The sequence below is a fragment of the Mucilaginibacter sp. P5_A6 genome, assembly GCF_056400585.1.
The window spans coordinates 403,256-485,546 of sequence record NZ_JBFUKZ010000001.1 but is presented as its reverse complement, the minus strand read 5'-3'; the positions used below and the strand labels follow the sequence as shown (position 1 = coordinate 485,546).

63 protein-coding genes, 2 tRNA genes and 1 riboswitch are annotated in these 82,291 nt (G+C 42.9%); of the genes, 35 read left to right on the top strand and 30 right to left on the bottom strand.

Annotation, left to right across the window (positions count from 1 at the left end; genetic code table 11):
* Positions 1-1,000 precede the first annotated feature (1,000 nt).
* Positions 1,001-2,191 carry a winged helix-turn-helix domain-containing protein gene (locus AC1DO4_RS02015; protein WP_477412476.1) on the bottom strand — a complete coding sequence of 397 codons (1,191 nt, stop codon included), beginning with the start codon at positions 2,189-2,191 and terminating at the stop codon, positions 1,001-1,003.
* 322 nt (positions 2,192-2,513) lie between these two features.
* Here AC1DO4_RS02015 and AC1DO4_RS02010 point away from each other — a divergent pair, with 322 nt between their 5' ends.
* From AC1DO4_RS02010 to AC1DO4_RS01990, 5 genes are all read left to right on the top strand, one after another.
* Complete coding sequence (locus AC1DO4_RS02010; protein ID WP_477412474.1) at positions 2,514-3,473, top strand: hypothetical protein; 960 nt, start codon at positions 2,514-2,516, stop codon at positions 3,471-3,473.
* A gap of 756 nt (positions 3,474-4,229) precedes the next feature.
* Positions 4,230-5,102, top strand: a complete 873-nt coding sequence (locus AC1DO4_RS02005) for a hypothetical protein (protein WP_477412472.1) — start codon at positions 4,230-4,232, stop codon at positions 5,100-5,102.
* Between the two features lie 175 nt (positions 5,103-5,277).
* The gene (locus AC1DO4_RS02000; protein WP_477412471.1) at positions 5,278-5,970 is read left to right on the top strand and encodes a hypothetical protein; all 693 of its coding nucleotides are present in this window, start codon (positions 5,278-5,280) and stop codon (positions 5,968-5,970) included.
* Positions 5,971-7,004: 1,034 nt separating this feature from the next.
* Positions 7,005-8,069: an IS110 family RNA-guided transposase gene (locus tag AC1DO4_RS01995; protein WP_477412469.1), complete on the top strand. Its 1,065-nt coding sequence runs from the start codon at positions 7,005-7,007 to the stop codon at positions 8,067-8,069.
* A 3,303-nt stretch (positions 8,070-11,372) separates the two neighbouring features.
* Positions 11,373-12,152: an alpha/beta fold hydrolase gene (locus AC1DO4_RS01990; RefSeq protein WP_477412467.1), complete on the top strand. Its 780-nt coding sequence runs from the start codon at positions 11,373-11,375 to the stop codon at positions 12,150-12,152.
* A gap of 742 nt (positions 12,153-12,894) precedes the next feature.
* On the opposite strand, the gene AC1DO4_RS01985 is transcribed toward AC1DO4_RS01990, so the two are convergent.
* On the bottom strand, positions 12,895-13,950 hold the full coding sequence (locus AC1DO4_RS01985; RefSeq protein WP_477412465.1) for a hypothetical protein: 1,056 nt from the start codon (positions 13,948-13,950) through the stop codon (positions 12,895-12,897).
* Between the two features lie 42 nt (positions 13,951-13,992).
* The gene (locus tag AC1DO4_RS01980; protein ID WP_477412464.1) at positions 13,993-16,113 is read right to left on the bottom strand and encodes a hypothetical protein; all 2,121 of its coding nucleotides are present in this window, start codon (positions 16,111-16,113) and stop codon (positions 13,993-13,995) included.
* Positions 16,114-16,518: 405 nt separating this feature from the next.
* Here AC1DO4_RS01980 and AC1DO4_RS01975 point away from each other — a divergent pair, with 405 nt between their 5' ends.
* The 4 genes from AC1DO4_RS01975 (at position 16,519) to AC1DO4_RS01960 (ending at position 19,613) form a co-directional block, all read left to right on the top strand.
* The gene (locus AC1DO4_RS01975) at positions 16,519-16,962 is read left to right on the top strand and encodes a hypothetical protein (RefSeq protein WP_477412463.1); all 444 of its coding nucleotides are present in this window, start codon (positions 16,519-16,521) and stop codon (positions 16,960-16,962) included.
* A 183-nt stretch (positions 16,963-17,145) separates the two neighbouring features.
* Complete coding sequence (locus AC1DO4_RS01970) at positions 17,146-17,721, top strand: C40 family peptidase (RefSeq protein ID WP_477412462.1); 576 nt, start codon at positions 17,146-17,148, stop codon at positions 17,719-17,721.
* A gap of 291 nt (positions 17,722-18,012) precedes the next feature.
* Positions 18,013-18,798, top strand: coding sequence for a M15 family metallopeptidase (locus tag AC1DO4_RS01965; protein WP_477412461.1), 786 nt, complete (start codon positions 18,013-18,015; stop codon positions 18,796-18,798).
* A 140-nt stretch (positions 18,799-18,938) separates the two neighbouring features.
* Positions 18,939-19,613: a hypothetical protein gene (locus tag AC1DO4_RS01960; RefSeq protein ID WP_477412460.1), complete on the top strand. Its 675-nt coding sequence runs from the start codon at positions 18,939-18,941 to the stop codon at positions 19,611-19,613.
* Positions 19,614-19,769: 156 nt separating this feature from the next.
* Here the strand turns inward: AC1DO4_RS01960 and AC1DO4_RS01955 are convergent, their stop codons facing one another.
* The 4 genes from AC1DO4_RS01955 to AC1DO4_RS01940 all read right to left on the bottom strand — a co-directional run bounded on the left by AC1DO4_RS01955 (position 19,770) and on the right by AC1DO4_RS01940 (position 24,317).
* Positions 19,770-20,414, bottom strand: coding sequence for an START domain-containing protein (locus tag AC1DO4_RS01955; protein ID WP_477412459.1), 645 nt, complete (start codon positions 20,412-20,414; stop codon positions 19,770-19,772).
* Positions 20,415-20,597: 183 nt separating this feature from the next.
* Positions 20,598-23,279: an alpha-L-rhamnosidase gene (locus tag AC1DO4_RS01950; RefSeq protein ID WP_477412458.1), complete on the bottom strand. Its 2,682-nt coding sequence runs from the start codon at positions 23,277-23,279 to the stop codon at positions 20,598-20,600.
* Between the two features lie 171 nt (positions 23,280-23,450).
* Positions 23,451-24,005, bottom strand: a complete 555-nt coding sequence (locus AC1DO4_RS01945) for an arylesterase (RefSeq protein ID WP_477412456.1) — start codon at positions 24,003-24,005, stop codon at positions 23,451-23,453.
* Positions 24,006-24,107: 102 nt separating this feature from the next.
* Positions 24,108-24,317, bottom strand: coding sequence for a YtxH domain-containing protein (locus AC1DO4_RS01940; RefSeq protein ID WP_477412454.1), 210 nt, complete (start codon positions 24,315-24,317; stop codon positions 24,108-24,110).
* Positions 24,318-24,437: 120 nt separating this feature from the next.
* Between AC1DO4_RS01940 and AC1DO4_RS01935 the strand changes: the two genes are divergently transcribed.
* The 10 genes from AC1DO4_RS01935 (at position 24,438) to AC1DO4_RS01890 (ending at position 33,748) form a co-directional block, all read left to right on the top strand.
* On the top strand, positions 24,438-25,193 hold the full coding sequence (locus AC1DO4_RS01935) for a YdcF family protein (protein WP_477412452.1): 756 nt from the start codon (positions 24,438-24,440) through the stop codon (positions 25,191-25,193).
* 176 nt (positions 25,194-25,369) lie between these two features.
* Positions 25,370-26,068, top strand: a complete 699-nt coding sequence (locus AC1DO4_RS01930) for a response regulator transcription factor (RefSeq protein WP_477412450.1) — start codon at positions 25,370-25,372, stop codon at positions 26,066-26,068.
* Positions 26,052-27,407 (top strand): HAMP domain-containing sensor histidine kinase, encoded by a 1,356-nt coding sequence (locus tag AC1DO4_RS01925; RefSeq protein WP_477412448.1) that lies wholly within the window; start codon positions 26,052-26,054, stop codon positions 27,405-27,407. The genes AC1DO4_RS01930 and AC1DO4_RS01925 overlap by 17 nt, the downstream gene beginning before the upstream one ends.
* Before the next feature lie 215 nt (positions 27,408-27,622).
* Positions 27,623-28,102, top strand: coding sequence for a hypothetical protein (locus AC1DO4_RS01920; RefSeq protein ID WP_477401419.1), 480 nt, complete (start codon positions 27,623-27,625; stop codon positions 28,100-28,102).
* A 22-nt stretch (positions 28,103-28,124) separates the two neighbouring features.
* Positions 28,125-29,057, top strand: coding sequence for a bestrophin family protein (locus AC1DO4_RS01915; RefSeq protein ID WP_477401418.1), 933 nt, complete (start codon positions 28,125-28,127; stop codon positions 29,055-29,057).
* Positions 29,058-29,591: 534 nt separating this feature from the next.
* A complete protein-coding gene (locus AC1DO4_RS01910; protein ID WP_477401416.1) occupies positions 29,592-30,329 on the top strand; it encodes a proteasome-type protease in 738 nt (245 codons plus the stop codon).
* A 4-nt stretch (positions 30,330-30,333) separates the two neighbouring features.
* Entirely contained in the window at positions 30,334-31,185 is an 852-nt protein-coding gene (locus tag AC1DO4_RS01905; RefSeq protein ID WP_477412446.1) for a transglutaminase-like domain-containing protein, read from the top strand.
* Positions 31,186-31,255: 70 nt separating this feature from the next.
* Entirely contained in the window at positions 31,256-31,738 is a 483-nt protein-coding gene (parS, locus tag AC1DO4_RS01900) for a type II RES/Xre toxin-antitoxin system antitoxin (RefSeq protein WP_477412444.1), read from the top strand.
* A complete protein-coding gene (locus tag AC1DO4_RS01895) occupies positions 31,735-32,208 on the top strand; it encodes an RES family NAD+ phosphorylase (protein ID WP_477412442.1) in 474 nt (157 codons plus the stop codon). Before parS ends, AC1DO4_RS01895 begins: the two co-directional genes overlap by 4 nt.
* A gap of 97 nt (positions 32,209-32,305) precedes the next feature.
* Positions 32,306-33,748, top strand: coding sequence for a DUF3943 domain-containing protein (locus AC1DO4_RS01890; RefSeq protein WP_477412440.1), 1,443 nt, complete (start codon positions 32,306-32,308; stop codon positions 33,746-33,748).
* 324 nt (positions 33,749-34,072) lie between these two features.
* Here AC1DO4_RS01890 and AC1DO4_RS01885 read toward each other — a convergent pair.
* Positions 34,073-34,143: transfer RNA gene (locus AC1DO4_RS01885), tRNA-Cys, on the bottom strand.
* A gap of 50 nt (positions 34,144-34,193) precedes the next feature.
* Positions 34,194-34,304: riboswitch (SAM riboswitch) on the bottom strand.
* 385 nt (positions 34,305-34,689) lie between these two features.
* Here AC1DO4_RS01885 and AC1DO4_RS01880 point away from each other — a divergent pair.
* From AC1DO4_RS01880 to AC1DO4_RS01820, 13 genes are all read left to right on the top strand, one after another.
* Positions 34,690-35,427, top strand: coding sequence for a (Fe-S)-binding protein (locus AC1DO4_RS01880; protein ID WP_477412438.1), 738 nt, complete (start codon positions 34,690-34,692; stop codon positions 35,425-35,427).
* Positions 35,427-36,812: a lactate utilization protein B gene (locus AC1DO4_RS01875; protein ID WP_477412436.1), complete on the top strand. Its 1,386-nt coding sequence runs from the start codon at positions 35,427-35,429 to the stop codon at positions 36,810-36,812. The genes AC1DO4_RS01880 and AC1DO4_RS01875 overlap by 1 nt, the downstream gene beginning before the upstream one ends.
* A complete protein-coding gene (locus tag AC1DO4_RS01870; protein ID WP_477412434.1) occupies positions 36,809-37,402 on the top strand; it encodes a LutC/YkgG family protein in 594 nt (197 codons plus the stop codon). Before AC1DO4_RS01875 ends, AC1DO4_RS01870 begins: the two co-directional genes overlap by 4 nt.
* Before the next feature lie 242 nt (positions 37,403-37,644).
* The gene (locus tag AC1DO4_RS01865) at positions 37,645-38,385 is read left to right on the top strand and encodes an SDR family oxidoreductase (RefSeq protein WP_477412432.1); all 741 of its coding nucleotides are present in this window, start codon (positions 37,645-37,647) and stop codon (positions 38,383-38,385) included.
* A gap of 68 nt (positions 38,386-38,453) precedes the next feature.
* Positions 38,454-39,995 (top strand): DHA2 family efflux MFS transporter permease subunit, encoded by a 1,542-nt coding sequence (locus AC1DO4_RS01860; RefSeq protein ID WP_477412430.1) that lies wholly within the window; start codon positions 38,454-38,456, stop codon positions 39,993-39,995.
* A 91-nt stretch (positions 39,996-40,086) separates the two neighbouring features.
* Positions 40,087-40,692, top strand: coding sequence for a TetR/AcrR family transcriptional regulator (locus AC1DO4_RS01855; protein ID WP_477412428.1), 606 nt, complete (start codon positions 40,087-40,089; stop codon positions 40,690-40,692).
* A 90-nt stretch (positions 40,693-40,782) separates the two neighbouring features.
* Positions 40,783-41,166 (top strand): response regulator, encoded by a 384-nt coding sequence (locus tag AC1DO4_RS01850; protein ID WP_477401401.1) that lies wholly within the window; start codon positions 40,783-40,785, stop codon positions 41,164-41,166.
* Positions 41,167-41,594: 428 nt separating this feature from the next.
* Positions 41,595-42,254 (top strand): hypothetical protein, encoded by a 660-nt coding sequence (locus AC1DO4_RS01845; RefSeq protein WP_477412426.1) that lies wholly within the window; start codon positions 41,595-41,597, stop codon positions 42,252-42,254.
* Complete coding sequence (locus AC1DO4_RS01840) at positions 42,251-42,571, top strand: hypothetical protein (RefSeq protein WP_477412424.1); 321 nt, start codon at positions 42,251-42,253, stop codon at positions 42,569-42,571. The genes AC1DO4_RS01845 and AC1DO4_RS01840 overlap by 4 nt, the downstream gene beginning before the upstream one ends.
* 9 nt (positions 42,572-42,580) lie before the next feature.
* Entirely contained in the window at positions 42,581-42,937 is a 357-nt protein-coding gene (locus AC1DO4_RS01835; protein ID WP_477412422.1) for a DUF1801 domain-containing protein, read from the top strand.
* A 3-nt stretch (positions 42,938-42,940) separates the two neighbouring features.
* On the top strand, positions 42,941-43,309 hold the full coding sequence (locus tag AC1DO4_RS01830) for a DUF1801 domain-containing protein (RefSeq protein WP_477412420.1): 369 nt from the start codon (positions 42,941-42,943) through the stop codon (positions 43,307-43,309).
* Positions 43,310-43,545: 236 nt separating this feature from the next.
* Entirely contained in the window at positions 43,546-44,136 is a 591-nt protein-coding gene (locus AC1DO4_RS01825) for an SGNH/GDSL hydrolase family protein (protein ID WP_477407779.1), read from the top strand.
* Positions 44,137-44,205: 69 nt separating this feature from the next.
* Positions 44,206-44,934, top strand: a complete 729-nt coding sequence (locus tag AC1DO4_RS01820; RefSeq protein ID WP_477412418.1) for an esterase family protein — start codon at positions 44,206-44,208, stop codon at positions 44,932-44,934.
* 62 nt (positions 44,935-44,996) lie between these two features.
* On the opposite strand, the gene AC1DO4_RS01815 is transcribed toward AC1DO4_RS01820, so the two are convergent.
* From AC1DO4_RS01815 to AC1DO4_RS01725, 19 genes are all read right to left on the bottom strand, one after another.
* The gene (locus AC1DO4_RS01815) at positions 44,997-47,150 is read right to left on the bottom strand and encodes a glycoside hydrolase family 31 protein (RefSeq protein WP_477412416.1); all 2,154 of its coding nucleotides are present in this window, start codon (positions 47,148-47,150) and stop codon (positions 44,997-44,999) included.
* 1 nt (position 47,151) lies between these two features.
* Positions 47,152-49,731 carry a glycoside hydrolase family 95 protein gene (locus tag AC1DO4_RS01810; RefSeq protein ID WP_477412414.1) on the bottom strand — a complete coding sequence of 860 codons (2,580 nt, stop codon included), beginning with the start codon at positions 49,729-49,731 and terminating at the stop codon, positions 47,152-47,154.
* 1 nt (position 49,732) lies between these two features.
* Entirely contained in the window at positions 49,733-50,578 is an 846-nt protein-coding gene (locus AC1DO4_RS01805; RefSeq protein WP_477412412.1) for an SMP-30/gluconolactonase/LRE family protein, read from the bottom strand.
* Positions 50,579-50,606: 28 nt separating this feature from the next.
* Positions 50,607-52,661, bottom strand: coding sequence for a glucosidase family protein (locus tag AC1DO4_RS01800; RefSeq protein WP_477412410.1), 2,055 nt, complete (start codon positions 52,659-52,661; stop codon positions 50,607-50,609).
* Positions 52,662-52,687: 26 nt separating this feature from the next.
* On the bottom strand, positions 52,688-54,289 hold the full coding sequence (locus AC1DO4_RS01795; protein WP_477412407.1) for a glycoside hydrolase family 28 protein: 1,602 nt from the start codon (positions 54,287-54,289) through the stop codon (positions 52,688-52,690).
* Between the two features lie 2 nt (positions 54,290-54,291).
* The gene (locus AC1DO4_RS01790) at positions 54,292-55,509 is read right to left on the bottom strand and encodes a glycoside hydrolase family 88/105 protein (RefSeq protein ID WP_477412405.1); all 1,218 of its coding nucleotides are present in this window, start codon (positions 55,507-55,509) and stop codon (positions 54,292-54,294) included.
* A 29-nt stretch (positions 55,510-55,538) separates the two neighbouring features.
* Positions 55,539-55,982, bottom strand: a complete 444-nt coding sequence (locus tag AC1DO4_RS01785) for a c-type cytochrome (protein ID WP_477412403.1) — start codon at positions 55,980-55,982, stop codon at positions 55,539-55,541.
* 8 nt (positions 55,983-55,990) lie between these two features.
* Positions 55,991-57,274, bottom strand: coding sequence for a PQQ-dependent sugar dehydrogenase (locus AC1DO4_RS01780; RefSeq protein ID WP_477412401.1), 1,284 nt, complete (start codon positions 57,272-57,274; stop codon positions 55,991-55,993).
* 16 nt (positions 57,275-57,290) lie between these two features.
* Positions 57,291-58,847 (bottom strand): rhamnogalacturonidase, encoded by a 1,557-nt coding sequence (locus AC1DO4_RS01775; RefSeq protein ID WP_477412399.1) that lies wholly within the window; start codon positions 58,845-58,847, stop codon positions 57,291-57,293.
* A 62-nt stretch (positions 58,848-58,909) separates the two neighbouring features.
* Positions 58,910-60,619 carry a RagB/SusD family nutrient uptake outer membrane protein gene (locus AC1DO4_RS01770; RefSeq protein WP_477412397.1) on the bottom strand — a complete coding sequence of 570 codons (1,710 nt, stop codon included), beginning with the start codon at positions 60,617-60,619 and terminating at the stop codon, positions 58,910-58,912.
* A gap of 11 nt (positions 60,620-60,630) precedes the next feature.
* Positions 60,631-63,996, bottom strand: coding sequence for a SusC/RagA family TonB-linked outer membrane protein (locus AC1DO4_RS01765; RefSeq protein WP_477412395.1), 3,366 nt, complete (start codon positions 63,994-63,996; stop codon positions 60,631-60,633).
* A gap of 164 nt (positions 63,997-64,160) precedes the next feature.
* Positions 64,161-65,048: a FecR family protein gene (locus tag AC1DO4_RS01760; protein WP_477412392.1), complete on the bottom strand. Its 888-nt coding sequence runs from the start codon at positions 65,046-65,048 to the stop codon at positions 64,161-64,163.
* 97 nt (positions 65,049-65,145) lie between these two features.
* The gene (locus tag AC1DO4_RS01755) at positions 65,146-65,709 is read right to left on the bottom strand and encodes an RNA polymerase sigma factor (protein WP_477412390.1); all 564 of its coding nucleotides are present in this window, start codon (positions 65,707-65,709) and stop codon (positions 65,146-65,148) included.
* A 419-nt stretch (positions 65,710-66,128) separates the two neighbouring features.
* A complete protein-coding gene (locus AC1DO4_RS01750; RefSeq protein WP_477412388.1) occupies positions 66,129-66,929 on the bottom strand; it encodes a DUF4350 domain-containing protein in 801 nt (266 codons plus the stop codon).
* An 18-nt stretch (positions 66,930-66,947) separates the two neighbouring features.
* Positions 66,948-69,119, bottom strand: a complete 2,172-nt coding sequence (locus AC1DO4_RS01745) for an alpha-galactosidase (protein ID WP_477412386.1) — start codon at positions 69,117-69,119, stop codon at positions 66,948-66,950.
* On the bottom strand, positions 69,112-70,002 hold the full coding sequence (locus tag AC1DO4_RS01740; protein WP_477401442.1) for an AraC family transcriptional regulator: 891 nt from the start codon (positions 70,000-70,002) through the stop codon (positions 69,112-69,114). Before AC1DO4_RS01740 ends, AC1DO4_RS01745 begins: the two co-directional genes overlap by 8 nt.
* A gap of 35 nt (positions 70,003-70,037) precedes the next feature.
* Positions 70,038-71,465, bottom strand: a complete 1,428-nt coding sequence (locus AC1DO4_RS01735; RefSeq protein WP_477412384.1) for an alpha-L-fucosidase — start codon at positions 71,463-71,465, stop codon at positions 70,038-70,040.
* A 165-nt stretch (positions 71,466-71,630) separates the two neighbouring features.
* Positions 71,631-73,697, bottom strand: a complete 2,067-nt coding sequence (locus tag AC1DO4_RS01730; RefSeq protein ID WP_477412382.1) for a discoidin domain-containing protein — start codon at positions 73,695-73,697, stop codon at positions 71,631-71,633.
* Positions 73,698-73,720: 23 nt separating this feature from the next.
* Complete coding sequence (locus tag AC1DO4_RS01725) at positions 73,721-75,142, bottom strand: chondroitinase-B domain-containing protein (protein ID WP_477412380.1); 1,422 nt, start codon at positions 75,140-75,142, stop codon at positions 73,721-73,723.
* A 497-nt stretch (positions 75,143-75,639) separates the two neighbouring features.
* On the opposite strand from AC1DO4_RS01725, the gene AC1DO4_RS01720 reads away from it, so the two are divergent.
* A tRNA-Arg gene (locus AC1DO4_RS01720) sits at positions 75,640-75,711 on the top strand.
* Between the two features lie 18 nt (positions 75,712-75,729).
* On the opposite strand, the gene AC1DO4_RS01715 is transcribed toward AC1DO4_RS01720, so the two are convergent.
* Positions 75,730-75,858: a hypothetical protein gene (locus tag AC1DO4_RS01715; protein WP_477412378.1), complete on the bottom strand. Its 129-nt coding sequence runs from the start codon at positions 75,856-75,858 to the stop codon at positions 75,730-75,732.
* 19 nt (positions 75,859-75,877) lie between these two features.
* Entirely contained in the window at positions 75,878-78,370 is a 2,493-nt protein-coding gene (gene ppsA, locus AC1DO4_RS01710) for a phosphoenolpyruvate synthase (RefSeq protein WP_477412376.1), read from the bottom strand.
* 123 nt (positions 78,371-78,493) lie between these two features.
* Between ppsA and AC1DO4_RS01705 the strand changes: the two genes are divergently transcribed.
* A complete protein-coding gene (locus AC1DO4_RS01705) occupies positions 78,494-79,420 on the top strand; it encodes an AraC family transcriptional regulator (protein WP_477412374.1) in 927 nt (308 codons plus the stop codon).
* Positions 79,421-79,588: 168 nt separating this feature from the next.
* On the opposite strand, the gene ychF is transcribed toward AC1DO4_RS01705, so the two are convergent.
* The gene (gene ychF / locus AC1DO4_RS01700) at positions 79,589-80,692 is read right to left on the bottom strand and encodes a redox-regulated ATPase YchF (RefSeq protein WP_477401460.1); all 1,104 of its coding nucleotides are present in this window, start codon (positions 80,690-80,692) and stop codon (positions 79,589-79,591) included.
* Positions 80,693-80,918: 226 nt separating this feature from the next.
* Here ychF and mgtE point away from each other — a divergent pair, with 226 nt between their 5' ends.
* Entirely contained in the window at positions 80,919-82,289 is a 1,371-nt protein-coding gene (gene mgtE, locus AC1DO4_RS01695; protein ID WP_477412371.1) for a magnesium transporter, read from the top strand.
* Positions 82,290-82,291: the final 2 nt, after the last annotated feature.

Below are 82,291 nucleotides of genomic sequence, written 5' to 3'. Positions count from 1 at the left end.
CCCACACATGCAAAAACTTCCTATGCCCTGCAGCCGCACAGCCCCGCATTGTTTTGCCCGTTTTCGCCCGAAGCTGTTCTGCTGACACTTTTGGAAAAACGAAAGCTTTTGATTTCTAATCATTGCGAGTGGTAAAATTTCGCGAAACGCTGAAGGGGAAAATGACGTTTTAAAAGGTTTGTCATCCTGAACGCAGTGAAGGATCTATTCGCAGACTGTACAGGGCGAAAAAGCATGGCGAATAATAGATGCTTCACTCCGTTCAGCATGACAAAAGGCCTTTTTTGCAAACACGTCATGGGTAGCGGAGCGCGGCAACCGCGAACTGTACAGAGCCGCTATTTGGGTACTAACTTTACCTTGTACTAACCAATAACATCGTCCCGCTCATGGCCGCGGGAGGGCCTAGTCCTTTTTGTCTTGAAACAAAAAGGACCAAAAGACCGAGCATAGCGAGATAATGAGCACCAATAAAAACAAACAACAGCGAATAATTCAAGTCAGCAGAAATGCTTCTTTGCGCTCGGGGCCTTTACCCTGCAAAACGGGCAAAACCTGGGCTGGAATTATTTTGCCCTTGCCCGCATATCCCCGCACATGCAAAAACTTCCTATGCCCTGCAGCCGCACAGCCCCGCATTGTTTTGCCCGTTTTCGCCCGAAGCTGTTCTGCTGACACCTTGGGGGAAAACGAAAGCTTTTGATACAGGAAAAAACAGTAATGACGCGGTGGCTTTAGGGCTCACAACAACCATGTCATTGCGAGCGCAGCGCGGCAATCGCGAACTATGCAGATCCGCCCTGTAAAGCCTGCGATTGCTTCGTGCCTCGCAATGACATAGATTACATTAAAAAATACCCTGATAGTCAGTTACTTATAACCACATCATTATAAGACACGAAGTAATGAGCCCCACCCAACCCTCTCTGGAAGAGAGGGCTTAAAAAAACCGAAGATCAAAAAGTCTCCCCTACCGGGGGAGATTTAGAGGGGGCACTTTTCAAAACCCCTGGCTAATGGCGTGCAGGTAAGCCTCCCTATTCGACCTTTTAAAAACAATATCCCGGCACTTGTTGAATTGGACAAACGCTTTCAGCGCAGCTGTGATCTTCCCGATCATGGCTTCGTTGAGTTCCACGGCTTCAAAGTGGAGGTTATGCACAATCAGTACCTTTTGTTTCCTGTCGGCCTTGGCATCCATGCGGGCCACAAAAGTATCACCCACCAGTACCGGCAAACAAAAATAACCGTACTTGCGCTTAGCCGCGGGCACAAAACATTCAACCTGGTAATCAAAATCGAAAAAATCCTTTAACCGATGCCTGAATACGTTCAAGATATCGAACGGCGAAAGGATAAAAGCCTCACCCTGCAATTCGATGTCCGTTTTTTGATCACGCAGCATATAAAGCGGTGCGCTTTTCAGCCCTTCAATCAGCACCGTTTGCACTTCGCCGGCAGCTACCATTTTCTCCAGCTCCTTTTTTACTAAATTACCCTTCACGTAACGGGCGCGCCAGGCCATTTCCTTAACATAGACAACACCCAGCGCCCCCAGCGTACGCCTGATCACGTACCGGGCAAATTCTTCTGCTGCCGGCACCGTCACATCCGTATCCTGCGGAATTAAATTCATCGGCACATCATATACTTTATGAAAACTTTTGTTGCGGGTAATCATCAGTTTGCCGTCAAGGTACAGCCGTTCCAGCGCCACTTTAGCCGGGCGCCAGTCCCACCAGCCCGAACTGGCCTCCAGCCGGTCGTTCTCGAAATCCCCCACCATCAGCGGACCTTCGCGTTCCACCCGGTCGAGCACCTGTTTCATGAGCCGGGTTTCGGCCGGCGTTACAGGCTTCCTGTTTACCGCAAAACCTTCCTTAACCGGCAGCGAAAAGCGAAAATCTCCCATCGGGATGTAACCCGCGTCGGAGGTAAAATATTCAAAGATCCGGCCGTCTGCCGTTAGTTCCCCCAGCCATTCCGGCTCATAGTCCGGCACGCGCGCGGCCATCACGTGGTGATGCGCCCGCTCCACTACGTAATTGGTATCCAGCTGCACAAAACCGAGGTGATCAATCAGCCGGTAAACCGCTTCGCGGCCCGTTCCAAACTGCGCCTGGCGGGCCAATCCAGCGGCATGGAGGATGATTTTGCGGGCTTGGGGTTTTGAGAGTAGCGGTGTTTCCATGGTTACAAAATAATGGAATATTTTGGTGTGGGGTTAACTTCTTGATTTTTAATATGGGCGTTTCCCCGTTGGTAGAAACGGGGCCAGGCCTTTCATTCATACTGCACAGGCGTTAGGCACGGCCAGTGCGCAGGCCTTTTGGCCGGTATTCATTGCAGTCCTTAACGCCGGGAGGGGCGGGTAATGACAATAGGAATTTCAATTAATTATTTGACACACGAACAAAAGTTTAAGAATTATGGCGGCTAAATAACCACACTATTTTAATGTAATATTAGTTGCAGAAAAATAATAACTTAGTAAACTAAATTAATCTAAACCGATGGCGCTGAGCAACAAAGAAGAAATAAGTATTAATATTAATTGCTACTTAATCAAATTCCGAAAAAGAAATATTAAGGATTTATATTATAAAGTATCCGAGGTTTTTCTTAATAAAACATTCCCTCAAATACGACAAAATTTAATAACTTTTTTGGAAACTAAAACTTATAAAAATGATCCAGGAGATAGGATTTTATATATAGATCGAATTATTTCAACTAAGGATACTTACTATTCGGGAGTTTTAAAAAAAGGCTATAGTGGCCAAGAATCTTATATCGATGAATTAACGACAAATAAAGCAAATACGGTAACCACTGTATATGCTAATCAATTTAACTCATCTCCTTTTTACTTTCTGCTTGCCCAACCAGAAGTAAACTCGACGTACTTAATTTTCTTATCCCAAAGTTACAAACAGTTCGGTTTTAAAGAGCTATTTGAAGAAGCTTTTAAGAGGTTTTATAAAGATACAATCGGTGACGATTTTATCTGTGAGTTTAGTACGTTATCTATTGCATCCTTATTTGAGAAATATATCAATGATGGAGATATAAGAAAAATAAGATTTAAAAAACATGGGTTAACGCAGAATACTGAAAATTTGTTGTCAGACGAAGAGAGAACTGAATTGGAAAATTATGAAATGGAATTATCTGTGTTAGCCAGAAAAAAAGGATTTCTGGGGATTAAGAAAAAAATAATTACAGAAAACTCTTCATTTATTGAAACTGTTAAAATTCAGGATTTCGATTATGATGAGGTGTTTGCAGATGTTTCTTTCAACGGACGAAAAAGGGTTTTGAATATCACGCGCCCCGAAGATTTCAGCGCATCGTATGACCTAACAGATAAGGCCGAAATTAATCCTAATACTAAACATCCAAATTTCGATACCTTAAACAAAGAAGTTATTTCGTTATTAATGGAAGAGATAATTCCAAATGTCGACAAATGAGGTTGTTTGATAAAATTAACACTCAGCTTATCTTTAAAAAGCATATTCAAACTTTCTATAATTATGGAGAGGCGAATTCAACTGGAGTAAGAAATTCAACCACGAACGACCAAGTCGCTTTTATMTACTTTCCTATAATAGCCTCAATATTGATTTTTACTGCAGGTATTAGGATAAATAACGATTATATAAATATTGCCATCACATCTTTGTCAATTTTTGTCGGGCTATTGTTTAATCTGCTTATCTTGATATTTGATTTGGCAAAAAAACAGAAACAAATCATGAATGATTTGAGATCAAGAGAAGAGATTATCCCTCAAATTGAATCTGCAAAATACTTATTGATTAAGGAAGTCTTTATCAATATTTCATTTTCAATTGCGTTATCTATAATATCAATTATAGCAGTTTTATTACCCTGTATCAAACCAAAATTTCTCATTAATTATCTACAACATTACGAAGGTTATTGGATAATCAAATTAGCTTATCTTGCTATTACTAATTGCTTAGCTTTTTTCTTAATCATCGAATTTCTATTTGTTCTATTAATGATACTAAAAAGATTTTTTTTGATCTTCAACAGTGAAATCAATAACTAATAACTGCGTTATATTTCCCATATTTTTCACGCTCTAGTACTTAAAGATAATCTCGAGTACCGGTACCAAATAGAATAATGCATTAATCATCTATTTTGATTTCTCGAGATCGTAACACGAACAATAACCTTACAATTCAAATAGTTTTTTAATGACAAATTATAATACATTATTAGCAGGAGCAAAAGGACTTTTGGGAGACTGTGTAAAAATTCTTTCAAAGATAGGAGTTGAATATGCTGTAGTTGGAGGTTGGTCTCCATTAATTCTAAATTCAGGAGAAATTAAACATCCCGGCACCCATGATGTCGATTTATTGTTCAGCGATGGCAAGAAAGAGTCTGAACTCAAGGAAATCTTTAATTTGTTTCTATCAAATGGATACAAATCGTCTGCAAAGCACAATTTTCAATTGCTAAAAGTAATTTCAGTAGGAGGAGGTGATTTTGTTTACAACGTTGATTTTTTACATTCATCAGATAACCAAGGTAAGGGGGACATGTTTGTGGATCATTTGAAGCTTCCTGTTCCATTAAACGAATACCTTGACGAAACCTATATGCAGATGTCCATCAAAGCGCCTAATAGTGAGATCCTTTTTAAGGAAAGTTTGTTTGAAATGATTGATGAAGAATTTTTATTGCCGAATGGTAACATCGAGAAAGTTAGGTTCCCTCTCATTAATGAAGCCGGATTAATCATCACCAAAACAGATAGTGTAAAACAAGTCAAGCGTAAAAGAGATTCTTTTGATATTTATTTGGCAATAAAGCAAGCAAGAAACTATTCTCATTTGGTCGATATTTTCAAAAATTTAAAGCAAAAAGACACCGAATTATTTAATTCTCTTTATGGGATTAGGGAAGCTTTGAATCGCCATGGAATGATTTGGAATATATTAGAATATGCTTACCCTACCCATGAAAAAAGATCTATCAATAAGGACAAAGTTGAATGGGAAATAAATAAGTTCTTATCTGATGTCGGGTTAGAACCGCTAGCCAAACACAATTACGATAATTAATCCCCCCTTGGCACAAGTCTTGTGTGATTGCCTTGAGGGCAAGAGGAATTGTGACTTATTGGAAGCACAGGCCATCCATCCCGCGAAACCACAAACACAAGATCCGCGCTAACAAAGAAAAGTAATAAAAAATGTGATTTATTTTTCAAGTTCCTAATTAACAAACCATAATTAAATGGATAATATAAAAATCGAAATTCCAGCACCAGACTTTAGTTTTTCAGATGTTATTAAACTTAAAGCAAGCAATCTTACAAAAGATATAACTAAAGTTCTTATTCGTAATTCCTATCAGTATACTGATAATATCAATAATTTGATGCAGCAAATTGAACTTGAATGTGATAAGTTCAAAAATAAAAATCATCAGGTGATTTATTTAATCGAGTTTTTAAATCATTTGGCAGCACTTAAAGAAGATATGACTAATACTCCGGTTATATTATTGAGTAAAGGCGAGTTCGAAGAAAAGTCAGAAGATGCTAAATTCATTGATATAATAACACAATTTCAATTTTTTATATACAACTTATCTTCTCATTGCGGATACCACTTTGATGTCACTGCTTTTTCCCAAGATGAAGTAAACGATTTGAATACTAAAGTTGATGCTATTTTGAGCAAGCTAAACGAAGTTCAGTTGGGGCAAGAAATTATTTTTGATTCAATTGATGAATTAAAGAGTGATTTTCAATCGTTAAAAACTGATTTTCCATTGGGAAAAAAACGGTGGTATCAAAGAGCCTCAGGAATTGTTGTTTCATATTTAGGCACTAAGGGGGCGGACGAAATCTTCGCACTGTTAAAACCCTTAATAAAAGAATTAATTCATAACGACCCCGGATTAATGAAGTTATTATCAAGTTAGGATTCAAGGTTTTGTGAGATTGCCTACGGGTTGATGACTTGCGACTTATTTACAAAACATGTTGTAGAGCAGGTCATCCCTTTAGATTAAGAAATCGAATACTACCAACTGATTAATAACCAGTTGCTTCGGCTTATAATAATTGGTCTTCAACAACCTTCACGATGACCTTTACTTGTTGGTCTTTTTTATTTCTGTAGCTGGTTTTCTATGCCGGAAAATTTCTTGCTTAATCCTAAAGAAGGCGTAAATCAAGAGGGTTAAACCCAGGATCCAAAACAGGGCATAAAAATTTCTTAGCTTCTCCATTTAAAACAAATATCGGCTAATAATTATAATATGAGTTTAGGTTTTGGCGAAAAAATGTGCAGCAGCTTGTATGTTGCACAAGATCTCTCTTTCGCGCTTTCACACATTCCCTCCCCTGCTCTATCGAGATGACAATTTCTAAAAAACAGGAATATGGTAAATGTAGTGCTCTTGTTTTCCCCAAAGTGTCAGCAGAACAGCTTCGGGCGAAAACGGACAGAACGATGCGGGGCTGTGCGGTTGCAGGGCACCCCCTTGGCGCAAGTCTTGCGTAACGGAAATGAGCGATGGCTGACTTGTGACTCCTTTAGATTAGGTCAAGAATCGAATACTACCAATTGGTTAATAGTCAGTTGCTTCGGCTTATAATAATTTAGCTCCCCAACACCCCTCACCATGACGATCACGGGGTCGTCTTTTTTATTTCAGTAGCTGGTTTTCTATGCCGGAAAATTTCTTGCTTAATCCTAAAGAAAGCGTAAATCAACAGGGTTAAACCCAGGATCCAAAACAGGGCATAAAAATTTCTTAGCTTCTCCATTTAAAACAAATATCGGCTAATAATTATAATAACTGAATTTAGGTTTTGGCTAAAAAATGTACAGCAGCTTGTATGTTGTAGAAGATCGTATGTATGAAATGGTAAAAAGGCAAAAGAGAGTTCTTGAAAAAAAGGTTGTAGATTAAAGTGAAAACATTGAACAAACACTTTAAATCAAGAACTCATGGAACAAGTTACACAATTAGACTTTAGCGGACAAAAGATTTTTGTAGGCATTGATGTTCACAAAAAATCATGGAAAGTTTGTCTTCGCAGCCAACACATGGAACTGAAGGTATTCTCACAAAATCCGTCGGCCCGGGAATTGAGCAATCACCTGAAACACAATTATCCTTCAGCAGATTACCGGGTGGTTTACGAAGCCGGATTTTGCGGGTTTGGTTACCAGCGCGAATTTAGTGAATCGGATATCCACTGTATTGTCGTAAACCCGGCCGATGTCCCTACAACAGACAAGGAAAGGCAGCGTAAATCAGATACTGTTGACTGTCGTAAATTAAGTAAAACGCTAAGTGAAGGCGGGCTTAAAGGTATTTTTGTACCGGATGTTGAGCAGCAGGACGACCGGGGCATCATCCGCGTTTACCAGCAAATGATTAAAGACCAGACACGCTATAAAAACAGGATCAAAGGCTGGCTTAATTTCCAGGGCATAGCCGTAACAGAAGAGGCTGATAAGTATTGGTCAAATAATTATATCCAGTGGCTCAAGGCGCTATCCTTAACCCCGACGGCAAGGATAAACCTGGATATCCTGTTACAGGGATATACACAGGCACGTACTATGGTTTTACAATCTACCAGGCAAGTACGGATATTATCCAGGCAAACCCGTTATGATGATAAAATTGAACTCATCAGGACTATTCCGGGTGTAGGTGAGATTACCGCTTTATTGTTCGTTACAGAAATCGGAGATATTAACAGGTTTAAAACGCTTGATTCCTTGTGTGATTATGTGGGGCTTGTACCCAATACCCATAGTACCGGTGGCAAAGAGATCATACTGGGGCTTACCAACCGCGCCCATCATCAGTTGAGTGAAAAGCTTATCGAAGCAAGCTGGATAGCTATCCGTTTAGATCCGGCCATGACACTGGCTTTTGGTGAACTTTGTAAACGAATGAAAAAGAATAACGCTATTATCAGGATAGCTAAAAAAATGCTTAACAGGATACGCTACGTGATGAAGAATCAAAAGCCCTATGTACCTGCAGTTGTAAAATAAATTAAACAGGATAAGCAATGCTGATAAAACCCATCTGTTTTTTTATCGAATTGGCAAACCGAAGAGAGAAATCCGCAGCCCGAAAGGTGTCTGTTTTTCGAAGGCTACGGTTGCCATTTTTATCAAATAATATGAACGCGATCATGCGGCCTGCATTCACAGTGTCTGCTTATAGGAGATTGATTGGTTAATTTTATCAAAGCATTAAAACATATTATTTAAAGCTATCGAAGGTTTTTTTAGCCATTCATGAAAAGGATAGACCATAAAAAAGCCTCTCTCACGAGAGGCCGATTATCCAATTCAACAGATCCTATTGCTGACAGGTTGCTCCTCAGCAGAGCCTGTTTCCCCTTCTGATCTGCAATGAAAGTTAAAGAAATATGGCCACGCTTTGCATAATCATTTATAAATTATAGCTTTATGTAATCTATTATCATTCTTTCACGAACAATTGGCCTGTTTATCGGCAAATTTCATCATAGGAGATTTCTCTTTCGCGCTTTCGCACATTCCTTCCCCTGCTCTATCGAGATGACAATTTGGTAAAAGACAAAAATATGGTAAACGAAGTGCTCTTTTTTCCCCAATGTGTCAGCAGAACAGCTTCGATTTTTTGTCTGAACCTGAATTTTCCGAATTGGAGAATTGCCGGAATTTTAGCTGCATATGTTAATAAAAAGCCCTCTTCTTCCCCAAAGTGTCAGCAGAACAGCTTCGGGTGAAAACGGCCAAAACGATGGTGGGCTGTGCGGTGGTAGGGCATAGGAAGTTTTTGCATGTGCGTGGGGCTGGGTGCGCCGGGGCAAAATAATTCCAGCCCAGGTTTTGGCCGTTTTGCAGGGCAAAGGCCCCGAGCGCAAAGAAGCATTTCTGCTGACTTGATTTTTGGTTACTTTTCATCAAGGAAAAGTAACTAGGCCCTCCCGCGGCCATGAGCGGGACGGTGTTATCGGTTACTATATAACATTGTTAGCTACGAGATTGCCAGGCCGTTCTTGCACCGATTGAGTGGCACAAAGCAATTCCAACTTTACAGGGCGACTCTGCTAATCGGGGATTGCTTCGTGCCTCGCAATGACGGTGGTAGAGAGCGGCGGATTGCTTTTGAGCCTGGCAATGACGGGTGTAAAAAGGCTCCTATCTTCGGACGAAAATGTGCAGCAGCTTGTATGTTGTGCAAGATCTCTCTTTCGCGCTTTCGCACATTCCCTCCCTGCTCTATCGAGATGACAATTGGTAAAAAACAGGATTATGGTAAACAAAAAGCTCTTGTTTTCCTCAAAGTGTCAGCAGAACAGCTTCGGGTGAAAACGGCCAAAACGATGGTGGGCTGTGCGGTGGCAGGGCATAGGAAGTTTTTGCACGTGCGTGGGGCTGAGTGCGCCGGGGCAAAATAATTCCAGCCCAGGTTTTGGCCGTTTTGCAGGGCAAATGCCCCGAGCGCAAAGAAGCATTTCTGCTGACTTGATTTATTCGCTTGTTATTTGTTTTTTATTGGTGCTCATTATCTCGCTATGCTCGGTCTTGGTTACTTTTCATCAAGGAAAAGTAACTAGGCCCTCCCGCGGCCATGAGCGGGACGGTGTTATTGGTTACTATGTAACATTGTTAGAACCTGTATAACCGAGATTGCCACGTCGTTCCTACACCAATTGAGTGGCACGAAGCAATGCCAAACTTTACAGGGCGACTCTGCTAATCGGGGATTGCTTCGTGCCTACCCATGACAAGTTGTAGAATCCCAGACTTACGAAGTTTTAAAAACTTCGTAAGTCTTTCGCCGATTTGTCATTCCCCCTTCAGTGTTTCGCGAAATTTTACCACTCGCAATGACGGGTGTGTAGAAGGCGGCCCGGCTAATCGGGGATTGCTTCGTACCTCGCAATGACGGGTTTGAAAGGCAGCCCTTGGCGCAAGTCTTGTGTGGCTGCCTTGAGGGTAAGAGGACTTGTGACTTTATGGAAGCACAGGTCACCTATCGCGCAAAACCCCGAACACAAGACCTGCGCTAAAAAAGGGCAAGAGGACTTGTGACTTATTGGAAGCACAGGTCACCCATCGCGCAAAACCCCAAACACAAGACCTGCGCTAAAAAATGGAAACCGGAATTAGTTAATATTTTAATAACTCCCAGGTAATCATATATCTAACAAATGATTATAGGTACGGGTAAACATTTGCCGGATCAGGTGTTTCTGGTTATCAATATTGCCAGCGGCCCTGTTAACCAACAAATATCCGCTAACCGCTTCATAAGTAAAATGTTCAAAAGTCTGATCCCAGCTCTCCTAAATGTTCCGCTGTTCGAATGGTCCGACTTCGAACGACTATGCCTGTAGTTTGCAACTACCTGTATGTATAGCAAAAGTAGCACGCAGCACAAGTAGTCTATAGACTACTTTACATATCGGTTCGAAGTCGGAGACATTCGAACAGCGGGCGTGGTTCATTAGTTTATTAGTGGATGGCGGATAATTGCTTGAGCAGGGAAGCCCAAGTCTGCCATCGCTCAAAACCGCGCCCAAGACCTGCGCTAAGAGCGTTTTCTCCCCCAGCGGGGGAATAGCTTTGTAGCAAAAAAAAACAATGATGGTGCTCCGTGCCAGAGGTACGGAACCTTAGGTAGCGTACCTCTGGCATGCAAAAGATTGTTAATTTATTTGTACTACCAAGCTTTTCTCCCCTGGAGCAGCCCATTAGCGCCGCCGCTACCGCAAGCATTTTTCTGCTGCCACATGAGCGGACGAAATGATACCCAATTCACATTAGCTGTACAAAATTTCCCACCTATGTTACAGTTTCACAATAGTTTATTAATTATTAAATTGTTATCCTGATATTTAGCTAAACGATTAATAGTTAGGGTTGGGGAGGGTTGATTAAAGGCGGCCTTCCCCATTATTTAAAGCCCTTATCTGCCCCCGGGTTTGTGTACCCGCATGCAAATTACAGGTATATCGCAAGCACTTTTTCGTTGCCGCTCCAGGCTTATGCGCCCGCCCGCAAATCACAATGCTTTTATAAACCACTAAGCTTACACCTTACCACCAAACTACGTTAGTGAAGTGGATACCGGCCAATGTGCGCAACGCCCGCGACGGGCATCGGGGCAGGCCTGCAGGCGTATGAACGTACAGCACGGGCCCCAACTTCTACCGGTTGGGGTAACGCCATTATTAAGATTTGCTGGCGCAATTATTGCTCATCTTCGGAGGGTTAACATCTCTGCTGCCGATACTAAGTTTATGCTGAAATTTTCCTGCAAAAATATTTTTAATACCTGTTTATTAAGACACCATTATGAATACTTTTAATCATACTGCCGGAAATGAGCATGTTATTGACGACACGGTTATTTACTACGAAATAACCGGCAATAAGGACGGCCCTGTTATGCTGCTGCTGCATGGCGGCTTTGGGAGTATGGAAGATTTTAATCCAATTTTGCCTTTACTGCTCAGCACTTATTGTGTAATTGGTGTTGACAGCCGGGGGCAGGGTCAATCTACTTTAGGTAGCAAAAAGCTAAGTTACGGGCAGCTGCAAAAGGATATAGAAAGTTTATTGCAGCACCTGGATATAAAACAGCTCAGCATTATTGGTTTTAGCGACGGAGGTATTATAGCCTATCGTTTGGCGGCGTTTAGCACACTAAAAATTGATAAGTTAATTACCATAGGATCAAGGTGGCATATTAATGATGCGCTGCAAACAAAGGATCTTTTTTTAAGAATTACCCCGCAAAGCTGGGAAAATAAATTTCCCGAAACAGTTGCGCTATACAAACGCTTAAATGCTGAAGCTGACTTTAACCGTTTGTTCCCGGCCGTTGTTGCTATGTGGCTTGATGATGATAACACCGGTTACCCCAACGAGCAAATTACCCAGGCCAGTTGTGCTTTATTTATTGTTAGAGGCGATAACGACCATTTAACCACCCGAAAAAGCGTGGCTAAACTTGCCGATTTAGTTAAAGGTGCCGCGCTGCTAAATATTGCCTTCGCCGGGCATGCTGCCTATACCGACCAGTACGAAATATTTAAAATAGCCTTAAAACAGTTTTTAGGTAAAAAAAGCTAAAAGCAGAATGCATAAAGCTAAAAGCAGAATGCATAAAGCTAAAAGCTATGCCACTACCGCCTCGTGATCGTCATTGCGAGAGCTAAAATCCGGGAACTCTGAAGGGGGGAATGACGTTGCTAAAAGGGCTGTCAGTCTGACAGCCCTTTACACCTTGAAAGTCGAATATGTCATGGTAGATACGAAGCAATACTATACAGAGTGGACCGGTCTATTTATTTATTAGGAATCAAAAGCTATCATTTTCCCTAATGTGTCAGCAGAACAGCTTCGGACGAAAACGGGCAAAACAATGCGGGGTTGTGCGGCTGCAGGGCATAGGAAGTTTTTGCATGTGCGGGGGGATGTGCGGGCAAGAGCAAAATAATTCCAGCCCAGGTTTTGACAGTTTTGCAGGGCAGAGGCCCCGAGCGCAAAGTAGCATTTCTGCTGACTTGAATTTTTTGGTCCTTTTTGTTTCAAGACAAAAAGGACTAGGCCCTCCCGCGGCCATGAGCGGGCCGATGTTGCTCCGTTACTACAAAGTAAAGTTAGCACCCAAATAGCAGGCTCTGTACAGTTTGGGATTATCAACGTTGTGTTTTGATTTTTATAGGTATTGATGAGCTCCCTGCGGTCGGTTATCTTCGTGCCTCGCGATGACGGGTTTGTTGTTGGGTTCTAAACCCAAGGTGTCATTTAAAAAGGCACAGGCGCACAACCCCTGTTGCGCGCCTGTGCCTTCAATAATTAATAATGGTTGTTATGCCACCACAACAACATGTACCGTGTAACCGCCGGTTACCATGTTGCCTATGCGTTGCACGGCCCTGAATAAAAAGCTTTGCCCAACTTCGGCATCATGCGGAACGCGCCCGCTGATTTCTAAAGTGCGGCTTTCCCCGGCCTCGAACCTTGCGGTGTGGTTTGCATCCGAATGTTCAATTGCTTCTTCCAGCCATTCCTCAATTTTATGCAAACCGCGTAACAGTAACCTTTCGGCAAATAATATGCCCGGGCTTGTAAATATAGATGGCTCATCTTTAAACCCAAGACTTAAAGGCACAGCTGCATCTGCCGGCGTAATATTACCGGGCAGGCTTGCGGCACGCAGTTTCAGCAAGGGATGAATCTCGGTTGTGCGCAGTTGCTGCACATCAAACCGCAGTTCGCGGGCGGTATTGGTAATGTTGACCGCCTTTACGCGGGTGATAAATGATTCGCCTTTTTTAAGCATAATTAGCTGCTCGTTTTTTTGGCCCACGTGCCTGTCGTCCAATGGGTCCATGGGCGAGGTAAGCGGGTCGAAATTTTGTATAAAGGCTTCGGCAATAAGGCACTCATGGCCGCCGTTTTCTACCACAGGCACCCAGGGAGTCGGGCACTGAACGGTAACCGACCAGCCCGATGGCACATCCGCAAAGCCAATACCAATTAAATGCGCGGTAGCCTCGGTTATTGCCATAGAGGGATTTGCCCACCAAAATTTTACCATAACACCCGATGCATTTTGCTGGCCGTAATTGTTAACCCTGGCAAACAGCGTATTTTGCTCGCCAACCACAGGCTGGTTTATCCCCAGCGAGCTTTTTACCCAAACATCCGGCGATTCCCAGAATACCGTTCCCGGCGCAAGCGGCCTATCGCCAAAGTCGCCAAAGTTGGCTCTTACTGTAAGCCAGGGTGTATAATGCCTGCCTCCTTCGCGGCCAAATTTCAATACCGGGATTTTTGGCGCGAGGATGCGGTTCTCGTTTCCCTTGCCATTGTTGCCAAAAGGGCTTTTCTTTTTATCAGTTATTTCATTTATATTTTCCATGATCCGTTTTTCTTTTTGTTGTTTTTAAATCAGTGATTTACTTTATGCTTCCTGTGTATCCAAAACCGGTGGCATAGCCGGGTTCGACCCCATTTGCGGGTCCCATGCGTTCCAGCCATAACCGCGATCGCCATCCAGGTTGTAATCGGGCAATTTTGCACCGCCCGCAGCAATCACCTGCACGGCATTTGATACGGCATCGCCAAAAAATACTTCGCTGGTTGGATACGGGCCATTTGCCATAATACCGCCATTATGCAGCCCGAAGCCGTTAACCAACTTGTGGGGATATAAGTTGGCGGCAATTAGGTTTGCGGTAGGCGCTGCTTCCACATCAGCAGTAAGCGGATAAACCACAAAATTCAAATCGGCAAATGGGCCTACGGCGCTGCTTTTATCCATCTGGCGTGGATAGCGCGATTGAGCGCCTGTGGCCTTACCATCATCGCTAAGACTGTTTGTTTTGCACAACGGTACGCCGGTTACATTGGGCACAGGTGATATATCGGGGTTAAACGGTGGTGTAAGGTCGGTAGCCGGCAAAGTTTCGTCGATGCCATTTATATTTACCTGCGCGCCAAGCATTACCGGCGGCGGGTAAGCCAAACCGGCCATCACTAGGGCATCCTGTAAGGCGTTTTCGGCATCAATAACAGTTTTCCGGAGCCAGAACAATTCGTTGGCAACTGTATCCCAATCAATTATAGGCTGGTTTAACGCTATACCCAATGCAGCCAGGCCGTCGGGAAGATCGCCGCCCAATATCAAAAGCGCGCCAAAAATTGCCAGCAGGATAGCGCAAATAGCCGCCCCGATATTTACACCCGCCTGAGACGGAGTAGGCGTTGTACCCGACGAGATCCAGGCCGGCTCGGGCATACCTGTACCCGGGCCTACAACGTTGCTGCCCAAAGGCCCCTTGCCCGATGTCATGAACCAATAAACGGCAAAGGCGCCAACATAGGCCTTAGGTAAAGTTTGATCGTCAAAGGCCGGGATACCAAGCCCAACAATTGGTTGCTCGGCAGTGTAGGTATCGTTAAATGCCTGGGTGAACATGTCGTTAATTTCGGTAGGGAACTGGTTGGGAAGGGTTCCCAGGTCGCCGGTTGCTACTGCTTTAAGGGCATCGGGCACATCCTGGGGCGCCGGGCCGCTCAGGTGACCCACATTAAATTCATTTTGCAGGTTTGCGCCATTGCATAACGCCGGCCAGCCGCTGCCCGCTACGGTATCAAAATAAACAGGCGAAGGATTATCACCAGTCATGGTTGGCGCGGTAGCCTGCTCAAAAAAACCGAAGGTCCATGAGTCAACAAAATTGCCAACCAGGCGGTTTCTCCACCAATGGGTACGGTATGGCCCGCCGGTAATGTTGTTAATAAACGGCTCGGCTGTTACCGATGTTGATAAATGGCAAAGCCAGCCAAATGCATACGCTTTTTGATTATCGCTTGAAGCATTTGCCTGTAGTGCCTGTGCAAATTCGCCGGTTTTATGCCAGCGCAGGAACTCGTAGCGCCTGTCGAGCGTAACGTTATCGGGAGCGGGGAAAGCCTGGTTCATTTCCATCCATGGGCCAAGGGTGAGTATGCTGCCAACCACAACCTGCAATAAAGCAATTGATGATGGCAAGCCTTTAAGCCCGTTGGCTAAACCCAGCATACCAGGCATTTGATCTAATATAGTGGGCAGGTTTTCAAGCACCTCTGTATTGCTGTGGTCGGCCACAAGACCTGCCAGCAGGTTAAAAAAATCGGTTACTTTATCTAAAGTGGGCCATACCTGTACTACAAGGCCGCTAAACAGCACCGAGTATATGGCGCCCAGCGGGTTAAAGTAAAGCTCAAACGCCATCACCGGGTTGGTGGTGGTAAGGTTTGACATTGCTGTTTGAATTTGCGTGGTAGCCGTAGCTATTTGCGCCTGCGTTAGCAATGTTCCGGAGGTTGTCGAGGGGATAAAGTTACCAAGGAAGGAAGCAAGTTCCTGGCTTACCGGCATATACCGTAGCATATCGGGGCCCATGGCGCCCAATACGGCAAATTGTTTAAGCTGGCTGTTCGCCGGATTTTGCAGCATTAACGCCATGGCATCGCTTTGGGCCGCGCGTTGTTCTATTACCTGGTTCAGTACTTCTATATGAAATGCGAGATTTGGCATGATGTATTTATTTAATGATTAAAAAATGGTATTATTTAATTCTTCTGATGGATTGTTAAAACGGACTTTGCCTGTCATGGACCAGGGCCTGTGCGTTTCTTAATTGCTTTCATGTTTATAGGTGATTTTGGTGCTTACTCTTTGAGCGGATTTTCTGCTTTCTCCGTATTACTTTTCTGTGGAATAAAAGTAGAGGGCCTGGTATTAATCGGCATCAGTAAAACCCCTTGACTTTATTGCGTATTACTACGGAATTTTAACTAATGGTTATACGCCACTTAGTTGAAGAGGCTAATGGGGTGATTCACAAGCTATATAGGTTTGGCAATTTGCTTTTTATCCTGATTTCTGTTAGCTTTAGCCTAAGCTTAAAACTGCTGCCTGAACTATCATAAAAAAAGTATCATGAAAAAAATTTTAATGAGCGCGGTTGCCTTAACCGTTTTTTCGCTTTCGATTATCCTATTTCAAATAAGTTGTAAAAAAGAAGCCGTTGCCGATGTAACGCCGGGTTCGTCGTCAATCAAGGGATTGTGGATTGGCACCTATACCACTGATACCCATGCCGACTTTGGCGAGCAATATTTTAGCCTGATTATTAAGCCGGACGGCACCATGATTGCCGACACCAAGGGGGCGTCCCAGCAGCACTTAGCGCCTGGTACCTGGGCATTAAAAGGCGATACCCTTAACTGTACTTTCACTTGTGTTTATGGAATTGCATCCAATATCGGGGTAACAGAAACCGCCATTGCTGTTTGGGACAAAGCGGCCAAATTACACGGCATATGGAAAAATTACCCTAACCCTACCGGATCAGGAACTATTACTTTGACGAAAGTCAACTGAGGTTGGATTTGAGATGTGAGATATGAGATTTGAGATTCTATTGTTTAAGCTCTAAAGAAGTTAACCCATAGTCTGAAAGTCTTTTGTCTGATAATCCTTTGTCTGATAGTCCTTCGTCCGAAAATCCTTTATCCAAAAATCCATTATCAAAACATTTAAACCCCTAAGCATGTAGTACCCTGTATGCGGTACCTGGCTTTGTTATTTATTGTCGCAATGGCGCTTAGCAGTTGCCATGGTTGTGGCAAAGAAGCTGTGGTGATGGATTCGGCAACAAGGCCGCGCGCCGATACCCTGCCGCCCCCTCCACCCGATAGCGCCGGTTTTGTAACCAAAATAACTACCGGCAGCACAACGCCTGATAGCCTGGTTGCTTTTGCCAAAAGCCTCGAGGGCATCCCCTACCTATACGCCTCTACCGATCCCGAACGGGGCTTTGATTGTTCGGGCTATATTACCTATGTATTTAATCATTTTAATATTGCTGTGCCCAGGCGGTCGGTTGATTTTAACTACGTAAACCGGCAGATCCCCCTCGCCCGCGCCAAAACCGGCGACCTGGTGCTTTTTACCGGCCTCGACAGCATGGTGAGAGTGCCGGGGCATATGGGTATTTTAATTGTAAGCGCAAAGAAAACACTCACGTTTTTACATTCCACATCGGGCAAAGCCAACGGCGTAACCGAGACTCCTTTTACCCCCTATTACACTTGCAGGTACTTAAAAACCATCCGGGTATTCAGGCGAAATGACGATTAGATCCGGTTTTTTTGGACGAAGGACTTTCAGACGAAGGACAAAAGGGTAGTTTTGGGCTCTATGAGAGTCCAATGGGGATTCTAAGCCGGCATGTTTTTTATCTTTTCATCCTTTTTCTGAAAGTCCTTTGTCTGAAAGCCCTTCGTCCTTCCTCCGGTAGTCCGTCTTAAAATACGTAAAACTACCTGCGTAAATACCGTATTTTAACGGGCATTATAAGCACAAATGTTATCGATATTTATTAAAAAATATATTTAATAAATATCATCATAACCTTAAACCGAATTTGACATGCCCGCATTACCTCTTATCAAACTGAACAGTACAGGCCAGGCTGTAGAAAACTGGCAGGACTTTTTAATTGGACAGGATTTATTAATTGAACCAGCTGATGGAGTTTTCGGCCCTCTAACTTTGGCTGCTACCATCGCGTTTCAAAAAACCGCTGGCTTGCAGCCTGATGGCGTGGTTGGTAATAAAACTTATGGCGCTGCCATGCAAATTGGTTTTAACGGCGTACAGGACGACCGCACAGGCAAGGAAGGCGCCGACTGGCCGCCAAAACCTGATTTTGAACCATTAGTTAGCAATGCCCAGCGCCAGGCTGTTTTTGGGGAATTTAAATTTGTGGCCGATCCGCAACCGGGCGATAAAGAACACATCAGGGTAACCGATAACTGGGCAAAGGATAATATCATTTTGGTTCCGGTACCGCAATTAAAAAACATCGGTGGTAGTACGCATATCGAGTTTCATAAACTGGGGGCCAATCAGCTGATTAAACTCTGGGCGGATTGGGAAGCGGCAGATTTGCTCCACCTGATCCTGGTTTGGGACGGATCATACAACCCAAGGTTTGTGAGGGGCAGTGCCAAGACTTTAAGTAACCATGCGTTTGGGTCGGCATTTGATATCAATGCAAAATGGAATGCCTTCGGTTCCCAACCTGCATTAGTAGGTCAAAAAGGATGTGTGCGGGAGTTGGTAACGATAGCCAATGCTAACGGTTTTTATTGGGGAGGACATTTTACAAAACAGGACGGAATGCATTTTGAAGTGGCCCGGATCCAGCCATAATTGCGCTCGCTTTTCGTCCTTTTAGAACTATTTAACGTAGCTGGAGTTATATATAACTTGAGCAGCAACGAAACAAAGTTGTTGGAACAATTATCAAATCAAAAAATTAAACACTTAATTAAAAAAAGGAGAACACGCATATGGCAGATCAGGTAGCATTTGGGCTGGCAATCAGCAACTCACACCCATCGGGTACAGGAAGTTTTACTTATGAAGGGTCGTTCAAAATAGTAGTTCAAAACCTTGCTTTCGATAAGCAGGTGTCGGCATGGGCGCAAATCGGCGCAGGCTGGACAAACATTTTCGCGAGTTACAGCCATTCGCTGCCCGACAATTGCGAGCTGTGGACTGCACCTGCAAGCAACAGTGAAGGCCAGTTTGTAGCCAAATATACAGTGAATGGCACAACGTACTGGGATAACAACGGCGGGGCGAACTACAAATTTCCACAGGCATTTGATGAATTCGCTGTTCTGGCAGGAAACAGTGACAAGGCAGTTTTGGGGAATGCATCCCTGGCCAGTAGCACACTCAGCGTTAATGTAGGGGTACAAAATCTCGCCTTTACTAAGGTTGTCGGCATTGTGTTTACTACCAACAACTGGGCTACATTTCAAACCGCCTTTGGTCATTACAACTTTACCATGAAAAGCGGGCTTGAAGTGTGGGCTGTAACCGCACCCGTAGGCGCGGCGACCGAGGTACAGTTTGCAATTTTTTACCAGGTGCCAGGAAACGAATATTGGGACAACAATTTCTCGCGCAACTACAAGGTTACTGCCATCAGCTCCCCGGAGTGGGGCGGTGTATCGTAATGTCTCCCACCCAACCTCGCTTTAAAAAACCTAAGTCTCCCTGCCAACCAGCGGGGGAGATTATTCATATATTGTTGCTTCGGATTGAAGGATATATGACAGAAGGATATGATATGGGGAGAACCATCAAAAGCGCTCCCCTCTGGGGGCCTGTAGCTAATCTGCTATATAGGCCAGCTTTACATTTTTATAGGCTGGTTTTTGCAATTGCAGCTTTAGCTTTTTGAAGCTTTCGGCCGGGCCCTGCGTTACAAACATATTGCTTAACCATGCAGGTACGCTACCTCCCGGATCGGCATGCAGGGTGTATACAATTTTTACCTGGTGCTTGTTTACCGGGGTAATTACCCATTTGCCTTTTGAATCGGCAACGCGTACCGTTTTTGGTTTTACGGGCACCATATCGGCTACACAGGGGGCATCAATGGTAATCACCTTGGTTTCGGTATCCTGCGATACTTTAATGTGGGCAATAAAATCGCGGTTTTGTACCGGCCAGGGTACTTCCACAACCGAATAATAATACAGTTCTGAAGGCGATACCTGCTTTACAATATAATTTGATGAGGTGTGGTACAGCCAATCTTCGCTGTTTTTTACATCCATTAATACAGCCACCAGCTGCGAGGGGCTGGCATCAAAATAACACTCTACCTTTATGGCCTTAATATTTGAATTGGCCACTTTGCGTGTAAAGATCTTTATACCATCGTTATTGGTTTTTAATACCCAGCTTTCATCGCCCTGCGCGAACGCTGCATTTACAATCAGTAGAAATAATAAGGTTAATTTTTTTAACATGTTTTTCATTGAGTTTCGATATCAACACAACAAATCTATACACAAAACAGGCTGGTTGTTAATCTGCCCTGTCAACACAAGGTCATTTGCTTATGGGTTAATATAAATGTGAAATTGGCGTGGCAATAGCCCCAACAAAACCCCGAAAGGGAAGGATTTAAAAGTCGCCACTACCGGGCAGATTTAAAGCGGGCTCACCTCAAACACATAACTCCCCGCTTTTACCTGGTAAATGCCGGCAATGGGCTTATTGCCTGCTACAACTTTGCCTGGCGGAAAAGTTATGGTACCAGTTGAGTTGGCCGGAATAGTTACCTTATAGGTTACGCTATTGTCGGTACGCTGCCATGAGGAAACTATCTTACCATACGGACCATCGTGCGTGGCGGTAAATTCATTTAAACCTTCCACAAAATGCGGCGCAAGGATCACGTTTTTAAAGCCCGGATGGTTAATATCCGGGTGAATGCCAGCGATGCCTTTGTACAGCCACGCTCCTATCTCGCCAAACATGATGTGGTTAAGGGAGATATCCGATTTGGCATCAATCTGCCAGTTTTCGTACAGGGTGGTAGCGCCGTTAACCATCCACCAGCCCCATGAAGGGAAGGTTTCCTGCGATGCTATTTTGTAGGCAACATCGGGGTAACCGTTATCGCTCAGCGCACCTAAAATGGCTTTGGCTCCCAGGATGCCTACATCCAAATGAAAATTATCGGTTTCAACGCGCCGGGCCAGGTTGGCGGCTACTTTGCTTTTCAGGTTTGCAGGCACCACATCCCAGAATAAAGGAACGCTGAGTTCTGTTTGTAATCCCTTACCGTACATACCTGTTTGGGTGTTTAAATATTTGGCATTGATGGCATTCTTTATTTTGCCGGCCAGCGCCGAGTATTTTACAAAATCGGCCTGCTTGCCTAATATTTTTGCTGCGCGGGCCAGGATACTGGCATCGGCATAATAATAAACCGATGAGGTAAGCTCTACCGGCGAAACCGATTTTACCGGCACCCAATCTCCCAGGCCCCAGCTGGTGAGGCCGCTTGGGTACAGCTCATCAATATGGTTCACATATTTTTCGATGCTGGAATAGCTATCGGCCAGCAGTTTGCTATCGCCATAAAACATATAAATATTCCATGGAATGATGGCGATGGTGCTTGTCCAGTCGGGACCATTACCCCATTCGTAACCCCAGCCGCCGGTGGGGATGATGGATGGCAGCACACCGTTGGGCTGCTGCTCGTCACGGTGATCGGCCAGCCATTTTTCATAAATGGTGATGGCGTCAAAATTATACAAGCCGGTTTCGCAGGCTATGTGGGCGTCACCGGTCCAGCCGTTCTTTTCGCGCTGGGGGCAGTCGGTTGGGTAACCAAAAAGGTTGCTCAGGTAGCTGTTATTGGTGGCGCTCCAAATCTTGTCAATCGTTGGGTTTGATGATTGCACGCTGCCGGTGGGCTGCACATCGCTGTGCATAAAGTAGCCTTTCAAACTTTCTTTAGTAAGCTGGATAGGCTTGCTGCTGCTCACCTCTACATACTGAAAACCTTTGTAATTAAACTTAGGCATAAAGGTTTCTTCGCCTTTACCGCCAAGGATGAAAACATCTGTCTGGAAAGGGTCTTTATCATCTGTAGGCCTGTAATGGAGGTCGATATTGGATTGATCAACATGGCCGTTTTTATTGAGGCGCTCGGCATGTTTAAGGCGGATGATGGTACCCGAATCACCTTTAACTGTAATCTGGCTCACGCCGGAAATATTGCGGCCGATATCAAAAACCCACAGGTTGTTATCAATTTTAGTAATGGTTTTGGCATGGATCTCCTCTACATTGCGGATAGGCTGCAGGCTTTGTGCCACAATGTTGACAGACGGCGCTGAGCGGTTGATGACCGGTTTCCAGGCGCTATCAATAAAACTGGGGGTATTCCATCCGGGTTGTTCTTTGCGGGCATCGTAATGTTCGGCGGTGTAAATGCTGTTAAACACAACCGGACTCAAGGCCGTTTTCCACTGGGTATTGGATGATACGGTTTCTACCGTGCCATCGGCATAAGTGATGCGCAGGTCCATACAAAAAGTTGGTCTGCCGCGCCAGGGGGCCTGGTGAAAGTACCATACCGCCGTGCTCTGGTGGTTATACCAGCCGTTCCCAAGCAATACGCCAATAGCATTTTTGCCGTTTTGCAGATTGGCGGTAACATCATAAGCTACATAAAGGGTACGCCTGTCAAACCGGGTATACATAGGGTCGAGCCGATGGTTGCCTATTTTTTTCCCGTTGATATACAGCTCATACAAACCTGCCACGGCAATATAAGCCCTTGCCGATTTGATAGTTTTGCTCGTATTAAACGTATGCCTGAAATAAGGTGCAGGGTTTACAGCGATGCCTTTATTATCGCTGATCCAGGAACCTTTCCAGTTACGCATCTCCATCATGCCGGTTTCAAAACTGGCAATAGTGGATGCGCTTAGCTTTTTACCGGCCTGGTCCCATAGTTGCACCCGCCAGTAGTATTTGGTAAACGGCTGTAAAGCCTTCCCATTATAGCTGGTTAAATTTTCCGTGGATGCTACTTTAGTTGTTACCCAGCTATCCCCCTTGCCTGTGCTAACCGCGACAGAATCGGTACCCACAAAAAGCTGGTAAGCAGTTTGCGCTGCACCCTGCTGCGCATCGGCCATGAGCCAGGTTAAACGCGGGTGTTTGGCATCGATCCCAATTGGATTGCTGAGGTATTCGCACCTTAGGCCGGATGCTTTGGCCGGTTCAGCGGCCTTAGCAGTTTGAATTATTAAGAAACCGTTAAATAATAAGGCGATGCAAAGCATGAGCCTACATAAAGGTTGTTTCATATTGGAGCAAGATATATCGGTTTATAAAAGTAGTAAAAGCTTTTAGCAAAATCATGGAAAAACATTATCCTGAAAAGCCTTTAAATACATCTGGGCAATGTAAAATGATATTTTTATTTGGGCATCCTGTACTGTCTTGTGGAGGAAGGCGTGAATTTCATGAATTCAATTCTACAGCAATTCCCTCAATACCGGCCAAATCCTATCTGCCATCACCTTATACCCGGCCGCATTGGGATGCAGCCTATCCGGTAAATTAAGATTCGCTTTCCCGGCTACGCCTTCCAGGTAAAAAGGCACAAATGCCATCCGGTTAACGTCTGCCAGCTTTCTGAAAATTGCTTTAAAATCAACCGCGAATGAGCCGGGAATAAACAATGGGATCTCCATCCCCATTATTACCAGTTTTATACCGGGATATTTGAGTTTTACCTGATCAATAATTATTTGCAGGTTTTTGGCGGTAGTTTGGGGTGGTATCCCCCTGATGACATCATTAATACCCAGCTCCAGCACAAATATGTGCAAAGGGCGGTTTGTCCAATAATCAAGCCGCATAAGACCACCGGCCGAAGTATCGCCGCTGAACCCGCCGTTAATGCAATGGTATGGCAGGCCTTCGGCATCTATTTTTTGTTGTATTAAGGCAGGGAACGATTCGCTTTTAGGATTAGGCAAACCATACCCTGCCGTGAGGCTATCGCCAAAAAAAAGAATATTCTGCATAAAATAATGAGTCCTAAGTCAGAAGCCTATAGTCTTAAGTCAAATCTTTTGTATTCCATTTTCCAACTTAAGACTTTCGACTTAGGGCTTAAGACTTAGCACTTAATACCTGGTATTATCCCTGAAGTTTTGCGCGCGTACAGCTATTTGTTCTAAAGTAAGTTCACCATATTTTTTAGCCCGGTCCATCCATTCAGGAGCTTCGTCGACCAGGTTATCTATGATCGATTTGCCATCTGGTCCTTTTTTGGTAACATAATTTATGCCGTAGGCAACTGCTGCCCCAATGGCAAGTATCTTGATAAAGCCCATATTTTTAATTGTTTAACTATAAGTATATGACAATGATGGTGCCAGTTTGTTACGCCTCACCATGTATAAGATACAAAGCCTTGTAAAAAGTTTAATGTTTTAACTATTTTTACTGCAACTATGTTTTTTATCCTCTCAAAAGCACTGGCATTTTTACTTCTACCCTTGCTGTACATTTTTGTTTTATTGGTTGTAGCCCTGTTTTCAAAAAAGCCCAAAGTTAAGCGTAACTGCCTGTTATGGGGAGTTGTGTTACTTTGGATCTTCTCGGCCCCGTTATTTTTAAACTTACTTGCCAAAGCCTGGGACATAGCTCCCGTAAAGCTGGATGCGGGCAAAACCTATAGTGCTGTTATTATATTGGGCGGCTTTTCTGGCGAAAACAATAAGCATGAAGGTGTATTTAACTGGGCTGCCGACAGGTTTATACAGGGCGTTTTGCTGCAACGAACCGGAAAGGTAAAAAAGATTGTGATATCGGGAGGGAACGGGCACCTTTTTGCCAATGGCTTTAAGGAGGCCGATTGGGTAAAAAAGCGGCTAAGTGATTTACAAATCCCAGATAGTTGTATATTGATAGAGAACCAATCGCGCAACACGCTTGAAAACGCCTCGTTAACAAAAACATTGTTACTTAAAAACAACCAGAAAGGGCCTTATATATTGGTAACATCGGCCTTTCACATGCGCCGGTCGTTGCAAATATTTAAAAGCAAGGGCCTTAACGTAATTGCTTACCCATGTAATTACATCGCCGGAACCGGCACATTATCCTTTTGGGACCTGCTGCCTGATGCAAATACGCTAAACAACTGGAGTTTATATATCAAAGAGGTTATTGGCGTTACTGTTAACTATGTAACCGGGAAAACTTAATACCGGTACATTTTTAATATTAACCCCTATCTGCATAATTACCAGCCGGCGAATTTTAAACCTAAACAGAGAGCCGGATATTAACGGCTTATATTTTAATAAATATCCTGATCAACAGATTATTTTTTACTTTGGCGACCTAAGAATTAAAGAAATATTAATAAAACCGGGTTTTTATGGGTATATTATTAGTTGAGGATGAACCCAATATGGTATCGGTTATTAAACGGGGCCTAACGGAATATGGGTTTGAAGTAAGTGTTGCAGCTAACGGCATCACAGGCTTACAAATGGCGCTCGATAATGATTTCGACCTGGTTATCCTGGATGTTATGCTACCCGCAATGGACGGTATACAAGTATGTAAACGGATAAGGGAGCAAAAGAAATCTGTCCCCATTATTATGCTTACAGCGCTTGATTCAACCGAAAACATTGTAGGCGGCCTTGATAGCGGCGCCGACGATTATATGGTGAAGCCTTTTAAAATTGCCGAGCTTGCCGCACGCCTGCGCACATTACTGCGCCGTAGCGGTGGCGAGATACAAACAGGCAATGTTTTCACTATAAATAACCTGCAGGTTGATACCGAATCAAAAATTGCCCGCCGCGACAAAGAAGTATTAAAACTTACCGCTACAGAATACCGACTGCTGGAGTATTTTATAAAAAATCAAAAAAAGGTATTATCGCGCATCCAGATCCTGGAAAACGTTTGGGATATTGATTTTAATATGGGAACCAACGTGGTTGATGTTTATGTAAACTACCTGCGTAAAAAGTTAGAAAAAAACGGGGAAGCTAAACTAATTCATACCGTTTTTGGTATGGGGTATATCATGAAAGAGGGCGATACCGATGAAAATACAAAGTAAGATCACCCTGCTTTTCCTGCTGTTATCGGGCGGTACATTGATACTGCTCAGTGGTTCCATTTTTTACCTCGTTTACAAATTTAGCTTTGATGATTTTTATAAACGACTGCAAGCCCGCGTAAATATTACTGCCGAAGTAAACCTTTTCCCGGGTGCCCGGAGCAAGGCCTACCAGGAAGTACGCAATAAATACCTTGAAAAGCTGGATTCGGAGAAGGAATACTTTTTAAGTGCCGACAGCAACAAGGTAAGGATACCGGCAGGCAGTAATATCCATAATAAATTTGTTCAAAGCATATTAAGTAGTGGTTCGGCTAAGTTTAGGGATAATAATACTTTTTACGCGGGCTCGGTATTTACAAAAGGCAGCTCAAAATATGTTGTAATTGTTTCGGCATCAAACCCGGCAGGTTTCCAGGAGCTGAAAGACCTGCAGAAGATCCTGATCTATGGCTTCCTGATAGCTATGGTATTGGTTTACTTTACAGGGAAGATCTTTTCTTTTTATACCTTTCAGCCGGTAAGGCGCATCATTAATAACGTAAAAAACATTACTGCAAACAACCTGCATTTCCGGCTGGATGAATTAAACGGCAAAGACGAAATTGCTGAGCTATCCTTCACTTTTAACGATATGCTTAACCGTCTTGAAACCGCCTTTGAAACACAAAATAATTTTGTCAGCAACGCATCGCATGAGTTAAGAACCCCACTCACCATCATCTCATCCGAGGTTGAGCTGGCTTTAAATAAGCAGGACCTAAATCCGCAGCAGCGCGAAATTTTAAACACCGTATACACCGAATCAGAAAAACTTGGCCAGATCCTGAATAGCCTGCTCACCCTGGCACAATCCGGCTTTGATGGTAAACGGCAAAACTGGGAAAGCATAAGGATGGATGAACTTTTGCTCACCGCCTCCGAATCGGCTAAAAGGATCAACCCCGATAGTAATATATTCATCAATCTTGAAAATTTGCCCGATGATGAAAACCTGCTTTATGTTAAAGGCAATAATAACCTGCTTAGGCTGGCTATTAACAATATCATCAGCAATGCCTGTAAATATTCCGATAACCGCATGGTAACGGTTGGCCTGCTTACAGAAAACAATAAGCTTATCGTTTCCATTACCGACCAGGGCATAGGCATTCCAAAAACCGAGCTTCAGCATATTTTTGAGCCCTTCTTCAGGGCATCAAACGCGCATGATTATGAAGGCCATGGCGTTGGTTTACCTTTAACTTTAAACATTATCCGCCTGCATAAAGGCAGCCTGGGCATCAGGTCGGAGGTTGGAGTTGGCACGGAGATTAAGGTATTTCTACCTGTTGGGTGAGGCTCACCCAACCCGCTCCAAGGAGAGAGCTTTTAATTTGCATATTCTTTTTTAGGGGTAAAACAGATAGTTTTTTTATCCCCCCTCCTTTGAAGAGGATTGGGGCAGGCTAATTCTAATCAAATTCTAATAACTTTCTTAAGTCATCCTAATTATTGGCCGCTACTCTTGTATCAAACAAAACAATACAGGTTTCACCAATAATTAACATGACCATGAAAACGTTATTAATCCCTACCGATTTTACGCAACAATCAATTCAAAGTATCCCGGCATTGGTTCATCAATATTATCCTCAAAAGGTAAATATTGTACTGGTGCACATGCTTAAAATTACCGACTCGTTAAGCGAACTGCTTATGCTGTCGCGCCGCAGTGTTGAGTACAGGCATATCCCCGATAATTTTTATAAAAGGTGCACCGAGCTGGAAACCACGCACAGCCACGTCATTAACCATATTGCCATAACTTTTTTTTACGGCAGCACTATAGCCGTATTTAATAATTTTTTAGATGCTAACGAAGTGGATGCAATAGTAAAGCCTCATGATAATTACCAACTGCTTTTTAAAAACAGCATCGCCCCCCAAATATTGATATCAAAATGCGGCATTGAGGTAATTGCGCTGCCAAAGGTTTCCGGCATACCTGCAGACGTTATGATAGAAGAGCCGGAGTTAACAGAACATCAATAATAACATTTTAAAATTTGCACCTATGCTACTAAAAGAAAACATCCCGGTAAGCTATGTATTTGGCAAAATAAAAAAAGAACTGATCCTGGTTGCTGTATACTCGGCGACAATATATTTTATCCATCAGTATTATAATTTCAAAGCGGTTTCCATCCCCTTAACGGTATCAACCATATTGGGTACCATTATCTCGCTGTTGCTTGCCTTCCGCTCAAACCAGGCTTACGACCGCTGGTGGGAGGCCCGTATATTATGGGGCAAAATAGTTAATGATTGCCGCACGTTTACCCGGCAGGTATTAACTTTTGTTGACAGCAGCTACGATGGCGAACAAAAACGTGCTTTAAAGGAACGCATCATCAGGCGGCAAATTGCCTGGTGCTACAGCCTAAGCTGCCATTTGCGCGGGCAAAATGCCAAAGAAAACCTTGAAGGTTATTTAAGTGATGATGATGTAAAAAACATCAAAAAGCTGGACCATATTCCCCTTGCTATAAACGAGCTGCAAGGCCACGACCTGCGCACTTTATACAAGCTTGGCTGGATAAACGAATATCAGCAGGTAGCAATGGATACCTCATTAACCAACTTTATGAACTCGATGGGAGGCTGCGAACGTATCAAGAATACGGTTTTCCCATCTACCTACAGCGTGTATATTCATTGGTTGGTATTGTTTTTTGTACTGCTGTTACCATTTAGCCTCATCGAGTTTTTTGGTATATTCCAGGTGCCATTGGTGATAGCTATTTCATCAGCCTTTTTCCTGATAGAGAAGATGGCTATCCACCTGCAGGACCCGTTTGAGAACATGCCTACCGATACGCCAACAACTGCTATCAGCCGTACTATTGAAAACAATCTTAAACAAATGATGAAGGATGAACTGCCAGAGGATATTAACGCGATGATAAGTAACCAACCCCAAAGGCAGGCGGTGTTTTATATTTTATAAAAGAAAAGCAAGAAGCAGTCCCCCCTATAAACGGCAAAGGTCTCAGGAACAACTAAAATAACAGGGCATACTTTCTGATCTTCAGGTTGTTTTAAAGCCCTCCCTTCCGGGGCTACTGTGTGTACACATCTTTTTAATAAAAGAAAATGTCATTTCGATGGAGCAAGGGGAGGAATGAGCGGCGCGCGAAAGAGAAATCTTGTGCGATATGCTAAGCTGACACGCATAGTTCGCTTGAAAGTCGTACAAGATTTCTCACCCTTGCCCTCCATGGGCCTTCCCTTCAAGGAAATGACAATCTTATTTTAAGAAACCTGAGGGTAAAGATGTGTACACACGGTAGCTTCCGGGGAGGGTTGGGCGGGGCTTATTGCTTCGCGCCGTATAATGGCAATTAGCAGAAAACTCAAGCTTCAATGCCAAAATCCCCTGCTTTAAAAGCATTGCTCCTTACTCCAAAAATCCTTTGCCTTAATAAAATTCTTTTCCCTACTTTGGTAACCGGGAAATTATTACAAATCCTGGTTTATTAAAATGACTTATTGCCTCGGAATTAAGGTTAAAGAAGGTTTACTCGCTATTGCCGATACCCGGATAACTTCGGGAACGGATACTACTGTAAAAAAGAAGATCACTATTGAACAAAAGGATCATTTTTCGCTTTTTATCATGACGAGCGGCCTACGCTCGGCAAGGGATAAAGCCATTGTATATTTTAACGAACTGCTGGAAACCAAAGAGTTTAATAAAATGTACAAAGCTGTAAACGCCTTTGGCGAACAGGTAAAACGTGTGATCTCTGAGGATAAAGCATCATTGGAAGCAGCAGGTTTTAGGTTCGATCTTAATACCATTATAGGCGGCCAGCTAAAGGATGATGACGAGCACAAGCTTTTTTTACTGTACCCCGAAGGCAACTGGGTTGAGTTGGGTCAGGGAGCACCTTATGTGGTAATAGGTAACTCGGGCCATGGCAAAGCGATATTAAACCGCATACTTACCGAAGATAGCAGCCTGAAACTGGCGCTAAAAACAGGTTTTCTTTCGTTCGATTCAACCAGGGTCAGTTCAAATAATGTTGATTTCCCTATTGATGTGGCCCTTTACAAGAAGGATAGCTTTGAGATCATTCAGCAACGTTACGAAAAGAAAGACTTGGAATACATATCTGCCCAATGGGCCGAAGAACTAAAACTGGCCCTGGAGCATATCTCTGAAGACTGGATGGATGCCACATTTAACAAATTAGAGGAAATTAAAACAGGGAGCTGAACAAATGAAATTCGATGTGTTTACCCAAATGGAATATGTAGTACGGTCGCCGGGCACATTGATATTAAACATACACGCTTTACGCACCCTTAATCAAACCGTATTAAACGAAGAGTTTACGATTGAGCCTTATGTTAAGATAGAGGAAATAATATCGGCCCAGGGCGAAAACCGGCTGATGCGTTTTGAGGTTAATGAACCTGGCAACATTAAAGTTACCTACAAAGCTTTGGTTGATAATTGCTATGAGCTAACCGACCACTCGCAGCAACAGGAAACATTTGTAGCACAATTGGATTCATCGGTACTGCCATACCTAAACCCCAGCCGCTATTGCCAGTCGGATAAATTGTACCGCCTATCACACAACCTGTTTGGTCACATCACCAATCCGTTTGAAAAGGTGGTTACCCTTACCGATTGGATCCACAATAATGTGCAGTATTTAAGCGGGTACAGTAACTCGCAAACATCGGCCTTTGATACTGTTACCGAGCAGATTGGCGTTTGCCGCGATTTTGCTCATCTGGGCATTGCCCTTTGCCGTGCTTTAACCATTCCCGCCCGCTATTTTACAGGCTATGCCTATCACTTATATCCTGCCGACTTTCATGCCTGTTTTGAGGCCTACCTGGGCGGAAAATGGATCCTTTTTGATGCCACCAAACTGGTGCCGCTAAACGGGCTCATAAAAATTGCTACCGGCCGCGATGCCGCCGATACCGCGATAGCCAATATTTTTGGCGATGTAACCTTTACAACCATGCAGGTAAGCTGCGAACTGGCCCCGGATGAATATAATTTTGAGCCGGTATATTATATCCATGGCGGTTATAACGGGCTATCGTATTTGTAGTTGGGCCGGTCTCCTAATATTTGTATTTTAGGACATTTGTCTTTATATTTGAAGACAGAAGGCGCTCATCATGCAAAAAGCAAAAACACTGGACTTAAACAAACTGGATTACGGCAGTTCCGAAAGCTGTAAGGCATTCATGTTTTTTATACCTAAAAAGCTATCTGCCGGTTGGGATTGCTCAAATCAATTTGATATTATAAGCGCTATACGTAATGGCTTACCCCGTGAGGCCGTAAATCAGGTACTGGAAAAAACCTGTGTTTCGCGTAATCAGCTTTCCCAAATTCTGCATATCAGTACCAGGCAATTAAATCGTTATGAAAGTAATGAGCGCCTTTCTGCAGAGCAATCCGGTTTCCTGTATGAATTCAGCAGGATCTATGTTCGTGGCCTGGACATTTTTGGCGACCATGATACATTTGAAAGATGGTTGCAGCGCGAACAGATGGCCTTTGGCGGTGCAATCCCGCTTGATCTGCTTGATACTGCCGAAGGATTCCGTATGGTTAATGATGCTCTTTCACAAATTGAGTACGGTTTTTATTCATGATTCTATATCGCATTGCGCGTAAACGCTACGTACATGATTTAACCGGCCAGGGTGGTTTGTTGTCGGCAGCCCGATGGCACGATCATTTACCCGTTATATACGCCTCTGTAAATTCATCAACCTGTATCCTCGAGAAATTGGTTCACATGCATCCGGATGAGATTCACCATGACCTGGAAATAGCTTCTTTATTTATCCCGGATAATTTGGAAAGCGAGTTATTGCTTGCCGAACAATTACCCACAGACTGGAAACGATATCCTGCCCCAGAAGTATTAAAAAGAATAGGGAATGCATGGCTTTTAGCAAAAACTACACCTTTATTATTTATACCAAGCGTTATTGATCCGCTTGCACAAAATGTGCTGATAAACCCTCTCCATCCTGATGCTGTAAATATCAGCATAGAAAAAACCGAACCTTTTACTTTTGACGAACGACTAAGCGGGAAATGGCCCCGCAAAAGTTAGTATATTCAAATATTTATCTTTAAACCTGTATCACCCAAAACAATTTCCCTTCTTCGGTGCTTTTGGATAATAGTTTTTTGCCTCCTATAGCCAGCATATGAGATTAGCTAATCTTTACTTGTTCCAAAATTCTTCATCGGTACTTTATATACTTGTATTTATATTTTCCTGTGCTTCTACCCCGCTGTTTGCCCAAAACAACATTTTTGACCAAAAACCCGAGGTAAAAATTCGCTACAAGAGAGATGCAAGGGATACTACAGTAAAAAGAAGATTTGGCCGTGCCGCGTTTGAATTAGGCATTGCCGAAATTACACCATGGATTTTTGACCGCTATGTTGCCAATAAGGACTATGCCCGCATCAATTGGAAAAGCGTAGGCCACAACCTTAACCCCGGCAGCTGGGAATATGATAACGACCCTTTTCAAACCAACCAGTTTGGCCATCCCTACCATGGCAGCTTGTTTTACAGTGCTTTCCGTAGTAATGGCTTTAGTTTCTGGCAATCTGTACCTGCAACCATGGCGGGTAGTTACCTGTGGGAAACCTTTGCCGAAAACCAGGCACCCGCGCCAAATGATTTTATAAATACCAGTTTTGGTGGTATTGTACTGGGCGAAATGACCTACCGTTTATCCAACCGGATTATCAATAACCGGCAGCGAGGGGTTAAAAGGCAGATAAGTGAAGTAGCAGGTTTAATTGTGAACCCAATGAACGGCCTTAACCGCCTGTTGGATGGCCGGTGGGGCAAGGTTTATGGCAATACTACCGAGCGGGATTCATCCAAAGTAGGTGCTGAGTTTGATTTTGGAGGACGGATATTTAATTCGCAATCGGTAAGCCCCTTTGAGCACGGTCGTTTTGGTTGGTTTGGCAGGGCAGCGTTACTGTATGGCGTGCCCAATGAAGGCTTCAGGAAACCCTTCAGCAACATTTCCATAACTGCCGAATTTGGCAAGGATGATAGCAGCTCGGTTAATGTGATTAGTGTTTATGGCTCACTTACCGGATGGGATATTTCTTTAATTGACCAGGATAAAATGGAAAACCTGGTGATATTATCTGCAAACTATGATTACATCCGCAACCAGGCATTTTTTTACGGGGCGCAAAGTGTAAAATTCAACTTATTCTCCGAACTTAAACTAACACATGGCATAAAGATCAACGGCAGCCTGGGCGCCGGTCCCATCCTTTTAGCCGCCGTACCCGACCCATACATATACAATAGCCGTAACTATGATTACGGACCAGGCTTCTCCATAAACGGGGGCGGAACAATTAAGTTGTTAGATAAATTTTCGTACAGTGCAAATTACCGGGGCGGCTGGATGGTAACCGTAAACGGCAATAAATCACATTATTTTTTGCATACCTTTAGTAACGAGGTAAGCTATATGTTTATTAAAGGCTTATCCATAGCTGCCGAATCCGGTTATTTCAGGTTAGAGGGGAATTATCACGATTATCCTGATGTGAATAAAAAATACCCCTATCTGAGGATTTCTACAAGGTATACAATAGGGAATTTGTAAAAGAGCTGAAAGTGCTCTCTCTGTGCGTCATTGCGAGTGGTCAAATCCGTGGACTCTGAAGGGGGAATGACGTTACTAAAAGGGCTGTCAGTCTGAGCCTGTCGAAGCATAGCGGGCAAAGGCCCTCCGCACGAGTCTTCGACAGGCTCAGACTGACAGGCCTTTACACCTTGAAAGTCTAATACGTCATGGGTAGGGACGAAGCAATCCCTAACGATACAGGGCAGACTTGCAAGTTCGACCTTAAAATTGGGAATTGCTTCGTACCTCGCAATGACGGAGATTAATGAAAGCTTTTTAAGAAAATGTGTAGTGAAAACTTTGATGTCGCGGGCAGATTCGAACTGCCGTTTAGGGTTTTGCAGACCCCCACCTATCCTCTCGGTCACGCGACTTAAAAAAAACTATAAAATCACTTATTAGATTGGCAGGGGGCGAAGATGGTATATTATCTTTCTCCGTTGAATGGAGCAGGAATTAGCACCTTTTACATTATGCGGATGTATAGGTTGCTAAGACGTCTTTGGGCCTTTCCCTCAGTCTTTCTTGATAAGTTAAATAAAGAACGATTGTCTGTGACGACGATACAAACATAAAACATTATTTATATAAATCCTATAGGAATAGTAGAATATTTTATAAATAAATGCCATTCCACTCAAAATCAATACAATAAATTAAAAATAAACAAAATACTCTTGCTAAATTTCAACTCGTGGGGGTATTTTATTTAATTATTCATTTCCCCGCGGCCTGATGGATTATTCCACTATCCAAATACGCCAATCCTCCTCAACCTTTTGCAAAAAAAGCTGAATAACTGTTGCCCGGTATATCTGTATTTTCGATACCTTGATATACAACTATACTTTTGCAGATACATAAGGATAGTTGTATAAACCATAAGCGTTAATATTGCCTTAACCAATTAAGCACACAAAATGAAGGTAGCTTTATTTATACCCTGTTATGTTGATCAGTTTTACCCTAAAGCGGCAATTGCCACTTTGGAGTTGCTGGAGAAACTGGGTTGCGAAGTTCATTATCCAAAAAACCAAACCTGCTGTGGGCAGCCTATGGCCAACTCGGGCTATGAGCACCTTACCGGCGGCTGCAATAATTTGTTCATCGATAATTTTTCGGGATACGATTATATCGTATGCCCATCGGGCAGTTGCACCCTGCATATTAAGGAGCACCTGCACTCCCATGAAAACGAAGATATGGCGGCCGACATCCGTAAACGCGTTTTTGAGCTGACCGAGTTTTTGGTTGATATATTAAGGGTAGAGAGCCTGGAAGCCAGTTTCCCGTATAAAGTGGGTATGCACCAAAGCTGCCACGGCCTGCGCGGTTTGCGCATCTCGCAAATGACCGAGTTGGTTGCCCCCCCCTTTAGTAAACCCGCGCAATTGCTCAACATGGTAAAAGGCCTGGAGCTTGTGCCCCTAAACCGGGCCGACGATTGCTGTGGCTTTGGCGGTACCTTTTGCGTGGTTGAAGAAGCTGTATCATCAAAAATGGGGAAAGATAGGGTTGACGATCATATTGAGCATGGCGCGCAGTACATCACCTCGGCCGATTTAAGCTGTCTGATGCATATGGAAGGCATTTTGCGCCGCCAAAACAGCGATGTTAAAGTAATTCATGTTGCCGAAATTTTAAACCACAGCATCTAATGAGCAGCACCGCAACAAAAGATCATCCTCAATTAGCCGCCATATTTAACCGCGATGAACCCCGTGTTGACTGGCACGACGAAACCCTGTGGTGGGTACGGGCAAAAAGGGACATAGCCGCACATAAATTGCCCGAATGGGAATTGCTGCGCGAAACCGCCTCGCAGATCAAAAACAATGTACTATCAAACTTAAGTACCTACCTGGAGCAGTTTGAAGCTAATGCCATCAAAAACGATGTAGTTGTACACTGGGCGGCTAATGCCGAAGAACACAACCAAATCATTCATAAGTTGCTAAGCGACAGGGGCATCAACCGCATGGTTAAGAGCAAATCCATGCTCACCGAAGAATGCCACCTGAACGAATACCTTTTACAACAGGGCATTGATGTGATAGACTCGGACCTGGGCGAGCGCATTGTTCAGCTGGCTGGTGAACCGCCAAGCCACATTGTACTACCCTGTATCCACAAAAAGAAAGAAGAAATAGGCGATATATTTCACGAACATTTAGGCTCGGCCAAAGGCGAATCGGATCCTAAAATCCTGACCGAAACGGCCCGCCAGCATTTGCGCGAAGTGTTTTTAACCCGCCGTGCAGCCCTTACCGGCGTAAATTTCGCCATTGCCGAAACCGGCGAGATTGTGATTTGCACCAATGAGGGCAATGCCGATATGGGTGCCCACCTCGCCGAAATCCATATCGCTTCTATGGGGATGGAGAAGATCATCCCCGAAAGGAAACATTTGGGTGTGTTTTTACGCCTGCTCACCCGCAGCGCTACCGGGCAGCCTATTACTACCTACTCCAGCCATTTTAGTAAACCGCAGGATGGTAAGGAGATTCATATTGTGATAGTAGATAACGGGCGCAGCATTCAGTTGGGCAGGGAGGATTTTCGTAATTCGTTAAAGTGTATCCGTTGTGGTGCCTGTATGAACACCTGCCCGGTTTATCGCAAAAGCGGCGGCCATAGTTACCATACCGCTGTTGCCGGCCCGATAGGCAGCATCCTGGCCCCCAACCTCGACATGGAAAAATATGCAGACCTGCCCTTTGCCTCCACCCTATGCGGATCGTGCAGTAACGTGTGCCCGGTTAAAATTGATATTCACGACCAGCTGTACAAGTGGCGGCAGGTGATTGTAAAAGCGGGCTACACCCCAAAAGCTAAAACCATAGCTATGAAGGGTATGGCTTTCACGCTGGCCTCCCCTGCCTTATACCGCGCAGCCGGCAAAATGGGCAGGTGGACATTTAAACACGCACCATTCACAGTTAATAACAGTGCAAACCCATGGTATAAACACCGCGAAATGCCCCAAGCGCCCGAGCAATCATTTGGTGAATGGTACGCCAAAAGAAAGGATCAAAAGAAATGAGCAGGGAAAAAATATTAGCGGCCGTAAAAGCCAACCAGTTTACTCATGCCGAACTGCCCGACCTTGAAATACTAAATTCGTTAACAACCACCGATGATGATTTAGTTGAGCGATACACCGCCGTAGGGAGCGCCGGAGGCAGCTTTGTTTATGAAGTAGCCAATTTTGAGGCCATCAAAGCTATTCTGCAAAAAGAGTTCAAACCCGGCGTGAAGATCATATCGGGCATCCGCGAACTGGACAGCTATACTTTTGTGGATGATGTTAAACACGAACTATCCCACAGCTTTGCCGATGTGGAGCTTTGCATCCTGGCATCAAACCTCGGTGTTGCCGAAAATGGCGCACTCTGGTTAACCGAAGCACAAATGACGGTAAGGGTATTACCGTTCATTGCGCAGCACCTGGCCATAGTGATCAGCAAAACCAATCTTGTACCCACTATGGCCCAGGCTTATGCAACAATTGGCAATGCCGGTTACGGTTACGGAGCGTTCATCGCCGGTCCGTCTAAAACTGCCGATATCGAGCAATCCCTGGTCATCGGCGCGCATGGACCACGGAGTTTGTCGGTATTTATACTTCCATAGCCCCTTTATTATCTGGTTATATATTTTTGATTGAGCCTGCCGTTTGATTGACGGCAGGCTTTTTTGTGCCGATTTCCAAAACCGGCACGTCACTACTGTTTTTTTCAGAATTTTCCGATGAATGCATGTAAAAAAGGTTGATATCACAATCATGACACAAAAATGAACATCACCTATTGCAAAAATATACCGATTGGTATATTTTTGTATTGTTGAATTTAACCACTCAACATAAACTAAAAATGAAAACTTCAAAAAACACCGTACTCATTACCGGCGGTAGTGCAGGTATAGGTTTCGAAATAGCCAAACAACTATCAGCCAAAAACAATCATGTAATTATTATAGGTCGCAATGAAGCTCGCCTGCAAAAGGCAGCCAACCAGTTAACAAATGTAACTGCTATTAATGCTGATATCTCTAACGCCGAAGACGTAGAAAAACTGGTTACCAGGCTAACTGCTGAGTTCCCTGAATTGAATATAGTGATTAACAATGCCGGTGCAGCCAACCTGAATAACCTGCTTACCGATACCAATACTTTTGAAAAGGCAGGCGAAGAAATGCTGACCAATTACTTATCTGTCATCCGCCTTAACGAAAAATTATTGCCATCGCTCAAAAAACAAAGCGAAGCCGCCATAGTGAACGTGTCATCGGTGGTTGCCTTTGCGCCAAGTACCAGCCTGGCTACTTACGGCGCTACCAAAGCCGCTTTGCATGCATACACCCGCGCATTACGATTAGTATTGGCCGATACCAGCGTTAAGGTTTTTGAGCTGATGCCACCATTGGTTGATACCGAATTTTCTGCAGAAATAGGAGGAAAAAACGGAATCCCTCCATCACAGGTTGCTGATGAGCTTTTAGCAGGCCTGGAAACTAACACCTACGAAATCAGGGTGGCCAATACCGAGGATTTTTACAGGCTGTACCTGTCAAACCCCGACGAGGCCTTAAGGGTGATCAATCTGCCAAGATAATCCAAATAAAAAATTTGTTATAAAATATACCGTTCGGTATATTTTATAACAATAAACCGTAACCTCCGATGAAAAAAAGCATCCTCATCATAACCGTTATCGCCGCCGCGATTATGGAATTGATTGATACCTCTATAGTAAACGTAGCGCTATCGCACATGAGCGGTAACCTTGGCTCAACCCTGGAAGATACTTCCTGGGTAATTACAGCATACGCTATTGCCAATATTATTGTAATACCTATGACCAGTTTTTTAACCACCAAACTGGGTCGCCGTAACTACTATATAGGCTCCATCATCGCTTTCACCTTTTTTTCGGCCATGTGTGGCCTGGCATCCAACATCTGGACGCTGGTGCTGTTCCGCTTTTTGCAGGGGATCGGCGGCGGGGCCTTGCTGTCGGTATCGCAGGCTATAGTGTTCGAGGTTTATGGCAAAGCCCGTACGGGGGTGGCCAGTGCGCTGTTTGGTGTAGGTGTGTTTTTAGGCCCTACTATTGGGCCAACTCTTGGTGGTTTTATTACAGAAAATTACTCATGGCCATGGATCTTTTACATCAATATCCCTATTGGCATAGCTGTAGCCATATCAAGTATATTGCTTGTTACCGAACCTGAAATAAAGGTTGAACCCAAAGCGGTAGATTGGTGGGGTATCGTGCTGCTGGTTGTTGGCATAGGTTCGCTGCAAACGGTATTGGAGCGCGGCGAAACCGACGATTGGTTTGCGGCCAACTATATTATCGCTTTATCGGTCATCGCCGTATTTAGTATCCTTATATTCATCTGGTGGGAGCTCACGGTACCCAACCCGGTTATCGATTTAAGGGTATTAAAAAGCAAATCGCTGGCAGTTGCAGCTATCCTTACCGCAGTTACCGGGGTAGGTATGTTTACCTCCGTTTTTTTAACACCCGTACTGGCGCAGCGTGTGCTGCTGTTCCCGCCTACTATTACCGGGCTTACTTTATTACCCGGCGCTATACTGGCTATTTTTGGATTATTATTTTCGGCCACACTGCTAAAAAAAGGTGTATCGCCATTAATAATCATTACCACGGGATTTATCATGTTTATGATCTTCAGCTATAAAATGGCCGGGCTCAATCTTGAAGCTACGCCAGGCAATCTTGCCGCAATCCTGATCTTCAGAGCTATGGGGCTTGCATTTTTAACCGTTCCGTTAACGGCGTTAGCGGTTTCGGGGCTCGATGCCAAGGATGTTCCACAGGGATCGGCATTAAATAATATGATGAGGCAATTGGGAGGCTCGTTCGGGATAGCAATGATCAACACCTATGTGGCAAAAAGATTTGGATCGCACAGAAATGATCTTATCTCGGATATCAGCGTTTACAACCCGCAGGCCACCGCCCGTATTCATAACCTAACACAATATTTTTCGGGGAGGGGATCATCCGGTTTTGATGCGCACAATAAGGCCATGACTGTTGTTAACAACGGTATCGACAGGCAATCGTTCCTGTTAAGTTATATGGATGCGTACATATTTGTGGGCTTACTGTTCTTACTAGCTATGCCGCTGCTATTCCTGGTGATTAACCGTAAAAAACAGGTTGGGCCGGTGGTGCTGGTTAGTGATCATTAACGCAAACGCTGTTAAAAACGGAGAGATCGCGTGATTCTCCCATCTATCCCAAAAACTATAACATTCAAATACCAGTTGGTATATTTGCACTATGGAAAAGGAATTATCAAAGGCAGAAAGAACCCGCCAGTTTATTATAGAGACCACTGCCCCTATCTTTAATAAAAAAGGATATGCAGGCACTTCCATGTCTGACCTTACCGGGGCTACCGGCCTTACAAAGGGCAGTATTTATGGTAACTTTACCAATAAAGAGGAAGTTGCAGCAGCAGCTTTTGACTATAATTCGGGCAAAATAAGAAAACAGGTACAGGAGCGGATTCAAAAAGCCGGTACCTACTATGAAAAACTGCTTGTTTATGCGCAGGTTTATCACAGCTTTACCAGGGCAAGCTTCCCTGCCGGCGGCTGCCCCATTTTAAATACCGCTGTTGATGCCGATGATACAAACCCTTTGTTGAAAAACAAAGCCGCCAACGCTGTTCTGCGTTGGAAAAAATCAATTGAAAACCTGGTTCAGGCCGGTATTGAAGCCGGGGAGTTTAAAGGTGATGCAGACGTAAGCGGCACCGCCCTATCCATGATAGCCCTGATTGAGGGCGGGATAATGATAGCCAAGGTAACCAACACCCCCGCCAGCCTTGATGAGGTTTTAAAAACCGTAAATGCAATGGTAACCGGACTTAAACTTCTATAGCTGTAACTCAAAAATTACAAGAAAAATTAAAGGAAAAGAAACAAATGGCACAGGCAAAACGTTATAATGTGTACCAATTATAAAAATGTTATGTCTAAAAAGATCTTGATACTTGATGATAGCGAAGATATCCTTGAGCTGATGAGAGACGTGCTGGAAATGGAAGGCTACGAAGTTGAAACGCTTAACTACACCAACGATATCTGTAAAGCTGCCATGGAGTTTAATGCCGACCTGGTGATACTTGATTATATCCTTTTCGGTATAAATGGAGGCGAACTTTGCCACATGCTTAAAACCAACCCGGTAACAGCCCATATTCCCGTGGTGATGGTTTCGGCTTATCCACGTGTATTGGAGTCGTTGGGAAGCTACGGTTCCGATGCATTTGTTGCCAAACCATTTGACCTTATCGATATTGTAGGTACGGTGCAGGGATGTTTGTTAAAAGCAGGAGATATTGAGCATGTGTAGTTTATAAATCTCTTTTTTACTTTACCTTCCCGGGTAAACTATTTCTGCCTGCAAATAATCGTATTAAAAATTACTTTTTTACTATTGACAATCAGAAAGTTACATACTTGTCAATAATAGCGAAGCGAAGGATCTATTCTCGAACTATGCATAATGGATATGCATGTCGGGTAATAGATGCTTAACTATGCCCGGCATCCTATTTTTATTTTATCAGGAAGCTCACACCAAAGTAAATCCGAGCTTCTTATCAAACCTCCTCTGGTGCTATGCCTGGTTGAATCTGTTCGGAATCGGAATCTCCGATTGGGAGTTACGTTAATTGGTATTTCGCTCCCGGTTTAAAAACTAAAAAAAATGAAATCGCAAATCCGAATTTCGAAATAAAGAATTAGCTTTATCCTATACGCTTATCATAGAGTTAACAGATGAACCTAAACGAATTTAAACTAACTGGTGGAGCAAGGCATGGTATAATGAATGCATCATGGCCTTTTGCTACGTTAAAAGTTACTAAAGACAAACTTGACCTTAATATTTCCTTATTGGGCAACTTACACTTCCGACCGGCAGATGTTATATCAATAGTGCCTTATAGCTACGGCCCCTTTTCTAATGGCATTCGTATCAATCATACGGTCGATGCCTATAAAACAACGGTTGTTTTCAAATCCTTTACAGATACAAACGAGGTGCTAAGGATGATAGCTCAAACCGGTTTTTTGAATAATAAAACCCCTTTAGCACAATATGAGGATATGGAGATTATAGCTTCGCAATCAAAAGGGGGATTCGCCATAAAAACTTCCGCAGCTATTATCATAGTTGCTATCTGGAACGTGTTGCTGTTGCCCGGCTTTTTCGCCATCCTCAAGAATGGAGGGCATGGATTTGGCATTGGCCCGCAATTGGCCTCCGGATTTATGTTATTACTGTGTGTTACCCTTATAGTGTCAGATCCTTTTAGAAACCTGGTATTGAAAGAAGGGCGTACATTTGATGATATAAAATCATTTGCATACTTTATGATATTTATTTCGGGGTTAATGTTGATTTTTTCATCAATAGTTTCAAGAGCCATTTTATGACCGAAGCAGAAAAATACTTTCATGAACTTACCGGTCAAATACCCGATGTGAAACCTGGCAAGATGTTTGGCGCCTTATGTTTTAAAACACCCAATGGAAAAGCGGCAGCCATGTTTTGGCATGATTTCCTGGTTGTAAAACTTAGTGGCGAAGTACGCGATGAAGCCTTACAATTTTTCGACCCGATGGACGGCAGACCAATGAAAGAGTGGATCCAGATCCCCTTTGCTTACAAGGATCGATGGAACGAATTTGCCCTTAGTGCTGCAGCATATGTACGCGAGCTCCCCGTAAAAGCAGCATCAAAAAAGAAATAAGTTATTTTTATGCCAACAGCGCCTGATAATTTTTACCTGCAACAGGATGAACCACTTAAAAGTTGTTTCCTGGCGTTACGTAAGCTTATATTAAAGCACAATGAAAACGTCACCCATGCCTGGAAATACAACATGCCGTTCTTTTTATATAAAGGCAAAATGTTTTGTTATATCTGGACACATAAAAAACTGCAGCAACCATTTATAGGTTTTAATGAAGGTAAAAGATTAAATCACCCCGCCCTTACTTTCGAAAACCGTTCGCGGATAAAGATCATGATATTGGATGCAGGAAAAGAGCTGCCGGTTGAAGCTATTGAAGAAGTTTTGGACATGGCTATTGAGTTGGTAAAACGGGATCTGTAAAACATGACAACACCAATTGATAACTTTTATCTGCAACAACATGAACCCGTAAAAGGCTGCCTGCTGGCTCTACGCGAAATCATCCTTAAACAKGACGCAGATATTACTGCTGCCTGGAAATATGGGATGCCTTTTTTTTGTTATAAGGGTAAAATGTTTTGCTACCTGTGGGTGCATAAAAAGCTTTTACAGCCTTATATTGGTATTGTTGAAGGCCGCCGTTTTGATCATCCAGGCCTCATCGTCGAAAAACGCTCGCGCATGAAGATCATGCTTTTTGACGCAGATCAGGATCTGCCGGTTGAAACCATAGAGGCTATTTTGACGCAGGCAATTGACTTGTATAAAACGGGGGTGATAAAAATAAGCTGATTTAATACGATAGATAAATGATTGTATTATATTGCCGGCGAATAAAATTACTGTCATTGTTACGTGTTTAGTGATTGAATAAAAAGTTAAAAATCATGTCGGCGAGCAAGCGATAAATGCCAACGCCGAGCTCATAAAAATGAAATGGTTTTACTAAAACAGGAGTGATAATTTTTCAATCGCCGACACGTTCATTCATTTACTTTAATTTAATCAATAACCCCTATAATAGTTTCATGTACTGGTACGAGGATGACATCAAACACCTTGAAAAGGATAGTTTGAATTTTATATATGAAGCCGAAACGATTTTTTATGGAAGCTCGTCTGTAAGGTTATGGACAAGCCTTTATGATGATTTTAAATATCTGAAACCCGTTAATCTTGGTTTTGGCGGATCCACATTAGCCGCCTGCGTTTGGTTCTTTGAAAGGGTAATGACAGGTTATAAACCAAAAAGATTGGTTATTTATGCCGGCGACAATGACCTTGGCGATGGCCGCCACCCCGAAGAAGTATTTATATTTTTTCAGCAATTGGTTACCAAAACGCAGCAGCGCTTTGGTGATTTGCCTTGCTATTTTGTTTCTTTAAAACCAAGCATCAGCCGTTGGCACATGATTGATAAGTTTAAATACACTAACAACTTAATAGAAACAGAAATTGTTAAAAAAACTAACAATTGGCAATTTATAAATGTTTATAAAGAAATGATTGATGCCAAAGGTTATCCTAAAAAAGAGTATTTTGTAGGTGATGGTCTGCATTTGAGCCCTGCCGGTTACCAGTTATGGAAACATGTGATTAATGATCATATTAACCGCTAAGCATTACTATTTATTTAATTTGAAGTAATATTTGTTTTGGAAATTTCGCACCAAAAGACCGAACCTAAAATGAAAAGAGCTTACCATAATTGGTTTAGTGCCAGCCTGCATCGTAATATGGAGCTTTTAGTATTTGGACATAGCGGCAAAGCAGTATTATTTTTTCCAACCCGGATGGCCCGGTTTTATGATTACGAAAACTGGGGAATAGTAGAAGCACTCCAGACCCATATAGAAAATGGCGAACTGCAGCTTTTTTGCGTTGATAGTATCGATTCCGAAAGTTTTTATAACCACTGGATACACCCTATTGATCGTATAAACCGCCATTTACAATACGAACAATACATATTGAACGAGGTAATTCCCTTTATGCAAATTGAAAATGGCGAAAACTTTTTTGAAGTAGCCGGTTGCAGCATGGGGGCCTATCATGCAATAAACCTGGCCTTAAAACACCCGGCCATATTTAAAAAAGTAATATGCATGAGTGGCCGGCATGATCTTACACGCCAGATAGATGACTTTAGAGACCTGTTTGATGGCTTCAGAAATGAAGATATATATTTCAATATGCCGCTGCAGTATATGGCCAACCTTGGAGAAGGATATGATTTAGACGCTATACGTAAAATTGAAATTATAATGGCCGTTGGCGAAACCGACCCCTTTGTATCCAGTAACCAGGAATTTAGCGATATACTTTCATCAAAGGGGATTGATCACCGGTTGTACATATGGAGTAAATATGCCCATCGGCCACGATACTGGAAACAAATGGTACAACTATATTTATAGGGGATATATACCTTCCTATAAACGGTTGTGGCACGCAAAAATGTTCCGTTATTACACTAAAGTTAAAAGTCGGTCATTGTTTTGAAAGTCACCCTCCCAACATTATCTGGTTTCCCATTTAATGCGGGTGTAATTGCACCTTTTAATTTCCCGTTTGCTTTACTCACCATTATCTTCCGGAAGGTGTAGTTACCTTTTTCATAATCAAACGTCTCTCCGTCATCATCATATAAAGAATAAGTACCCGGTTTGCTGCCATAATACCTCACCTCCAGGTCAACCTTCTGCCCTGCTTTAGGCGCGTGCAGCATTACCGGCATCATGGGGATAATGCCACCGTCCTTTACATAAACCGGTATTTTGTCCAGGCCCGGTGTAACGTTGATGACTTCTCCATCACCTGCATACTTCCCGGTATAAAAATCGTACCATTTACCTTTAGGCAAGATTACCTTTCTGCTGGTTTGCCCGGCAAATATTGGGGCAACCAGTAAATATTCGCCTGCCATATACTGGTCTTTAACCTCTTTGGTAATGGCCTCTTCATAAGGATTTTCCTCCAGGTTTACTTTTTTGTTCTCATTTTTGACTTCCCCTCCAACAAAGCCATCTTCCAGGTACATAGCCCTGAAAGGCGGGATGCCTTCAAAATGATATTTGGCAAATTCGCTGTACCAGTAAGGCATCATCTGCATGCGCAGGCTGGCCATTGTTTTTACCTGTTCGGCAACCTCCGGGAATGACCACGGTTTGGTGCCGCTGGCCCAGGCATTGATCATAGCCATAGGCGAAAAAACATTCGACTGAAACCGGCGTAACCATTCCTCGCCTGTTTTGGATGAACGTACCTCGGGCGTCCACAACACACCGGCAAAACCACTGTTTACCAATGCGGTTATAAAATCCCGGTGATCGTAATAGTCGTTATAGATCACATAAGGGAAAGAAGAACCACCACCATTTGAAGCACGAACCAGGCCAAATGTACGTTGATTACGTTCATGGTAAATCTCGGCGGTGTAGCGCTGCATCATTAGGCCATAGGTCTGGCGCATTTGCTCGGCATCATGGCCTGATGGGAAATTTGCTACGTCGGGCCATAAATAATTATCCCCGCCATCAACCTCGTCCATTTTATAACCGCTGATGCCAATATCTATTTTGCCTTTTTCCAGTTCGCCAAAAAAGATCTTACGTGCTTCGGGCATACTGATATCGGGTACTATACCGTTCCAAACCGTATGTGAGCCACTATAAGGTAAAATACTTTTATAAACAAGCGCCTCTGGAGATATATAAGGATTAGTCCATAAATTGAGCCTGATATTCTTTTTCAGCATGTCCTGCACAAAACCTTTAGGATCAGGAAACCGGCTGGCATCCCACTCAAAAGTACAGGGGTATGATTTACTTTGCCAGCCTGGCTCAAGCCCGATAAAATCAAGCGGATAACCTTTTTCCTCAAATGCCTTTGCTTCGGCTGCAACACCCTGCGCATCGGTTAAACGCTGCATACGCTGTGTAAAGCCCAGGCCCCAGCGTGGTGGCAAACAGCCTCCGCCGTTTAGCAAATTATAACGCCGTACGGCATCTAAAGTAGTTGGACCGGCAAATACATAGATCTCTACCCCAGACGCGGGCACCAGCATTTCTACACCATCTGAATATGGGTGCGAGTTCCATGTTTTATCAAGATTCCTGTCTTTTACTTCGGGAGCTACTTTACTGTCGCGCCTTACCGCTGTACCTGCGTATACATCGATATACCTGGCCGAGTTGATAAACACACCATAACCATTTGATGATACATAAAAAGGTGTTGGTGCATGGGTGCGCCCGTTATCCTTGCCGGCATAATTGTCAACATGCAGCGTAAGCACTTTACCTCGCTGAAATACAGTTTGGAAATTTAAACCGAAACCAAACAACTGCTCTTTTTTTTCTAACGGAAAGCGCAGGTAAGTTTTGCCCCCCCGTACACTACCTGTGATTTCCTGCTGTGGCAAGGGGAAGGTAGCTTTTGGCATTTGCGCTAAACCAGCATGATAGGGTTGTACTCCCGCTACTTTCAGTAAGTCATATTCTTCGGGCTTTCCTATAATGCCTTTCCATATTCCGGATTCTACTTCCGTCCAGGTGATAGATTGTGCGTGAAGCCCTGCTGTGAAACTCCAAAACAAACAAACCAGCAAAAAGCCTTTTATATTTTTCATCATGTTAGTTAGGTATAATGGTGTAGGTTTTACCTTTTTCTGTAACAAAGTCAATTACATAACCTTTATTAAAAGATACATCCGGCAGTTTGGCATCATCTGCCTTCTGGTAAACCGGTGTTACCGGTGACGTATCTAAAATATTTTTGTTGATACCGGTAGCCGCTTTACTGCTTACCTCAACCACTTTTACAGGTATCGGGGTTCGTAAGCGGCAATTGCCGCCCATCTTCGATTTGATCAGCGCTTTACTCAATTTTCCTTTTTTCCAGTCGATGGCTACTTCAAAGTTTCCGCGGGCTTTGATGCCTTTAATGCTGCCATCGGCCCAGGCATCTGGCAGGGCGGGTAACAATTCAATTTCCCCGTCCTGACTTTGCAACAGCATTTCGGTTATACCAGCCGTTCCTCCAAAATTTCCGTCGATCTGGAAGGGTGGGTGGGCATCAAACAAATTGGGGTACGTACCACCGCCGCTCATCTGTCCCTTTTTTTGTAAGGGATCCATATAGTTAAATGCTGCACCCAATATTTTATAGGCATGGTTACCATCGTGCATCCGCGACCACCAGTTCACTTTCCAGGCCATTGACCAGCCTGTGCTTACATCGCCCCTATAGATCATAGATTGTTTTGCAGCCGCAGCCAACTGGGGCGTATTAAACACGGAGATCTGCCTGCCCGGAAACAAACTAAATAAATGTGATATATGCCGGTGGGTATCTGCGGTATCATCCCAATCCTTGAACCACTCCTGTACCTGGCCGTGTTTACCTATATGAAATGGATAAAGTTTATCATAAGCGGCTTTTACCTGGGCTGCAAACACTTTATCAGTACCCAATATCTCCGCGCTGCTTATACAATCCTGGAATAACTCGCGGATGATAGACATATCCATAGTAGAAGCCATACTTACCTGGTATTCCTTACCACTGATCTTAATAGTATTTTCGGGCGAGGTGGAAGGGTTTGTTACCAGGTACCCTGTTTTAGGATCGCTTACCAGCCAGTGCAGCATAAACTGTGCAGCGCCTTTAATAATAGGGTACGCGGTTTTGCTCAAAAAAAGCTTATTACCTGTAAAAAGGTAATGATCATATAAATGAAGACTCATCCACGCTCCGCCCATTGGCCAGGCCGTCCATCGCACGGCGCTTCTGGGATCATGGTCAAAATTACCAACGGTTGATGTTTTAGCCCAGATATCGCTGTTATGATGCTGTACCCAGCCTTCATTAATGTTATAATTTACTTTGGCTGTAATTGCTCCGTTCACAGTAAGCTGTTTCAGAAAATCAAATAAGGGTTGGTGGCACTCCGAAAGGTTGGTGTTTTCGGCCAGCCAGTAATTCATTTCGGTATTGATGTTGGTGGTATAATTACTGCCCCAGGGCGGTATCACCTGGTCGTTCCAGATGCCCTGCAGGTTGGCAGGCGCGCTGCCCGGCCTTGAGCTTGCAATCAGCAAATACCGGCCAAACTGGTAATACAGGGTTTGTAGTTGCTTATCGGGATTGGCTACACTAAAACTCCGGAGCCGTTCATCAGTAGGTTGTTTTACCATACCGGCATCTGTACCCAAATTAAAATCGACCCGTTTAAACAGGCGCTGATAGTCGGCGATGTGCCTTTGCTTAAGTTGTTCGTATGTTTTTTGCAATGCGGCAAGCAGGCTGACATTGGCCTCAATGGCCGGATCTTTACCCTGCAGCCCCGGCGACTTATCAAATCCGTTAAAACTGGTTGCCTCGGTTAAATAAAGTGTAACCTGGTTAGCGCCCGTAACCTGTAATGCATTGTTATCGGCTATCACCCGCCCGCCATCATTTTTTATTTTAAGGTTAATCTGAAAACCCATACCCTCGCCTTTGGGCTCATCATAAATTACCTGCCGTGGTTCGGATTCCCGGTTGGCCACATAACTTGGGGCTTTACCCTTTAAGATCAGCTTATTGTTGCCATCCTTTTCGATGCTGAAGCGAAGCTTGCTTTGCAAATTAGCGGTGAAATTAATGGCGCCTTTTTTATCCGCGGTAATACGTACCATCATTACTTTATCCGGGTAGCTTATAAAGGTTTCCCGTTGGTAATGCACGCCATCAGCCTCAAATCTCACCGTCGAAACCGCGTTGCTTAAGTTCAGGTCGCGATAGTAATGTGTACTGTCTTTCAGGTTAAAGTTAAGCAGCAGGTCACCTAAGGGCAGATACCTGGCCGTGTATGGCCCTTGCAAATACTTTTTCCATATCTCTGCTGCTTTTTCAAAATCGTTATCAAACACGGCCTTTCGTACTTCAGGCAAATGCGCCGATGCCTGTGGATTATTCCCGGCTTCGGGATAGCCCGACCATAGGTTATGGTCATTAAGCTGGTAATGCTCGTGGTTAATACCGCCAAACACCATAGCGCCGGTGGTAGCATTACCAAGTGGCAACGCCTCTTCCCAGGCAACAGCCGGTTTGGTATACCATAGTTTTAAATATGCATCGGTGTTGTGTGTTTGCGCGCTTGCAAATTCAGTACCTGCCAAACCCGCAACAACCAAATATTTTTTCAGAAAACGTATTTTACAAACCCTCATATTATTTAACTGTTGTTAACTTAAAGGCCATTATCTTTTTAGCCCAAAAGGTAGGCACATACAAAATGTGTTTCACGGTATCATAAGCCAGGTCGGCAGTATTTATCTTTTGCTCCTGTGTATCAAGCAGGGTTTCTATTTTACCATCGGCAGCTACATAAAATATATGTCCCGCCCAACAGGTAATCAGGAAATCGCCGTTACCAACAGGTTCAAGGCCATCGCCTCCGCAGCTTAACATGGTTATTTGTGTTAAATTACCCTGGCTATCTGCTTTCATAAATTTTTGCCCACCCAGTATGTAAAGATCGGTACCGATAGCTTTGAGCCCATTTACACCGCTTACGTTTGTTAAAAACGTGGTTGCGTGGCCATTTTCAATACGGTGTATTTTTTTTGTTTTACTATCTGATACATAAACAACGCCTTTATCATTAACAGTAATGTCATTTAAGGCTTTGGCACTATCAATTGCAATCTTGTTTTTAACCTTACCCGTATTAATATCAATAACTACCACCTCCGACAGATCTGCAACATACAACTCATTACCAAATCGCCCCAATCCTTTAGGTGCATTTAAGCCGGTTGTAAAATCAAGGTTAATGATCTTTCCATCAACAGTAATTTTGGCTACACCTCCTTTACCATCAACAGCGTTAGGGTTTCCATCTATCTCTGATACATATAATATACCTTTTTTAAAATCCGGCAAAACTGATTCGGGAACCCTTATAACCGTATCCGTTTCCCAAAGTTTTTCCAGCTGATGTGTTTGGGCATTACTGTCATAAACAGCAATTATCATTAAAACAGGCAGGATGTATTTAAAAAGTTTGCTCATCATAGTTATATTATTTATTGGTTATTGCTACTTATAAAGTGACCGCTTGTGTACCTCCATCATTTAATTTGTATTGGATGGTTTTGCTACCCTCGGTTACGGTAATATTTAATTTCCCCTTATTCAGCCTCGATATTATAAGGTTGAACACGTGCCCGAATGAATGGATATTATCAAGTGCCATTTCATTCCAGCCATTTGGCAGCCGCGGCGTGCAGTTAAAGCTGTTAAAGCCTGTTGGCCGCATACCGAATAAGCCTTCGGTGAATATTCTGCAGTAAAGTCCGCTCTCGGCAGATAGATGCCTTTGGTTACCCTCGGGATAGGCTTCTACAGGGTAAGGCACGTGCTCTCCTAACAATCTTCTGCGCGAATAATAACGCAGGTAGTCCATTGCCTTTTCTGTTTTACCAGCCTGCAGTACACCACGAAGCGCATACAGGGTTGAGCGATCCCAAAAAGTTTCTTTGCCTGCCTCGGTAGCTAATCCGTCAGCCGTCCATAAGCGGGGCGAAAACAGGGCATTGATGGTTTCTTCGCTCCTATCTAAAATACCCATGGTAAGGGGCAGGCAGATCCAGGCACGCAGTACATCATTGGTTTCGTAGTACTTATAGGTTTCAAAGCCTTCTATGGTTGCTCCGAAATATTTTTCGATATTACTTTTAAGCGTTGCGGCTTGTTTTAAATACTCATCTGTTTGTGCTTTTGGCTGATGCAATTGTTTGCCAAGGTAAGCCGCCGATATCAACGCGTCATAATAAAGGCTGTTGGTTGACAGGTTGGCTTTACCTGATGGAAAGCGACCTTCCAGCTCATCATGATCTGAAGTAACCACGCCCTGGTCGTTTAGCTTCCGGTGACTATATTCCAGGCACCAGGTAATGAGCGGCCACAATACTCTTGCAGAATCGGGGAGGCCATAGGTCAGTGCGTACCGCGAAGCGCCATAGGCTATCATGGCCTGGTCGCCACGGTCACCCGCACCCTTCCATACGGCGTCACCTTCGGCAACTATGGAGCTGGGTATGGGTTTGTACCCCGGGTTCATATACCTGGCAAACAAGCGGTAGCAGGTCATGGCCGACAGGTTACCAATACTATCTCCCGAAAACGCGAAGAAGGGACTAATATACTCGGCCTGGTCATTTGCCCAGATGGCGGCATAGTATGCCAGCCCGCCGGGCCCATGCAGGTAGCCTGCTTTGGTTTTGTAAATACTCTCCGTTCCCCTGATCTTGGCAAAGGAGAACGCAGTATTCAACAAGGTATCGGGTGTTTTTAATTGCAGCGGTGATAAAATTGTATTTACACGGTTTTCACGGGCTTTTTCTTCTGCGTCTGCATTAACCGTAATGGGCCGGGCCGGAAAATCCGTTGCCAAATAATAAACCGCGAAAGTTGTACGCTCACCGGGTTGCACTATACGGCTGCCACTATTGGCAGATCCCATGATGATGGAATGGGGCCTCACTTTACTTTTAAGGCTATCCGTCCTGACCTCATGCCGCAGGTATTCCATGGAAATGGTGACCGGCTTATCGGTAATATTAGTAAACGCAAACTTTTCAATAACCATAGGTTTATCCACCGAGGGAAAAATACATCGTTCAATTTTTACCAGCGCCGGGTTGCCTGTTATCGCCTCAATCCGCATAATGCCTTTGTGGCTGATACTTTTGATGTTATAGGAAAGATCGCCCGACTTTTTCCCGCTGGGCAGGTCAGTTTTTAACTGCCGATTATTAATGTAAAACCGGGGCAGCCCGCTATCCTGAAAAGTATAATCAATATGGGTGCGGGTACCATCGGGCATCATTCTGAATGTTGGGAACACCACCGTTCGCAAAACAGACGATCTGCCAGAGCTATCTAACCCATACTGAACCCAGACTGATACTTTTTCTCCCGACATTTCTATATGATCTGTATGCGGTAATCTGCCATTAATGGTCCATTTGATACTTCCATCTGGTTGTATGGCCCAACGGTCGGTTTGTTTTGGTAAAGCACTCTGCTGGGCATAAAGCCTACAGGGCAGTAGAAAAACTAAGCCTAAAAATACTTTGCAAATATTTGCCTTCATTTTATATTGATCGTCAATTTATTATTCTAATCCAAAACAGCTGTTCCGGCTTTCAAATCAGCAGATAGCTCAACTTTTTTTTGTATGCCGGGGATTTTATTTTCCAGGATATGTACATCACGGCTTGCATTGCCTTCAACACGCACAAATGCATCCGCAGCCCCGGTTACAGTAGTATTATTTATTCGCGCCCCGGTAACATTCTCTAACCTTATTACAGCCTGGGCGCCGGTAGTTTCGGGAATTATGCAGGAATTAAGTTCTATGTTTTTCCCATCCTCACAGATAATGGCTGGCCGAAGATCATTATGGCTTAAGGTAAATTTTACATTGCTGACCTTTAATCCATCCACGTGCCTTGCCCAAACACCGTACGCCGGTACCAGCGGACCAAATGTTTTTACTTCCGGATATTTATCAATGGCTTCGGGCACAACCTGCCTGGCATTTTCATTGCTTCCGCCGCCTGCAAGGTTTATCTCTATGTTTTCTAATGCCAGGTTTTTAATGTAATGCCCGGGAATACCCGTTATCAGGATACCCGATGGCGGCATCAGCTGTGCGTTATCTGCCGCTTTCGCTTTTACATTTTTGATGGTTACGTTTTCAAGCGTCCCTATAAGTTGCTGACTATCCTGATCTTTACGGAATACACTTAACCTGGCACCTAAACGAATGAGTATAGGCGTTTTTACCTCAACCATGGTAATATCACTGATTTGGACGTTCCTGATATTTGCACCATCAACCGAAAGCAGTTTTATACCGCCATTGGCTGTATCATAAATATAACATTGTGATATGCTAATGTTCTCAAATGCCGCCATGGATTCAGTTCCGATCTTGATAGCTCCCTGGCCGCTTTTTAACCGCAATCCAGAAACAACAATGTCTTTACAGGCCATTTTGCTTGATGTTGTTTTAAAACACAAAGCGTCATCGCCGCTTTCCACATCACAATCCTTAATTGTAACACCCTGGCAGCCATCTATATCCATTCCATCATTGTGCGCTACGCCCCTGCTTACAATTTTTACATTTTTAATGCTTACCTGTTTGCATTGAAAGTAATGCGATGTCCAGGCTGCGGCATAATTTAGGGTAACACCATTTAAAGCAACGTTCTGGCAACGTACAATACGCAATAAAAACGGACGCCTGCCCCAGCGCTGCGATTCGGCACGTGTATCGGTTAATATTTGCCGCGCTTTGAGTTTTGATCCCTGGCCATCAATGGTACCCTCGCCCGCAATGCCTATATTTTTTTTATCAACGGCTACAACCAGCGCCCAGCCAACACTTATGCCAAGCCCATCTACAAACGGATCAAGATTTTTATAATCGTTAACATCGGTACTGCCCAATAAAACAGCGCCTTTGTTTAGCTGCAGTGTAATATTATCATTCAGTGCGATTGTGCCTGTTAAAAACACTCCCGAAGGAATAACAACTTTACCACCACCGCTTTTATAACAAGCGTCAATTGCTTTTTGAATAGCCGCGGTATTTAATGTTGTACCATCACCTACAGCACCGTAAGCGGTAATATCCACGTTGGCAGCAAACAAACTTGAATTACATGCTACTGTAAGGATAATACCCAACAATAGCCTGGTTAGCTTGTACATGGTTATTTTTTCCTTTCTGCTTTAAGCATTTCGGTTCCGGCCAATAATAAGGCTCCTAAACCATGTGTATCGTTTAGCTCGGTTGGCCTGGTGTAGTAAAATTTAATGTCGGTATCCATGTTTGTACCAATGCAAACATCCTGCAATTCTCCGCCGGCTGTAATTTTGGTTTTTAAACCATCCCATCCTTCGCGGGCTATAGCTAAGTACTTTTCATTGATCCAGCCCTGGTTTACTGCACGGGCTACGGCATAAGTGTACATAGCTGTAACTGATGTTTCCAGGTATGAATCGGGTTTATCCAATAACTGGTGCCATAAACCGGTTTGATCCTGGTAGCGGGAGTAACCTACAATTTGCCTCAACAGCAATTTTATCAGTTCGGGACGTTTGGGGTGGTTTGCCGGCAAATTGTTTAACAGCTCAACCTGTGCCATGGCTATCCAGCCGTTGCTGCGACCCCAATGGCCTACACCATTGGTTTGATCGTCGGAATAATAATTATGAAAGAAAAGGCCTGTAGCAGGATCGTAAAGATATTTGTTAAAATTCTCTACCTGCTTTATCGCATCATCAAAGTATTTGGTGTTGCCCGTAAGCTTGCCCATACGCGCTAAAAACGGGATGCTCATAAACATATCATCGGCCCAAAGGGTACCAAAACGTGGTTGCGGGCGTGCAAACGTACCATCTGCCAAACGCATCTGTTTGGTTGAAATATAAGCTGCAGATCTTTCTAAATAGGCCTGGTAATCTTTTCTTTGTGCCAGCGAATTTACATCAAACAACCCGGCAGACATTGCCCCGCAAGCATCAAGGTTGGTGATGTTAAATACAGACCCATATTCTACTTTGGGTGTTTTAGCTTTTTGAAGCGTTTCAAAATAATTAAGGTTATCAAAAATGAATGCAAAATTGTGCTGAGAATACTCCGAGTATTTTTTATCCTTAAGCACATCGGCAGTTTGCACCATGCCAATGGCCAAAACACCGTTTACATAGGCCCACTTATTGTATTTGCTATCAGCTTTAATATCGGCCGATGATGCCAATCCTTTTGTAGAATCGTATTTTTCTTTGGTATTGGAATTGATAAATTTAAATGAGGTGTTTTGAACTATATTGTCGGCAACTTTGCGAACAACTGCTTCGGTGTTGGTATCCTGCCCAAATGCTATCGCCGGGCAAACCATTAGTAATAAGTATAAAAATGATTTCATAATATTAAGGTATCTGTTTTAAAAAGGATTTATTTTTTATTAGCGGCTCTTACAGCCTTTACCTGTACTGTACTTATTGCCCCGGCTTTATTGGTAAAGTTTTTCCTGACATAGGTTAACACAGCTGCAATTTCCTGATCTTTCAAAAAATCATGTGCAGGCATCACGTTGGAGTATGATTCACCATCAATATCAACGTTTTCCGAAAACCCGTTAAGCACAACCTTAATCAGGCGGGTTTTATCGCCCAGCACATAAGATGTTTTAGTTAATGGCGGATTCATATTCGGTACCCCGCCTCCATCGGCCTGGTGGCAGGTTAAACAATATTTTACATATACACTTTTGCCGTCAACCACTGGGGCAGCTAAGCTTCGCCGGGGTTTAGTCCGTTTTTTTGTTGAAGCTTTAACCTGGGCCATTAACTGAGAGCAGCTAAAAATGAAGATGATAATCATTAAATATTTTCTCATTGCAGCAATTACTTTTTAGTGTAGATAATGCGGTATATGGTACCTTTTGAATCATCAGTAACATACAAAGAACCATCGGTACCCTGGGCAAGCCCGCAGGGACGATGATCGGCACGACCAGCGGCGGTTTTTTCGGGTGAGCCCGAAAAACCATCTGCAAATACTTCCCAATCGCCGTCGGGCTTTCCATTTTTAAATGGCTGAAAAACCACGAAGTATCCGGCCTGTGGTTCGGGAGCCCTGTTCCATGAACCATGAAATGCTATAAAGGCCCCGTTTTTATACTTCGCCGGATATTGATTGCCGGTATAAAACAGCAAACCGTTGGGCGCCATATGGCCAGGATAGGCGGCAGCCGGATCAAGAAATTTAGCATCGGCTTCTTTTTTTCCATCGCCGCCATACTCAGGGGCTTGTATCTTTTTATGCTGAATCTGGTCGTAATACATGTACGGCCAGCCTGCATTGTCGCCCTTTTTAAGGGCATATAAACATTCGGCTGGTAACTCGGCAGATTGCTTGGTGGTATATAGTTCGGGCCATGCACTGTTGAGGTTATCCCTGCCATGTTGCATTACAAAAAGCTGGTTATCCTGCTGGTTCCAATCCATACCTACCATATTCCTTAGCCCGGTTGCATATCGCACACCATCGCCATAGGTTTGGTTTAATTTGTCGGCTTTAAATTGCCACACCCCTCCCATAGAATCAAGAATAGGGCAGCCCGGTATACCTGGCGAATGCAGCCCGCGGTCTTTTTCCTGGCATGAATTAAACCAGGCACCTATGTTTACATAAATATTGCCATCGTTATCCAATACAAACGATTTGGTTTCATGCTGGCGGCCCGCCTTTAAACCGGTAACTATTTTTTCGGGCTCATCCGGGTTAATAACTTCATTTTTATCATTCACCTTATACCTGAATACCTCGGTATTGGATGAAGCATAGAGGTACCCGTTTTTTAAATAAACTTCGGTACCACCGTAAGTGCCAAAGCCCGATTTGAGTTCGGCCTTGCCATTTGCAGCTTCATGAAATACTAAAATACCTTTACCTTCTTTGTTAAGCTTTGCAAGCTTTACATAAATATCGCCCTGTGGCGTAACCACCAAATGCCTTGCCTTGGCACCTGTTTCGGCAACTTTTAAGGCGCCAAATCCAGCGGGCAATTTTAAACCGGCATTATCGGCATCGGGCACTATATCGGCGGCCGGTTTTAGGGCATAAAGTGTTACGCTTACGGCAAGCGCTGTAAGTATTATTATTGACCTGGATAGTTTACTTTTCATGCAATTATTTATTTTATTAAAGTTCCTTCTTATTCACATCCGCCATCCTGGTGTTTGCTACCGGCAGGCTGTTATATATGTTAAAATCTTTTACTTCATTTAAAACAAATGCCGGCGCATTGGCCGCTTTCTGCGCTTTTATATGCTGAAAATCGGCACCGGTTACATGGTCAAGTATAAATGCCGGGCGAAGATCCTCATCAATATAACTTACCTCCACATCGTTCATTTTAAGATCTTTAACATTGCGGATAAAGAAACCATAGGACGGCATTGTACCAAAACGGTATGGTTCGGGATATTCTTTTTCTAAACCAGGCACCTCACGTGTTGACTGCTCTTTAGTACCGCCACCTTTGTAATAGATCCTGATGTTACTTAACCGCAGGTCTTCAATATCGTGGCCGGGGATTCCGCTTATGATTGCGCCATGCTTATTATCGGCATTATAACATACCACATTGCTGATGATAACTCGTCTGAGCACGCCTACCGGTGTGCCTTCGGGCCCGCGCATGCGTGCCCCTAACCGAACAAAGATTGGTGCGTTTACAATATCGCGCATGGTAATATTGGTAATGGTAACATCTTCTAAAAGCGCGCCATCAACGGTTTCAAGAGCCAAACCACGGCAATAATCAAATACACAATTTGAAATGGTGACATTCTTAAATCCACCATTTGATTCGGTGCCCATTTTTATACGGCCTGTAGGATTGCCGTCGGAGTATTTTTTTTCGTTCCGTTTAAAAGTACCGTCTAAAAACGAACCTTCATCATAACCGCTTACCTGGCAGTTGGTGATGGTAACGTTTTCTGTAGCGCGGGCAAAGCCGAGCCCAAAGGTGCTTTTCAAACATATACCATCATCATAGGGCGAGTTAACACTGCAATTGGAAATACGCACATTACGGCAGCAGTCAATATCCATCCCGTCGCGGTTGGTATCCATTTTCACATTATCAATAGTAAAATTATCTATCCCGGTAGCCAGGATGCCAAACCAGCCGCCATGCAGTATAGATATGTCTTTAATGATCACATTTCGGCATAAATAAAGGCTGATGGTTTTGTTCGGGCGCTTGTCATCCTCTCCTTTGTTACTCCGTACCAGGTCTTTTCCCCAAAGGGTACCCGGACCTAATATGGAAATATCATGCAGGTTTTCGCCCCATATCAAACTGTTATGCCAATGCCTGTGGCCAAAATCCTGGTATTTGTTGTCGATCTTGTCTTCGGGTAAATCATAACCCGAATCATCAGCAATTGGAGCTGCAATTATTGTAGCTCCCTGGTCTATATACAAAGAGATATTACTTTTGAGATGAATGGAACCGCACAAATAATTGCCGGCGGGAAAGTAAACAGTGCCCCCGCCAGCTGTTGCCGCCGCATCTATTGCTTTATTAATCCCTTTGGTATCAATGGCTTTGCCATCTCCTTTTACGCCATAAAGTTTTACGTTATAAGGTGATGTTTCCGGAGATGACTTAACATCAGCCTGGGCCCCAAGGCCATAAAAAAACAAAAGAAAAATAATAAGGATACCCGGTATTGGGTTGTATTTTTTCATAGGGTTTATTGTTACTTAATGTTTTTATAGGTTGACAGTTAAATTATTCTCAAAACCCTGGTTTACCAGCCAGGGTTTTGAGGGTACGGAGTACCGGTAATTGTAGCATCAATCTGTGTTTGCGGAATTGGCCGCAGTACATGAAATGGTTGAATATTATTCTTACCATCAGTGTTATGCAGCTTTACGCGTTCCAATAATTTACCTGTTCTGGCCAGGTCCATCCAGCGTACAAGTTCGCCGCATAATTCTCTTGAACGCTCATCCAAAATAAAATCCAACGTAACTTTATCAGCAGTGATATCCATTGCAGCTGCGTTGCCCGACGGATAAGCAGCCCTTTCGCGCACCGCGTTTACATATGGCACAGCATCGGCTGCACGGCCATCCATCAATAATGCTTCGGCAGCAATTAAATAGGTTTCGGCTAATCTGTATATTATGATTGGCCTGCTGGATGGCGAATTTTGATCTGGTCGTTTGGTATCAAAATACTTGATCATGGCAGGTGACAAAGCAATGCTATATTTATTTGGCGGGATAACCTGGTAACGATATCCGGCAATTTGGCTTGAAGTCATCGCATAACCCGGCATCCATATAGCTGTATCCCCAACAGTAAATTTAGGTGCGCCAGGCTGTGCACTTGCCGGGGCGCCTGCCGGCAAAGGATTAGGCCAGGTAGGTATAGAAGCCGCATTGTTACATAACCACATGGTTTGAAATGTTTTTTTATAACGCTGGTCATTCACCCTTTCTTTAAATACGGTATCTGTAAGCCAATGGGTAGGCACTGCACGAATGTAAGGTCGTCCATAAAGCGTACTGCGCTGCATACCTGGTTGCACCTCATATTTCGGCGCAAATAAATGGCACAAAAGATTATCGGGGCCGCTATTATTTTGAGTAGGCGAACCATTGTAGGCCAGTGTTGTAGTGTGTTGTACTGTCCATAATATTTCGCTGTTACTTTCATTGCCTTCGGCAAATACACTTCCAAAATCCTGCTGCAACCTAAGGCCTGCTGCCGGGGCAACATTAGTGATCAAATCAATTGCATTAGCATACGCATTTTTATAATCATCTGCTTGTTTGGCTGATGAACCGGCTCTTGTTAAATAAACTTTTGCCAGCATGTGCATGGCGGCAGCTTTTGTAGCCTTACCCGGAAGAACGCCACTTGATAAAGGGCCCGCAGGAAGAACGGCGATGGCATCTTTCAGATCCTGAATTATAAAACCATAAGCATCGGCCATTTTGCTGCGTGTTGCAGAGGTTGTAGGGGTCGCCTGAAATGTTTTATTAAGCGTTACATCTCCCCAAAATTGTACTAAGATAAAATAATAGTTTGCACGCAAAAATTTCGCCTCGGCAATACCTCTTGATTTTGTAGCAGTATCAAGTCCCGCCGGTGCATTATTGATTAACCCGTTACAAGTATTGATGTATGTGTAGCAATTTTTCCAGATCCCTGCAACTATACCATCGGCGGTGTTAAAGTTACTGTTATATTTTACCAGTCCATTATTACCATCATTACCGGCAATAAACTCATCGGTACCGGGCACCGTCATTTCAAAATAGGTATCGGGCCCCCATATAGTACGGAACCCGGCATAAGCCGCTGTGAGGCCGGCCTGGAAGCCTTGGTTTGTTGCAAAAAAAGCGGGTGTAAGAGTTGATTTTGGGTCTTCTACCAATGTTTTCTTACATGCTGTAGTTATAAGACCTAAAAATAAACAGGTGTATAAATATATATATATCCTTTTCATCGTATTTTAATTTAAAGTGTCATGTTAATACCGAATGTAAACGACTTGGTAGGAGGAGTATCAATGGCTAAACTTCCTGCTGTTTCGGGGTCAAGACCATGATAAGTATTGCGGTACGGAGAAAAAAGTATAAATGGGTTTTGCGCCGTGGCGTATATCCTTAATGACTTTGCTTTAATACGTTTTGTTATTGATTCGGGCATATAATAACCCAGGGTAGCGCTCCTTATTTTAAGAAAAGTACCATCAAAATAGCTTAGCAACGACGAGTAAGGCGTATTGGTTGCTGCGGAATTTGGCTTAGGATAATAATTTTGATGATTGGTTGGTGTCCAGTAATCCTCATTTATATTATTGTAATTACCCTGGAAGGTGTTGACAAAACCACCGCTCTGAAATAACCTTGACGTTATTGTGCCGCCAACCCTATAAACTCCTACAACGGTAAAATCAAATCCTTTAAAGCCTATCCGGTTGGTAAATCCACCTGTATATTTTGGCTGATCGGATCCGAGTATTATCCTGTCGCTGGCATTAATCTTTCCATCTTTATTTACATCTTCTACTTTTATGGTACCTATAACAGAACCGGTTCCGGTAATGGTAAGTCCCAGGCTTTTAGCCTGAGCAGTATCGGCAGCCGTATTTTGCCAGATGCCGGTTTTTTTATAATCAAATATAGCGCCGAGGGGTTGCCCAACGAACAGGTTGTTAGTGATATCCTGGCTAACACCGTTTGATAATTTGGTTACCTTGCCCCTGTTAAAGGTGATATTAAAACCGGTAGACCAGCTAAAGCTATTTCTTCCATTACCAGGTATATTAATAGTATTTAAGCTTATTTCGATACCTTTATTTTGTGTTTGGCCCACATTGGTTAAAATACTGTTGGGGATACCCGATGTTGGCGGTAAGGACAACGGTAACAACAATGACCGTGTACGCTGCTGATAGGCATCAACCGCACCGGTGATGCGCCCCTGGAAAAAGCCGAAATCAACCCCTGCATTTAATGTAGATGTATATTCCCATGTAAGGTTAGGATTAGGGACGCTTGTTGGATAAGCGCCGGTTAGGTTTGTAGAGCCAAAATTGTAAGTAACTGATGATAAAGCACCCAGCGTTTGGTAAGGATCAATTGCTGTATTACCAACCGTGCCGTAGCTTACACGTAATTTAAGGTTTGATAATACGCGCGAATCACTTAAAAAGCTTTCCTGGGTAACATTCCAGGCAGCGGCCGCTGAAGGGAACACATGATATTTGTTACCCGGAGCCAAACGGGATGACCCATCTGAACGCATGGTTAATGTAAGCAGGTATTTATTGGCATAACCATAGTTTACCCTTGCCATATAGGAGATAATATCCCATTTAGAATATGTTCCTGTGCCGCTTAAATTGGATCCGTATTGCGGATTAAAATACTGAATACCATCTGATAAAATATTATTGTAACTAAACGAGTTATATTGCGACTGGCTTTCCTGCAAACTGTATAAACCGGTAAAATTTATATGATGCTTTTGTGCAATTACTTTATCGTAAGTTAATATATTTTCAAGCGTGTAATTATAGCTGTAAGTACTTTGGTTAGTTGCGGTTGATGCTCCGCCAAGGTTGTTGGTTGTGGCGCCGGCATAAAAGTTTCCGTATACATCGGGCCGTATTTCGGCACCACCATTAAACCTGTATTTTAAGCCCGGTGCAAGATTGGCTTCTGCATATAGTGTAGTAAAAGTTCCAAATCTTTTCCGGGTTTCAACAACCGCATTCGGAACAAAATTAGCAAGGGGATTCCATACCTGGTTAGCGCTTCCGGCTGTAAAACCTACCAGTTTCCCGGTAGCATCATCATATGGAGTTGAAAGCGGGCTTGCCCTTAAGGCCTGGCCAAGCGGGTTGGCATTTTCGCCATTGGTATAACTCAATGTGTTCAGGCTGCTTAAACCAACTTTAACATATTTACCCAATTGCTGATCGATACTAAGCTTAATGGAGTAACGTGCAAAAGACTGGCCGAAATAAATACCTGTTTCATTATAATACCCGCCAGATATGGCATATTGAGTTAGTTCGCTCCCACCTGTAACACCTAACTGATGATCGGTTACAAAACCGTTTCTATAGATAAGATTCTGCCAGTCGGTACTGCGCCCGGTATTAATGGATGTTACCTCCTGGGGAGCAAATGAGCCATCTGTTAAAAACTTTGGATCATCGAGCCCCGTATATTTACCAGGGTTTCCATTGATAAGGCCCCATTTTTTCAGATCTGTAAATTGCGGGCCATTCATAATATTATAATGCCCTAATGGTTGGTTATAACCGGCATAACCACTGTAGGATATAACCGGGCCGCCTTTTTTCCCCCGGCGGGTAGAAACCAACAAAACACCGTTAGCACCCCTCGAACCATAAATAGCGGTTGAAGACGCATCCTTTAATACTTCTAAGGAGGTGATATCATCCGGGTTTATATCATTAAGGCTCCCATTAAAAGGAAGTCCATCAACTACAATCAAAGGAGCATTTGAAGCATTTTTTGACCGGGTTCCCCTGATTAAAATAGAGGGTGATGCACCGGGATGATTATTACCTCCACTTTTTTGAATATCAACGCCGGCGGCCTGTCCCTGTAACGCCTGACCTATATTTGCGGCCGGAATGTCGCGAAGCGCCTGCTCATTAACAGAAACTATTGAACCTGTTATATCTGATTTTTTCTGAACGCCATAACCAACCACAATAACATCACTCAGTGATTTCAGGTCGCTTGTCATGGTTACATTAATAACCGTTTGATTGTTTACGGCTACCTTTTGTGTTTTATACCCGATAGAAGAAAATACAAGTGTGGCATCCGGGGCCGCTTTAAGCGTATAATCGCCATTTGTGTTAGTAATAACGCCCTTAGTGCTACCTTCAATCACTACAGAAACACCAGGTAACGACCCATTTGCATCCGACACCTTACCTGTAATTGTAATATCTGCAGATACATTATTTATATTCGGCCCATCGGTTTCATTGGTTGTTAAACTGGTTTTTAATGATGCTGTTTTCTCATAAATTACAATACCATCGTTAATTTCTTTAAAAGTGAGTTGGGTTTTAGAAAATAAATAATTAAGTACACTACTCAACCTTTCCTCTTTAAATTTATTGGGTTTAATGGAATAACCCTTTAAATCTTCGGGGTTATATGAAAATTTAATGCCCGTTTGCTTTTCGAGCTTACTGATAGAGCTTTGCAGGCTTTCTTTGCCAAATGAAATTTTGACAAGGGTGGCTGAAATTTGGCTCTCTGCTGTTTTAGCCAGCAATAACTGGCAAAACACCAGCGAACAAACTATTACAGTTATTGATACTTTCATGAAAAAAGTAAAAGATTTAGTCAATTTTTTTATCATCTTTACAGAGTTTTTGTTTAAAAACTGTGTAAATCATTGGTTTAGCTTCGAACCTGCCAATAACTTACATTAACTACAGTGTCAGTGTCCGTTAAGCTTTGCTCATGGACATTGACATTTTTTGTTTATTATCTGTTAACTTTTTTTTCCAATAAAACCTCCTTCCCGCTTATTGTATAGTTAACATGGTGTATCGTCTTAATAATTTCAAGCACCTGCTGTAAATTATCCTTATCTGAAAAATGAATAGTTGTTGGTAATGCATTCATTTTATTATGATCATAGTTAACATGAATGTTATAGATGTTTTCCAGCCTGAGCGTTAATTCGGCAAAAGAAACATTGTATAAATTAACCTCATTGGTTCGCCAGGCAGCTATCTTTCGCGAATCAACTTTGCGGATAATATGCTGATTATTTAGCTGATCGTAAGTAACTTCATTATCACGTGCAAGTACACCAAAGCTGTTAATACCTTTTCCAACCTCAACAAGCCCCCTTGTTACAGTTACCCTTACATCGCTAACCTTTTTGAAGTACTTTATATTGAAGGCCGTTCCTAAAACACGTGCGTGTAAACCGCCATAGTGAACTATAAAAGGAGAATGTTCATTATGCTTTATATCAAAATAAGCTTCGCCGTTAATCAGCTGTATCTCGCGGGTTTCGCCAAACCTATCGGGATATTTTATAGATGAACCTGAATTTAACCATACCGTTGATCCATCGGGCAGAGAAATAATATTTATATGTCCCTTTGCGGCGGCTACCGTAACAAAATTGATTCTATTTTTAAAAGAAAGTTTAAGACCCAATGCTATAGAGCAACACAGCAGCACAAATGAGGCTGCAACAGCATATTTGCCAGGTGTTGTTTTTATAAAATACCATTTGCCATAAATCTCTTTATGGATGTTGGTTAACATCTGCTTCTCTACCGCCTTCATTGCCTCCTCATCTTGCAGATGTGCTTCACCAGCTACAGGCTTATGACCAGGCTTCAGCCATTTTATCATTATTATAAAAGTGTATTTGGTTTTAAAATATCCTGCTTACAAGGCAGTTCATGCATTGGTACGTATAATACAAGCCCAACTGGTTTTGGTACCAGATTTATTTTAAAAAAAGGAAAATTATTACCAGGAATACGTCCAATCCGGTACGTAATATTTTGAGGGCATTGGAGATCTGATTTTTTACTGTTCGGGGGGCTATGTTGAGCATCTCGGATATTTCGCTGATGGATAAGTTTTGTTGACGGGATAATACAAATACCTGCTGCATTTTACCGGGAAGTTCTTTAATACGGCCTTCAATTGTAAGTGCGAGCTCTTTGGCAATTAAATCGTCTTCATTAGTAAATTCGTTACCGCCGCTTAACTGCAAAAGTTCATCCACACCTTTTTTCCTGACTGCATCCTTTTTATAAAAGTTAATAATATTATTCTTCAGCGCTCTTAACAGGTAAGATGAATTATATTGATCGGGGCAAAGATTAAACCGGCATTTCCATAAACTGATAAAAACCGTTTGAACAAGATCCTTCGCATCGTCGGGAGAACCTGTTGAACGATATGCCACCTGATATAAGACCCTCCAGTTTCTTTTATAAAACTCATCAAAGGCCCGGATATCTCCTTGCTTAATTAACGTTATTAACTCTACTTCAGACAGCATTTTTCATCTAATAAATAATACAGTCTCCCTTTAAGTAAGCCTATATTACTAATAATTGGTTTTTTGATAATTGGTATCGCAATTAAATTATAATTACGGCTTGTTTATGCAATTAATTTAGCAATTTATTCATCTATATTGCTATCTGGTTAATTACACTAAAGTTAATTTATCAGCTATTAAACAGCCCCATTTTATTTATAAGTATAAATTATTTATACGATGTTAACTGGCTTATAATTTTTGACAGAATTCATTCTGCCACCATTTAAAAGTATATTAAAAATTGGATAAGTACAAAATAGCAACATAAATGTTACTTAAAAACCTGCACCTATATTTTAACGCAAGACACTTATTCACTGCATTTTATATTTCCCAATAATCAAAACCAGCTTTTTTATCCTTTGTTAATTAAACTATTTCCTTTTGGGTATCTGCGCCAGGAGCCATTTAGTTATATCTATTGCCACTTTATCGTTTTCGAAACCAAATGTTGCCGGAAGCCGCCCGTTGGTGTATTCATTATATATCCACGGGTCGCCAACTGCAAACACTATCCCCCTTCCATAACGGGCAATGGCTACAATCACTTTATTACTATCTGTAAGTACCGGTTTTGCATTTAGCGATAATTTAAGCGTTGCTATGTCCTTCAAATAAATCTTCCTGGCCGTTTTAATTACAGGATTATCCGGGGGCACATTTATCGCTCCCATTTCAAATTGCTTGTCAATAACATGCTTATACAAATCATCATTAAAATGGATCCCAAATTTTTCAGCAAGGTTATTTAAATGAGGTAGTTCGGCATTAGCGCTGTCATTTGCAAGCATTACCAACACGCCACCATTTTTAACCCAATCGGTTATGGCTTCAACATGTCGGGGCTCAATATAATTAGGATTGGCCGTTTCTTTCCTCGTATCAGGGTCAACAATAATATAAATATCAGTACCTTTTAAACTTTCTGCGCTGGGTTCGGCTGTAAGGCTTTTCAGGCTTGCGCCATTCTGTTTAAAAATATCCCCCCATATTGAATATCCGGAACTTTTGGTATCCTCCCAGGTATAATGAAAACGCTCCATTGTACCCGATGCATTTTTACGATATTCATTATTAAAGAAATAATCCAAAGTAACGGTTTTAGTTTGAGCCCTTGCTGCAGGTATAATTATTCCGGCAAGCAATGCTATTATAGTGTATTGTTTAAATTGCATCAGTAGCTTATTTAAATTTTAATTCTCTGCATTTATCTCTATTACCATGCTGGTTAACGGGATTAACTTTCCCGGGGTTAAATTAAGCCCCATGGTCATCAAATAATCACCACTAAAAACATGACCATTTTCTGCAAGGTTTGACCTGGCGCCCGGCATAAGGTTTGTTTCTTCCACTTTATATAATTTTTGATTGTCCAATCYCTGTAGCCGCACCCTGTTAAATACTTCTTTATACCTTGTGTTAAGGTTGTAATTAAACAAAACAGCCTTTGACTTTTCGGCATTTACATACATAGCCACCATGCGGTTTTCATCATAGGGAGAAATAATACGGTACAGATCGCCAAACCAGATTGTATTGTTTAGCCGGCTATAGTTTTTAACAGCCTGCTTGCTAAACTGCAATTCCTCATCGGTCATTTTGCTTACTTTAATATCATACCCCAGCTTACCCATCATGGCAACATCTGTACGGAATTTGATAGATTGTTTTCCCCAGGATGTAACGTGGCTTGAGATAGTTGAGGCCGGGAAAAAATTACTATACCCCCATTGTATATACACGCGCTCCAGGGGATCGGTATCATCACTGGGCCAAAACTCGGTGAAGTATTTTAAAGCCCCATAGTCGGTACGGCCCCCGCCTCCCGAACACAGCATAATAGGTAAATGCGGATATTTTTGTCTTATACGATCCAAGATTTTATAAAGGCTTAAAGTATAATCAACAAACAAAGCCGACTGCCTATCCTTTAAATATGGCGACCAGGTATTACTCATACTCCGGTTACAATCCCATTTAATATATGCCAAGCCAGGATTCTTAGTTAGCATATCAACCACCGTATGGTATACATAGTCGGCTACTTTAGGATTTGTAAGGTCTAACACTAACTGGTTGCGCTGATAATTTTCATCCCGGTTAGGTAATTTTAAAATCCAATCCGGATGCTGCTCATATAGTTCACTTTTAGGATTTACCATTTCCGGCTCAAGCCAAATACCGAATTTTAATCCTTTAGCTTCAGCTTGTTTAACCAAATAGCCTATCCCGTTTGGTAGTTTTGCCTTGTTCTCCTGCCAATCTCCTAATCCCGCTTTGTCGTTATCACGGGGGTATTTGTTTCCGAACCATCCGTCATCAAGTAAAAACAGATCGACACCCAGTTTTGTAGCATCATCAAATAAGCCTACCAGTTCTTTTTCATCAAAATTAACATGTGTAGCCTCCCAGTTATTTAATAAGGTGAGGCGCGGTTTATTGCCATCCAGTACACCATAATTGCGTGCCCATTGATGCAAATTCCGGCTCGCCTGTCCCTTTCCTGTAGTTGAGTAAGTAAAAATAAATGCCGGGGTTACAAAGGTTTCGCCTTTTTTTAATTTATAGGTTGATGCATAGGGGTTAATGCCCGATATTACTCTTAACGCGTTGCGTTCATCTATTTCAAAATGGAATTGAAAATTGCCTGTCCAGGCTAATGTACCTGCAATTAGCTCTCCGGTTGTTTCATCTGCCGGTTTATTTAGTGCGAGGAAAAATACCGGGGTTTGGTACATATCTGCACGGGTGCCTAATTTACTGTCTATCTCTTTTACACCGCTTGTAAGCTTGCTTTCCTGCATTTTCATTTCAGAGGCCCAATCGCCGTGAAACTGCGTAAGCCAATAATCTTTAGCCTCAAAATGCAACATAGATGAAGCGTAATTTTCCAAGGTTATTTCACCTTTTTCATCATTTTTTATTTCGGCCCACGATTTTATGATATCCTCCTTATTAAAAGCCTGGTAATGCAATATTACCTGCACCGGATATTTGGGATCCTGCAACAATATGTTGGTTTCTGAAATATTTTCGTCTAAATTTTTTGTTGTGTGATTTACATACCTTAGCTCGAGCGATGGGTTACCGTCGCTATGAATTAAGCGGATGGCGGGTTGTAACAGGTCTTCCATCCCCCCGGTAATATAGGCTTCATGTTTATTATTGGGGATTAAGCTATTATCTGTTTGATTTAAAAACCGTTTCCCCAGGTATGCCTGGTATACCCTGTTATTGGCACCTACTTTAAGTACTACACTTGTGTTTTTTGTTGTTATAGTTATTATTTCTTTACCGGTTTGCGCGCTTGCAGCAGCACCGACAAAAAAAAGTACCAGGTAAATATATAGTACTAATTTATTCATATAAAGAGGTTGATTTTACCTGGATAAACTCTCTTTGATAATTTAAAGGGCTTTTGCCGGTAATCCGTTTAAAATATTTATGAAAATTTGCAAAATTGTTGAAGCCGCTTTCATAACATAATTGCTTTAAGGGCAGCCTGTTTTCTATAAGTAATTTACAGGCATGCCCAACTTTAATCTCCAGCAAAAATTTAGAATAGGTTTTGTGCGTGCGCGATTTAAAATACCGGCAAAATGAGTTTGGACTAACCCCAGCCAATTCGGCAAGTTCATCCATATGTATTTTATTTTTAAAGTTGGCCAGTGAATACTCATAAATAACATTGATGCTGTCATTTCGCGACTCCTCAACATTCGGGCTAAATCCTATTGATGATAAACTATCGGCCTGGTCACATTCGGCAATGGCATTTAATACCTCCATCAATAATAATATTCTTTTTGCCCCTTCGGCTACAAGCAGCCTTCCCATAATTTCGGCAATAGCTTTTTTTGCTTTTCCGGTAATTTGTATCCCACGCCTGGCTTTTTCCAGAACAGTTTTTATCATTTTGTTCTCTGGGAGTTGCAAAAAATCATTTCCCCAAAAATTTTCGCAAAAATGAGCAACCCTGATATCAACTTCGGCACTATTTTCCCTGGAAAAATAGATATCATCAAACCGCCAGTAATGCGGCAGATATGATCCTACCATTACAATATCGCCGGTGTTAAACTGCCGTATATTATCACCTATAAATTGGGTTCCGCTACCTTTTTCAAAGTGGATCAACTCAACTTCCGGGTGATAATGCCATTTGTTATTAATAGAAGGAACCAGGTCGCGCCGTACGCTAAAGGACTGAGCCGGACCAGAAGATACTTTTAACAATTGTGGTTTCATTTAACTTAATTTACCATTAACAATAGTTCAAATTATTAATCAAGCGCCCCGGTTTTTATTTCACCAGCAAGTTTGCCTGTTTGGGTATTCACATCTCCCTTAACCACAAGCTTAATTACTGTGGCAATACCATCAACAGCCTTATCGGTTACATTTATAGTTACGCCATCATTATTAGCCCCGGTTTTTAAACTGCCGCCCCCGTCAAGCATTTTAGCACTAACAACTTCATTTTTTAACCCTGGAATTACCAGTTTACCATCGGCGGGCCAGTTAAATACGGAAAAATACAGGATTGTATTTTTACCATAGGGCTTAAGGGTGCAACGCCCCCAGCTTAGCGGTTGTAACGGGCTTGCCTTGGTAGCGTATATTGCTTCGCTGTTTACCTTCATCCATTCGCCCATCTTTTTTAAAGTAGTTATGCTTTCCTGCGGGAACTCGCCCTCGGCAGTGGGACCAACATTTAACAGGTAATTTCCACCTTTTGAAGCTATATCAACTAAGTTGTGGATCAACGTTTCGGCGGTTTTCCACTTATGGTCGTAACTTTTATAACCCCAGGTTCCATTCATGGTCATGCAGGTTTCCCAGTCTTTTCCGTCAAGCTCACTAAGGTTAGGGATCTTTTGTTCGGGTGTTTTATAATCGCCGGCAAAATTGGGGCGTTTAAGCCGGTCGTTGGTGATGATATTGGGCTGTAGTTTTAACACGTCCTGAAGTTTTTGCGCAAACTCGTCCGTCATTGCTGTTGGCGTATCCCACCAAATTACAGCAACATCGCCATAATTAGTAAGCAGCTCTTTTACCTGCGGTACGGCTACTTTATCAATATATTGAGCCATAGTGTTTGAGGTTTGTGCAGGGTCCCAATGGCCGCTGTTCTCTTTGGTATAGGCATCAATCTTTGCCGAATCGGGGTTTGCCCAGCCTTCGCTGCTTATTTTACGTGCCGCTGCACCACCGGGGTTATTCCAGTCCTGGGCCTGTGAATAATAAAAGCCCAGTTTAATACCATATTTGCGGCAAGCTGCAGCTAATGGTTTTAAAACATCTTTACCATAAGGTGTAGCGTCGGCAATATTCCATTTACTGGCGTTTGATTTAAACATGGCAAAACCATCATGATGCTTTGCAGTTATCACAATGTATTTCATGCCTGCCTCTTTAGCCAGTTTTACCCAGGCGTCCGGATTGTATTTTACAGGATTAAACTTTTTAGCGTACTGTTGGTATTCGGCTACCGGGATTTTACCCCTGTTCATGATCCACTCTCCTCCACGTCCTACCTCATGCCCCTTGTATACGCCTCCCAATCCGGCATAATCGCCCCAGTGAATAAACATTCCGAAACGGGCTTCGCGCCACCATTTCATACGTTCGTCTCGGGTAAGCTCTTTTTGAGCAAAAACAGTATGCGTAAATAATAGCAATAGCAAACAAGCTATAAAATGTTTTTTCATATTGGTTTACTTTTTAGCGGGTTACCGCTATGGTTTATAATGATTTGCAATTATGCTAATTGGTTATGAGCACGCGTTTGCACCGCTCTTACCCTAAGATACAAGCACGATGATGTTTGGTACCACCTCGGATCGGTAATAATCTACGAAAACGTTATAGTAGGGTCATATTTTGCTCTTCGGGCCTGTTTGCTCAAGATACAGGCCCAAATTGTTTATTGCGATAGGTCCGCTGGCTTTAAGTATAGTCAGTTTAACTTTCCAGGCTGTTGTGGCCGGAAATTTCAGGGTCTGTTTCTTTCCAACCACTCCACTCCCTCCAGCTAATAATTTCCAGTCGCTATTTACCATCGCTTCAATTTTATAGCTGTTTATATGCTGTCCCAGCGCCTCGCTGAATTGAAAGGTATTGAGGTCAACAGGGCCTTCCATATCAATCTCAATCGTAGCCTTTGTTACGCCCTCGTCTGCACACCAATAAGTGTTGCTGTTTCCGTCAATTGCTTTCTCTCCACCAAATTCACGGGAATTGCCTTTAACATTGCTGGTGTTTACCGGGCGGTTTAGCGCCAGGTTTAAACCGGGTGGTTTATTATAATCTGTTTCAACCGGAGAGGCTTTTACTTGTTTATTAGGAAACATGCGCACTGTGTTCGCCGCATAACCTATATTTCTTAATCCTGTTATTCCCAGCCTATCTGCCAGCTGTGCCAGGTAAAGGCTTTGTATAGCAACCGGAAACCCGTGAGAATCAAAGTTACCTTCCGCTAAAACCGGACTGCTATCAAACAGTCTTGCTGTTTGCTCCCTTTTGCCAATACATCCGATAGCCCAGTTTACTGCACCAGGCGGGTTTTGGATTATATATGTTTTGGCAACGCAATTCCAGGCAACGGCCCAGCCCATCGTCCAGCCGTGGCCAGAGCCTGCGGCACCACGATTCATAAAATCTATACCTCCATCAGGTACCGTACAGTTATCAACCAATAGGCCGGTAGCCCATCGTTGGTGGGGCTGTATGCGACTGCCTATACCCTTAAAAGTGCAATTAAGCAAAACATTAGGCCCCGGAATTAATGAAGATGTCCAAACAAAATAAGTATTGCCACCTGTAATTTCGCAACGGTCAATCAGGTTTTCGCTCCCTTCCAAACTAAAATCCGTTGGTTTAGATGCGCCAAGATTTGCATAAGTATGCTTAACAATAACCTTTTCCATAGTGATCCTGCTGCCGGCAAGCACAGTTGTATTCATTGTTTCTTCGCAAAACACATTTTTAACCCAGCAGTCATCACCGCCAACGCGTATACCGGCATAGGGGGCATGTCCGTAATCAATTTCGAGGGGCGGGCATTGGATATGAATATTTTCTATCCCAACCTGTGTAACACGCGGTACAGACTTTACTTTTACAACCTCAATACCTGGCGTATTTAAAAACCTGGAATCATAAGAATCAGCAAGCGGGATATTCACGGTTAATTTGTTGCTCGAAATGGCTGTAATCCTTCTTTTGCTAATACCCGTTGCGCCTGTTTTGATCCATGTTTGCGATTTACCCTCGCGGGTCATATTATCCATTCCCATAAAATGAACCCAGTTTTCGGTTACCGGTCTGTTAATGACTATGGTATCTCCAATTGCAAATCCAGACACATCCGCCACAGTAAAAGCTATTGCGCCCGACGGTACATAAGCATCGGTAATTAAGGTTTTGATGGTGTTTACAATATCGCTATCTGATCTTTCTGTTTTTCCTAATGGCACATTTATGTTGCCTCGGCCAATTATTATAGCAGTATGAGGGCTACCAACCATTTTTATTGTAGTTCTTCCGGTTCCACTACTATTACTACCCCGCAATACTATTCCAGGGGTTGACAAAATGATTGAACCAGAACAAATAAATACTCCAGGAGCCAGCTCCACTGCTCCTCTAAATCCATTCTTTAATGGCATTGCCGCCACCTGGTTAATGGCGTTCTGAATTAATTGAGTATCATCGTTTCCGCCTGATGGTTTTACCAAACATTTTACGGGCACAACAGGCAACGCCACACCACCACCCATATAACCGGCTTGCGAAAAATCCATGATCTTATCGCCGGTTGGCGTGGTTTTATAAACCAGTTTGCCATTAGTACCACGATAAACCCACTGGCTTGTTCCTTTTTGCGCAAATGTGTTAACAGCAATTAACCAGCATAGGATGAATGCAGTAATATTTTTCATTGATATAAATAATTCTTTTGTGCTTAATGCTTAGCGTAATAACCTACATCTGCAGCATCAAAAACATGTGCTTTAACAGTTGCAGTGCTAAGCTCATCTGCCCCGATATCAAAAGGTGCAATACGGGGCTGCCCGTCCATATCAACATTAACGCCGGGATAAGATGCAGTTGCATGATCAATGGCAGGGCTGCCGGATTGAAGGTGATAAGTACCTGAAGATGTTTTAACCAGTTTAGGATCAACTGTTTTATAACCCTCAGCGGGTATATTACCGGCATCCTTTACATTGTACAAAATATTGCCTGCCCACTGCGGGTTGGTATAAGGCCCTGAAATAGCGGCCGCAGATCCCCCACCCTGAATAATATTATTGACCACTTTAACATAAGTGGCTCCCATTCCATTCTTCCGTTCTGTTTGAATAATATTTTCCTTATTGTTAATCAGCGTGTTAAATCCAATCAATATCCTGTCGGGCCGGTCATGAGCGGTTAGCTGTGCACCATCAGCTACTTCACCGTCGCCATTACCAATTACCATGGCCGAACTGCAATTTTCAAAATAATTACTATAGATCAGGTGGTCGTCACCAAAAATGCGAAGTCCCGGCGTATTGAAGAAATAATTGCCGTAAACCAAACTTTTGTTGCCATGGCGTAAAGTAAACTGAGCCGGACAATCCCGAATGGTATTATACCTGAGTGTTACCGCCGACGCTTTAACCGAGATCAATTCATTCTCGCCCTGGCACTTTTCAAATAAATTATACTCAACAATACTATTGCTTGATGATAAACTAAAACCGCTTAACCCAAACTGAAGCGCTTCGGCACCGTTTTTACCGCCCTGGCTGGCAAAATTGTTAAAATAGTTATGATGAATATGCAATCTTTCGGCAATTTGCTTCCCTTCGCCACGGATAGCGATAAACCGTCCCATGGCATTTTTATTTTGAAAGGTATTATAATCAATTTCCTGGTCGCTGCCGGCAACGGTCAGTTCCTCGCCATCACCCGGGTTTTCAAAAAGATTTTGTGTAAAACGGCAATAGCTTGTACCTACGCCTGTTTTTGCACGGCCGGCGGCATGTGTAAATTTAAAGCCCCGTATAACAATATATGCTGCCGGGTTCATCAGGCTAAAGCCACCTTTCCCAGTAATTTCCGCCCTGCCTAAGTTTTGTGCGGTAATTGTTATGGGCTCCTTCTCAGTACCTTTATTATTAACAATAATATCCTCTGTTGTTGTATAAACGCCATCAGTAAGGGTAATCAGGTCACCAGGTTGAGCCTTATTAATGGCCTTTTGCAAATCGGCAATAGAAGACACTGTTATAGTATTTGCTAAAAGTATTGTTGAAGAAAATAACGATAAAACAATAAATACAAAAGCTATCCTGACGCTAATACTTTTTAAATAAATCTGAAGGTGTTTCTTATACATTATCATAGGTTTTTTTATTGGATGGATATGACAACGCTAACTTCGACTTAATTTTTATTGGTTTAATTGCACAAAAAAGCTAATTGGTATGCTGAATTGACCATACCATTATTGTTACAATTGAGTAGAAAACTACTCACGCAACCCTACTACCTGTACAGCTATCCCGAACGTTGACACCTGGGGTATCAGCCTTGCAGAATAGACGCTGGAAGAATAAAAACAGAGAAAGGATACCTATTTATTAAAAACGCTCTGCCATGTGTAAAATCATAGCAGGGCGTTTTGGCTCAATACCCGTTTTTTTGGCTGTGCTTAGGATTTAAAAATCAACTTTTTGAACGCTATTGGTCGCGTGTTTATATAGTTGCCTACAGATATCTTAAAGACGAAGAAGCATATCGGCCAATTGAAAAAATTAAAAGAGAATTTGCCAATAACTTTATAGCTATCAAAATCACATATGGTTTAAATCAATTTCCTATATTTGCGCAAATGCTCCCGTAGTTCAACGGATAGAATTATGGTTTCCGGTACCATCGATATGAGTTCGAATCTCGTCGGGAGCACTAAATGCGACTACATTGCTACCAAAGGATTGCTGCAAAAAGAGCAATCCTTTTTTTATTGACTTCCAATAAGTTGCAGGCAAACACATGGTTAACCCCCGGTGTCCTAAATGCCCCATCACTATCTAAGATTTTAATTTCTTTCATTTGATTTACGCATTTATGATTAAACCAAACTGTTCTCTGGTATTGAATGAGCGCCAATAAACTCATCCGGGAAGCTGATGTGCTTCAACTTTAGCTCATCTTCTATCTGCCTGATCGCTTTAACCGTTTTCATGAACGAGTCGGGGGTTACAGAAATGGTATCAATTCCTTCTTCAACCAGGAACTGGGCAAAATCTGGAAAATCGGATGGTCCCTGGCCGCAGATTCCCACTTTTACCTTCATTTCTTTAGCTACACGTATCAGGAAAGAGATCATCATTTTTACAGCCTCATTACGCTCATTATATAAACCTGCTACCAGCGATGAATCCCGGTCGAGCCCCAATACCAATTGGGTAAGGTCATTCGAGCCAATAGAAAATCCATCAATATGCGCCGCGAATCGCCTGGCTAATATCACGTTTGATGGAACTTCGGCCATTAAAAAAACCTCCAGCTTATTTTCGCCTCTCTTTAAGCCAAAACTATCCATGGTATTGTAAACCATAAGCAATTCATTAACCGTACGGCAAAAGGGTATCATCACCACAACATTATCCAGGCCCATCACCTCCCGTACTTTCTTTATGGCTTTGCATTCCATCCCGAAAGCTTCCTTGTACACCTCAGAATAGTAACGTGATGCACCCCGCCAGCCAATCATCGGATTTTCCTCTACCGGCTCAAAGTATTTACCTCCCGGCATATTGAAATATTCGTTGGTCTTAAAATCCGAAAATCTTACAATTACTTTATTAGGGTAAAAGGCAGCCGCAATTTTTGCAATACCGTATGATAGCTTTTCAATAAAAAACGCCTCCCCATTTTCGTAACCCTTCGTTACCCCGGCAATATGTTCGGTTAAGGCAGTATCGTTTAGCTGCTCATGCTTAAGCAAAGCCATAGGATGCACCTTGATATAGTTGTTGATGATAAATTCTTCCCTGGCCAAACCAACGCCCTTGTTTGGGTAATGCGCATAATGAAAAGCCATATCCGGCGATGCCACATTCATCATTACCGGTGTGGTGGTTTCCGGAAGATCTTTGAGACTATGCTCCACTTTATCAAAAGAAATGATGCCTTCATATATGATACCAGCCTCTCCTTCGGCACAGGACACTGTTATCAGCTGGCCGGTTTTCAATAGTTCGGTGGCATTTTCGCACCCTACTATTGCCGGAACCCCTAATTCGCGGGCCACTATGGCAGCATGGCATGTGCGGCCGCCTTTATTGGTGACGATGGCTGCCGCTTTTTTCATTACGGGCTCCCAGTCCGGATCGGTCATATCTGTAACCATGATATCCCCTGGCTGAAAATTTATGTCATGGATATTTTGTTTTTCAAGGCCTTCCAGTAAGTGCACCCTGCCGGATGCTATTTTGTCGCCTACGGCTATACCTTTTAATACAACCTTTTCATGCCGGTTGTCATCATTAATCTTAAATTCGATAATGGAGCCATCCTCCCTGCGGGAATGTATCGTTTCGGGCCTGGCCTGTACAATAAAAAGCTGCCCCGACAGGCCATCAACCGCCCATTCCACATCCATAGGGCACCATTTGCCTTTGAGTGCGGAATAATAATCTTCTATGATTACAACCCATTTACTCAGCTGCAGTACTTGTTCGTCTGTGAGGCAAAAGCGCTCGGCATCAGCTTTATCGGTTTTAATTACCTGCACTCTTTCAGCTGCACTATTACCGTAAATCATCTTCTGGTGTTTACTGCCCAGCTTTTTTTCAATAATTGATTGGAAACCCATTTTGAGTAAGGGCTTGAACACAATAAATTCATCGGGGCTGATGGAGCCTTGTACAATCATTTCTCCAAGCCCGTATGAACCGTTAATGATCACGGCATCCTTAAATCCACTTTCGGTGTCCAGTGAAAAAGCTACACCCGACACACCCTTATCAGACCGGACCATTTTTTGAATGCAGACCGATAAGCCGATCAAAAAATCATCATAGCCAAACATCTTCCGGTAACTGATAGCTCTATCGGTAAACAGGGAGGCAAAGCAATTTTTTATGGCAATTAAAAGACCTTCTTCGCCGCTTATATTTAAATAGGTATCCTGCTGACCCGCAAACGATGCATCGGGCAAATCCTCGGCTGTAGCAGATGACCTGACAGCGACATCAACATCGGGCTGATCATATTGTGCACAGAGGTTTACATAGCCTTCGGCGATTTGGGCTTTCAGGTCATCCGGAAACAGACCATCCTGAATTAGCTTACGGATACTTGCACCACATTGCATTAATTCCTGCATATCATCCACGTTGGTGCCTGCAACAATTTGTTTTATTCTTTCATCCAGTTTATTGGAAGTGATAAAATGATAGTAGGCTGCAGCGGTTATAATGAACCCGTCGGGAATATTTATCCCAAACCCGCTCAAATTTTGAAGCATCTCGCCCAACGAGGCATTTTTTCCGCCAACAGTTTCAATATCGTTAATCGAAGCCTCGGTTAATTTCAGGATAAATTTTGCTGTTTCCATAAATATTTCGTTTAATCAAAACTACTTATCTAAAAAAAGTCTTCATTTGTAAATAATAATAAAAAATGATACTATATTAACCTATATTCTTTATTATATTAAAATTAAGGTTAGCATAATATAATGAAAACTATATTCTACCCATTTTTTAAAGAGAATACAAATTCTTTCAACGTTGTGGAAAGTAAGTTGTACCATGCGTTCAACGATTTTCATTATCATGCCGAGCTTGAATTGATCTATATAGCGGAAGGAGAGGGAACCTTGCTGATTGGCGATCAGTTTGAACAGGTTAAAGCCAATACCATGATCTTAATAGGCGGAAATGTACCGCACATGTTTAAGTTTGATACGTTCAGGTTTCAGAATGAATTGATGAACCGGGGGAAGATTTCAATTCCGTTAAGGCTTATTACCCTACATTTTGACCCTCATACCTGGGGAGAAAGTTTTTTAAACCTGCCGGAGAATGACACATTGAATCAATTATTTGCCGACTGCCAAAGAGGAATGACGATACAAAGCCACGATCAGGAACTTGTGAAGGACATGATGGTGATGATAATGAATACACCTGCCTATGAACATTTTTCGTTGCTGATTAAACTCTTTACAACCATCGCCACCTGCAAAACTTCCCGGTTTATAACCGAACGTCCGGATAAACATGCCTATAATAAGATTGATGAACAGCGACTATCCAAGATCTATATATACACGCTGAATAATTTTACAAAAACGATCAAACTGAAAGACGTAGCAGACATCATCTACATGTGTCCGAACGCTTTTTGCCGCTATTTTAAATTGCGGACTAATAGAAGCTATTTTGAGTTCCTGATGGAAGTAAGGATCAATTATGCCTGCAAACTGCTGCGCGAAAAGGATTTTAGCACAGTGGTGATCTGTTATAATTCAGGATTCGGAAACCTTTCTAATTTTAACCGGCATTTCAAAGCATTAACAGGAAAAACGCCTTTGGAATATCGAAGAAACTTTTCATCTCAAATCAGGCCGTTACATAAGTTCGTCCATTTGGTAAAGGATTGACTCATAATTTTCTAAAACCGAAACCTATTAAAAGCAAAAAACCGCCTCATATTTAATTATGAGACGGCTCCTTCTTATTAAGAGTCAACAGGGTAAGAAACTAAAACTTCCAGGTTTCTCACCTATATTCATGTTCCTTTTTCTTATCTCCCTTCCACAGTCAAGAGGCTAAACATTAAACCTGAAATGCATTATGTCGCCATCCTGCACAATGTAGGTTTTACCTTCAATACCCAGCTTACCGTTTTCTTTTATCGTAGCCTCAACACCATTGTATTTTACAAAATCATCGTATTTAGTAACCTCGGCGCGGATAAAGCCCTTTTCAAAATCGGTATGAATAACACCAGCCGCCTGTGGCGCGGTAAAGCCCTGGGTAATTGTCCAGGCGCGCACTTCCTGCACACCTGCGGTAAAATAGGTAGCCAGGTTAAGCAAACGGTAAGCGGCTTTAATCAGCTTGTTAACGCCCGATTCTGTTAAACCCAGGTCGTTCAAAAACATCTGGCGCTCCTCGTATGATTCAAGTTCGGCAATCTCAGCTTCTATTTGTGCCGATATGATCAGCACTTCGGCTTTTTCATCAGCAACGGCAGCTTTCACTTTTTCAACATAAGCGTTACCGGTACTTACAGATCCTTCATCAACATTACAAACGTACATTACCGGTTTGGCAGTAAGTAACCATATATCAGCAATGTATTCTTTATCCTCTTCGGCCACCGGAGCAGTACGGGCCGATTTACCAGAAAGCAAGTGATTTTTATAAACGGTTAAAACATCAAAGGTTTTTTTTGCCTCTTTGTCGCCACCGGTTTTGGCCATTTTTTCAACTTTCTGGATCTTTTTTTCAATTGAATCCAAATCTTTCAACTGCAATTCGGTATCAATGATCTCTTTATCGCGAATAGGATCAACAGAGCCGTCAACATGTATCACGTTATCATTATCAAAGCAACGCAAAACGTGGATAATAGCGTTTGTAGCGCGTATATTGGCCAAAAACTGGTTACCCAACCCTTCGCCTTTGCTGGCACCTTTTACAAGGCCGGCAATATCAACAATTTCGATAACGTTGGGCACAATGGCCTTCGGTTTAACTATCTCGGTAAGTGTTGTTAAGCGCTCATCCGGCACAGTAATTACGCCTACGTTTGGCTCAATAGTGCAAAACGGAAAATTTGCCGCCTGCGCCTTGGCATTTGATAAGCAATTAAAAAGTGTTGATTTGCCCACATTTGGTAAACCCACTATCCCACATTGTAAACCCATTTTGTTAAAAATTAAATAAGCCCCCTCTAAATCTCCCCCGGAAGGGGAGACTTCCTATGTTATTTGTGTTAAAATAGCCCTCCCTTCCGGGGAGGGTTGGGTGGGGCTTAAAGGCTGCAAAGATAACAGAAATTTTTGCCTAATAATTTGAAAAAATAAACGACTTTTGCCATCGTTAAAAAACGGAAAACGGTTTATAATAAGATGTAAAAAACGAGGGCTTTTTATGGAAGAGATGGTTGAGCAAATAGAATTACTACTGGAAAAGGAAGACAATACCGAATTACAGGAATATTTGAACAACCTTAATATATCGGATGTTGAAGAACTGATTGATGAACTTCCTGAACACGGCCCCCTTTTTATCGAGATCCTTTCTCTTAATCGTGCCGTTAACGTGTTCCGTATATTGGATTTCCCAACGCAGGAACGTATTATCAAAAAGCTTTCGGGTCAAAAAGTTGAAGAACTTATAAATGAGCTCCCTCCCGATGACCGCACATCCCTTTTTAGTGAATTGCATGGTGATGCCGTTCAAAAACTAATCCTGCATCTATCGCCCGAAAACCGCAAGGAAGCACTATCGCTTTTAGGGTATGAAGAGGACAGCGTTGGCCGTTTGATGACGCCAGATTACATTGCCGTAAAAAAAACATGGGATGTTACCCGTGTATTATCGCACATCCGTCGTTACGGTAAAAACTCCGAGACGATTGATGTAATTTATGTTATAGATGAAAACGGCCAGTTGCTGGATGATATCCGGATTCGCGAGATATTGCTGGTGAAACCCGAAACAAAGGTAAACGACCTGATGGATGGCCGCCTGATTGCCCTGAGTGCCAGTGATCCGCAGGAAGAAGCTATCAATATTTTCAGGATGAACAACCGCACAGCACTGCCCGTGGTTGATAAGGAAAATATTTTGCTTGGCATAGTAACCATTGATGACATTTTATGGATAGCTAACGAAGAGTATACAGAAGATATTCAAAAGATAGGTGGTACCGAGGCACTGGATGAACCATACCTGGATATTAATTTATTCCTGCTGGTAAAAAAACGCGTCGGCTGGCTGATCATCCTGTTTCTTGGCGAAATGCTTACCGCTACCGCGATGGGCTTTTTTGAAAAATCAATTGCCAAAGCTGTTGTGTTGGCCTTGTTTATCCCGCTTATTATATCAAGCGGCGGTAACAGTGGCTCGCAGGCATCAACCCTTATTATACAGGCCATGGCATTAGGCGAAGTTACTGTGACCGACTGGTGGCGGGTTATGCGCCGCGAACTACTATCGGGCCTTATGCTTGGCTTAACCCTTGGATTGATAGGTTTCATGCGCATATACATCTGGACATTATTTTCGCCTATTTATGGCCCGTACTGGATACTGGTTGGTTTAACTGTAGGCTGTGCCCTGGTAGGTGTGGTTTTATGGGGATCATTAGCCGGATCAATGCTCCCGCTGATATTGAAAAAACTGGGAGCCGACCCTGCCACCTCATCCGCACCGTTTGTGGCTACACTGGTTGATGTTACCGGCCTTATTATTTATTTTACCGTTGCGGTAATTTTAATGAAGGGCACGCTGCTTTAGGG

Coding starts and splice junctions, on each gene's coding strand:
- AC1DO4_RS02015 (WP_477412476.1), bottom strand. CDS start 2,191: ATGGAAACACCGCTACTCTCAAAACCCCAAGCCCGCAAAATCATCCTC.
- AC1DO4_RS02010 (WP_477412474.1), top strand. CDS start 2,514: ATGGCGCTGAGCAACAAAGAAGAAATAAGTATTAATATTAATTGCTAC.
- AC1DO4_RS02005 (WP_477412472.1), top strand. CDS start 4,230: ATGACAAATTATAATACATTATTAGCAGGAGCAAAAGGACTTTTGGGA.
- AC1DO4_RS02000 (WP_477412471.1), top strand. CDS start 5,278: ATGGATAATATAAAAATCGAAATTCCAGCACCAGACTTTAGTTTTTCA.
- AC1DO4_RS01995 (WP_477412469.1), top strand. CDS start 7,005: ATGGAACAAGTTACACAATTAGACTTTAGCGGACAAAAGATTTTTGTA.
- AC1DO4_RS01990 (WP_477412467.1), top strand. CDS start 11,373: ATGAATACTTTTAATCATACTGCCGGAAATGAGCATGTTATTGACGAC.
- AC1DO4_RS01985 (WP_477412465.1), bottom strand. CDS start 13,950: ATGGAAAATATAAATGAAATAACTGATAAAAAGAAAAGCCCTTTTGGC.
- AC1DO4_RS01980 (WP_477412464.1), bottom strand. CDS start 16,113: ATGCCAAATCTCGCATTTCATATAGAAGTACTGAACCAGGTAATAGAA.
- AC1DO4_RS01975 (WP_477412463.1), top strand. CDS start 16,519: ATGAAAAAAATTTTAATGAGCGCGGTTGCCTTAACCGTTTTTTCGCTT.
- AC1DO4_RS01970 (WP_477412462.1), top strand. CDS start 17,146: ATGCGGTACCTGGCTTTGTTATTTATTGTCGCAATGGCGCTTAGCAGT.
- AC1DO4_RS01965 (WP_477412461.1), top strand. CDS start 18,013: ATGCCCGCATTACCTCTTATCAAACTGAACAGTACAGGCCAGGCTGTA.
- AC1DO4_RS01960 (WP_477412460.1), top strand. CDS start 18,939: ATGGCAGATCAGGTAGCATTTGGGCTGGCAATCAGCAACTCACACCCA.
- AC1DO4_RS01955 (WP_477412459.1), bottom strand. CDS start 20,414: ATGTTAAAAAAATTAACCTTATTATTTCTACTGATTGTAAATGCAGCG.
- AC1DO4_RS01950 (WP_477412458.1), bottom strand. CDS start 23,279: ATGAAACAACCTTTATGTAGGCTCATGCTTTGCATCGCCTTATTATTT.
- AC1DO4_RS01945 (WP_477412456.1), bottom strand. CDS start 24,005: ATGCAGAATATTCTTTTTTTTGGCGATAGCCTCACGGCAGGGTATGGT.
- AC1DO4_RS01940 (WP_477412454.1), bottom strand. CDS start 24,317: ATGGGCTTTATCAAGATACTTGCCATTGGGGCAGCAGTTGCCTACGGC.
- AC1DO4_RS01935 (WP_477412452.1), top strand. CDS start 24,438: ATGTTTTTTATCCTCTCAAAAGCACTGGCATTTTTACTTCTACCCTTG.
- AC1DO4_RS01930 (WP_477412450.1), top strand. CDS start 25,370: ATGGGTATATTATTAGTTGAGGATGAACCCAATATGGTATCGGTTATT.
- AC1DO4_RS01925 (WP_477412448.1), top strand. CDS start 26,052: ATGAAAATACAAAGTAAGATCACCCTGCTTTTCCTGCTGTTATCGGGC.
- AC1DO4_RS01920 (WP_477401419.1), top strand. CDS start 27,623: ATGAAAACGTTATTAATCCCTACCGATTTTACGCAACAATCAATTCAA.
- AC1DO4_RS01915 (WP_477401418.1), top strand. CDS start 28,125: ATGCTACTAAAAGAAAACATCCCGGTAAGCTATGTATTTGGCAAAATA.
- AC1DO4_RS01910 (WP_477401416.1), top strand. CDS start 29,592: ATGACTTATTGCCTCGGAATTAAGGTTAAAGAAGGTTTACTCGCTATT.
- AC1DO4_RS01905 (WP_477412446.1), top strand. CDS start 30,334: ATGAAATTCGATGTGTTTACCCAAATGGAATATGTAGTACGGTCGCCG.
- parS (WP_477412444.1), top strand. CDS start 31,256: ATGCAAAAAGCAAAAACACTGGACTTAAACAAACTGGATTACGGCAGT.
- AC1DO4_RS01895 (WP_477412442.1), top strand. CDS start 31,735: ATGATTCTATATCGCATTGCGCGTAAACGCTACGTACATGATTTAACC.
- AC1DO4_RS01890 (WP_477412440.1), top strand. CDS start 32,306: ATGAGATTAGCTAATCTTTACTTGTTCCAAAATTCTTCATCGGTACTT.
- AC1DO4_RS01880 (WP_477412438.1), top strand. CDS start 34,690: ATGAAGGTAGCTTTATTTATACCCTGTTATGTTGATCAGTTTTACCCT.
- AC1DO4_RS01875 (WP_477412436.1), top strand. CDS start 35,427: ATGAGCAGCACCGCAACAAAAGATCATCCTCAATTAGCCGCCATATTT.
- AC1DO4_RS01870 (WP_477412434.1), top strand. CDS start 36,809: ATGAGCAGGGAAAAAATATTAGCGGCCGTAAAAGCCAACCAGTTTACT.
- AC1DO4_RS01865 (WP_477412432.1), top strand. CDS start 37,645: ATGAAAACTTCAAAAAACACCGTACTCATTACCGGCGGTAGTGCAGGT.
- AC1DO4_RS01860 (WP_477412430.1), top strand. CDS start 38,454: ATGAAAAAAAGCATCCTCATCATAACCGTTATCGCCGCCGCGATTATG.
- AC1DO4_RS01855 (WP_477412428.1), top strand. CDS start 40,087: ATGGAAAAGGAATTATCAAAGGCAGAAAGAACCCGCCAGTTTATTATA.
- AC1DO4_RS01850 (WP_477401401.1), top strand. CDS start 40,783: ATGTCTAAAAAGATCTTGATACTTGATGATAGCGAAGATATCCTTGAG.
- AC1DO4_RS01845 (WP_477412426.1), top strand. CDS start 41,595: ATGAACCTAAACGAATTTAAACTAACTGGTGGAGCAAGGCATGGTATA.
- AC1DO4_RS01840 (WP_477412424.1), top strand. CDS start 42,251: ATGACCGAAGCAGAAAAATACTTTCATGAACTTACCGGTCAAATACCC.
- AC1DO4_RS01835 (WP_477412422.1), top strand. CDS start 42,581: ATGCCAACAGCGCCTGATAATTTTTACCTGCAACAGGATGAACCACTT.
- AC1DO4_RS01825 (WP_477407779.1), top strand. CDS start 43,546: ATGTACTGGTACGAGGATGACATCAAACACCTTGAAAAGGATAGTTTG.
- AC1DO4_RS01820 (WP_477412418.1), top strand. CDS start 44,206: ATGAAAAGAGCTTACCATAATTGGTTTAGTGCCAGCCTGCATCGTAAT.
- AC1DO4_RS01815 (WP_477412416.1), bottom strand. CDS start 47,150: ATGATGAAAAATATAAAAGGCTTTTTGCTGGTTTGTTTGTTTTGGAGT.
- AC1DO4_RS01810 (WP_477412414.1), bottom strand. CDS start 49,731: ATGAGGGTTTGTAAAATACGTTTTCTGAAAAAATATTTGGTTGTTGCG.
- AC1DO4_RS01805 (WP_477412412.1), bottom strand. CDS start 50,578: ATGATGAGCAAACTTTTTAAATACATCCTGCCTGTTTTAATGATAATT.
- AC1DO4_RS01800 (WP_477412410.1), bottom strand. CDS start 52,661: ATGAAGGCAAATATTTGCAAAGTATTTTTAGGCTTAGTTTTTCTACTG.
- AC1DO4_RS01795 (WP_477412407.1), bottom strand. CDS start 54,289: ATGTACAAGCTAACCAGGCTATTGTTGGGTATTATCCTTACAGTAGCA.
- AC1DO4_RS01790 (WP_477412405.1), bottom strand. CDS start 55,509: ATGAAATCATTTTTATACTTATTACTAATGGTTTGCCCGGCGATAGCA.
- AC1DO4_RS01785 (WP_477412403.1), bottom strand. CDS start 55,982: ATGAGAAAATATTTAATGATTATCATCTTCATTTTTAGCTGCTCTCAG.
- AC1DO4_RS01780 (WP_477412401.1), bottom strand. CDS start 57,274: ATGAAAAGTAAACTATCCAGGTCAATAATAATACTTACAGCGCTTGCC.
- AC1DO4_RS01775 (WP_477412399.1), bottom strand. CDS start 58,847: ATGAAAAAATACAACCCAATACCGGGTATCCTTATTATTTTTCTTTTG.
- AC1DO4_RS01770 (WP_477412397.1), bottom strand. CDS start 60,619: ATGAAAAGGATATATATATATTTATACACCTGTTTATTTTTAGGTCTT.
- AC1DO4_RS01765 (WP_477412395.1), bottom strand. CDS start 63,996: ATGAAAGTATCAATAACTGTAATAGTTTGTTCGCTGGTGTTTTGCCAG.
- AC1DO4_RS01760 (WP_477412392.1), bottom strand. CDS start 65,048: ATGATAAAATGGCTGAAGCCTGGTCATAAGCCTGTAGCTGGTGAAGCA.
- AC1DO4_RS01755 (WP_477412390.1), bottom strand. CDS start 65,709: ATGCTGTCTGAAGTAGAGTTAATAACGTTAATTAAGCAAGGAGATATC.
- AC1DO4_RS01750 (WP_477412388.1), bottom strand. CDS start 66,929: ATGCAATTTAAACAATACACTATAATAGCATTGCTTGCCGGAATAATT.
- AC1DO4_RS01740 (WP_477401442.1), bottom strand. CDS start 70,002: ATGAAACCACAATTGTTAAAAGTATCTTCTGGTCCGGCTCAGTCCTTT.
- AC1DO4_RS01735 (WP_477412384.1), bottom strand. CDS start 71,465: ATGAAAAAACATTTTATAGCTTGTTTGCTATTGCTATTATTTACGCAT.
- AC1DO4_RS01730 (WP_477412382.1), bottom strand. CDS start 73,697: ATGAAAAATATTACTGCATTCATCCTATGCTGGTTAATTGCTGTTAAC.
- AC1DO4_RS01725 (WP_477412380.1), bottom strand. CDS start 75,142: ATGTATAAGAAACACCTTCAGATTTATTTAAAAAGTATTAGCGTCAGG.
- AC1DO4_RS01715 (WP_477412378.1), bottom strand. CDS start 75,858: ATGAAAGAAATTAAAATCTTAGATAGTGATGGGGCATTTAGGACACCG.
- ppsA (WP_477412376.1), bottom strand. CDS start 78,370: ATGGAAACAGCAAAATTTATCCTGAAATTAACCGAGGCTTCGATTAAC.
- AC1DO4_RS01705 (WP_477412374.1), top strand. CDS start 78,494: ATGAAAACTATATTCTACCCATTTTTTAAAGAGAATACAAATTCTTTC.
- ychF (WP_477401460.1), bottom strand. CDS start 80,692: ATGGGTTTACAATGTGGGATAGTGGGTTTACCAAATGTGGGCAAATCA.
- mgtE (WP_477412371.1), top strand. CDS start 80,919: ATGGAAGAGATGGTTGAGCAAATAGAATTACTACTGGAAAAGGAAGAC.